Source organism: Synechococcus sp. 1G10 (assembly GCF_002252625.1).
In the GTDB taxonomy this organism is placed as follows: domain Bacteria; phylum Cyanobacteriota; class Cyanobacteriia; order PCC-6307; family Cyanobiaceae; genus Regnicoccus_A.
This window is the reverse complement of the sequence record NZ_NQKW01000004.1, coordinates 107,292-201,389: the sequence shown is the minus strand read 5'-3', so window position 1 is coordinate 201,389 and position 94,098 is coordinate 107,292. Positions and strand designations below refer to the sequence as shown.

Genomic DNA, 94,098 nt, shown 5'->3' with positions numbered 1-94,098 from the left:
TTGGCGTGAGCACGATGGCCTTCAACCTGAACGGTTTCAACTTCAACCAGTCGATCCTCGATGGCCAAGGCCGCGTGATCAACACCTGGGCTGATGTGCTGAACCGCGCTGGTCTGGGTATGGAAGTGATGCACGAGCGCAATGCTCACAACTTCCCGCTTGACCTGGCATCTGCAGAAGCCACCCCTGTGGCACTGACCGCCCCTGCAATCGGCTGATGCAAGCGGTGGGTCATTCGTGGCCCACCACCTGCTTCAATGCATCGATAGCAAATGAAGCCTCCGCCTTGGCGGGGGCTTTTTTTTGGCTACCGCAAGCGAGGAGGGCAATACGTTGGACCATTAACACTGAGTGCTCTCCATGCTCTTGTACAGGGAATGAGCAAACCATGATCCAACGCCGGCCGCTGGCTTGGCCAGAATTCAGTGAGGAGTCATTCTTCCCCCAGTCTTCGCCGACTATTGTTCCGGCAACCTGAAAGCCGTAGTCGCATCAATCAGTGGAGCCTGACTTCGGTTTGATTCTCCGCCGGTTCAGGTTAGAAATCCCCTTCACTGCTGACGGTTGATCCGGAGCTTGGTCCTGAAGTGATCAACAGGGTGCATCACTTGTCAGGTTGGCAAAGACCCCACGTTATTCAACATCCACTCAGGGCTCGGACGAAAGATCCATCCAGAGCGCGAAGAAAGCCGGTGATCGGACTTGAACCGACGACCTACTGATTACGAATCAGTTGCTCTACCACTGAGCTACACCGGCAGCTTGATTAAATTAGCATTGAGAGGTTCCGCGGGTTTCCGGACCATGCCCACAACACGGCCCAAACCCACGTCTCTGGATCCAGAGTTGCGAGAACGGCTGCTGGCGGAAGCCAAGGCACCTTGGAAAGGGCTGCGACGTGCCCTGTGGTTTGCTCTCACCGCCTCTGGAGCGATCGGCCTGGCTGTTATGGCGATGCGCTTATCCGCCGGCTCAGAGGTGGCTTCAGGTGACCTGCTCATCCAGCTCGGTGCCTTCTTCGGCTTCGGGCTGCTGCTTTGGCGCGACCGCTGAGACGCTGGGGTATTGCGCCTGGGGTTGGCTGCTCTGTAGCGGGCTGAGCGGATCGGGGAGCAGCAGGGGCAACCCAAGGCTCAACCTCTCCCGCCCCAGTAGTTCAGGAGTCATGGCAGGGGTACCTGCTACCTGCTCAGGGCTGCGAGTAAGCAGCCAGACGGCCTGGATCAGCTGCTGCCCCTGCCAGACCAAAATGGCCAGAAGTGGCACGGTCAGCAGGATCGTGATCAGCCGGGAAGCTTCTGGCAGCGGAGCGATGGCCGCCATTTGGGCGGAGAGCAGATCAAGTCGCCAGATTGCCGGCAGCAACAGCACTGACCAGGCCGTCGCCAGCAGGCGAACGGGCAGCGGCGATTGAAGGGCACTCAGCCGCCTCTGGCTCTCGCGGCGGCCGCGTGCCGGAGTCTGAAGCAACAGTATCGACCAGCAATCCGCCGGCCGCTGCCAGAGCAGCACGGTCGGCAGCAAGGCTCCAAGAGCCCAGAGCAACAGCCGCTCGATCGCTGGAACCGGACCGGGATCGGCGCCCGAGAGGAGCAACGCCACGGCAAGCAGCTCAGCTGGGATGGCTGCCAATCCGAGGAGTTGCAGCCAGAGCAGGGGTTCGCTGCGCGGGTTCACATCAGGTGCTGAGGCTGCGGCGTTGGGTGACCAGCTTGTAAGCAATCACACGATCACCGTCCTGCCAGTTGGCGAAGCGATCGCAACCGATGCCGCACTCGAAGCCCGTGGCCACCTCCTTGACGTCGTCCTTGTTGCGACGCAGAGAATCGAGATCGCCTTCGAACACCACCTGCTTATTGCGCTGGATTCGAACCTTGCAGTTGCGCTGCAACTTGCCGCTGGTGACGTAGCAACCCGCCACGGCGCTCTTGCCGATGGTGAACACCGCGCGCACCTCCGCTTCGCCGAGGGGCTCTTCCACCATCTCCGGCTCCAGCAGGCCCTCCATGGCCAGCTGGATGTCCTCCAGAAGCTTGTAGATCACGTCGTAGTCGCGAACGTCGACGCCATTGGCATCAGCGGCCCGCTTGGCACCCGAGGCCATCGAGGTGTTGAAGCCGACGATCACGGCACCCGAGGCGGCCGCCAGATCAACGTCGGTTTCGGTTATCTCTCCAGGGGCGGAGAGCAGCACGCGCACCTGCACCTCGCCCTGGGGAAGCTGTTCGAGCGAGCCGAGAATCGCCTCGACGCTGCCCTGAACATCGGCCTTGAGGATGAGGTTGAGCTCCTTGAGCTCCCCTTCGCTGGCCTGTCCTGACATCGATGCCAAGGAGACTCGCCGGGAGGCCATCTGCTGGGCCAGGCGAGTGGCACGGGCTTCGTTGGCCCGATCCCCCACCACCGAGCGTGCGGTCTTCTCGTCGGTGTAGACCTCGAATTCATCCCCGGCGGTGGGCACCTCGCTGAAGCCGAGGGCTTCGACAGCCGAGGAAGGACCAGCGGTCTTGACCCGCTTGCCGGAGTCGTCGACCATGGCGCGCACCTTGCCGAGCACAGGCCCTGCTGCCAGCACATCGCCGGCCTTGAGGGTTCCGTTCTGGATCAGCAGGGTGGCCACGGGACCCTTGGCCTTGTCGAGGTGAGCCTCGATCACGGTGCCCTTCGCCATCCGGTCCGGGTTGGCCTGGAGGTCTTCGACCTCAGTCACCAGCAGGATCATCTCCAGCAATTTGTCGATGTTCTCTCCTTTGGTGGCACTCACCGGCACCATCACGGTGTTGCCACCCCAGTCTTCGGAGACGAGATCCAGAGCTGAAAGCTCCTGCTTGACCCGCTCGGGCTGGGCGCCATCTTTGTCGATCTTGTTGATCGCCACGATGATTGGCACTTCTGCCGCCCTGGCGTGGCTGATGGCCTCCAGGGTCTGGGGCCTGACGCCGTCATCGGCGGCCACCACAAGCACGGCCACGTCTGTGACCTTGGTGCCCCTGGCGCGCATGGCGGTGAAGGCTTCGTGGCCCGGGGTGTCGAGGAAGGTGATGCGACGGCTTTCACCGGAGTGGGAAATGTTGACCTGATAGGCGCCGATGTGCTGGGTGATGCCGCCGGCTTCCCCTGCCGCCACCCGCGTCTTGCGAATGGCATCGAGCAGGCTGGTCTTGCCGTGGTCGACGTGGCCCATCACCGTGACCACCGGTGGACGCCGGATCAGGTGAGCGAGATCGCTGTCTTCGATCATCTCCACCGTCTTCTTGGCGGCCTCCTCCACGTCGTCCTGGAGGACGGGTACGCCGAATTCGTCGGAGACCGTTTCGATGGTTGAGAGATCGAGGGTCTGGGTGACCGTGGCGATGATCCCCTTGAAGAAGAGGGATTTGATGATCTCGGAGCTCTCCACGCCCAGGCGGTCGGCCAACTCCTGAACCGTGAGGTTTCCCTCGGGCACGATCAGCATCTCGGGCCGGGTGGCCTTCGCTTCACGGGCGGCGCGCAGTTCCATGGCGCGGCGCCTCTGCCGCTGGCGGGTGGTTTCCTTCTTGCGCTTGCGCATCGCCACCACGGGCTTGGCGCCCGGTGTGGCGGGACGGGTGCGCGGCTTGGCCGGCCGGGCCAGGCTGGCCTGGAGCACCATCGCCTCGTGTTCGCCGGCGAAGCCGCCGGTTTCAGCGGTGAGTGCATCATCGTTCTCGCCGATGATGTGAACCTTCTGGCGCTGCTTCTGCGGCGACTTGCTGCGCAGGGCCTCCAGCTTGGCGCTGTCGTCCCATTCGGGCCGTCGTGCTCTGCCAGGCCCTGCGGCCTGGGGTGTACGGAAGGCCGGTTTACGAGGGGCTGACGGCGGAGTGGCGGTGGGACGCGCGGCTTCAGGGCTGGTTTCGCTGCGCTCCGGCCGCCTGGGGGGTGCTGCGACCGGGCGGCTGCCGGGTTTCTGGAGCTGCATCAGCTCGCCGGGGGCCACCGGCTTCCGCATGCCCTGAGGCATGCCAGGTCGCACAGGAGCTCCTGGGCGGCTGGTGCCTCCTGGGCCGGCTGCGTCACGGCGGATCGGTTTGCCCACCAGTTCCAGTGGGCTGCGGGCCTGGGTGGGTCGTCCCACCTGCGGAGTTGGTCGCTGAGGGGCACCAGCCGGCCGTTGACTCAGGGCTGGGCGGCCCGAAGGAGGTGCTGGACGGTTACTCGTGACGGGCTGGCCTGGCTGGGGTCGACCCACCAGTTGCGGACGGCCGACACCGGAGGCGCTGGTCGAGCGCACCGGAGCCGGGGCTCCGGGCCTTTGGGGAGACGCCGCCGGCCGGGAAGGGGCAGGCGCACTGCCCCTGGGTACGGGGCGGGGGCTGGTGGCGGGACGGGGACTGGTCGCTGCGGCCGCATCGGGCTTGCGCACCTGGGGCGGCTCGGGCTTGCTTACCGGAGGGGCAGGCGGGCGGCTCGGGGCACTCGCCGGCTTGGCTGGACCAGCAGCGATCGGCGTGGGCTTCGGCGGAGAACTCGGCCGGGCTGGTGCGGCCGCGGTGGGGGCTTGATTGGCCTGGGGCACCACTTTCCTGACTACAGGCAGCTGGGTGGCCGGTGGGGTGGGAGCCGCCGGTTTCGGTGCGGCTGTGGCAGGGGCCTGGGCCACGATCTCCGGCCTGGGGGCCGGCTTGACGATGGTGGGCCTGGCGGCCTGGGCAGGCGCAGGGGCAGAAGGCTTCTGGGGGCTACTCGCCGGTCTGACGGCCGGCTTCGGCTTGGCGGCACCTGCAGGACTGGCTGGGGCGGCCACCGCCGCCGGGGCGGCCTTTTTGAGGGAAAGGATGGCCTTGGCCGGTTCGCTGGCTGGTGGCGTTGGCCGGACGGGCTGGCTCGCTGGGGCCCCGCCGCCGTTGGCGGGGGCGCTGATCAGGCTGCGGATGCGCTCGGCCTCCCCATCGCTGATGGAGCTGCTGTGGCTCTTGACCGCAATGGACAGCTTCTCGGCGGCATCGAGCACGTCCTTGTTCTCCAGGCCCAAGTCCCGGGACAGCTCATAAATTCTGACTTTGCCGCTGCTGGTCATTCAGGTCTCCGATCGGTCGGGGCACCGTGTGCCGCCGAGCCCCACGCGCGGTGCGGCCACTGTTCATCTTGCCTCAGAGGCTGCATGGAGTGGCTCTCTCAGCCGTTCCTCCAGCGCCGTGTAGATGGAATCCGACACTTGACAGCGCAAGGAGCGCTGCAGGCGTTTGCGGCGCCTGGCGTCCTCGATGCAGGTGGTCGTGGGACAGACATAGGCCGAACGGCCCATGGCCCTTGTCTTGGGCCCCTCGAGCACGACCCCATCGCCGTACTGGCGGATGATCCGCCAGAGCAGGCTGCGATCGCGCCGTTCCCGGCAGGACACGCAGCGCCGCAGGACGACCTCCCCGCTCACCGCAGTTCAACAGCGGCTTCTTCATCCGGCTCTGCTGCGGCTGGATCGGTTGTCTCAGCCGGCAGGGCCTCGCTCTGCGCTGCGGGTTCGGCCTCGTAGTCATATTCGGCCTCCTCAAGTGCGGCATCGCCGTCGTAGCCCTCCTCGTCTTCGGGCAGTGGGTAGAGCTCACGCAGGCGAGCATCCTCCTCGGCTCGTGCGGTCTGCTCCACAGCCAGTCGGGCTTCGGCCTCGGCCTGCTGCCGCTCGTCCTCCTCGCGCAGGGCGATCAGCTCTGCAGCCCGCGCGTCCTCACTGGCCTGGTCGTAGTCGGCGGCATTCTTGATGTCGATCTTCCAGCCGGTGAGACGTGCCGCCAGGCGCACGTTCTGGCCCTCGCGGCCGATCGCCAGGCTGAGCTGGTCGGGTGGTACGAGCACGTGGGCGTGCTGCCCTACAGGGTCAACCAGTCGAACCATCTCGACACGGGCGGGACTGAGCGAATTGGCCAGGTACTGACCTGGATCGGGCGACCAGCGAATCACGTCGATCTTCTCGCCGCGCAGCTCGTTGACCACCTGCTGGATGCGGGAGCCACGGGCGCCGATGCAGGCACCAACTGGGTCAACTTCACGCTCGACGCTGTCGACAGCAACCTTGGTGCGCGGGCCTACTGCCCGCGAGGGAGGATTGGCTTCACGTGCGACAGCCACGATCCGCACCGAACCTTCCTGAATCTCCGGCACTTCGTTCTCGAACAGATACACCACCAGACCGGCATTCGCCCGGGAAACGAACAGCTGCGGCCCGCGGCGGGCCACCTCACTCACTTCCTTGAGAAAGACCTTAAAGGTGGCGTTTGCCCGATAGTTGTCGTTGGGTAGCTGATCCCGCCGCGGCAGTTCCGCTTCCACCTCAGGCCGTCCCAAGCCTGAACTCACGCCCATGATCACCGACTGGCGCTCGAAGCGGATCACCCGGGCGGTGAGCACGGGGTCTTCGAGATCGGCGAACTCCTCCTGGATCATCCGGCGCTGCTGGTCACGCAGCTTCTGGGCCAGCACCTGCTTGGTGGTCGAGGCGGCCATGCGGCCGAAGTCGTCCTTCTCGGGAGTGACATCCAGCACCACGGTGTCTCCGATCTGGGCGTCCTCGGCCACCTGTTGCACCTCGGCGAGGGCGATCTGGTGGTCCTCGCTCTCCACCTCTTCCACGATGATCTTGCTGGCCAGCACCCGGTAGCCCTCCTCGTCGAGGTCGAGGGCCACATCGAAGTTGCTGAAATAGTCCTCCTCGAAGGGGTCTTCACTGATGCCCAGGTAAAGAGTGCGTCGATAGCGCTCGTAGCCTTTGAGCAGGGCCTCGCGCAAGGCCGCCTCCACCACCTGCGTGGGAAGCTTCTTCTCCTCACTGATGTCCTCGATCAGGTTCTGCAGACCGGGGAGGAGAACGAGTGCCATCGGATCAAAAGGGGGGTTGAGGGGTGTAGGGAGCAGAAGCTGGTCAATCTGTGGCTGGGGTGACCAGGCGAACGGAGATCACATCAAGGCGGGGGATCCGACTGATGCGGCCGCGCACATTGAGCTGGAGGTTCTCCTCATCCCTCTCCAGCAGCAGGCCATCGCGAGTGGTCTCCAGGCCCTGGCCATCTCGGAAACGCACCGATACGGGGAAGCCGCGAAAACTGCGGAAATCGCGGTCCTCGGAGAGCTCCTCGCCGATCCCAGGGCTGCTGACCTCCAGAACATAGGCCTGGGGCATCAGCTCACTGGCTTCAACAGCCTCGCCGAGCACACCGCTGAAGGCAGCGCAGTCGTCGAGGTTGACGTCCCGTCCGTCGGCGTGACGGATCTGGATCACCAGAGTGAGCGGCAGCCGGTGGGCCTGAATCTCCACACCGTTCACTGCCAGCCCCGAAGCCTCGGCGAGAGGGGTGACCAGAAGCTCCAGATCGGGGATGAGTGGATGGGACACCGGCGGGGCTGGAGAGCGGGTCGGACGCCCGACCGGCCACTGCAGAGAACTGCTCCTGGCTTCGAGGTAGGCCTGAGGCCAGCACTCCAAAGATCAGGGTGATGCCCGCCGGGCATGAAATCGAGCTTACAAGCCGGCACGTCAGACCCTGGAACCAACCGGCTCAGGCCTGAGGGGTGGCCCCGCCCGGGGCGTCAAACAGACCCAAGCTGGGGGCCTCCCCGTAGAAGTCGTCGGCGCCGACCTCACCACGGAGCGCCTGGTCCTGGTTGAGACAGCGTTGGGGTTCTCTGACGTACTGGCAGACCCTGGCCCAGAGCTTGGCGCGGGTTCCAGGGGCCCCTTGGCTGAAGATCACCTGGTCCTGGCCGCCCACCATGCCTTGGATCTCCACTTGGCAGAGGGCACATCGCACACGGGTGCCTGGGGGGATCGAGGCCATGGGCTGGCAGCGCTGTTGCGGCAACTTAGGCTGAAGTCCCCGATCCGTGGCTCCTTCTGTTGCGACCCCTTCAAGAGCGGGGCCACACCAGCCAGCCGGATTCGGAGGCCTCGGCCTCAGGCACCGATCCGCTCAGGGTGCTGCAGCTCAGTGATCCCCATCTGCTGCGCCAGGGACATGGTCGCTACAGGGGCCGCACCCCCCTCGCTCAGTTGCGCCATGGCCTGGAGCAGGCCCTCGCAGCCCTGGACGTTTCTCCGGATCTGCTGCTGATCAGCGGTGATCTCTGCCAGGACGAGAGCTGGGGGGGCTATGTCCAGCTCCGGAACCTGCTCACCGAATCGGGCCTGCCCCTGGCCCTGCTGCCGGGAAACCACGATCATCCAATGCTGTTGCAGGCGGTCATGGGGCGTCATGCCGTGCTGGCGCCAGCGGAGCTGCGACTGGGCCCCTGGCGATTGCTGCTGCTCTCGAGCCACCGCAGTGGTGACTGCGGTGGCTGGCTGGGCACCGGCCAACTGGCCTGGCTGCGGCAGCGCCTGCTGCAGGAGAGTTCCCTAACACTGATAGCTGTCCATCATCCGCCTCTGCGGATCGGTGACCCCGGCTTTGATGCCATCAGCCTGCGTGATGGGGCCGAGCTGGCCAGGATCCTCACCGAGGCTTGCTCACCTGCCCTCCTGCTCTGCGGCCATGTCCACCAGCACTGGCAGGGCTGGCTTGGCGCAGAGCCGGGTATTCCCGTGATGGCCTGTCCCTCGACGCTCTGTGCCTTTGGGGCGGTGCAACCCTGCCCGCTGGGGCGCTGTGATGATCCCGGCGGCCGGCTGCTGGAGCTGTATCACGACGGCAGCTGGAGCCAGCGGCTGCTGCGCTGGTCGCCCTGGCCTGAGACAGCGGCAGCCGATCCAGCGACCTAGCCTCAGCTCCATGCGCAGACCCGCTTACTCCCTTTTCCTCGGTACAGCTCAGGCCCCGCGCAGATGCTGGAACAGCTGTGGCCGCTTGCTGGCGCTGCTGCTGGTGATCTGCCTGACCCTGGGGCTGCCCGCCCGCACCACGGCGCTCACCCCTGAGCTGCCCCAAGCTGCAGATCCGGCCAGTGTTTCGCCGCCAGCGTCCGCGCCGGCCCACAGTTTCGTCGCCGAGGCGGCCCGGCGGGCAAGTCCGTCCGTGGTGCGCATCGACACCGAGCGGGAGGTGCCCCGCCAGGCCTTCGATCCGGCCATGCTTGACCCGCTGCTGCGTGATCTCTTCGGTGATCCGGCCGGCAGCAGCCGTGAGCGAGGTCAGGGCTCCGGTGTGGTGATCGACGCCGATGGGCTGGTGCTCACCAATGCCCACGTGGTTGATCGGGTCGATCAGGTGGACGTCACCCTCGCCGATGGCCGCCAGCTCGACGGCACTGTGGTGGGGGCCGACCCTGTGACCGATCTGGCGGTGGTGCGCATCGATGCCCCGCGTGGCATGCAGGCCGCACCCCTGGGAAACTCCGAAGCCCTCGAGGTGGGCGACTGGGCCATTGCCCTGGGCAGCCCCTATGGCCTGGAGCGCACTGTCACGCTTGGCATCGTCAGCAGCTTGCACCGCAATATCAACAGTCTTGGTTTCGCCGACAAGCGGCTCGACCTGATTCAGACCGATGCCGCCATCAACCCGGGCAATTCCGGTGGGCCGCTGATCAATGCGGCCGGTGAAGTGATCGGCATCAACACCCTGGTGCGTTCCGGCCCCGGTGCCGGCCTCGGCTTTGCGATTCCGATCAACCTGGCCCGGGGTGTGGCTGATCAGCTGCGCACCGGCGCTGATGTAATCCACCCGTATCTGGGCCTGCAGCTGGTGCCGCTCACGGCCCGCCGCGCCCGCGAGAACAACCGAGACCCGGAAGCGGTGCTGCAGCTACCTGAGCGCGACGGTGCCCTTGTGCAGCGGGTGCTCCAGGGCAGTCCGGCTGAATCCGCCGGTCTCCGGCGTGGTGATCTGGTGGTGGCGGCCGCCGATCAGCCTGTGGCCGATCCTGCGGCCCTTCTGCAGCGAGTCGAGGCCTCCAGGGTCGGCGAAGCCCTGCCCCTCAAGGTGGTGCGGGGCAACCGGGAACTTCAGCTCTCGATCAAGCCCGCTGCGCTGCCAAGAGCGTCCTGACCTGCCAAGCGCCACCTGGGTTCTGCAGGAGCTCAGTCTTCAGCTTGCTACGGTCGCTCACCCTCTTTTCCACCCCCCATGGCCGAGCTGCAGGATCGGATGAAGCTGGCCGTGGCGACAGCTGCTGTTGATCAGGTCCGCGATGGCATGGTGCTCGGTCTTGGCTCCGGCTCCACCGCCGCCCTGATGATCAAGGAACTCGGCGCCCGCCTGCAACGGGGTGAACTCTCGGGCATCACTGGTGTGACCACCTCATTTCAGGGCGAGGTGCTCGCCGCTGAGCTGGGCATTCCCCTGCAGAGCCTCAATGCCGTTTCCCGCATCGACCTGGCGATCGACGGCGCCGATGAGGTCGACCCCTCCTTTCAGTTGATCAAGGGTGGTGGGGCCTGCCATGTGCAGGAGAAGTTGGTGGCCCGCCGGGCCGACCGCTTCGTGGTGGTGGTGGATTCCAGCAAGTTGGTGAAGCGTCTCAATCTGGAGTTCCTTCTGCCGGTGGAGGTGCTTCCCGGCGCCTGGCGCCAGGTGAAGGCGGAACTGGAGGAGATGGGCGGCAAGGGTGAGCTGCGGATGGCTGTGCGCAAGGCAGGCCCGGTGGTCACCGATCAGGGAAATCTGGTGCTTGATCTCAAGTGGGCCGGCGGCATCGCCGATCCAGCGGGCCTGGAGCAGGCGATCAACAACCTGCCGGGGGTGCTTGAGAACGGGCTGTTCGTTGGCCTCACCGACCAGGTGCTTGTAGGCGAGATTGTCGACGGGGAGCCCCGGGTGCGGGATCTGGAGCGGGCCTGACAAACAGGCTGAGTCGCTCAGTAGCTCAGTCGAGCCGGCGGCGTACCGAATCGGCGTGGCTGTGCAGGCCCTCGCTGTTGGCCAGGGTGATCACTGCGGGTCCTGTTGCTTCGAGGGCCTGGCGGTTGAAGGCGATCAGGCTGGTGTGACGCATGAACGTTTCCACACTCAGGGCGCCGGAAAAACGGGCAGTGCCTGAGGTGGGCAGGGTGTGGTTGGGACCCGCCAGGTAGTCGCCCACTGCCTCGGGGCTCCAAGCGCCGATGAAGATGGCACCGGCGTTCTCGATCCGCCCGGCCAGGGGCTCGGGCCGCTCCACCAGCAGCTCGAGATGCTCGGGCGCGAAGTGGTCACTCAGCCGAGCGGCGTCCTCAAGAGAAGGACAGAGCACGATCAGACCCCAGTCTTCCAGGGCGGCACGGCAGAGATCCGCCCGGGGGTGGTGGCGCAGCTGCTGCTCCAGAGCCCTGGGCACAGCCGCTGCCAGGGCAGCGCTGGTGGTGAGCAGGACCGCCGCCGCCAATGGGTCGTGCTCGGCCTGGGCCAGGAGATCGGCGGCCACATGATCAGGATTGGCGCTGTGGTCTGCAATCACGAGCACCTCGCTGGGGCCAGCCAGGGAGTCGATGGCCACCTGGCCGTACACGGCCTTTTTGGCCAGGGTCACGTAGAGGTTGCCCGGTCCGCTGATTACATCCACCCGCGGGATCGATTCGGTGCCGTAGGCCAGGGCTGCAATGGCCTGGGCCCCGCCGACCCGATAGACCTCCTCAACCCCGGCAAGGTGGGCTGCAGCGAGCACTGTGGGGTCGGGTTGCCCCTGGGGACCCGGGGGAGTCACCATCACCACCCGCTTGACCCCGGCCACCCGGGCGGGAACGGCGTTCATCAGGACGGTGCTGGGGTAAGAGGCCCGTCCTCCTGGCACGTACAGCCCCGCTCTGGCCACCGGACGCCAGCGCCGCCCAAGGCGTTCGCCATGCACGCCCGTCACCTCCAGATCACTGGGCTTCTGACGCTGATGGAAGTCGAGGATGCGCCTGTGGGCCAGCTCCAGGGCGCTGCGCAGGTCAGAGGAGCAGGCCTTCCAGGCCCGGGCCAGATCTTCCCGCGGCAGGCGCAGGGGATCGGGGCGGATGCCGTCGAACTGTTCGCTCAGCTCGAGAAGGGCGTGGTCGCCCTGTTGCTTCACCTGCTCGATGATGGCCTCCACCCTGGCGGCGGCCTCCTGGCTGGCGCTGCCGCTGGTGCGGCCGGCGATGCGCCCGAGCCTGGCCTCGGCCGCATCGAGATCCTCCAGGAAGTCGATGGCAAGGGCTGGTGCGGTGTCGCTCAGGGTGTTCGGCACGGGGAAAGGCGGTGGCGGAAGACGGCGCCGGGTTGTCAGTTTCCCAGGCTAGGGCTGGTCGCCAGGGTGGCGAGCTTGTGAGGGTAAGATCGACAACTGCTGAATCAGCGCTGAACCCGCCTGTGGCCAATAACAAGTCTTCGAAGAAACGCATCCTGACTGCCGAGCGCAACTGGTTGCAGAACCGCACCTACAAGTCGGCGGTGCGCACCTTGATGAAGCGTTGCTTCACGGCCGTGACCGCCTACAGCCAGGAGCCCGGCGAGGACAACAAGACTGCTGTCCAGAACAGCCTCAATGCTGCCTTCAGCAAGATCGACAAGGCCGTCAAGCGCGGCGTGATTCACCAAAACACAGGGGCCAACCAGAAGTCGCGGCTCAGCACCGCCGTCAAGCAGGCCATCGAGCCCGTTGCCGGTAACGCCTGAGCGGCTCGCCGCCCCCATGACCGTCAACACCACCTCCGCCGTGGCCACTGCGCTTCCGGCGCTGGTTGATTCCCACTGTCACGTGGTGTTCAGCGCCTTTGAGCCCGACCTGGACGCGGTAGCGCAGCGCTGGCGTGACGCCGGGGTGGTGTCCCTATTGCATGCCTGTGTGGAGCCTTCTCAGATTGCTCCGATCCGGGCCCTGGCAGATCGCTTCCCTGAGCTGCGCTATTCGGTGGGAGTTCATCCTCTCGATAGCCAGAGCTGGGACGCCGGCACTCAATCTGTATTGCGCCAGGCCGCTCTCGACGACGAGCGGGTGGTTGCCATCGGTGAGCTGGGCCTGGATCTCTTTCGCGACTCCAATCTCCAGAGCCAGTTGTTGGTCCTGGGCCCCCAGCTCGATCTGGCGGTGGAGCTGGATCTGCCGGTGATCATCCATTGCCGCGATGCCGCTGCGCCGATGCTGCAGGAGTTACGCCAGCGTCAGGCCAAGGGTCGTTGCCCACGGGGCGTGATGCACTGCTGGGGCGGCACCCCCCAGGAGATGGAGGCGTTTCTGGAGCTGGGGCTGTACATCAGCTTCAGTGGAACGGTCACCTTTGCCAAGGCATTCGACACCCATCTCTGTGCCCAACAGGTTCCGGCCGATCGTTACCTGGTGGAAACCGACTGCCCCTTCCTGGCACCGGTTCCTCGCCGCGGTAAACGCAACGAGCCCGCCTTTGTGGCCTCTGTAGCCAACCGGGTGGCGGAGCTCAGGGGCGAAACATTGGAGCAGGTGGCAGCCGACTCAACTGCAAATGCGGTACGCCTGTTCGGGCTTCCCGGACCATCCGCACTCAATAGTGTATGATGTTTTATTGGACCGGTAGCGCGAGCGCACCTTTGTCGAGTTCGGCAATTCTGATTCGAGATTCATCGGCGTGAACATGGCAGGGTTTCTCCCTTCCCCCGGGGATTCCTTGCCGTGCCTTTGGCTGTCCACAAGGCAGCCCGCAGTGTCAGGCGTGTTCCAGCCTGCTCAGCATATCCACTTTTTCACCAGTTCCTGCAGGTCCCCGCATGAGCAGCGCGATTCAGGTTGCCAAGACCGTCACTTACCTGCCCGATCTGGTCGAGGTGCAGCGGGCGAGTTTCAAGTGGTTCCTGGAGAAGGGCCTGATCGAGGAGCTCGATAGCTTCTCCCCGATCACCGACTACACCGGCAAGCTGGAGCTCCATTTCGTCGGAACGGAGTACCGCCTCAAGCGTCCTCGTCACGATGTGGAAGAAGCGAAGCGGCGCGATGCCACCTTCGCTTCACAGATGTATGTCACCTGCCGGTTGGTCAACAAGGAGACCGGTGAGATCAAAGAGCAGGAAGTCTTCATCGGCGAATTGCCGCTGATGACTGAGCGCGGCACTTTCATCATCAATGGTGCCGAGCGGGTGATCGTCAATCAGATCGTGCGCAGTCCAGGGGTCTATTTCAAAGATGAACAGGATAAGAACGGCCGCAAAACCTTCAATGCCAGCCTTATCCCCAACAGGGGCGCCTGGCTGAAGTTCGAAACCGATAAAAACGATCTGCTGCACGTTCGCGTCGACAAGACTCGCAAGATCAATGCCCATGTGTTGATGAGGGCCATCGGGCTTTCAGACAACGATGTGCTCGACAAGTTGCGGCACCCGGAGTACTACCGCAAGTCTATTGAAGCGGCTAACGACGAAGGCATCTCTTCGGAAGATCAGGCACTGCTGGAGCTTTACAAGAAGCTGCGTCCAGGTGAGCCGCCTTCGGTGAGCGGTGGTCAGCAGCTGCTGCACAGCCGATTTTTCGATCCCAAGCGCTACGACCTGGGTCGCGTGGGTCGCTACAAGATCAACAAGAAACTTCGGCTCACCATCCCCGATGCCGTTCGCACCCTCACGGCTGAGGATGTGCTTTCCACGATCGATTACTTGATCAATCTCGAGCTCGATGTGGGCGGGGCCTCCCTCGACGATATCGATCACCTCGGCAATCGCCGTGTGCGCTCCGTCGGAGAATTGCTGCAGAACCAGGTGCGGGTCGGCCTCAACCGGCTGGAGCGGATCATCAAGGAGCGCATGACGGTCGGTGAAACCGAGTCGCTCACTCCCGCACAGCTGGTCAACCCCAAGCCATTGGTGGCGGCGATCAAGGAGTTTTTCGGCTCCAGCCAACTCAGCCAGTTCATGGATCAGACCAACCCCCTGGCGGAACTGACCCACAAGCGGCGGATCAGTGCCCTCGGTCCAGGCGGTCTCACCCGAGAGCGGGCCGGCTTTGCTGTGCGCGACATCCATCCTTCCCACTACGGCCGCATCTGCCCGATCGAGACTCCTGAAGGGCCTAATGCAGGTCTGATCGGCTCGCTGGCCACCCACGCCCGCGTCAACGAATACGGCTTTATCGAAACTCCTTTCTGGAAGGTGGAGAACGGTTTCGTCCACAAGCAGGGCAATCCGATCTATCTCTCTGCCGACCTCGAAGACGAATGCCGCGTCGCCCCAGGTGATGTGGCGACCAATGCTGACGGCCGGATCCTTGCTGAATTGATCCCCGTCCGTTACCGGCAGGACTTCGAGAAAGTGCCGCCCGAGCAGGTGGATTATGTGCAGCTGTCACCGGTTCAGGTGATCTCGGTGGCCACGTCGCTGATTCCCTTTCTCGAGCACGACGACGCCAACCGGGCTCTGATGGGCTCGAACATGCAGCGTCAGGCCGTTCCCCTGCTGCGGCCCGAGCGGCCCTTGGTGGGCACTGGTCTGGAAACCCAGGTCGCCCGCGACTCGGGCATGGTGCCGATCACCCGGGTCAATGGGACCGTCACCTTCGTGGATGCCACGGCAATTGTCATCCGTGATGATCAAGGCACTGATCACATCCACCATCTGCAGAAGTACCAACGTTCCAATCAGGACACTTGCCTGAACCAGCGGCCGATCGTCAGCCAGGGCGACTCTGTCATCGCGGGTCAGGTGCTGGCCAATGGTTCCGCCTGCGAGGGCGGCGAGATCGCTCTCGGTCAGAACGTGCTGATCGCCTATATGCCCTGGGAGGGTTACAACTACGAGGACGCGATCCTCGTGAGTGAGCGGCTCGTTCAGGACGACCTCTATACCTCGGTGCACATCGAGAAGTATGAGATCGAGGCCCGCCAGACCAAGCTTGGTCCGGAGGAGATCACCCGAGAGATCCCCAACGTGGCTGAGGAGAGCCTGGGCAACCTCGATGAGATGGGCATCATCAGGATCGGCGCCTACGTTGAATCCGGTGACATCCTGGTCGGTAAGGTCACTCCAAAGGGTGAATCGGATCAACCACCGGAAGAGAAGCTGTTGCGGGCGATCTTCGGTGAGAAGGCCCGTGATGTGCGCGACAACTCCCTGAGGGTTCCAAGCACCGAGCGCGGCCGGGTTGTGGACGTGCGCATCTACACCCGTGAGCAGGGTGATGAGCTTCCGCCGGGGGCCAACATGGTGGTGCGGGTCTACGTGGCCCAGAGGCGCAAGATCCAGGTGGGTGACAAGATGGCCGGCCGCCACGGCAACAAGGGCATCATCAGCCGCATCCTCCCCCGTGAGGACATGCCCTACCTGCCGGATGGCTCCCCGATCGACATCGTGCTCAATCCCCTGGGGGTTCCCTCCAGGATGAATGTGGGCCAGGTGTTCGAGTGCCTGATGGGCTGGGCCGCATCTCACCTGGGCTGCCGCGTCAAGGTGGTGCCGTTCGATGAGATGCACGGCAACGAAACCTCCAAGAACACCGTGCAGAAGTACTTGGAGGAGGCTGCCAGCGAGCCAGGTAAGGAATGGGTCTATGACCCTGAGAATCCCGGCAAGATTCAGCTGATCGACGGCCGCACCGGCGAACCCTTCGATCAGCCGGTCACCGTGGGATACGCCCACATTCTCAAGCTCGTTCACCTTGTCGACGACAAGATCCACGCCCGCTCCACCGGTCCCTATTCCCTGGTCACCCAGCAGCCGCTGGGCGGTAAGGCGCAACAGGGCGGCCAGCGGCTCGGGGAAATGGAGGTCTGGGCTCTGGAGGCCTACGGGGCCGCCTACACACTGCAGGAGCTGCTCACCGTCAAGTCCGACGACATGCAGGGCCGCAACGAGGCTCTCAACGCCATCGTCAAGGGCAAGCCGATTCCCCGCCCCGGCACACCGGAGTCCTTCAAGGTGCTGATGCGCGAATTGCAGTCGCTCGGTCTGGATATCGCTGTCTACACCGATGAAGGCATCGAGGTTGATCTGATGCAGGACGTCAATCCCCGTCGGAGCACTCCCAACCGGCCCACCTATGAATCCCTCGGCGTCGCGGATTACGACGACGATTGAATCCACGCTCTGAGCCTCACCGTTTCATTCGACGTCCGCGTGCCCTTCGGCCATGACCAACAGCAACTCCCGCACCGAGAACCACTTCGACTACGTCAAGATCACTCTGGCTTCGCCCGAGCGGATCATGCAGTGGGGGCAGCGCACCCTGCCCAATGGTCAGGTGGTCGGTGAGGTCACCAAGCCCGAAACGATCAACTACCGCACCCTCAAGCCCGAGATGGACGGGCTCTTCTGCGAGAAGATCTTCGGCCCTTCCAAGGACTGGGAATGCCACTGCGGCAAGTACAAACGGGTGCGTCACCGCGGCATCGTCTGTGAGCGCTGCGGCGTTGAGGTCACCGAAAGCCGGGTCCGTCGTCACCGCATGGGCTTCATCAAGCTGGCGGCTCCCGTTTCCCACGTCTGGTACCTGAAGGGAATCCCCAGCTATGTGGCGATCCTGCTTGACATGCCCCTTAGGGATGTTGAGCAGATTGTTTACTTCAACTGCTATGTGGTGCTCGAGCCGGGCGATCACAAGGATCTCACCTACAAGCAACTTCTCACTGAAGACGAGTGGCTGGAGATTGAAGATCAGATCTACGCCGAAGATTCAGAGATTGAGAATGAGCCTGAGGTCGGCATCGGTGCAGAGGCTCTCAAGCGTCTGCTCGAGGATCTCAACCTCACCGAGATTGCTGAACAGCTGCGCGAGGACATTGCCGGCAGTAAAGGGCAGAAGCGGGCGAAGCTGATCAAGCGCCTGCGCGTGATCGATAACTTCATCGCCACCGATGCCCGCCCGGATTGGATGGTGCTCGATGCCATCCCGGTCATCCCTCCCGATCTGCGCCCGATGGTGCAGCTTGATGGCGGCCGCTTCGCCACCAGTGATCTCAACGATCTCTACCGTCGCGTGATCAACCGCAACAACCGCCTGGCGCGGTTGCAGGAGATTCTTGCTCCGGAGATCATTGTCCGCAACGAGAAGCGGATGCTGCAGGAGGCAGTTGATGCACTGATCGACAACGGCCGCCGCGGCCGCACCGTGGTGGGTGCGAACAATCGTCCGCTCAAGTCACTCAGCGACATCATCGAAGGAAAGCAGGGCCGCTTCCGCCAGAACCTGCTTGGCAAGCGGGTCGACTACTCCGGTCGATCAGTGATCGTGGTGGGTCCCAAGCTCAAGATGCACCAGTGCGGTCTGCCCAAGGAAATGGCGATCGAGCTGTTCCAGCCGTTTGTGATTCACCGCCTGATCCGCCAGAACATTGTCAACAACATCAAGGCCGCCAAGAAGCTGATTCAGCGTGCCGACGATGAGGTGATGCAGGTCCTGCAGGAAGTGATCGAAGGACATCCGATCATGCTCAACCGAGCGCCAACCCTGCACCGGCTCGGTATCCAGGCTTTTGAGCCGAAGCTGGTGGACGGCCGCGCCATTCAGCTCCACCCACTGGTCTGTCCGGCCTTCAACGCCGACTTTGACGGCGACCAGATGGCTGTGCACGTGCCCCTTGCCATTGAGGCCCAGACCGAGGCACGCATGTTGATGCTCGCGAGCAACAACATCCTCTCGCCTGCCACTGGCGAGCCGATCATCACCCCGTCCCAGGACATGGTGCTGGGGATCTACTACCTCACAGCGGTGGATCGCAACGAGAACAAGCCCAGCTTCGGCGACCGCAGTCGTACCTTCGCTGGCCTCAACGACGTGATCAACGCCTTTGAGGAAAGGCACCTTGAACTGCATCAGTGGGTCTGGGTTCGTTTCAGTGGCGAGGTTGATGATGATGATGAGGGTGAGGCTCCCGTGCACGAGGAGACCCTCAGCGATGGCACTCGTATTGAGCAGTGGAAGTACCGCCGCGATCGATTCGATGAGGACGGTGCCCTGATCACCCGTTATCTGCTCACCACTGTGGGTCGGGTTGTGATGAATCGAACGATCATTGACGCGGTGGCTGCCACCTGAACTGACCTGCTTCAGCACTTCGTCGACATCACCTGGTGAACCAGGTCTTTTCTCCGGTCTTTCTTGCTCGCTTCCATGACCATCACTCCTTCCAAGCCCAATTCCCAGGATCGCCGCGCTCCCCTGAGCAAGGAACCGCCACGCTTCCGAAATCGGGAAATCGACAAGAAGGCCCTGCGCAACCTCGTGGCCTGGGCTTACAAGCACCACGGCACGGCTGCGACGGCCTCGATGGCCGACGATCTCAAGGACCTGGGCTTCCACTACGCCACCCAGGCAGCGGTCTCCATCTCTGTTGAAGACCTTCGCATTCCCTTTGAGAAGGCCCGCCTGCTGGAGGAAGCGGAGCAGCAGATCACCGATACCGAGGAGCGCTACCGACTGGGGGAAATCACCGAGGTTGAGCGGCACACCAAGGTGATCGACACCTGGACCGAAACCAATGAGCGGTTGGTTGAGGAAGTCAAGAAGAACTTCAACGAGAACGATCCTCTCAACTCGGTCTGGATGATGGCCAACTCAGGCGCCAGGGGCAATATGTCCCAGGTGCGTCAGTTGGTTGGCATGCGCGGTCTGATGGCCAACCCTCAGGGGGAGATCATCGACTTGCCGATCCGCACCAATTTCCGTGAGGGACTCACGGTCACGGAATACGTGATCTCCTCTTATGGCGCCCGTAAGGGTCTGGTGGATACGGCCCTGCGTACCGCCGACTCGGGCTATCTCACCCGCCGCCTGGTGGATGTGGCCCAGGATGTGATCGTGCGGGAGGACGACTGCGGCACGACCCGCGGAATTCCCATTCATGCCGATGAGAAGGGTCGATTTTTTGCCAAGCTCGTGGGCCGGCTGGCGGGTGAGCCCGTCCTCGGCTCAGATGGCTCCGTGCTGGTGGATCGCGACGGCCAGATCGACCATGAGCTCTCCCGGTTGATCGAAGCCGCTGGCGTCAAGACCGTTGTCGTGCGCTCGCCCCTCACCTGCGAGGCCGCTCGATCGGTCTGCCGTAAGTGCTACGGCTGGGCACTGGCCCACAACGAGCTGGTGGATCTGGGCGAAGCGGTGGGCATCATCGCCGCCCAGTCGATCGGAGAGCCCGGCACCCAGCTGACGATGCGCACCTTCCACACCGGTGGTGTGTCCACGGCCGAAACCGGCGTGGTGCGCTCCTTGGTGGCAGGAACAGTCGAATTCGGTTCCAAGGCCCGGGTGCGTGACCACCGCACCTCCCACGGGGTTGAAGCCCATCTCTCCGAAACCGATTTCACCCTTTCGGTGAAACCGAGCGGCAAGGGCAGGATCCAGCGTCTTGACGTCACAGCCGGTTCAGTGCTGTTCGTCGCCGATGGTGATGAGGTGCCCTCCGACATGGTGCTGGCCCAGATCTCGGCTGGCGTCGCGGTGCACAAGAGCGTCGAAAAGGCCACCAAAGATGTGATCTGCGATCTGGCGGGTCAGGTGCGCTACGAAGACGTGATTCAGCCCCGCGAGTCGACCGACCGCCAGGGCAACATCACCCTCAAGGCCCAGCGCCTCGGACGGCTCTGGGTGCTGGCGGGTGACGTCTATAACCTTCCCCCCAATGCCCAGCCCGTGGTCAAGGGCAACACTGCCGTCACCACTGGTGAGGTGCTGGCGGAAAGCCGCCTGGTGAGTGAGCACGGAGGTTCGGTGCGCCTGCGCGATTCCACCGGCGATTCCCGCGAAGTTCAGATCGTCACCGCCAGCCTCACCCTCAAGGACTGCAAGCTGGTGGGTGAATCCACCCATTCTGGTGAGATCTGGCACCTGGAGGGCAAGGACAACATCCGTTACCTGCTCAAGACCCAACCGGGCAGCAAGATCGGCAGTGGTGAGGTGATCGCCGAGCTGGCCGATGACCGCTTCCGCACTCAGACCGGCGGCCTGATCAAGTACGCCCCCGGCCTCTCGATCAAAAAAGCCCGCTCTGCCAAGAATGGTTATGAGGTGTCCAAGGGTGGCACGGTTCTCTGGATTCCCCAGGAAACCCACGAGATCAACAAGGACATCTCCTTGCTGATGATTGAAGACGGCCAGTGGATCGAGGCTGGCACCGAAGTGGTCAAGGACATCTTCAGCCAGACGGCCGGGATCGTTACCGTGACCCAGAAGAACGACATCCTGCGCGAAATCATCGTGCGATCGGGAACGCTGCATCTGGTCAGCGATGCCAAGATCCATGCCCGCTACAGCGACGAGGGTCGTCTGCACAATCCCGGCGAAGAGATTGCCCCCGGCCTCGTTCCTGAGTCGATGGTCTTCGTCGAGTCCGTCGACACTCCCGAGGGTGGTGCGCTTCTGTTGCGGCCGGTTGAGGAATACCCCATTCCCGATCATGCTCACCTGCCTGAGCTGGGCAGCGTCAAGCAGAACGGCGGGCCCTCCCTGGGGCTCAAGGCCACCCAGCGCCTCACCTTCAAGGACGGCGAACTGATCAAGTCGGTGGACGGAGTCGAGCTGCTGCGCACCCAGCTGATCCTCGACACCTTCGATACCACTCCCCAGATGACGGTGGATGTGGAGGCTGTTCCCGACAAGCGGGCCAAGACGATCGAGCGACTGCAATTGGTGATTCTCGAAACCCTGCTGGTCCGCCGCGACACCCTCTCCGATGCCAGCCATGGCTCCACCCACACCGAGCTGCAGGTGGAGGACGGCAGCAGCGTCAAGAGCGGCGATGTGGTCGCCACCACCCAGATCCTCTGCAAGGAAGACGGTGTGGTGCAACTGCCTGATCCGGTGGAAGGGGAGCCGGTACGCCGTCTGATCGTCGAGCGTGAGGGCGACACCCGCGACCTCGATATCGGCAGCGCTGAATTGTCCGTGATTGTGGGCCAGCGTCTGGTGGATGGCGAGTTACTTGCCAGCGGCATTGAGGCTCCCTGCTGCGGTCAGGTGGAGGCCATCGCCGGGAGCCTGATCACCATCCGTCTGGGCCGTCCTTACATGGTCTCGCCTGACTCGGTGCTGCACGTCCGCGACGGTGAGCTTGTTCAGCGGGGGGATGCCCTGGCGCTGCTGGTCTTCGAGCGCCAGAAGACCGGAGACATCGTCCAGGGTCTGCCCAGGATCGAAGAGCTGCTGGAAGCACGGCGACCGCGGGAATCCGCGGTGCTGTGCCGCAAACCCGGCACCGTCACCATCAAGCAGGGCGAAGACGACGACTCGATCACTGTCTCTGTGATCGAGCACGACGATGTCAGCACCGACTATCCGATCCTGCTCGGGCGCAATGTGATGGTGAACGACGGCCAGCAGGTGACGGCCGGTGAAATGCTCACCGATGGTCCGATCAATCCCCACGAGCTGCTGGAGTGCTATTTCGAGGACCTCAGAAGCCGCAAGCCCTCGATGGAGGCAGCCCAGGAGGCGATCTCCAAGCTGCAGTTCCGCATGGTGCAGGAAGTGCAGAACGTCTACAAATCCCAGGGGGTCACCATCGATGACAAGCACATCGAGGTGATCGTGCGGCAGATGACCAGCAAGGTACGCATCGAGGATGCCGGTGACACCACCCTGCTCCCCGGTGAGCTGATCGAGCTGCGTCAGGTGGAGCAGGTGAACCAGGCGATGGCCATCACCGGTGGCGCCCCCGCCGAGTTCACACCGGTTCTGTTGGGTATCACCAAGGCCTCGCTCAACACCGACAGCTTCATCTCCGCCGCCAGCTTCCAGGAGACCACCCGGGTGCTCACGGAAGCGGCGATCGAAGGCAAGAGCGACTGGTTGCGCGGTCTCAAGGAGAACGTGATCATCGGCCGCCTCATCCCTGCCGGCACCGGATTCGGTGGCTTCGAGGAGGAACTGCGCGCTGAAGCCGGTCCCCACCCCGACATCCTCGACGAGGAGGCCGGCAGTTACCGCCGTGTCGCCAACCTCCGTCCGGACTACACCGTGGAGATGCCTGCTGCGGCACCTGTCACCAAGGCGGTGCTGGAGGACCCTTCAGAGGACGAGCTCGACGCGGTCCGCAGCAAGCGGGGCATCGAAGCCGCTGCCAGCTCTTTTGCGGCCTTTGCCCGGCCGGCTCAGGAGGAAGGTTTGGAGGAAGAGCTCATCCCTGATCCCGCGGCCCTTGAGGGTCTGCAGGAAGAGGGTCTACTCACGGAGGATTGAACCTCTTGCTGAAACCCACGCTTGTTCCGAAGCGGCGACTGCCCCGCTTCGGCTTCCACACCCACACCGAACGGCTCAATGGCCGTCTGGCCATGCTCGGATTCATCGCCCTGGTGGCGGTGGAGCGCTGGCTTGGCCATGGCCTGCTGATCTGGTCGTGATCGCCTGGGCCCCCTCGTCCCAGCCCGTGCCCCTGCTGGGAATGGGCCTGGGCGAACTGGAGGCCTGGGCCATCAGTCAGGGGCAGCCCGCGTTTCGTGGACGCCAGCTACATGACTGGATCTACGCCAAGGGTGCCCGGAGCCTGTCCGAGATCAGTGCGCTGCCCAAGGCCTGGCGCGAGACTCTGGCGGCTGGGGCCGACCCTGCTGGCGCCGATCTGCTCGGCCGCTCCAGAGAACTCCAGCGCCGTACGGCCCAGGACGGCACCACCAAGCTGCTGCTGGGGACTGCCGATGGTCTCAGCCTGGAAACGGTGGGCATTCCCTCCCGCGATCGCCTCACGGTCTGTGTCTCGAGTCAGGTGGGCTGTCCGATGGCCTGTCGCTTCTGTGCCACCGGCAAGGGCGGACTGCAGCGCTCCCTGGCGGTGCACGAGATCGTCGATCAGGTGTTGTGTGTGCGCGAGGTGATGGAGCGCCGCCCCAGCCACGTGGTGTTCATGGGCATGGGCGAACCTCTGCTCACGATTGATTCGGTGTTGGGGGCCATTCACTGCCTCTGCACCGACCTTGGTATGGCTCAGCGCCAGATCACGGTGAGCACGGTGGGGGTGCCCAGCACGTTGCCAACCCTGGCCGAGCTTGCCCTGGAGCGGCTTGGCCGGGCCCAGTTCACCTTGGCGGTGAGTCTGCATGCCCCGGATCAGGACCTACGGGAGCAGCTGATTCCCACAGCTCATGCTTACCCCCTGGAGGATCTGCTCGACGACTGCCGCCGCTACGTGGAGATCACGGGCCGGCGAGTGAGCTTCGAGTACATCCTGCTGGGGGGGCTCAACGACCATCCCCGCCAGGCGGCGGCCCTGGCGTCGCTGTTGCGTGGGTTCCAGAGCCACGTGAACCTGATCGCCTACAACCCGATCGAGGAGGAAGACTTTCAGCGTCCCAGCCCCGAGCGGGTGGAGGCCTTCCGGCGGGCGCTGCTGGAGCGGCATGTGGCCGTGAGCGTGCGAGCCAGCCGCGGCCTGGATGAGGATGCCGCCTGCGGGCAACTGCGCCGCCGAGCCGTGGCCGCGGCCTGATCGGTGGGGAGCTTGCTCATGTCGGATCCCGCTGCGGGTCGAAGGCGCCTTTGGCGCCGCTGCCGTTCCAGGGCGTGAGCCGCGTCATCAACAGAAAGGCCGGCAGGGAAGCGGCGGCGGTGAACAGGAAGAAGCTCGGCCAGCCCACCCGCTCCGCCGCCAACCCGGCGGGCGCCGCCAGCACCGAGCGGCTCATCGCATAGACGCCTGAGAGCAGGGCGTATTGAGTGGCGGAGAAGCGGGGATTGCAGAGGCTCATCAGCAGAGCTACGAACACCGCGCCCACCATGCCGCCGGAGAGGTTCTCGAGGCTCACGGCCGTGATCAGACCTGCCAGACCGCTGCCGAAGCTGGCCAGAGCCCAGTAGCTGAGGTTGCCGATTGCTCCCGCGGCGGCGAACAGCCAGAGCGAGCGGTTCATCCCCAGGCGACTGAACAGCCATCCGCCCAGCACCGTGCCGGCGATGGTGGCGCCGATCGCCCAGCCACCCTGCACCAGGCCGATGTCGGCCGCGCTGAACCCCTTGGCGGTGAGGAAGGGGATGGCCATGGCACTGAGCAGTCCGTCGGGCCAGCGGTAGAGCAGCACCAGCAGCAGCAGCTGCCAGGCCCGGTTCGGGCCGCTGCGGCGCAGAAATTCCCGTGCTGGGCCCAACACCGCCTGCCGCAGGCTGGTGACCGGGTGCTGGATCGGGGGCAGCCTTGGCGCCGCGAGCGTGAACGGCACCACCGCCGCCATCAGCGCTGCCGCGCCGAGAAAGGCCACCGGCCAGCCGAACCGCCCCGCCAGGAGGAAGCCGCCGGCTCCGATCGCCAGCATGGCGCTGCGGTAGCCGAGCGAGGCCGCCGCAGCCCCCGGACCGCGCTCCAGCTCGGGCAGGAGGTCGGTGCGGTAAGCGTCCACGGCGATGTCCTGGGTGGCGCTGCAGATCGCCAGCACCAGGGCCATCAGCCCGATCGCGGCAAGACTGGCCGGATCAAGGCTTGGGCGCAGCAGGGCCATGCTGCCGATCACGACCACCAGGATGAGCTGCAGCAGCAGCAGCCAGCCGCGGCGGCGATCCGGCCAGGGGATCGGCCAGCGGTCGAGCAGCGGCGCCCAGAACAGTTTCAAGGTGTAGGGCAGCTCCGCCAGCGGGATCAGCCCGATCAGAGCCAGCGGTACCTGGCTGGCGCTCAGCCAGCCCTGAAGCAGCCGGCTGCCAACCATGTAAGGGGTGCCGCTGGCCACCCCCTGGGCGGCGACGGCCATCAGCCGCTGCCAGGTGGGACCTGCGGCCGGTGAGGTGGATCCAGGACTGGAATCAGACGGCACGGCGGCGGCACGGTTGGCCGAACCCTACGGAGCTGCCCACCGGGGTCAAGCCGGCAGGCTGCGTCCTGCCATCAGAATGACCCGGAAATGTGGTTCCGCTGTGTCGTTCTTCCGCTCCGTCCTGCTGCCGTTGGTGATCGTGGCCCTGTTTGCCCTGGCGCTGTTCGCGGTGAGTGCCAGGATCTGGTTGCCGGGTGACATGGCCGCCCCCGCTCCGATCGGCTGAGGGCCATGACCGACCAAGCCAATCCTGATCCCGGCGTTTCCCCGCCCCCCTACTCCTACGGCCCAGCTGAACTGGCCTTCGACCCGGAAATGCTGGCAGGCGAACTGGCCCAGGAGCTGCTGGGTGACCCGCTCGAAGACCTTGATGCGCTCGAGCCCGCCGAGTCGGATATTGCCGCGGAGTGCGACCAGGGGCTGGAGTGGCTCAACGGCGGCCATGACCAGCGCATGCAGGGGCTGCGCATCTTCTGTGAACACCGCGATCCCCGGGCGATTCCGCTGTTGCTCCCCCTGCTGGAGGCCACCTGTCCAATCCTGCGCATGAGCGCGGTCTATGCCCTGGGCCGCAATCCCGATCCCCGTGCCGTGGCGCCGCTGCTGGCCTTGCTGCAGGACGACAGCAATGGCTATGTGCGCAAGGCGGTGGCCTGGAGCCTGGGCAACTACCCCGAGTCGCCCGTGCTCAACCCCCTGATCCGCTCCCTCCAGACCGACATCGCCGCGGTGAGACTGTGGGCGGCGGGGTCGCTGGCGGATGTAGGAGGCACAGGGGCGGCCAAGGCCGATCAGGCCGCCGCCCAGTTGCTGGTGAGCCTGCGCATCGATTCCGAGCCCGTGGTGCGCAGCAACAGCGCCTGGTCGCTCGGACGTCTCTTCGATCATCTGGTGGATCCACGCCAGGCGGAACTGGTGGAAACGCTGGTGGCGGTGATGCTTCAGGACGGTGATTCCACGGTGCGGGATGAGGCCCGGGTCGCGTTGGAGCAGTTGGAGCGTCCGGCGGTGCTGGAGCGGCTGCAGACCCTCGTGGAGGACGGCTTGATCAACTGATTCGGCCCCCGTCAGCAGCAGAGGAACCTGGTTAAAGTTTTGCCACTTGAGTGAGCCTGGATGGCCCAGACCACCATTCGCTTCCGTATTCGCCCCGACGGGCGAGTCGAAGAGCTTGTGGAAGGTATCCAGGGTGCAGCCTGCCAACAGCTCACCGAGCGGATCGAGCATCAACTCGGTTCGTTGCAGCAGCGCCGCTCCACCTCCGAGGCCTATCAGGCCGCACCTGAGGCCGTGACCACCTCCTTGAACGTGCACCAGCGCTCCACCTGAGTTTCACCCGTTTCTTTGGTCGCTCCGATGTCCCACTTCAGCATCGTCAAAACAGAACTTCGCGATCGTGCGGCCCTGCTCGAGGCTCTGCGTGATCTCGGACATGAACCCGAGCTGGGGGAACGTCCAGTGCGCGGATACCGCGGCCAGACCGTGCTCGCCGATCTTGCGCTCACCCGTGACGATGGCTGCGATATCGGCTTCCGCTGGAATGCCGAATCCGGCAGCTATGAGCTCGTCACCGATCTGGAGATCTGGAAGCAGCCGATCCCGGTGGAGCGGTTCCTCTCCCAGATCACCCAGCGCTATGCCCTGCACAAGGTGCTGGCGGCCTCGGCTCAGGAGGGCTTCCAGGTGAGCGAGCAGACCTCCAGCCTCGACGGTTCGATCGAACTGGTGGTGACCCGCTGGGATGGCTGAGGCCAGCTGCCCTGCCATGTCCGCCCACTCTCAGATCCAGCGCGAGGTGGATCCATCTCTGGCTTTTGCGGCACCAGCCCGCTCCCGGGAGCAACCCAGTGGCCATGAGCCACTGCTAGGTGGGAGTCTGCGACAGCAGGCTGTCTGGGTTGATGAGGCCGTCTGCATCGGCTGTCGTTACTGCGCCCACGTGGCCGGCAACACTTTTCTGGTGGAGCCGTTGTGGGGGCGCTCCCGGGCGATCCGTCAGGACGGAGACAGCACCGAAACCATTCAGGAGGCGATCGACACCTGTCCTGTTGATTGCATCCACTGGGTGTCCTACGAAGATGTACCCCAGTTGGAAGAACGGTTGCGCTCGCAGGAGCTGCTGCCGATGGGCTACCCCAGCCAATCCCGTGTCCAGCGCACCTTGCCGCGCCCATGACGGAGGCGGTGCCGACCCGTCGTTTCGGGCGGACGGAACTGTCCATGCCTGTGCTGTCTCTGGGGGGGATGCGCTATCAGCAGAGCTGGAGCGACCTTCCGGCCGGTGAGATCACTGCCGAGAGCCAGGCCAACCTGCGGGCCACTCTCGAGAAGGCCGTGGCAGCAGGGTTTCACCACATCGAAACCGCCCGCCATTACGGAACTTCTGAGCGGCAACTGGGTGATCTGCTGCGGGAAGTGCCCGATCCCCAGCGCATCCTGCAGACCAAGGTGCCGCCCCACGAGGACCCCGCCCAGTTCGAAGCTGAGCTGGAGCTGAGCTTTGAGCGGCTACGCATCGAGCGCCTTGATCTGCTCGGCATCCATGGCCTCAACCTGCCCGAGCATCTGGAGCAGACCCTGAGACCGGGCGGCTGCCTGGACGTGGTGCGGCGTTGGCAGGAGCAGGGCCGTATCGGCCATGTGGGCTTCTCCACCCACGCTCCTCTGCCGCTGATCCTGGAAGCGATCGCCAGCGATGCTTTCGATTACATCAATCTGCACTGGTACTACATCCGCCAGGACAACCGCCCGGCCCTTGAGGCTGCCCGCCACCACGACATGGGTGTCTTCGTGATCAGCCCCACCGACAAGGGTGGCCATCTGCACAGCCCCTCCGAGCGGATCCGCGAGCTGTGCGCACCACTTCACCCGATCGAATTCAACGACCTGTTCTGCCTGCGGGAGGAGGCGATCCATACGATCAGCGTTGGTGCCACCGGACCGGCTGATCTCGACCTGCACCTGCAGGCAGCGGCGCGGTTGCCAGAGGCCGAGCGCTGGTTGGCCCCGGTGCAGGAGCGGCTGGAGCGCGCCCGGCAGGAGGCCCTCGGCGCCCAATGGCTCGAGAGCTGGAACGACGGCCTGCCCACCTGGGAGGCCACCCCCGGAGGTCTCAATCTGCCCGTACTGCTCTGGCTGCACAACCTGCTGGCGGCCTGGGAGCTGGAGGGATTTGCCCGTGCCCGCTACGGCCTGCTGGGCCAGGGGGGGCACTGGTTTCCCGGCGCCAATGCCGATGCCCTTGACCAGGAGGTGAGCGAAGCTGACCTCCTGGCGGTGCTGGGTGCAAGCCCCTGGGCCCAGCGGATTCCGGCGCTGCTGCGCGGGTTGCGCGAGCGCCTGGGTGGTGCGAGCGTCCGCCGGCTGATGGCCGACGACTGATCAGCTGATCCTGCTCAGGCCAGGGGTTGCTTCGCCGGCAGACCCACGGCCCTGGGGTAGCTGACGGGGCAGGGGGCAATTGGTTTCAGCACAACCGCATGGCGTACCCCCCGCCCGCCTGGCAGGTCGATCCGCTCCACCCTCTCCACTTCGGCGCGCAGGCTGGAGGCGGCCCGCTCCAGGCTGGCCAGATCCTCTGGGCTCCACTGGCCGCGGTAGAGCAGGGCCCTGCCGCTGGCATTCAGCAAGGGGACCAGATACTCCGCCACCACTGGAGCGGAGGCCACGGCCCGCGCCATGGCCCAGTCCTGGCGGCCACGGCAGGCTCGGGCGTGGCCGGTGGTCTCCGCCCGCTCCCAGCGCACCTCCACCCGATCGCCCATGCCCAGGCTGGCGGCCATGGCCTTCACCGCTTCAGCCTTGCGCCCGACGGAATCCACCAGGGTGAGGCGGGCTGCCGGGAGAGCGATCGCCAAGGCCAGGCCGGGGAAGCCGCCACCGGTGCCCACATCGATGCAGCGCAGGGGCTGCGATGGGGTTCGGAGCTGATCGCGCCAGGGCCAGAGGCTGTCGTACACCTGGGCGACCCAGTAGTCGTCGCCATCGACCAGTCGGGTGAGGTTGAGGCGAGTGTTCCAGTCGCGCAGGTGCTGCTGCAACGCCATCAACAGCTGCAGCTGCTCTGGGGTCGGCTCCCAGCCCAGGCTGTCCCAGAGGCCAGCTGGAACCGGATCGGCAGAAGCCGTCATCACTGCAGCAGAGATGGAGAAGCTCTCTAGGATCTCGCAACCATGGCGCGCGGTTGGTGGCAGGCGGCGAGCACCCGGTCACGGGCCCATCCCTTTACGCCCTGCTTGGTCTGCCGAGCACGGCCACTCCCCAGGACCTGAGGCAGGCTTTTCGCTCACTGAGCAAGCTCTACCACCCCGACACCACCACCCTGCCGCTGGCAGAGGCCCGGGACCAGTTCCGCCGGCTGCAGGAGGCCTACCTGGTGCTGGGGGACCCTCAGCGTCGATCCGCCTATGACAGCCAGCTGCGTCTGGCCCTGCTCCAGCGCGTTGAGGCTCTCAGCCCACCGACCGCCATTCCTGCAAAGGGGCCGGGGCCGATGCTGACAGGACCGGTCTCGCCGCGCCGCCCCCTCTCGGTACGGCGGGCCTTCTCGGGGGGTGAATGGTTCGCCCTTTTGCTGCTGGCCCTGGCCCTGCTTTTCAGTCTGGTGCTCGGTCTGGGCCTGGCCTGGTGGCGCGGGGTGGAACTGGTCACCCAGCCCCCGGGCAGCGCCCCGGCCGTTGATCCGATTGAGCGGCAGACTGAAGGCTCGATTGCACGCTTGCCTGGGGATGATCTCCTTACCCCCCCTGCAGACTCCGCTGTACAACCACCCGCTGCCGGCTCTTGAGCAGTGGTTGACTGATCTGGGCGCCTACCGGGACCAGGCAGAGCCCTGTCTCTGGGATCTGAGACAGCCGCTGTGGAGTGCCCGCATCGAGCTGGACGTCGAGGAGCTCAAAGTGAGCTGGGAGCACGGGGGCAACGTCACGGTGCGCCTGTTCCCCTATGGCCTCAGCCGCGCTGACGTGGAATCTGCGATCCTGGCCGGCCCCTGAGGCCTCAGTTCAGCTGGTCGAGGCCTGAGCGGATCACGCTGTAGCAGTCCTGCAGCTGCTGGTCGCTGAGGCAAAGCGGCGGCAGCAGGTAAACCACATGGCCAAGGGGCCGCAGAAACACCCCGGCCTCGAGGGCATGGCGCTGGAGCTGGCGGCCGGCGGGGTGGAGATAACCAGGCCGCTCAACCGCCAGATCGAAGGCGGCGATGGTGCCGCACAGCCGTGGCCGCTGCACCAGGGGATGGACAGCCAGGGCCTCGAGATGGGGCCTGTGCCGGGCCTCGAAGCCTTCGTGGAGCGCAGGCCGCTCAAGCAGCAGATCCAGGCTGGCGTTGGCGGCGGCGCAGCCGAGCGGATTGGCTGTGAAGCTGTGGCCGTGGTACAGGGTGTGGCTTGGGTCGTCGCTGATGAAGCCCCGGTAAATCCGCTCGCTAGCCAGGGTGACGCCCATCGGCAGGAAGCCGCCGGTGAGGCCCTTGGAGAGGGACACCAGATCGGGACGGATCCCCGCCCGATCGCAGGCGAAGAGGGCACCGGTGCGTCCGAACCCGGTCATCACCTCATCGGCGATCAGCAGGGCGCCGGCCTGACGCACCCGTTGCTCCAGCTTCCGCAGGAAGCTCTCCCGCACCATCGCCATGCCGCTGGCGCCCTGCACCAGCGGCTCGAGGATCACCGCGGCGGTGGGCACCTCCAGCAATCGCTCCAGCGTCGCCAGGGCCTCAGCTTCCTTGCCCTCCACGTCCTGATCGTCCCACCAGGTGGCGGGCCAGGGGGCCCGGGCCACCGGGGAGAGCAGGGGCTCGAACGGAGCAGAGAACAGGGAGCGCTCCCCCAGGGCCATGGCCCCGAAGGTGTCGCCGTGATATGCCCCCTCGAAGGCAATCAGCTGACGCCGCTCGGAGCCCTGGTTGCGCCACCACTGCCAGGCCATCTTCAGGGCCACCTCCACCGCGGTGGATCCATCGTCGGAGAAGAACAGCCGCTCCAGACCGGTGGCGGCGCTGAGCCGCTCGGCTAAGCGCTCAGCGGGGGGATGGCGGAAGTTGGCGAAGATCACCTGCTCCAGCCGCAGGGCCTGCTCCGCCACCGCCGCGGCGATGCTGGGTTCGCCATGGCCGTGCAGGGTCACCCACCAGCTGCTGATGGCGTCGATCAGCTCACGGCCGTCGTCGAGTTCGAGCATGGCGCCGCGGCCTGCCACTGCCCGGAGGGGGGGATCGGCCCGGGCCACCTGGGTGGTGGGGTGCCAGAGATGGGGATGCCAGCTCAAAGGTTGGGCTGCAGCGGCTTCAGCGGCACCGCTTCTCCATGCGGGCTGATTCAGAGGACCAGGGTCCGCAGTTGAACCAACGCACCATCCCGACTTCCACATCGGTGAACAGCACCAGGATGCCTGCGCAGAGCAGGGCTACTGACGCGCTGACCAGCAGATTGCCTCGTGTCATCGGGCCAGGCTACGGGCCAGACCACTGGCCTGCCATTGCTCGGCCAGGGCTTTGCGATCAAGCCGGGGCAGGGGGGGTAGACAGGCCAGTACCGGCGCCCCGCTCAGTGCCTCCAGGGTGCTGGGGTTATTGGGGTGGGGTGGGCCGTTGAGCACCAGGCCCAGCAGGGGAATCGCTCTGTTGCGCAGGGCTTCCACCGAGAGCAGGGTGTGGTTGAGGGTGCCCAGGCCGCTGCGGGCAACCAGCAGCACCGGCAGGCCCCAGCGCTGGATCTGATCGATCTGGAGGCTGTCGATGCGCAGGGGCACCAGCAGGCCGCCGGCGGTCTCCACCACCAGAGAACCCTTCACAGGGGGCAGGGCCAGCCGCTCCAGCTCGATCGGCCGCTGCTCCAGCTCCCCGGCCCAGTGGGGTGAAACCGGATGGTCGTAGCGGTAGGCCTCAGGGATGAGACGTTGGGCGGCTTCGCTGGGAGTGAGGCCGAGCATGGCCGCGACCCTGGCTGTGTCGCCCCCCTCCTCGAGGCCGCATTGCACCGGCTTCCAGTAGCGGGCTCCGAGTCCCTCCACCAGCAGGGCACTCACCACGGTCTTGCCCACATCGGTGTCGGTGCCGCAGACCACCAGGCTCGTCATCGCTTCTGCTCCTTCATGGGTTGGCGGCCGATCAACAGCAGCACCTCCCAGCTCAGGTGCTTTTGGCCGAGATGGTCCTGAGGCCAGTGGGCCTCCAGCTTCCGCCACTCCCCGACCCCCAGAGGTGCTGCATCGGTGGTGCCGGCCCCCACCGCCCCCATGGGCCGCAGCAGGGCCCGGCCGCTGGGGCCGCTCCGGCTGTAGCGCAGGGGCGCGCACAGGCGCAGTTCCAGGCGCGGGGCGGCCACAGCCAGCAAACGGGGCAGCTCCGGCAGGGCCAGAGCGGTGCAGGGCACGCCGGCTGCGGCCGCCGCCTGGCGCCATTGGGGGAAGCTGCCGGCGGTGGGGACGGCCAGCCCCAGCCAGCCGCCAGGCGCAAGGGCATCGCACCACTGGCCCAGGCTGGCGGCGGGATCATCCAGCCAATGCAGCGCGAAGCTCGAAACCAGCAGCGCTGCCCCGCCCAGACCCTCGGGCAAGCCGTCGTCGAGGTCCCAGAGACGCTGGGGCGCTGAAGCCAGCGGCACGGCAACCCCGGCGAGCTCTTGGCGGGCTCCCTGCTTCAGCAGGGCCTCGCAGGCATCGAGCCGCAGCATGGTGCAGCCGGGACGCTGTTGCTCCAGTGCCTTGCTGAGCAGCCCGGTGCCGGCCCCCAGATCCGCCCTCGGCCCGGGCGGGAGAGCCAGGTCGCGGCAGTGACGGGCCAGCCGCCAGGCCACGGCCCGTTGCAGGCTGGCGGCTGCGTCGTAGTGGCGGGCACGGCGAGTGAAGGCCAGCCGCATTCGCTGGGCCATCGAGGGGGCTGACTGGATCAGGACCATCAGAGGCAGGCCTCCAGCCAGTTCAGGACGGGATCCACCAGATCGCTGCCCAGCAGGCTGTGGCCAACGCCGGCCAGGGACCAGCGCTCTGCTGCCGGCAGGGCCAGGGCCAGGGCTGCGCGGCTCTCGGGGGCCACGATGCGATCGGCACCGGCCTCGACGATCAGGCTGCGGGCGCCGGCGGGGAAAGCGGGGGGCACGGCGGTGCACTGCTCCAGCAGGAGCAGATCCTGACGCAGCCGCTCCACTCCCTCGGGCGGGATGGCCTCTGAGGAGGGCCCTGCCGGCAGCAGCTCCACAGGCGCGGGAGCGGCGGCTTCGCGCAGGAAGTCGTTGAGCATCGCGGCGCTGTTGCCGGCCTCCAGGCTCTGGCCCATGCCGCGAAGGGCCTGCCGCCAGCGCCGGCCATTGGGCCCGGCGGGCACGAAACTGCCGAAGCTGGCCAGCAGCACCACCACCTCTGCTGCCGCCAGCACCGCCGCCGGCAGCAGATGCAGCCCAAGGGAATGCACGATCACGGCCCTGCGGCCGCTCTGCTCCGGCCATTGGGGGGTGCTGGGGGCCAGCTGGCCGTAGCCGCGCTCACCGCTCTGCCAGCTCCAGCCCCGGCTGGCCGCGGCCTCCTGCCAAGGACTCCAGGCACGGCTGTCGCCGGCCCAGCCGTGCATGGCGATCAACGCCAGGGGAGGGTGGCTCATCGGGAAGGGGCGTGGGGCCAGGTGGCCAGGGCGTGGAGCAGGCGATCAAGACTCCCGTGGGGCAGGTCGCGGCGCAGCACCAGCCGCAGGCGAGCCGTTCCAGCCGGCACCGTGGGCGGGCGGATCGCCACCGCCAGCAGCCCGGCCTGCTCCAGGTGGCGCTGGAGGTCGAGGGCGAGGGCGTCATCGCCCACGTGCAGCGGCAGGACCGGACCCTTGCCGGGGGGGCGCCGCCAGTGGGCGGCTTCGAGGCCATCACGCCAACGCTGCGCTCGCCGCAGCAGGGCGATGCCCTGGTCAGCATCGGACTGGAGCTGCTCCAGGGCCGCCAGGGCCGCGGCCGCCAGTGGCGGAGCCAGGGCGGTGGTGTAGCGGAAAGCGCCGGAGCCCTGCAGCAGCCATTGGCCCACGACTCCATCGGCCGCGAGGAAGGCACCGCCAGCGCCGAAGGCTTTGCCGAAGGTGCCGCTCACCAGGCTCACTCCCGCCAGGCCCCAGGCCAACCCGCGGCCGCCGGGGCCAAGCACTCCCAGGGCATGGGCTTCGTCCACCAGCAACAGGGCGCCGAACTCCTGGCAGGCCGCGGCGATGCCGGCCAGATCGGGGGAGGTTCCTTCCATGCTGAACAGGCTTTCGCTCACCACCAGTCGGCGCCGGCCCGGCTCGTTCTGGGCCCCGCGCTCCAGCAGGCGGCGCAGGTCGCTCAGATCGTTGTGGCGAAAGCGCCGCAGCCGGGCACCGCTGGCCTGGATCCCCACCAGCAGGGAGTGGTGGATCAGGCGGTCGGCGATCACCTCGCTGTGGCGGTCGGCCAGGGCCAGCACCGCGGCCAAGTTGGCCTGAAAGCCGCTGGGGAAGAGCAGCACCCGCTCGCGCCCAAGCCACTGGGCCAGGGCCGCCTCGAGCTTGTTATGGCATGGTCGCGTGCCGCTCACCAGTCGAGATCCGCCGCAGCCCACCCCGTCGCTCTGGATCGCGGCCATGGCCGCCGCCTTCAGGCTGGGGTGGGCGCTGAGTCCGAGATAGTCGTTGCTGGCCAGATCGAGCAGGCCCCCAATGGCCGGGCCGGCTTCGTCCGGCAGGAGGGTGGCGTCTGGGCCTGGGCGGAATGTGCGCAACCGTCGCTGCCGCTCCTTGGGAACCCGGCTGAGGGCCTGCTGGATGGAATCGAGCGGATCAGGAGCCACGCGGAAGTCAACGCCAGGGCAGTTGCACTCACCCCACTCTGCTTGCTGGGCAGCCCATAAGATTGTGTGATGCAGACCGCCGGTTCCGACGCTCCAGCTGATCCGGCGGCGGACCCAGAACGTTCAGCCGATCCAGCCGGGATTCCGCCCCTCGATCAGCTCTTTCCCTTCGCCCTCGATCCCTTCCAGCTGGAGGCGATCGACGCTCTCAACCAGGGACATTCGGTCGTGGTGAGTGCACCCACCGGCTCCGGCAAGACGCTGGTGGGGGAATACGCCATCCACCGTGCCCTTGCCCATGGGCAAAAGGTTTTTTACACCACTCCCCTCAAGGCCCTCTCGAACCAGAAGCTGCGCGATTTCAGGGAGCAGTTCGGGGCGGATCGGGTGGGCCTGATGACCGGCGATCTGAGCGTGAACCGCGAGGCGCCGATCGTGGTGATGACCACCGAGATCTTCCGCAACATGCTCTACGCGGAGGTGGACCGGGGTGACGATCCCCTCGCCGATGTGGAGGCGGTGGTGCTCGATGAGTGCCACTACATGAACGACTCCCAGCGCGGCACCGTTTGGGAGGAATCGATCATTCATTGCCCGCCGCCGGTGCAACTGGTGGCTCTCTCGGCCACGGTGGCCAATGCCGGGCAGCTCACCGACTGGATTGAGCGGGTGCATGGCCCCACCACCCTGGTGATGAGCGACCACCGGCCGGTGCCGCTGGCCTTCAGTTTCTGCAGCGCCAAGGGACTGCATCCCCTGCTCAACGAACAGGGCACGGGACTGCACCCCAACTGCAAGGTGTGGCGGGCCCCCAAGGGGGATCGGCGCAAAGGAAAGAGCCCGAAGCCGCCCCAGCCGGAGGCTGCGCCGCTGCCCTTCGTGGTGGCCCAGATGGCCGAGCGCGACATGCTCCCGGCCATTTATTTCATCTTCAGCCGCCGCGCCTGCGACAAAGCGGTGCGTGACCTGGGCCGTGTCTGTCTGGTGAGCGAGCCGGAGCAGGCCCGGATCGTGGCCCGGCTCGACGCTTTCGTGGCCGCCACACCTGAAGCGGTGCGGGATGGGGGCCACGCCGAAGCTCTCATCCGCGGCATCGCCGCCCACCATGCCGGCGTGTTGCCGGCATGGAAGGAACTGATCGAGGAGCTGTTCCAGCAGGGCCTGATCAAGGTGGTTTTCGCCACCGAGACCCTGGCGGCAGGCATCAACATGCCGGCGCGTACCACGGTGATCTCGGCCCTCTCCAAACGCACCGAGCGGGGCCACCGCCCGCTGATGGGCAGCGAGTTCCTGCAGATGGCGGGCCGGGCCGGACGGCGCGGGCTGGACGTGCAGGGCTATGTGGTCACGGTGCAGAGCCGCTTCGAGGGGGTGCGCGAGGCAGGGCAACTGGCCACCAGTCCCGCCGATCCGCTGGTGAGCCAGTTCACCCCCAGCTACGGCATGGTGCTGAATCTGCTGCAGCGCTACGACCTGGCCAAGGCCCAGCAGCTGGTGGAGCGCAGTTTCGGGCGGTACCTGGCTACTCTCGATCTGGCGGAGGATGAATCCAGGATCGCCTCCCTGCGCGCCCAGCTGGTCCAGCTGGCGGGGCCCACCGCCGACATCCCCTGGGAGGAATTCGAGGCCTACGAGAAGGAGCGGGAACGGCTGCGGGAGGAGCGGCGTATCCAGCGCATCCTGCAGCAGCAGGCGGAAGAAACCCTGGCTCACGAGCTCACCCTGGCGCTTCAGTTCGCCAGTGAAGGCACCCTGGTGAGCCTGAAAGCGCCCCAGCTGCGGGCTCGGGTGACCCCCGCAGTGATCGTGGCCAAGCAGCAGGGCTCCGGCCAGTTCCCGCTGCTTCTCTGCCTCACCGATGAGAATGTCTGGATCCTGGTTCCATGCCATGGGGTGGTGAGCCTCCATGCCGAGCTGAGTTGCCTCCAGGTTGATTCGATCCCGGCACCTCGCCTCGACCATGCCGGCGAGCTGCGCCACGGCGATAACGTCAGTGGTGGACTGGCTTTGGCGGTTGCCTCGATGGCCCGCCGCCACGACATGCAAACCCCCCAGTACGACCTGGCGGGAGAGGTGCGCAGCCAGGCGCAGCTGGTGCAGCAGCTTGAGCAGGAGCTGGAGCAGCATCCCGCCCACCACTGGGGCGACCGCCGCCAGCTCAAGAAGCAGCGGCGCCGGATGGAGGAACTGGGTGAGGAGATTGAGGAGCGCCAGAGGCTGCTTCACCACCGCGCCAACCGTCACTGGGACACGTTCCTGGCCCTGATTGAGATACTGCGTGCCTTCGGGGCGCTGGCCGGGGCCGAGGGTCTGGAGCCCACCGAGGTGGGCCGCACCGTGGCGGTCCTGCGCGGCGACAACGAGCTGTGGCTGGGCCTGGCCCTGATGAGCGGCCACCTCGACGAGCTCAACCCTGCGGAGCTGGCCGCCGTCCTCGAGGCGATCAGCACTGAGGTGAACCGTCCGGATCTCTGGAGCGGCTTTCCGCCGCCGCCGCGCTCAGAGGAGGCCCTCCACGATCTCAGCGGGCTGCGCCGCGAACTGCTTCGTCACCAGGAGCGGGCCCAGGTGGTGGTGCCGGCCTGGTGGGAACCTGAGCTGATGGGGTTGGTGCATGCCTGGGCCCGTGGCACCAGCTGGAACGACGTGATCGCCAACACCTCCCTCGATGAAGGCGACATCGTGCGCATCCTGCGCCGCACCGTCGATCTGCTGGCCCAGGTCCCCTACGCCGAAGCGATCAGCGAGCAGCTGCGCACCACCTCCCGCAAAGCGCTCCAGGCGATCAACCGTTTTCCGGTGTGTGAATTCATCGACCTGGGTAACCAGGTCGTACCTGTCCCCTCCCTTGTTCCGGCAACCCCTGCCACAGAACGCCCAGCCCCTCAAACGGCCTGATCGCAGAACCCTCAGCAGAACGGGGGGAGTGCCAACCCAGCAGGCTCAGATTCCCAGCCGCTCCCAGATCACATCCAGCTGGGCCCGGTGTAGCTCGGTGGAGAAACAGGCGTCGAGCTGAGCGGCGTTGAGCCGTGCGTTCACCTCGGGGTCAGCAGACAGATTGGCGCGGAAGTCGCCGCCTTCGCGGTTCCATGCTTCGTGGGCATGGCGCTGCACGATCCGGTAGGCATCCTCCCGGCTGAGACCGCACTCCACCAGGGCCAGCAGCACCCGCTGGCTGAACACCACCCCGCCATACACATTGAGGTTGCGGCTCATGTTCTCGGGGTAGACCCCGAGTCCCTTCACCACATCCGTCATCTCCCGCAGCATGAAGTGCAGCGTGCAGGAGCAATCAGGCAGCATCATCCGCTCTACCGAGCTATGGCTGATGTCGCGCTCGTGCCAGAGGGCCACGTTTTCCAGGGCCGCGATCGTGTAGCTGCGCAGCACTCGTGCCAGACCGCTGATTCGCTCGCTGCGGATCGGATTGCGCTTGTGGGGCATGGCCGAGCTGCCTTTCTGTCCCTTGGCGAAGTTCTCCTCCACCTCCAGAACATCCGTGCGTTGCAGGTTGCGGATCTCGGTGGAGAACCGTTCCAGGGAGGTGCCCACCAGTGCCAGGGTCTGCACGTATTCCGCATGGCGGTCGCGGCCGATCACCTGGGTGCTGGCGGTGTCGGGCTCCAGGCCGAGGCTGGCGCAGGTGAGGGCCTCCACCTGGGGGTCGGTGTTGGCGTAGGTGCCCATGGCCCCGCTCACCTGACCCACCGCCACCACCTGGGCCAGTCGTTCCAGTCGCTCCCGGTTCCGCTCCGTCTCCGCTAGCCAGCCAGCCACCTTGAAGCCGAAGGTGATCGGCTCGCCATGGATCGCATGGGAGCGGCCGATCATCACCGTGGCCTTATGCGCCTCCGCCAGAGTCCGCAGTGCGGCGGCCAGCTGATCGAGCTCTTCGCGCAACAACGCCACCGACGCCTTCAGCTGCAGGGCCAGGCCCGTGTCGAGCACATCGGAGCTGGTCATACCCACGTGGATGTAGCGGCCCGCATCGCCCACGTGCTCATTGACATTGGTCAGGAAAGCGATCACGTCGTGGCGCACCTCCGCCTCGATCTCCAGAATGCGGGGCACCTCGAAGCGGGCCCGCTCGCGGATCGCGGCCATGGCCTCCTTTGGCACCCGGCCCAGCTGGCAGTTTGCGTCGGTGGCGGCGATCTCCACATCCAGCCAGCTCTGGAATTTGGCCTCTTCACTCCAGAGGTTGCCCATCTCGGGCAGGGTGTATCGCTCGATCAAGGCCAGCGCGTGGCAACGTCCTGGTCAATCTATGGGTCGACCCCAACGGGATCCCGATGGCAGGCAAGCAGCGACTCGATCAGCACCTGGTGGCGCTTGGGCTGGCAGCGAGCCGCCAGCAGGCGCAGCAGTTGATCCGTGCCGGGCGGGTGCGCAGTGGTGATCGGGTGCTCGACAAGCCAGGACAGGAGGTGCCGGCTGAGCTGAGACCCGAGGTGAGCCACCCACCCCGCTTTGTCTCCCGTGGCGGTGAGAAGCTGGTGGCGGCCCTGGAGGCCTTTCCCCTGCAGCTGCCGGGCCGCATCTGCCTCGATGGTGGCATCTCTACCGGCGGCTTCAGCGACTGCCTGCTTCAGCATGGGGCCGCGCGGGTGTACGGCATTGATGTGGGCTACGGCCAGACCGCCTGGAGCCTGCGCACCGACCCCAGGTTGGTGCTGCGCGAGCGCACCAACCTGCGCCGCCTCACACCCGAGGAGCTCTATGGCCCCGATGACCCCTGGCCCGACCTGGCCGTGGCCGACGTGTCCTTCATCTCCCTGGCCGTGGTGCTTCCGGCCCTGCGGGCTCTGCTCAAGTCAGCCGCCGCCGAGGCCGTGCTGCTGGTGAAACCCCAGTTCGAGGTGGGTCGCGAGCGGGTGGGCAAAGGCGGTGTGGTACGTGAGCCTGGCGCCCATGCCGATGCCATCACGGCCGTGATCCGAGCGGCTGCAACGCATGGCTTGTGGCCCTGGGGCCTGATCGCCTCACCGCTCACCGGCCCCGCCGGCAACCACGAATACCTGCTCTGGCTGCGGTCCAAGCAGGAGCCCGCAGGCGAGCCGGTGACGCCCGACTCGATCCGCGCCCTGGTGAACCGCACTCTCTCCGCTGGCTGACCACAAAAAAACCGGAGATCTGATCGATCCCCGGTTGAAGCTGCTGAGCCTGTCCCTTAGCGCTGGCGTCAGATCGCTGTGCTGTCGCGGTCGCCGGTGCGGATGCGGATGACAGTCCCTATGGAGCTGATGAAGATCTTGCCGTCGCCGATCTCGCCAGTGCGGGCTGCGTCCTGGATGGCGGTGACCACCGTGTCCACCCGGTCGTCGTCGACCACTACTTCCAGCTTGAGTTTCTGCAGGAATTCCACAGTGAATTCAGAACCCCGGTAGCGCTCCACCTGGCCCTTCTGCCTGCCGAAGCCGCGCACTTCACTCACCGTCATGCCAACGATGCCGGCGTTCACCAGGGCCACCTTGACATCTTCCAGCTTGAAAGGGCGAATGATGGCCTCAACTTTTTTCATGGAGTCTCCAATGATTCGGATTAAGTGTCTCAGGAGGGATCGCTGAGAGGAAGGGAAAGGTTGGGGATGCGGTTGACTCGGAGCCCTGCGGACAGGGCATCCTGACAAAGCCGGTCGGCGGAGCTTGGACTGACCTGAACCCTGCCGGTGGCCAGGTGGGACCACACGGCATCGTCGAAATGGGTCTGAAGCCAGACCATCCCCAGGGCCGACTGGGGCTTGAGGCGAAAGCCGCCGTGACTGCTGGCGAGGAGGAGGTCCATAAGGAAGACCCTGCGCACTGGGGCCATTAGGCCTGAGTGCGCAGGGCTTCGGCGTAGCTGTTGCTACGCGGTCTCGGGCTGACGCGACTCAGCTGTGAGGCTTACGGAACTCAGCCCGCCTCAAGGTGGAGTTGGGTCTGCTGCTGGCGGTGGTGATAGATGTGCCCGCGGTAGTGAAGCTCAAGGCTTTCATCCACCAGCCGTGGCTCATGCTTCAGCGGCATGCGGTAGTGAATGCCTCTGTACACATGCTCCACTGGTTCGAGGCCTGGGAGGGGATGGTGATGGTGGGTGCTGTACGGCACACCCCGGTAGACGAGTTGGCCTGCGGACATGACTGGAGCCTCGAAGGGATTGAGATCACTGACCTTTTGGGGCCTGTGCCGCTTCGTGGGAAGGAGCGTTGCTTCGCCTCGCGGGGGGCTACTTCCGACAGGAGGGCTCAGAGGCTCTCCGTACGTCCAACGTTTTGTCCTTAAGATCATTTCTAGCGACAACGGCTGTTCAGAGCGAACAAAGGTTGAGGCTGCTTCAGTAATCTTCACTTTTTAGCCGTTCCTACGATCGGCAGAACGTCTTTTTCTCCGCCTGCGACCGCTGATGCCGTCCCCATCCACCACCTCCACTCCAGCTGTCACCACAGCAGCCACTCCAGCCGCCGCCACCGAGGAACTCCGGCAGGCCACCGTCAGCCCGCACTACGGCGAGCGGCAGATCAGCGAGGAGGCGCCGCTGATCTGCTTCGACAACCCCCGCCGTGGCCGCGCCTACGAGGTGTCGATTGAGCTGCCGGAGTTCACCTGCAAGTGCCCCTTCTCCGGCTATCCCGACTTCGCCGTGCTGCGCCTGATCTATCAACCCGGCCCCAGCGTGCTTGAACTCAAGGCTCTCAAGCTCTACGTGAATGGCTGGCGCGATCGCAGCATTTCGCACGAGGAGGTGGCGAACCGCATCCTCGATGATCTGGTGGCCGCTGCGGAGCCTGTCTGGATGCAGCTGGAAGCCGATTTCAATCCCCGCGGCAATGTGCACACGGTGATCCGTGTCAGCCACGGCCAGCGACAGGACTGCTGAGCTCGGATGTCGCTCTCAGTTGCTCCAGCAGCAGCGGCAATTCGTTGGCCAGGGCCGTGAGGTTGCGGTTGCAGAGCCCGCCGACGTGCAACTGGCCCTGATCGTCATCGGCGATGGCCCAGAGCTGGCGCGTAGCGATCAGGCTCAGGCCACCGCCCAGCAGGGCGATGGCGAAACCGCCGTACACCAGTGGGACCCCGGGATCACGCTTCAGCAGCAGCCCGCTGGCGGGCATCACCTCCACCACCTTCAGGGGCAGGCCACCGATCTCCAAGGCCTCTCCACCAGGGGTGATCTGGCCGATCAGCTGGGCCTGGGCCGAGTACACATCGATGGGTCCCATCTCGCTGCTGAGCGCCAGCAGCACCGGTTCCGATCCGTCCGGTCGTGTGGGCAGTGCCAGGCCCCACACCTGCTCTCCCAGTTCCGGGAGGCTGCGCAGAGGCAGCTGCAGCAGAGGGCTGCGCCCCAGTTGCACAGTGATCGCTGCCAGCGACCAGTCGGCCTGATAGACGGTCATCCCCCGGAAGCGCAGGGGATGGTTGACGCTGATCTGGCTGCGCTGAAGCGGCTTCCCTTCGGCATCGAGCAGGCGCAGCTCGGAGCGGAACTGCTCGGGCCGTCCGGCTGGATCCCGCTCGATCCGGAACGAGTCGACCGCCAGGGTCATCTGGTTCACACCGCGCTGATTCAGCAGTTGCAGGTCATGGCCCGGGGCCAGGAAGCGTTCGAGCCGCTGACCCGCCAGGGCCCCCCACGAGGCCCCCACCATCAGCACCACCAGGCCGGCATGAACCAGCAGGGGCCCCACCCGACCGAGAATTCCGCGCCGGGCCGCCAGCCGATCACCCTGGGTCTTCAGCTGCCAGCGCTGGTTCTGCAACAGCTGGGCAAGAGTGTCGAGGTCGGCCCTGGGCTGGGCCGTGGGCAGGGATTCGGCCAGGCTCAATTTGCTGAGCTGGCGGGGGGAGCGGTAGTCGATCCAACGCAGGGCAGCCTGCAGAGCGGGCCACTGGCGGCGCCAGCTGCAGAGCACAAGCGCGAGCCCCAGCCAGGCCAGCAGTGCCAGGAACCAGTTGCTTGCGTAGACGTGGTCGAGTTCGAGCCTCAGGATCCAGTCGCCATCAAGTAGCCCCAGCCAGGGCTTGGCGTCGTAGGCCTGGTGGTAGGCATCCGCCGTCTCCTGCTGGGGAATGACTGTGCCCAGACCGCTGGCCAGGGCGATCACAAAGAGCAGACCAATGGCGAGTCGCAGATCCGAGATCCAGGCAGCGAGGCGGCTGAGAGCCCTCATGGCAGCTGAGCCAGCAGGGTGAGGCCGCCGCTGGCGAGGAGCACCACGCCACTGATCGGCGGGATCCATCGGCTGCGTTCGCGCAGGGCCAGAAGCCTGGGCATCGCCGCGGCCGCCGTGCCCGCCAACATCAGGGGAATCACCTGGCCGGCTCCGAAGCAGGTGAGCAGCAGCATGCCCACCACAGGGTGTCCCTGCTGGGCGATCCATCCCAGTAAAACCGCCAATACCGGCGTGGTGCAGGGACTGGCCGCAAGACCGAAGGCGGCGCCGGCCGCCAGGGGGGCCAGGGGGGCGGGCACCCGCTGGCGCCACAGCTCGGGATCGGGACCGGCCGGCAGTGGCAAACGGACCAGCCCCAGCAGGTTGAGGCCCATCACCACCGCCAGCAGAGCCACCACGGTGGGAACGACCCCGGGCACCTGGCCGTAGAGCTTCCCGAGCAGGGAGGTGGTGCCCCCCAGCAGCACCAGGGCTGCCACGATTCCCGCCGCAAAACTGAGGCTGCGCTGCCAGGGCCGCCCAGGCGCTTCCGGCCTGGAGAACCCAGCCATGTAGGCCACGGTGATCGGCAGTAGCGAGAGTGAGCAGGGGCCCAGGCTGGTGACCAGGCCGGCGCTGAACACCACCGTGAAGGTGAGCGGCCCTGGCGTGGAGAGCGAGCGCTGAAGCAGCTGCTCACTCCAGAGGGCGAGATCCGAGAGGGGCAGGCCGAAGCCGTTCATCCGTGTCCTGGTCATCCGGGACGGCGGCAGGCCTGTCAATCCGGAGGTGAGTTCAGCCTATCGGGGCGGGGTTGGGGCTGGCCCCACCGCCGCGGTCACGGGTTCCGCGAAGCGGGCGCCTCTCCAAGCCGCGGGATTCCAGGGAACAGCGGATCAGCAGGCCCGCGGTGAGCAGGCTGGCCAGCAGGGAGTTGCCTCCATAGCTGATCATCGGCAGCGGCAGGCCCGTGGTGGGCATCGAGCCACTGGCCACGGCGATGTTCAGGATGGATTGGCCCACCAGCAGGGTGGTGGCACCGATGGCCACCAGTCGCTGCTGATTGCTGCGGCAGCCCAGTGCCACCCGCAGTCCGACGAAACCGAACAGCACCAGGAACAGCAGCAGCACCAGTGAACCCACATAGCCGAATTCTTCGGCGAAGACCGCGAAGATGAAATCGGTCGATTGGATCGGCAGGTATTGCAGTTTCTGGGTCGAGAGGCCGAATCCCTCACCTAGCACCCCACCCGAACCGATCGCCAGCAGGCTCTGCACCAGTTGGTAGCCGTCGCCCTGGGCGTCGCGCCAGGGGTTGAGGAAGGAGATCACCCTGAGGCGCTGGTACTCGTTCACCATGATGCTGGCAGCGCCCAGGGCCCCTCCGGCTGCGGCAGTACCGAGCAGCGAAAGCAACGGCAAGCCCGCTGCCAGGGCCATGAACCAGAGCAGCAGGCCCGTCAGGGCGGCGGTACTGAGGTTGGGCTGCTTGAGGATCAGCAGCAGCAGGGCCGCGAAAGTGCCCAGCCAGAGCATTTTCTGATCCAGGCCGATGCGTTTCCAGTGGGCGAAAAGGGAGGCCCCCTGAAGCACCACGAAGGGTTTCACCAGCTCCGAAGGTTGGAGCTGAATCGGTCCGAGCACCAGCCAGCGGCTGGCGCCATTGACCGTGCTGCCCGCCACCAGGGTGGCAGCAATCAGCACGCCACCGATCAGCACGGCCGGGCCGGCCATCCGCAGCCAACGCCGCAGGGAGGTGCGCATTCCCAGCCAGAGCAATCCCCAGCTGACGATCAGCCAGATCGACTGGCGCTTGAGGTAGAAGGCGGGATCCCCGTTCTCCCGTGCCGCCACCCACCAGCTTGCAGAGCCCAGGATCAGCAGTCCGGCCAGGCACCAGATTCCGACCATCACCAGCAGCAGTCTGGCTTCTGCGGGCCAATCGGCCCAGGCCAGAGGCGGCGGAGCTGGACTTGCCTCCGCCACGGTCAACTGATCTTTTGATCTTGAGTTGGCTGAGCTCCTGGGGCGTCGAGTCATGGTGGCCGGCAAGGACTGGCGCAAGGAGTGCGGTTCCCCATTCAGCCGTGGCCGAAGCTTCGGGTAAAGGGGGTTGGGACAAAAAAAAGCCCGGTCAGTACCGGGCTTTGCAGATTTGATCAGTCGGGAGCCAGAGCTCAGAACAGCTGTCAGTTGCCGACGTTGACCTGACGGCGACCCGTGACGAGCTCAACCTTGAGAATCTTGCCTCCCTGCTTCATGATCCGCTGCTGTTCAGCGAACCAGCTCTCGTAGGGCACCCACTTGGTGAAGAAGGTGTTCTGCAGTTCCCGCTGGCTCCTGACTTTTTCAGGGCAGGGAATACAGGCCGTGATCTTGAACAGGCGCATGTGGTGATCCTCGCGGGTTGGGCGTTGGGTCGGGATCAGTTGCCCAGGCCGGAGCTGATGTAATCGAGGTAGGTGCCGAGTTCACGGCCAGCCTCGGGGCCCACCAGCGAAGCGGCCGCTTGCTTCATTGCCTGGATTGACTGGACGGTGGCGCCGATGGGCACGCCCAGGGAGTTGTAGGTCTCCTTAAGCCCGTTCAGGACACGCTCGTCGAGAATTGAGGTGTCACCCGCCAGCATGGCGTAAGTGGCGTAGCGCAGGTAGTAGTCCAGGTCGCGGATGCAGGCCGCATAGCGACGGGTGGTGTACATGTTGCCGCCCGGACGGGTGATGTCCGAATACAGCAAAGTCTGGGCGACAGCTTCCTTGATGATCGATGCCGAGTTGGCACCGACGGTGGCCGCTGCGCGTACACGGAGCTCGCCGCTGGAGAAATACTGCTCCAGCCGTCCGATCGAGGAGTCGTCCAGGTAGAGACCCTGAACGTCGGACTGGTTGATGACGTTGGTGATCGCGTCTTGCATGTGTCCTGGGAAGAGGCGGTGGGCAAGGAGAGGCGAAGCCTCAGGAGAGGGCGCCGATGACGTAGTCGAAGTAGAAGCCTGCCTCTTCGGCGTCGGCTCCCGTGAGCAGCCCCATGGAGGCGTTCTTGAGCTCACGGACGACCTCGGCCATGGCCTCCAGAGGAGTGCCGAGCGCGCGATACATCTCGCGAGCGCCGATGATGCCGATTTCTTCGATCGGGGTGACGTCACCCGCTACAACGCCGTAGGTCACCAGGCGCAGGTAGTAGTCGACGTCACGCAGACAGGTGGCCGTCATTTCCTCGCCGTAGGCATTGCCGCCGGGTGAGATCAGGTCGGGCCGCCTCTGAAAGAGGGCGCCGCCGGCCTGCTTCACAATCCGCTCGCGGCTCTCGCCCAGGACCTGAGCCACCCGCAGACGGCGTTGACCGCCGGCGACGAAGGACTTGATCTGGTCGAGTTCGCCAGGGCTGAGGTAGCGGGCTTCGGCGTCCGCGTTGATGATCGAGTTGGAGACGATGCTCATGCAGTTCTGCCTCGAAACAAGCGGTCGCCGTAATGGAGACCGATATCCGGTGGGTAAGGGATGCCCCTCGCTCCTTCGCTTCGTTGACGTGAACGCCAACGGTTTGGTTGGGAGAGTGAGCTGTCGATCAGGTTTGCTGACCGCGGAGTCATTCTGCGGCAGAGGTGGCCACCCCTCCCAGCGCCGGTAACAGTTCTTCACGGCAGTGCGATTAGGTCAAACCCCTTGCCTGGCAGCGGCTCTGCCCTTTTCTGCGCCTAAGGGAAGACCTCTTATTTTGTTAACACTTTGAAGGTCTTCTGGCGCTTCCCAAAATAATTTCACATCAATGACGATCGAGATCACATCATTTTTCCATGAAGAAATCCCCCGAACTTCCGTCCGGGGGGCTCATGGGGAGGCATAGGTATTGATCCCTGGCTGAGCTCTCAGCAGGAGCTCAAATCGCCCCGCGAGGTGGAGGAGTCAGTCCGGCATTCCCGGAGTAGAGCAGAGCCGTTCGGTTCACCGTGGCCAGGGGGATCCCATCGGCGGTGGCCATGCCCTTGATGTAGGGAACGGTATCGCGGCCGAAGCTGTTGGCGTACTCCTTGCCGGAGAGCATGTCGTCCAGGGCGGCCACCTGACCCTTCTTGCCTCGAGTGGCCAGGTACTGGCTCACCTCTCGGGGCTGGGCAGCTCTGCCCAGCAGGGCGAGGTAAGCGGCCGAGGCAGCCCGCAGGGGTGCCATGCGGTTCAGCCGTTGCTGGAACAGATCAGAGCCGGCGATCACCGCCACGAATTCCGAGACTGACAGCCGCTTGTCACGCAGTTGCGATTCGGCATCGCCCAGGCGCTCAGCTGCCAGCGGGACCCGGTTCAGCAGTTGCCGGTAGGTGGCTTCGATCACCTGCTGGAGCATGGCCTCATCCGCCTCGGGCAGCAGCATCACCGGCTGGGAGAGGCTGCGGCGGCGGCTGAATCCCTGGGGGCGAGCTCCGTTGAGGGCGTTAGCCATGGCTGCTCCAGGCTGGGGAGCCACCGCTGCACGGAAGCCATTGGAGGCGACCTGCGCGCTCCAGCCTCCTGGGACCTGGCTGCGGTCCACAGGTTTGGCCACCCGCGCCGAGCTGCCGGCTTTGGCGCTCCAGCCACTGGGCGCAGCGCCGGGCCGGGTCGGGGCCTGGCTCCAGCGACGGCTGGGCTCGGGTGGCTGACGCAGGCTCTGGGGAGAGCTGCTTGCAGGCCTGGAGGGAGTCTCTTCGCCTTCGGCGAAACGAGCGCTCCAGCCTCCCACCACCTGGTTAAGGCGGCGGTCGGGCAGGTTGCGGGGCGTGATGTCGCCAGTGCTGCGGAAGGTGCTGACCGGGGCCACCTGTGGCCGGCTCACCGGGGTGAGGTCGGGGATGGTCGAGGGATCGATGACGCGGCGCAGGGCGGGAATCCTGCGGGCATTGAGGTCGGATGGGGTGATGAAGCGTTCGTAGGGGACCGTGTCCTCGCCGAAGGCTTCCAGATATTCAGGGCTGTTCAGCATGGCGTCGACGACGCCGTAGAAGCCATGGCGTGCCGCCGTGTCGAAGTAGCTGTTGATCTCACGCCTCCCGAAGGTGGGGCGCCCGATCAGACGACGGTGCATCACCTCGATGGCCTTGGTGATGTAGAGGTTGGCCCAGTAACGGCGACGGAAGGCGGTTGAGCGGGCCACCTGGCGAATGAACTCGCGCAGGCTGATGTCACCGTTCTCAAGCTTTATCTCCTCCACCTTCAGCGGCTCGCCGTCGTAGCCGGTGGTGCCGAGCACCTGCACGTAAACGGCCCTGATAACTGCCTGAGTGCTGGATTCTGTGCCGCGGATGCTGGGCTGGCCGCCGCGCCGAGGTACTGAAGCCCCACCGGTGGCGATTTGCTGCAACCTCACCACCTTCGGACCGACGCGCCGGGGGTTGGAGGCCCGGAACTGGGGGCTGCCCATCTGGCCGGGCTGGGCCATGCCGTTGCCCACCAGGATGCGCCGGGTGTCGTCGTTGAAAGGGGCGGACCGGGTGGCCACTGAAGCCGTTCCCGAAGGGAAGATCGCCCCGTAGTTCAGACCCAGGGGATCGTTGCCACCGCCGTAGGGGTGCTGATCGGGCAGAGGTTGGCGGTATGACGCGTAGAGCGTGATGTACTGCGGCGCCCCTTCAAAGGGCGCACTGAAGCGGAACAACTTGCTGTTTGATCCCCAGCCGGCGCTTTCCTGGGCCTCTTCACCCAGACCGCGCAGGTAAGGGACGGTTTCCTCACCGAAGGTCTGGGCGTACTCCTGCGTGTTGATCAGGGAATCCACCAGGCCGGGCAGTCCCTGCTGGCTGACGATGGCGAAGTAGCGACGGAATTCCTCGATCGTGCTGACGCCACGGCCGAGGAAATGACGGAACGCAAGTTCCACGACCCGGCTGTTGGAGAAGCGGCCATAGAACTGACGCCTGTATTCCTTGCTGCGCCCGAGAGCTCGAATGAACTCCCGCATCGAGAGTTGACCCTGCGCCACCTGGGTGGCTTCCACAGGAGCTACCACCTGGGAGTAGCCCTTGACGATGTCTCGCTGGAACACCTGCCGGTAAGCGGCGCGGATCACCTCAGCCTTTTCGCGGCCTGAGAGGCCTTTCTTCATGACGAAGCGCTGGCGTGATTCGGCGGCCAGGGCGTAGATGGCCGGAAGCTGCAGGCCCTGGTTTTCGGGGCTGCCCAGGCGTTGGCGAGCGGAAGGGGTGGGAACTTCCAGCTCCTTGAGCAGCACGTTGAAGCAATCGATCACCAGTCGCCTTGACTCCGAGTCCTTGCGGAAGAGATTGGCGGCGGCTGCGCGCATCTCCTGGAGGGCCACGTTGGTGGCGGTCAGGGAGCAGGCCCTCTCGAGCACATCGCGCAGGCCGCGTGTGTTCACGGCCAGGATGCTGGGATCACCGGCCACCAGGGCGTATCCCACGTAGCGGAGGAACCAGCCCATGTCGCGCAGCGACTTGCGCATGCGCTCGGTGCCGTAGCGCGCCACGCTGATCGGGCTGAAGCCGGGGGGAAGCACCACCCGCACGTCGGCATCGGCCTGGACCCCTTCGAGAATCCGGCCGAGAAGGCCGGTGCCACCGCTGCCCTGGGCGAACGTACGCACGGAGATAGCGGCTGCCAGCTGGTCGCTTGCCAGTGTCTCGCTCTCGAGAGAACCCACGTTGAAGGGGGTCAGTGGCGCGTCGAGATAGGACAGCGGGGTGCCGCCGGCGAAGATCCGGTTGGCGGCCTTGGCGACGATGGCGTCGGCATTGGCGGAGATGAGTCGAGCCGCCTCAACTCGGGCCGAACCGCTTCGGTAGAAGTTGAGAAGAGTTTCGAGCTCAACCTTCTCGGGGAAGCGATCCTGTTGCTCCGCCTGACGGACGCTGGAGAGCGGCAGTGTGTCGTAGAGCTGAGGGCTGACCCTGGTGCTGCCGCTGCTGGCGGTCACGGTCATGAACGGGCGTGTACCGGGCAAAGCCACGTTACGGCTGGGGTCCTGCCCTCCCGGCCGGCATGAACAAATGTTTGCAGCGGACCTTCAGTGGCGCCCATCGTCCAGCCGCGTCCATCGCTGGGCCCAGCCCATGAAAAGCTCCCCATGGATTCCATCCCATCGACGATGAACCCTGGCTCCGCCGATGCCGCCACACCGGTGGTGAGCGCCTTCTACGACCGCTTCCCCTACCCGGGGGATCCACTCCAGGATGGACCCCCACCCGGCTACAACTGGCGCTGGAGCTATCCCTGCGTCAGCAGTGCCTGCACGGGCCGCCTGCCGGAGGCGGGCCCGCCTCTCCGATTGCTGGATGCTGGCTGCGGCACTGGCGTCAGTACCGATTACCTGGCTCACCTCAACCCTGGAGCGGAGATCCTGGCGGTCGACATCAGCTCGGGCGCCCTGGAGGTGGCCCGCGAGCGGCTGCGGCGCTCGGGCGGCGCCCGGCACTGCTCTTCCCTGCGCATCGAGCAGCGCAGCTTGCTGGACCTCAAAGGGGAAGGCCCGTTCGAGCTGATCAATTCGGTCGGGGTGCTTCACCACCTGCGTGAGCCCGAAGCGGGATTGCAGGCCCTGGCTGAACTTCTAAGCCCCGGCGGCCTGCTGCACCTTTTTCTTTATGCCAATGGCGGCCGCTGGGAGATCCACCGGGTGCAGCGGGCGCTCACAGCTCTGGAGGTGATCGGCGATGGCGATGGCCTGCGCCTGGGCCGTGCTCTCTTCGAGCAGTTGCCGGGAACGAACCGCCTGCGCCGCCACCACGAGCAGCGCTGGGCTCTCGACACCGGGGCGGACGCCAATTTCGCCGACATGTACCTCCATCCTCAGGAAACCAGCTACGACCTGGAAGGCCTGTTTCGCTTCGTGGCCAGCGCAGGGCTTGAGTTTGCCGGCTTCTCCAACCCCGAGGTCTGGGATCCGGCCCGCCTGTTGGAGGGAGAGCTGTTGGAGCGTGCCCGGGCCCTGCCCGATCACCAGCGCTGGGCGCTGGTGGAAAGCCTCGACCCCGACATCAGCCACTTCGAGTTCTTTCTCAGCCGAGGCCCCCTGCGCATCAGCTCCTGGGACAACGATGAGGAGTTGCTGGCGGCCAGCGGCCGCCGCAACCCCTGCCTGTGGGGCTGGCCGGGAACCACGCTGCTCGATCCTGACCTCAGGCCGATCGATCTCGATGATCAGGAACTGGCCCTGCTGATGGCCCTTGAGGCGGCGCCGGAGTCGACTCCGATCGGCCGGTTGTCCCTGGGCTGGTCGCCCGAGCTGCAGGCTGCGGTGGCGCGCACTCTCTGGCTCCGCCGCCTGCTGCTGCTGGCTCCTGCCGGCAAGGGCTCCACAACTGGGTTGTAACAGCTTCGTGATAGATTCCGCGCGCCTTTTCCGATTTGCTGACGCGCTTGCAGGCCACCCCCGCATCCGGTACAACAACCGGCCCTGATTCCCCTGAGGTCTTCCTCCCTCAGGAGGCTTCTGATCTGCGGGCGTCCTTGCTGCGTGGTCTGGCCGGGAGAGAACTGGCGGTTCCCACTCTTGTTCCGCCTGCTCCATCCCCCGAGTCCACTCCAGAGGTGGACATTCCAGATAACGGCATGGACGAGTACGTGCGTCTGCAAAGGCGTCTGTTGTTGTCCACTCTGCTGGTTTCAGCTCTGGCTGTCCCTGCGGCAGCCTTCCTGTTCGATTGGACCACTGCCCTGAGCCTCTCGCTTGGAGCGGTCTCCGGCATGCTCTACCTTCGGCTTCTTGCACGCAGCGTGGGTCGTATCGGTCCCGAGTCCAAGGGGGTTGGAAAGGGTCAGTTGCTGGTTCCGGTGGTGCTCGTTTTGGGTTGCTCACGGATTCCGCAGCTGGAAATCCTTCCGGCCCTGATCGGGTTCCTGCTCTACAAGCCGGCCCTTCTCCTTCAGGCCTTCGTCCGTCCCTGATCAGCGATACCTCGATTTCCTGATCACCCAATCCGTCGCTTCAGCGGCACCTCTGTACCCCTCGATGGTTCCGTTGTCTCTTTCCCTTCCATTCGCCGAGCTGGAGGTGGGTCAGCACCTCTACTGGAAGATCGGTGGTTTTCAAATTCATGGCCAGGTATTCCTGAGCTCCTGGCTCGTCATCGGCGCGCTGCTGGCTCTGGTTGTAGCTGGTACCAGAAACCTTGAGCGCGATCCCCGTGGTGTCCAGAACCTGCTGGAATTCATCTGGGGTTATCTGCGTGATCTGGCCCGTGATCAGATCGGCGAAAAGGCTTACCGAGACTGGCTTCCTTTCATCGGCACCCTTTTCCTCTTCATTTTCGTGAGCAACTGGGGCGGAGCCCTGGTTCCCTGGAAACTGATTCATCTGCCCAGTGGTGAGCTCGGGGCACCTACTGCTGATATCAACACCACCATCGCCCTGGCTTTGCTGGTATCTCTGGCCTACTTCTATGCAGGTCTTAGCCGCAAGGGCTTTCGGTACTTCGAGTATTACGTGGAGCCCACGCCGATCATGCTTCCATTCAAGATCGTCGAGGATTTCACCAAGCCACTGTCGCTCTCCTTCCGTCTGTTCGGCAACATTCTTGCCGACGAGCTGGTGGTGGCGGTGCTGGCGTTCCTGGTACCCCTGGTTGTTCCACTCCCTGCCATGTTCCTGGGTCTCTTCACCAGCGCCATCCAGGCCCTGATTTTTGCAACCCTCGCCGCTTATTACATCGGTGAAGCGGTGCACGAAGAGCATCACTGATTCTTCAAGGCTGATCAGCCTCCACAGGTCCGGTCGGTCGTTCTGCTAAATCTTCTGCGCGTAGGTCCGGTCTGAACCGGGCCCGTCTCCCTCAGCGGAGATGTCCCAGGCGCCAGGTTCATCCCGCGCTCTTCCGGCGCCCCCACATCCCCAACGTTCCACCATGGATTCCATCACTTCTGCAGCGTCTGTTGTGGCTGCCGGTCTCGCCATCGGCCTAGGCGCCATCGGCCCCGGCATCGGTCAGGGCACCGCTGCAGCCGGAGCTGTCGAGGGCATCGCCCGCCAGCCCGAAGCCGAAGGCAAGATCCGAGGCACCCTGCTGCTCTCCCTGGCGTTCATGGAAGCACTCACCATTTACGGCCTGGTTATTGCCCTTGTGCTGCTGTTCGCGAATCCCTTCGCAGGCTGATCGCTCCCGCCAGGAACGGGGGACTGGGGCTGAGGCCTCGGTCCCCGTTCTGTGGTCCCAAAGCTTCTATCCGTCCCCTCCGCCTCCAAGTCGGGGCGGCCCACCCGATCCCTCCAGCGTCCCCGCCCCATGACCAGCTGGCTACTGCTTGCCGCAGCAGGTGCTCCCGAGGGAGGTCTGTTCGACCTCGATGCCACCCTGCCGCTGATGGCGGTTCAGGTCGTCCTCCTCACCTTCATTCTCAACGCTCTGTTTTTCCGCCCTGTCGGCAAGACCGTCGAGGAGCGTGAGAGCTACATCTCCACCAGTCGCGCCGAGGCCAAGCAGCAGCTGGCCCAGACTGAGCGGCTGGAGGCGGATCTGCGCCAGCAGCTGCGCGAAGCCCGCCAGCAGGCTCAGGCCCTGATCGTGGAGGCCGAGCAGGAAATGGATCGTCTTTACCGAAGTGCACTCGCCGCGGCCCAGGCGGAAGCCAATGGCAGCCGTGAGGCGGCCCGTCGGGAAATCGACAGCCAGAGGAAGCAGGCTGAAGACACCCTCAATGGTGAAGCCGACCGGCTCGGCGATCTGATCGTCACCCGTTTGCTGGCAGCCCAATGATCATCCTCACTTCAGTCCCGATCCTTCTTGCCAGTGAGGGAGGGTTCGGCCTCAACCTGGATCTTTTCGAAACCAACATCATCAACCTGGCAATCGTTATTGCCGCGTTGGTCTGGTTCTTGCCCAAGGTGCTCGGAGGGATTCTTGCCACCAGGCGAGCAGCCATCCTCGCCGATCTGGAGGATGCCGAGAAGCGACTCCTGGAGACCACCACGGCCCTGGCGGCAGCCAAGCAGGACCTGGCCGATGCTCAGATGAAGGCCGAAAAGATCCGTAGTGATGCCAGGGCCCGTGCTGACGCCCTACGCCTTGATAGTGAGCGCCGTACCGTCGATGAGATGGCCCGCCTCAAGCAGGGTGCAGTGGCAGACCTCCAGTCGGAAGCCTCCAGAGTCAGCGAACAGCTCCGCCGCGAGGCAGCCCGCCGTGCTGTCGAGAGGGCTCTTGCGTCCTTGCCCGGCAAGCTCGACGCCGAGACTCAAGCCCGTTTCATCGACCAATCCATCAACAGCCTTGGGCAAGCCTGATGCCTCTTCTCAATTCCATCTCCACCCCTTACGCAGAAGCCCTGCTTCAGGTGGTCGATCAGCGTCAGGAAACAGAACTTGTGGCGGAGCAGGCCAAGGAGCTTCTTGAGCTCTGGCATGCATCACCCGAGTTGCGGGCCGCTTTCGCCTCGCCGGTGATCGAGCCCGACGCCAAGAAGAAGGCCCTGATCACGCTGTTCGAGAAGGACATCACCCCAACGTTCCTGACACTCCTCAAGGTGCTCGCGGATCGCCAACGCATCTCCATGCTGGATGCAGTTCTGGATCGCTTTCTGGTGCTCTACCGCGAGCAACGGGGCATCGCCCTGGCGCGGGTCACCTCCGCGTCACCTCTGAGCGAGCAGCAGCAGCAGGCCCTGCATACCAAGGTTCAGGCCGTTGCCGGCACCGACAAGGTCGAATTCGACCTTCACATCGACCCCGCCCTCATCGGTGGCTTTGTCGTCAGCGTCGGATCCCAGGTGATCGACGCGAGCCTCGCTGGCCAGGTGCGCCGTCTCGGCCTGGCTCTGGCCAAGGCTGGCTAGACCTCTCCAACCGCCTTCAACTCCCTTCCATCGTCTCCCCGCCCGGGGATCTCCATCCATGGTTTCCATCCGCCCCGACGAGATCAGCGCCATTCTCAAGCAGCAGATCGAGGAATATGACAAGTCCGTTTCGGTCAGCAACGTCGGAACCGTGCTTTCGGTGGGTGATGGCATCGCCCGGATCTACGGCCTTCAGCAGGTCATGTCCGGCGAGCTGGTCCAGTTCGACGATGGCAGCGAGGGCATCGCTCTGAACCTCGAAGACGACAACGTCGGTGCGGTGCTTCTGGCGGAGGGTGTGGGCATCCAGGAAGGCAGCACCGTCAAGGCCACCGGCCGTATCGCCGAGGTGCCTGTGGGTGAGGCGATGCTCGGCCGGGTGATCAACCCCCTTGGTGTGCCGATCGACGGCAAGGGTGAGATCGCCACCACCTCGACCCGTCTGATCGAGTCGATGGCTCCTGGCATCATCCAGCGCAAGTCGGTGCATGAGCCGATGCAGACCGGCATCACGGCCATCGACGCCATGATCCCCATTGGTCGCGGCCAGCGTGAGCTGATCATCGGCGACCGGCAGACTGGCAAGACCGCCATCGCTATCGACACCATCCTCAACCAGAAGGGTGAGGGCGTTGTCTGCGTCTATGTGGCCATTGGCCAGAAGTCGGCTTCAGTGGCCAACGTGGTGGATGTGCTGCGCGAGCGCGGCGCCCTCGATTACACCGTGATCGTTGCCGCCAGTGCCTCTGAGCCTGCGGCTCTTCAGTACCTCGCTCCCTACACGGGTGCTGCCATCGCCGAGTCCTTCATGTATGAAGGCAAGGCCACCCTGGTGGTGTACGACGACCTGACCAAACAGGCTCAGGCCTACCGCCAGATGTCCCTGCTGTTGCGCCGTCCGCCCGGCCGTGAGGCCTACCCCGGCGACGTCTTTTACTGCCACAGCCGTCTGCTCGAGCGTGCAGCCAAGCTCTCTGATGCCATGGGCAAGGGCAGCATGACTGCCTTGCCGATCATCGAAACCCAGGCTGGAGATGTGTCGGCCTACATCCCCACCAACGTGATCTCGATCACTGATGGGCAGGTGTTCCTCAGTTCCGATCTGTTCAACTCCGGTTTGCGGCCCGCCATCAACGTGGGGATCTCCGTGAGCCGGGTGGGTGGCGCCGCCCAGACCAAAGCGATCAAGAAGATCGCCGGCACCCTCAAATTGGAATTGGCCCAGTTTGATGAACTGGCCGCCTTCTCACAGTTCGCCTCCGACCTTGATGCCGCCACCCAGGCTCAACTTGGCCGGGGCAAGCGCCTGCGTGAGCTGCTCAAGCAGCCCCAGTACAGCCCGCTGATCCTGGCTGAGCAGGTTGCCGTGGTCTACGCCGGCGTCAAGGGCCTGATTGACGAAGTGCCCGTTGATCAGGTTGTGCAGTTCTGCCGCGAGCTGCGCGATTACCTCAAGACCAACAAGCCTGAGTTCATCGCCAAGGTTCAGAGCGAGAAGCAGCTGGGAGACGAAGCTGAAGCGATGCTCAAGGATGCCATCAACGACGTCAAGTCCACCCTTCTGGCTTCCGCCTGAGGTCCCCCCACCATGGCCAACCTCAAGGAAATCCGAGATCGGATCAGTTCGGTAAAGAACACCCGCAAGATCACCGAGGCGATGCGCCTCGTGGCGGCTGCAAAAGTGCGCCGCGCCCAGGAACAGGTTCTGCGTGCCAGGCCCTTCGCAGACCGACTGGCGAGGGTGCTCGAGAACCTGCAATCACGCCTTCGCTTTGAAGACGTTGTCAACACGCCCCTCCTAGAGCAGGAGCGCCCCCTTCGCCACATCACCCTGTTGGCGGTCAGCGCCGATCGGGGCCTTTGTGGTGGCTACAACGCCAACATCATCAAGCGCACGGAACAGCGTTTCGCTGAGTTGAAAGGACAGGGCTATGAGATTACGCTGGTCCTGATCGGCCGTAAGGCCACCACCTACTTCCAGAATCGCTCGTATCCGATCACGGCCACGTTCACTGGGCTCGACCAGGTGCCGAATGCCGATGAGGCCCGCGGTATCGCTGATCAGGTGCTGGCCGAGTTCCTCTCCGGCTCAACGGACCGTGTCGAGATGGTGTACACCAAGTTCATCAACCTGGTCAGCAGTGCTCCTGTTTCCCAGACCCTGTTGCCCCTCGATCCCCAGGGCATCGCCAGCCCGGATGACGAGATTTTCCGCCTGACCACCCGCGAGGGTCGTCTGGCGGTGGAGCGCGGTACAGCACCCAACCAGGAGCCGGCCCTGGAATCTGACTTTGTTTTTGAGCAGAGTCCTGATCAGTTGCTCAACGCCCTGCTGCCCCTCTATCTGGAGAACCAACTGCTGCGTTCCCTGCAGGAGTCTTCTGCCAGTGAGCTGGCCAGCCGAATGACGGCCATGAACAACGCCAGCGACAACGCCAAAGCTCTAGCCAAGAGCCTCACGCTCGACTACAACAAGGCCCGCCAGGCGGCCATCACCCAGGAGATCCTGGAAGTGGTGGGTGGTGCAACAGCCATGGCCTGAACCGGATCGAGCGATCCTCAGCCTGTTCCCCCTGGCGATCAGCCGGGTTCAACTGCAGCCGGATCCGCTCGATTCGGCCCTGATGCTTCAACAGGTGCTTGCCCTGCGCGGCGAGCAGGATGCCAACCCCGATCCAGGTTGCGCCTGGACCGGGGACTTTCATGGCGTCTGGCAGCTGCATCAGCGTCCGGAGTTCGCCTGGCTTTTGGAGCAGGTGTGCCGAGAAGCCCAGCACTACCTGCGGGTCCTTGGCTTCGATCTTGCGCGCATCAGGCTGCATCTGCAGCGCTGTTGGCCTGTGGTTGCGGAGCCTGGCCAGGTGGTGGGTCGGCACCACCATCCAAATGCCCATCTCAGCGCTGTGTATTACATCAATGGCGATGGCAGCGGCCGCAGCGGTTGCCTGCGCCTGTTCGATGGACGCCGCAGCAATGAAATGGTGCCCGGCCTGGCTGTCGGCCACGACGGCCCGATCGCTTTGGGCCATCCCCTCAATGCCGGCTGGCACGATCTCGCCCCGCAGGCGGGTCTGCTGGTTCTCTTTCCGTCCAGCACCGACCACGCCGTGTTGCCAAGCGAGGAAGAGGAGGACCTGCGTCTCTCGATCAGTTTTGACCTCTGCCTGACAGCTCCAGCCTGCAGCCCCGGCGAGCCCCAGCCGCCGGAATATCTGGCGCCCCATCCAGGCCAGTGGCTGGAGCTGCCACTCGATGGGGCCACGCCGTCCTGGAAGATGGAGGGGTGATCCGCTTGATCGGCGGTCGCCTCCTGAACCCGACTATGCGCCGCGACAGGCCCCTGCCGCGTTTCCACCACGCCATGAGTGACAGCTTCACCGTGATCGCCGAGCTCAACGGCGTCACTCACACTTTTTCCTGCCGGGCCGATCAGACCGTTCTCGCGGCGGCGGAGGCAGCCGGCGTTCCCTTGCCCAGCTCTTGCTGCTCCGGGGTCTGCACCACCTGTGCGGCTCGCTTACGCCAAGGGGAGGTGCACCAGCCCGATGCAATGGGTGTCAAGGCCGATTTGCAGGCCGAGGGCTTTGCCCTGCTCTGTGTGTCTTACCCCCGCAGTGACCTGAACCTCGTGGCGGGCCAGGAGGATGCGCTCTACGAGGTCCAGTTCGGCCAGTACCAGCGCTGACTCCCCTTCCAGTGCCCCGGCTCGAGACAGTGGACTTCTGGTTGGATGCGGCCCCAGGTCCGCTGCTTCCCCAGGTGCGGGATGCCCTGGCTGAGCGAGGAGAGCCCTTGCGCTGGGCCATCACCGCTGTCCTGCCGGCTGCGGAAGGCTCCAGGCCGCAGCGGCGGTTGCGGATCGAAGCGGTCCTGCTTCTGATCCCTTGAGCCGGCCTCTGCCCACCTTGCTGGTGATCCCTACCGGCATCGGCTGTGCCATCGGTGGCTACGCCGGAGATGGCCTGCCCGCAGCCCGGCTGTTGGCGGCCGCTTCTGGCTGCCTGATCACCCATCCCAATGCCCTCAATGCGGCGGCTCTCTACTGGAGCGACCCGCGCATTCACTACGTGGAGGGCTGGGCGCTGAACCGCTTTGCGGCCGGTGATCTGGCCCTGGCGCCGGTGGCGTCCCAGCGGGTTGGGCTGCTGCTTGATGCCGGCATCGAGGAGGAGCTGCGCCTGCGTCACCTGCAGGTGGCCGAGGCCTGCCGCGCCAGCCTGGGTCTCTCGATCGGCCCTGTGCTCAGCACCGACGCTCCCCTGGAGGTGAGCCTCTCGCTTGGCCCCAGCGGGGCGAGCAGCGGGCTGATCGGCCGGCCGGATGCTCTGATCCGGGCGGGGGAACGCCTGCTCCAGGCCGGTGCCACCGCCATCGCCGTGGTGGCCCGCTTTCCCGATGAACCCAGCAGTGAGGCACTGGCCTCCTACCGGCAGGGCAGCGGCGTGGATGCCCTCGCTGGCGCTGAAGCCGTGATCAGCCATCTGCTCAGCCGCCAGCTGGGCATTCCCTGCGCCCATGCCCCGGCCCTGGCCCCCCTGTCCCTGGATCCGCGCCTGGATCCACTGGCCGCTGCTGAAGAGCTGGGTCACACCTTTCTGCCCTGTGTGCTGGTGGGCCTGAGCCGGGCCCCCAACCTGATCCCCCTGCGGCCCGCGCCATCACCTGGGCTTGAGTTCTTTGGCGGAGACCTGATTCATCCCAGCAGGATCGGCGCTGTGGTGGCCCCCGCCGGTGCCCTGGGCGGTGAGGCTGTCCTGGCTTGCGCGGAGCGGGGCATCCCCCTGATCGCCGTCGAGGGCAACCCTTCACTTCTAAACGTGAGCGCCGAGCACCTTGGTCTGCGGACGATCGCCGCAGCCAGCTACGCGGAGGCCGCCGGGCTGGTGCTGGCCCTGCGGGAGGGCCTGCAGCCAGAGGCGCTGCGGCGTCCCCTGCCGCCTCTCGATCTGCTCAGCGCAGACAGGCCATCGGATGGCGGGTCGGCATTCCCAGGGCCTTGGCCACTCCGGGATGGCAGACCGCCCCATCCACCGTGTTGAGGCCTGAGAGCAACTCGGGCCGCTCGGTGACCGCTTCCACCAGTCCCCTCCCCGCGATGCCCATGATGTAGGGAAGGGTGACACTGACCAGGGCTTCCGTGGAAGTGAAGGGCACAGCGCCGGGCATGTTGCCCACGGCGTAGTGCTGCACGCCGTGGATGGTCACCACGGGATCGGTATGGGTCGTCTCGCGGCTGGTGGCGATGCAGCCCCCCTGATCGATCGCCACATCGACGATCACCGAGCCGGGCTTCATCCGCTTCACCACCCCCTCATCCACCAGGGTGGGGGCCCGGCTGCCGGGGGTGAGCACTGCGCCCACCACCAGATCGGCACTGGGCACCAGCCGCTCGATCAGGCTGTTGCTGCTCACCAGGCTCACCATCCGCCCGATCCGCTGGGGTTCCAGCATGCGCAGGCGCTGGGGAGTGTGATCCAGCAGGAACACCTCCGCATCCATGGCCGCGGCGACCCGAGCGGCATGCCAGCCGACGGTGCCGGCCCCGAGCACGATCACCCTCGCTGGCCGCACCCCAGCGCAGCCGCCCATCAGCACACCTCTGCCGCCGTGGGGTTTCTCGAGCAGATGGGCCCCCACCTGGGCGGCCAGCCGTCCGGCGATTTCGCTCATCGGCGCCAGCAGCGGCAGGTTGCCGTTGTCGAGCTGGACGGTTTCGTAGGCCACGCCTGTGGTGCCTGCTTCCAGCAGGGCTCGTCCCACCTCGGGATAGGCCGCCAGGTGTAGGTAGGTGAACAGCACCTGATCACCTCGCAGGAAGGGGAATTCCTCCGGCTGGGGTTCCTTCACCTTCACCACCAGATGGGCGCCCCAGGCCTCCTCGCGGTCCACCAGGCGCGCTCCAGCTTCTGCGTAGCTGGCGTCCTCCATGCCGGCCCCCTGGCCTGCTCCGGCCTCGACGCGCACCTCAAGACCCTGAGAGACCAGTTCCCTCACCCCGTCGGGGCTGAGGGCCACCCGCTGTTCATCCCGTTTGATCTCCCGGGGAACACCGATGCTCGCGATCGGTGCCGCTGGGCCCATGCTGGCCATGCCACTGAGAAGCTCCTACCAGGTTGGCGGGCTGGCAGCCCGATCGCCAGCTTTCGCCATGGATTGGGCACGGACCGCTTCGATGAGCGTCCCTCAGGTGAGCGGTCCGGCGGCGATGGGCATGCGCCAGCCCCCGCCGAAGGCCCGGCCACTTACCTTCAGCAGAGGAGCCGCTTGGCGGCGTTTGAATTCGGCCGTGCGCAGCAACCGGTACACCCGACGTGCCAGCTCCCCATCGACGTGCCCTTCGCCGATCAGCTCCTCCGGTGAGCGCAGCTCCTCGATGTAGGCCCTGAGCAGGGGATCGAGCTGGTCGTAGTCGGGCAGGGAATCGGTGTCGAGCTGGTCGGGCCTCAGCTCCGCGCTGGGGGGCTTGGTGCGAATGGCGGCCCCGATCAGTTCGCCGCTGCCGGGGAGGCCAAGGGCCTGTCGGCAATCGGCGGCGGCCTCGCTGTCGAGCCAGTGGCAGAGCCGGAACACGGTGGTCTTGTAGAGATCGCCGATCACTGAGAGCCCGCCGTTCATGTCCCCGTACAGGGTGCAGTAGCCCACCGCCAGCTCCGACTTGTTGCCGGTGGAGAGCAGCAAGCGGCCCTGTTGGTTGGCCACTGCCATCAGCAGCGTGCCGCGGATGCGTGACTGCAGGTTCTCGGCGGTCAGCCCCTGGGGAGCACTGCCCAGCACGGACTCCAGGCTGTGGTCGAAGGCCCCCATCAAGGCCTCGATCGCCACGGTCTGATGGGGTAGTCCCAGCCGGTCGGCGAGCGCGATCGCATCGAGGCGCGACCCAGCCGAGCTGTACGGGGAGGGCATCAGCAGGGCCAGCACCTGCCCGGGCCCGAGAGCCGCCGCGGCGATCACGGCCACGAGGGCGGAGTCGATGCCGCCGCTCAACCCCAGCACCACCTGCTGGAAGCCGCATTTGCGGGCATAGTCGTGCACCCCCAGCACAAGCACCCGGAACAGCTGCTCCATGGGCGCCGGCAGTGGCTGAGGCGGCGGAGCGGTGAAGGCTGGGGGCGCTGGGGCTGTTTCCCGGGGTGCGGGCTCCCAGAGGTCGAGGGCCACCTGGGCGCAGGGCAGCTGGCGCAGCACCCGGGCCTGGGGATCGATCACGAAGCTGCCTCCGTCGAAGACCAGTTCGTCGTTGCCCCCCACCTGGTTCACGTACACCACCGGACAGCCCAGCCGGGCTGCTGCCGCTGCCGCCAGCTTCAGACGCAGTTCAGGTTTGCCCTGGGCGAAGGGGGAGGCGGAGAGGTTCAGCAGCAGATCGGGACGCTGGGACGCCAGCTCCGCGATCGGGTCGGCGCCTGCCAGCCGGTGGCCCTGCACCCGCTCCTCCACCCAGAGGTCTTCGCAGATGGTGAGCCCCAGGCGCCAGACCCGCCCTGCCCCAGGCCACTCCAGCAGGCAGGCCTGATCACCGGGCTGGAAGTAGCGCCTTTCATCGAAGACGTCGTAGCTGGGCAGCAGCCGCTTGCGCGCCACCATCCGCCAGCTGCCCCGTTGCACCAGCGCAACGGAGTTGTACAACCCCGGCAGCTCGCGACCGGCAATCGGATCCACCAGCCCCAGCAGCAGGCCGAGCTCCGGCGGTAGCTCGGCAGCGAGGGTCTCGAGCACCCGCCCTTGCTCCTGCAGCAGGGAGGGGCGCAAAAGCAGGTCTCGCGGGGGGTAACCCCAGAGCGAGAGCTCGGGGGTGATAACGAGATCGGCGCCCGCAGCCGCGGCTCGCTGGCTGTGTTTCAGCAGCTGGGCGGAATTGCCGCGCAGATCCCCCACGAGGGGATTGATCTGAGCCAGGGCAAGACGCATCAGCGCAGGGGAGGACGGCTGGCCTGGCAGGTGCGCAGACCATAGAGATTCTGCTCCAGCAACACCGGCCAGAGTTCTGGCGGCACCAGTTGCGGGTCGGGGTGGCGACGGATCGCGGAGCTGGCTGTGGCCGGAATCTCCAGGGGCAGCACTTCCACCCGTCCACCCCGGTGGTTCAGCTGCTCGATCTGCAGGGAGTCGAGCGGCCAGCCCAGCCTCGGCACCACCGCCAGACGACAGCGGCGCAGGATCTCATCCGCCCCGTACCAGCGCTGGATCTGGGGAAGCAGGTCGCTGCCCACCACGAACACCAGCTCCGCATCAGGCCACTGTTGCGCCGCCCGCTTCAGGGTGTCCAGGGCCCTGGGGCTGCTCAGGCTCTGGTCGAGCTGCAGCCTGGGACTCTCCAGGCTCTCCACCACCGCCTCCAGCAGGGCCGCTCGCACGGCCAGGGGTGCCCCATGGGTCTTGAAGGGGTTGTCGCTGGCCCAGGTCCTCACCAGGGGGTAGTGCCGGATGAGCCCCGCCAGCAGCGTGCGGTGTCCGAGAGTCGGTGGATCGGCGCTGGTTCCGAACAGGGCCACCAAGGCCGGCTGGCCGGCTGATTCACTCACGGCAGCAGGCTGGCATTCACGGCCTCTCGGCCCTCCAGCTGCCACTGCTGCAGCCATAGACGCGCCTGGGGGTCATGGCGTCCCAGGCGGCGCAGCAGCGCCCCGGGGCGGGCCCGACCGCGCTGGGCCCCTTTCAGCAGGGCTGCGGCAGCCAGCTTCCCCGTCTGGCGTGTGGTCTGGATCGCCAGGGCCGCCTGGGCCAGGGCCACCGGTGCCGCCGGAGCCAGGGACAGCCCGGCGGTGGCCGGTGCTGCCAGCAGCAGCAGTTGGCGCACGGCTCCAAGCAGCAGTTGCAGGGCCAGCTGGGCGCCCCCCAGCAAGGCGCTGTGGCTGGAGAGACGGCCCAGGAGTGCCCTGGCCTGGGGACCACTCAGCGGCAGCCCGTAGAGCTCGCAGAGCTGCAGCACCAAGGCCGTGTCCAGGGCAAGCCCACCGGCCAGATCCAGAAGAATCAGCGGGTTGGCGGCCACACCCGTGGCCTTGAGGGCTGCGAAACGTCCGATCAACGTCTGGGCCTGGCGGCGGTGCTGCTGCAGTCGCCAGTGCGAGAGACGCTGGTTGAAGCGATCTCCGGCCGCCAGGGCATTGAGTGCCAGCAGCAGCTCCCCATGGGCCTTGAGCAGCCCTGTGAGCCTCATGCGCAGGGGCTCCACCTGCGGCGGCAGCTGCTCGCTGCGCACCCGGCCATCGGGGAGCAGCACACCGCCCCGGGGCGCCGCGGCAACGGTGACCAGCTCCAGCTCACGGGCGGCAGCGGGAAGCCGGCTGCGGATGCTGGCCAGCAGGGCTTTTCGCTCCCCCTCGGGCCAGCCGTCGATGCGGTTCACCACCAGCAGCAGGGGTTTGCCTGAGCTCAGCAGCAGCTGCACCGCGTCGGCTTCCACCCGGCTGAGGTCGCCGTCGAGCACCACCAGCACCAGATCAGCCCCCAGGGCCACCCGGGCGGCCAGGCGGTGCCGGGCTGCGGCGGCCACCTCATCGATGCCGGGCGTATCGACCAGCTGCACCTGCAGCGGCCCGTCCATGGCCCCGGACCAGAGTTGCCGCTGCTGCGCTCTCGTGGAGCCATGGGCCAGGTCGGTGGCGAAGCGGGGCTCCCCCAGCAGGGCATTGAGCAGGCTCGATTTGCCCACTCCCACCCGGCCGAGAACGGCCACATGCGCCTCCCGGCGCCGTAGCCGCTCCAGCTGGCGATCAAGGGCGGCCAGTTCCGGCCCGAGGCTGGTGCGCTCCCGGGCGCTCAGAGATAGTTGGCCGCGCCAGCGCAGCAGCAGCTGCTCACAGCGCTCGAGGATCGGCGGCGGAGCCATGGCCGTTGCGGTCATCCCTGAGCCTCCCCGACGGGTTGGGGACGCCGCCACCAGCCCGCCAGCACCGCCAGCACGGCGTCGGCACCGATCACGCCGACGAACCCCCCGAATTCATCCACCACCACCCGCACCGAATGGCTGCTGCGGCGGAAGGCTGTCAGCAGCCGATCGGCGCGGATCATTTCGGGGACGAACTCCACCGGTTCGGTGAGGCTGAGGGCGCTGTCTAGGCCGCGGCCCTCCACCAGGGCCACCAGCAGGCTCTCGCGGCTGGCCACCCCCAGCACCTCATCCACCTCCTCACCGAGCACCACCCACCAGCCAGCGCTGTTGGTGAGCAGCAGATCGCGCACGCTCTCCAGGGGGGCATGGCCCGACACCGTCGGTGCAGCCACCCGCGGCACCATCAGATCCCTGGCGGTGAGGTCATTGAGCTGAAACACCTTGGCGATCATCGCCGCCTCGTCGGCCTCGATCTGGCCCTTCTGTGACCCGAGGCGGGCGAGCAGCCGGATCTCCTCTTCGTCGGTGGTGAGTTCGCTCTCGGCGGTGATCGCCGGCATGATCCTCTCCAGCAGGATCACCAGCGGCAACATCAGCCGCAGCAGCAGGGTCACCGCCGCGGCGCTGGCCAGGGACACCGGCAGCGCCAGGCGGCTGCCCACGGCCTTGGGAAGGATCTCCCCGAGCATGATCACCAGCACCGTCAGCCCCACCGAGAAGAGGGGTAGGGCCACCCGGTCGACGCCGAGCTTGGAGAACACCCAGCCGGCGTAGCTGCCCAGCATGAGGCTGCCGAAGATGTTGAAGCCGTTGTTGAGGATCACCAGCACGGCAAGTGCGCGACCCATGCGGTTCTTCAGGGCCAGCAGTGCCCTGGCCCCCCTCACTCGCCTTGGCCGACTGGCCAGTTCGTGCACGCGCAGGGGGTTGACCGTGAGCAGGGCCGCCTCCACTCCGGAGCAGAGGGCCGAGCCGATCAGGATGACCACCACCAAGGCCGCCAGACCCAGGAGCTCATTCATCGGGGTGTCGTCGCGGCCGATCGCGGCATGGGAGCACGTTCATTCAATGGGGTATGCCATCTTCTCGCTAGAGGCATTGTCCCCATGGTGATCCCCCAGACCGAGTTCCACCAGCGTCGTGTGCGTTTCCTGGAGGCTCTAGGGGGTGCGGCGGCCGTGATTCCGGCGGCAGCGCTGGTGCGTCACCACGCTGATGTGGAGTACCCATTCCGCCAGCAGAGCGACTTCTGGTACCTCACCGGCTTCGATGAGCCGGGGGCCGTCGCCCTCTTCCTGCCCCACCAGAGCGACAACCCCTTCGTGCTGTTCGTAGAGCCCAGGGATCCCTCCGCCGAAGTGTGGAATGGCTTCCGCTGGGGCTGCGAGGGGGCGGTGGAGCACTTCGGTGCCGATCTGGCCCACCCCCGCGCCGAGCTGGCTTCCCGCCTCTCCGACTACCTCCAGGGCGCCGAAGGGATCGCCTTCCGCGTGGGCCGCGACGCAACCGTGGAGCACCTGGTGCTCCAGGCCTGGGGCCAGCAACTCGATCGTGCGCCGCGCACGGGACGGGCGGCCCTGGGACTGGTGGCCCCTTGCCCGATCCTGCAGGACATGCGCCTGCGCAAGAGCCCGGCCGAACTCGATCGGCTGCGGGAGGCCGCGCGGATCTCCGCCGAAGCCCATGAACGCGCCCGGGAGGTGGCCCGTCCGGGGCTGAGCGAGCGCCAGATCCAGGCGGTGATCGAGCAGCATTTCCTCGAGCAGGGCGCTCGCGGTCCAGCCTATGGCTCGATCGTGGCTGGCGGCGATAACGCCTGCGTGCTGCACTACACCCGCAACGATGCCCTGCTGCGGGATGGGGACCTGCTGCTGATCGACGCCGGTTGCAGCGTGTCGGACTACTACAACGGCGACATCACCCGCACCTTCCCGGTAAGTGGCCGCTTCAGTGGCGAACAGCGTGCCCTTTACGAGCTGGTGCTTGAGGCCCAGCTGGCGGCGATCGCCACCGTGGCTCCAGGCGCCGACGCCGAGCAGGTCCACGGAGCGGCCCTGCGGGTGCTGGTGGAGGGCTTACGGGAGCTCGGGCTGCTCAGCGGGTCGATCGACGAACTGATTGAGCAGGGCTCTTACCGTCATCTGTACATGCACCGGACCGGCCACTGGCTGGGCCTCGATGTCCACGACGTCGGCGCCTATCGCCTCGGTGAACATCCCCAGCCGCTCGAGCCGGGCATGGTCCTCACGGTGGAGCCCGGCCTGTACGTGAGCGACCGCCTGGCAGTGCCGGAGGGTCAGCCTCAGATCGAAGAGCGCTGGAAGGGGATCGGCATCCGCATCGAAGACGATGTGGCCGTGACCGAGGTGGGCCATGAGGTGCTCACCGCTGCCGCCCTCAAGGCGCCGGCGGCGATGGAGCGTTGAGGGGCCTGGCCCCCAGCCAACCCAGGAGCTGGTCTGGCTCCAGGCTGGCGGTGCTGGGAATGAGTCGATCGGCCCCAGCGCAGAGCAGCCCCTGCTCGTAGTCATGTCGGGCAGTGGCCAGCTCCGGTGTCTGTAAATGTGGCGGGGCCACCGCCAGGCTCAGCAGGGTCAGGTCCGGTCGCTGGCGCCGGGCGGCCATCACCGTGCGAACGTCCGCCACGGTGTCGCCCAGGTAGGCCACCGGCAGTGAGTGCCCTGAGGCGGTGGTGCCGAGCTTCAGGGCCAGGTGCAGAAAGCCGGTGGGATCGGGCTTCTCGGGTGCCTCGCCCATGGCGATCAGGGGCGGATTCACCAGGCCGAGGCGCTGTTGAAGCACATAGCGGCAGGAGGGCGGCTCGGCGCCACTGACGAAGCCCCAGGAGATGCCGGCCTGCTCCAGCACCCGGAAAAAGTCACGCTCCACCAGAAGCGGTTCGCTTTTGATGAAGCCCCTCCAGCCGGCTGGATCACCATCAGGATCGCCACCGAAATAAAGTCGGCTGAACACCTCCACCACTGCGTCGAGGGTTGGCAGGGGCTGGAGCCCCCGGCGTCTCAGCAACTCCAGCGAGGCCTGCCAGTCGTTGTTCCAGTGGCCTTCGGCCTTGAGGGCGTCGATCTGGCCCGGTTCAGGCCGCCAGCCGTTGTAGTGATGCACGGTTTCGGCGATGGCCCGCCGGTAACTGCCACTGACATCTCGGATCACCCCGTCGATGTCGAAAAGAAGAACGGCGCGGGGCTGCAGAGAGGCTGGTTCAGGGACTGGTACGTTAGTTGTTTGCCTTTTTGCCTTGAGCGCCGAAACCATGACGGCCACCGAGAGCGATGCCACCGCAGGAATCCCCGCCGAGGCGGCCGTGGCGGTGAGCTCCGCTGAAATGGCTCCCACCCAGGGGCGCCCTCCCCTGCGCGGAGCCAGCGCCGCCCTGGCAACGGCCACGGTCGATGAGGATGGAGTTCCTTCCGGTCGCACCCCCAAGGCCGATGAGGGCCGCTTCCTGCTCAAGATCCTCTGGTTGCCCGACAACGTCGCGCTGGCCGTTGATCAGATTGTGGGAGGCGGACCCAGCCCTCTGACGGCCTACTTCTTCTGGCCGCGGGAAGATGCCTGGGAAACGCTCAAGGGCGAGCTCGAAGCCAAGTCGTGGATCACCGACAACGAGCGGGTTGAGATCCTCAACAAGGCCACCGAGGTGATCAATTACTGGCAGGAAGAGGGCAAGGGCAAAGCCCTCGAGGAAGCAAAGGTCAAGTTTCCCGATGTCACCTTCTGCGGCACCGCCTGATCGGTGTCATCGATGGGCTGAGTGTTCCAACAGCAGGGCGCCCCGCATGGGGCGTTTTTTTGTGCCTGACGTCCCAGCTGCCGGCATCGACAATCTGCTCTGGAACCACAACTAGCGGGGCTTGACCACTCCCCCGAAGTCGCTGGCGGTGATCAGGGCGGGAGTGGTGGCGGTGTCGACGCTGAAACGGCGGCTCTCTGTCTGGACGCTGCCATCGGGGTAGACGAAAGTCACCAGTCCCCGGAGGGTAACGGTTGAGCCGTCCTGGCTGGTTTCTTGCAGATCGGACACGCTCACCTGCTTGAACTGGTCGAAGAAGGCGGGATCGAACTGATCGGCCGCAGCTCCCCCGAAGAAGCGGCGGGCCTGGTCGTAGGTCTTGCTGCTGAGAGCGGCATAGAGGCCCTGAACGCTGGCGATCGCCTGGTCGGTGTCGGCCGGCGGCGGCTGTGGCGCTGTGATTGGCTCCGGCTCAGGCAGGCTCGGTTCCTGGGGTGGTATGGCTGGTTTCTCAGCGGTCGCTGGTGATTCCGATCTGGGCCTGGGGGTGGAGGGGCTTTCCACGGTGCTGGGCGGGGACTTCTGTAGCAGCACCACGGCGCCCACAAGGGCTACCGCCAGGCCGCCGGTGAGGAAGGCGAGAAGACCGAGCAGGGCGTTGCTGCCCCCGCCTCGCCTGGCCGGAGCCTGCAGGGGTGGAGTGGCAGGAGGCTGGAGGGGAGTCATAGGAGCTGGCACTGCAGATCTGCGCGCTGCCTTGATCCGTGCAGCCGCGTTGGGCATGGCTGCCGCTGCAGCTAGGGCTGAGCTAGGGGCTGAGATTGAGGTTGACGTTGACGATGAGCTTGAAACGTCCTTGGGCGGCTGGCCGAGCAGTCCACCCACCACCCGCTCCATGCGCTGGCAGATGGCGGGGTTGAACACCTCCTCCAGTTCCTGCATCAGCCTGGGCAGCAGCCGCGTATCGGAGAGGGGCGGGCTCTGGCTGGCCGCACTGGCGAAGGCAGCTGAGAGCATCAGATGGCGCAGGGCCGGCAGCAGCTTGATCTGCTCCTCGCCGCAGAGGTCACCGGCCAGAGCCTGTAAACGACGGCCCTCTGCGCCGCGGCCGCGCTGGAGGTCGCTGAGCACCTGCTGCCTGAGGGCGGCTCCGAGCTGGTGGTCGTTCATCGTTCGGGGAGATCAGGGATGGTCGGGGGTTGCCATTGACGCTGCAGGGCAGCATCCAGGAGTGGGCAGAGACCGAGGGCCGTGAGGGCCTCCCCCTGCACCATCCCACCTGAGGCGGGATCGAAGCTGCTGGCGATCAGGGCCCCGAGAGGATCCAGATCGGCTGCGTCCTGCAAGGGCGGGGCTGTGAGGCGCCCTTGGCGCAGATCCGTGAACTGGCTGCGCCGGTTGCTGAGGGTGCCGGCGATGGCGTTGGCGGGGCCATGGCAGAGCTGGTTGATCTGGCGCCGAACGGCTCCTGGGGGGCCAGGGGCCATGCCCGATTGCTGCAGCCAGTACCAGCCTGCCCCGAGGCCGGCGGTGGCCACCAGCAAAGCCCCGAGCAGCAAGGGTTTCTGGGCGCGAATGGTCCTGGCCTGAATGGGCCGCTCGCCAGGCGGGGTCTCCTCGCTGATGCTCACCTGGCTGGGCCTGAAGAGGCTGGGGGTGAAGAGGCTGCCGTGCTGGGCCATCGCGACTGACACGTCGTCGCCGCTGCCTTCGCTGGTGATCTGATCCAGGTTCGCGGCCAGCACCTCGCTGGCTCCGGCGGCAGGGGTGGCGATCAGGTGAGCGGCGAGCAACAGGAAATCTGCATCGGTGGCGCACGATTTGCGGATGCCATCGGTGCTCAGCAGCAGACCGAAGGTGGCTTCTGGGTGCTCGATCGGCTCCAGTCCGCTGCGGAACAGCCCCGCGGCCTGCTCCAGGCAGAGGCTGCCCGTGGCCTCGCCGCCGCCATCCCCCGCCAATTCCTCGCTGAGCAGTGCGGCCTGCCCATCGGCGCCCACCTGCACCAGGTCCCAGTCGCCCACACCGGTGTAACCCCACCAACGCGGGGCCATCACCACCAGCCCCAGGGTGGTGCCGTAGAGCCGTGGCACCTCGGCCTCGGGCGTGGTGGCTTCAGAACAGGGAGCCTGATCCGGCGCTGAAGAAAGGGCCGTGTGCTGCTGCCAGTGCTCCCGCACCAGAGCCAGCCAGCGGCTGTGGATCCGTTGGGGCAGCTCGGACGCCAGCCAGTGGACCCACGTGTCGAGCTCCGGCGCCTGTGCGCCCTGAAGGTCCCAGAGGCCCAGGTGCTCCCTCACCACCTGCAGCGCCAGCTCACAGGCCAGGGCACTGCCGACGTCGCTGAGGAGGTAGTGCTCACCGCCGTGGCCATCGGCCACCGCCATCACCTGCACGGGCTGGCCATCCCGGCTGCGGTATCGGGAGACGGCCACCGCGTCCTGGCAGGGGCGGCCCTTGCGCTGGTGGGCCGCGCCGATGCGCCTGGCCTGGAGCGCTGGCCTCCAGCCGCTCACCACACCAGGGGACCGACGTCGTCGGTGGGATCCATCAGGGTGGGGGGCAGATCCGGCAGAGGGATGTTGGCCTGGGGCCCAGGGCCAGCCATGCGGCTGGCGGGCATCGAGGCGGCGCCCACCACGGCGGTGGAAGCCCACTGGATGTACTGGGCCAGGGAGGTGGCGCTGCTGGCCTGCAGGGGCCGGCGGGGCGAGCGGCCCGAGCGGTGCAGGGGCGTGTGCCCGCTGGCGCCAGGGATTTCACCAGCGGGCAAGCCACCGCTGGGATCGCTGCCGATGAACTGCTGCAACACCTCCGTGTCGGCGTCATGGCCCATGGCGATCGCCAGGCGCACCGCCTTCTGGGCCCAGGGCTCACGCATCAGCCTGGCGAGGCCGGCGTCGAAGTCGTCGGTGGGCTGGCCATCGGAGATCAGCACGAGCACCGGCGGCAGGGCCCTCTCCTCCATCGGCGGCGACTGAAGCACTGCTGCCACCAGCTCCAGCGCTTCGCCCATGGCCGTGATGCCTCCGGCCTGCAGATCCAGCCACTGCAGCTGCTGGACCTCCGTGGGCTGCTCCAGGTGCCAGACGGCCCGGTCGGCAAAGCTCACGGCCCGTACCAGCACCCGCGCCTCCGGGTTCTGGCGAGCCACCTCGGCCATTCCCGGCAACGACTGACGAATCGCCTGATTGAGGGCCTGGATCTTGCCCTGGGCCGCCATTGAGCCGGAGCAGTCGCAGATGTAGATGAAATGCAGCGGCCGGTTGGCGAGCCTGACGTTGGGAAAGGGCATCGGATCTGGGCTCGAAAGTTGGCTCAGGAGGGCAGCTCGACCGCCCCGGCCGGTGTGGTGATCCGCACCAGTGGCGCGAGATTACAGGCTTGTCCCGGCTCCACCACCACCCGGTTGCCGGTCCTGAGCTCGGCCTGCCAGCTCTGGCCGCTGAGGTTGCGCAGCCCCAGCAGGTCGCCATCGCTGGGATGGGCTTCCACCCGCGCCAGGGGCTGATTCAACCGCAGTGGTAGCAGGCGGTCGAAGTGGTGGGTATGCAGCTCGTTACCGGGCGCCGCCGTCACCTGGCCATGGGGCAGCCGCAGCCGGGCAGGGGGTGGCATGGGGCAGCCGCAGCTCCAGCACAAGGGGGCCGTATCGCTCGGGGCGGGGAATGTTTCCTGGCCGCAGTGGGTGCAGAGCTGACGCTGGTCGAGGGCCGCGGCCAGGGCCGCCATCCACTGGCCGGTCAGAGCCCGGCGCTTCGGGTCCAGCAGACCGGTGCAGAAGGTCTGCTCAAACAGCTGCTTGATCGGCTCGGGGTAAATCGGCCAGGTGATCAGAGCTGCGACATGCTCGATCGGATCGGGTCGGTTGCTCGGATCAGCCGGATCGAAGATGAACAGCGGGTCTTCGCCGTAGAGCCGGCGCCGGGCGGGCTCATCCAGGCAGCGGATCGCCAGTTCGCGGCGACCCCGCAGGGGGTCGTGGCGGGTGAGCAGGCGGAAGATCAGCACCGCCAGGGAGAAGAGATCGCTGTTGGCCCCTGGCCTGGCCCGGCCCATCAGGATCTCCGGGGCCATGAACCCGGGGGTGCCGAGCACGCTGCCCAGATCCCGCCCATCCACATCCACGTTGTCGTTGTCGCAGATCAGGATCCGGCCGCTGGAGGGCTCCAGGAACAGGTTGCCCAGAGAGATGTCCTTGTAACAGAGGCCCTTGAGGTGGAGGGCATGGAAGGCCTCAGCCAGGAAAAAACTGGCCCGCAGCACCTGGAGCAGGCCGATGGCCAGGTGGCCGCCCACGTGTTCATGGGCCCCCAAAAACCCCGTGGGCCGGAGCTCCATCAGGTAGCCGAAGCCCGTTTCGCCGCGGCGCAGCAACGGCACCGCGCCCTTGCAGGGTTTCACCAGCGCCAGGGGCCAGAGGAAGGCGTCGCTGGGGGCCGTGGCGCGGATGCTCTCGCCCAGACGCCGCTCCAGGTGGGGATCGCGGGCAATGCACGCCGGCAGGTACCACTTCAGGGCCAGCCGTTCACCGGCCACCTCCACCTCGAACACCTGGCCCTGGGTGCCGCCTCCGAGTCCGCGCAGCACCCGCAGGGGGCTGGAGATCCCCTCCAGATCAAGGCTGGCGCCTTCCGGCAGGATCCAGTTCACGGAGGGCTGGCTTGGGGTCTCAGGCCTCCAGACTCTGGCCGATGGCCTTGCGGATCCCATTGCGGTGGGAGAGAGCCGTGAGCCGGTTGGCGAAGCTGCGACGCTGGGCGCGGCCATCACGCAGCACCACCGTGAGGGTGTGCTCCTTGCGGGAGCCCAGCAGGATCCAGCCGGCCAGGGCCGCAACCTCCAGAGGCCAGAACAGGAACGGGAACGGCAGCAGCAGCAGGCCCCCCAGGCACACCAGCAACCACCAGCTGAAGATGTGGGGATGGCGTGGCAGGCTCTGCACCGTGGCCGATCGGATCTGATCCAGGTCGATCTGCTGGCCACCGATGTCGAGGCTGCTCACGGCAGGCGCCACTTGCGGCACCAAGGGCTGCAACGCACCACCAGCGACCAGCTCGAAGATCAGCACCGGACCGCAGCGTCCCAGCCTGATCTCATCGCCATCGGCCAGGGGGCGGCACTGCTGAAGGCGTTCCCCCTGGAGAAAGGTGCCATCGGCGCTTTGCCAGTCGCACACCACCCAGCGCTGATGGCTGCTGGAGTGGCGAACCACGGCGTGGTGGGGCGAGAGTCCGTCCTGCTCTGGCATGCAGAGGCGATTGTTGCGCTCACGCCCGATCGTCAGGGGCCTGGCTGGATCGAGCCGGGCCACCTTGCCCGGCTGATCCCGCAACCGCAGCTGGGCTGGAGGCTGGGTCATGGGCTTCCGCGGCGGCGGCGCCACCACAGGCGCCTGTCGTCCTGGAGGTCGCTCCACCAGCCCCCATCGCCGGCGCGGTACGCAGTGACACGGCCGGGAAAGAGCAGGGCCTTGCTGGCCAGCAACAGGGCCACCAGCACCAGGACCAGCAGCACCCAGCCCGGTATGGCCCCCACCCAGGTGGCGGCGAAGCTGGCCCGGATCGCATAGAGCCCGATCGTGATGGCCAGCCAGAGCCTGAAGGGCTCCCAGGGATCGCGCTGGCGCAGCACGGGGCGAGGAGATCGCTGCGCGTAGCGTATCTCTGGGCACGCCAGTTCATTCCCCGCATGGTCGAGCCGTCCCCTCCTGAGGGTGTCCGCGAGCAGGCCTCGGGCCCCGCCACCACCACCGATCAGGACTCTGGCTCCAGCGCCGGGCAGCTGCTGGCCGGTGCTCGTTGCAGGGCCTGGCGGCATTTTCTGGCCGCCTGGAGCCGCGGAGGGCCTCACGGGCGTCCTGCCGCCATCCGCTCGGCCTGGAGCCAGCTGCTCGAGCGCCAGGCTGTGGCGGAGCTGTGGCTGGGGGAGCGGCGGGTCAGCCGCACCGTGCTGGGAGAGGGCCGCTATCGCATCGGCCGCGATCCAGCCTGTGAGCTGCCGATCGAGGCGGAGAGCCTCAGCCGCGTGCACGCCATCCTTGAGAAGCCGCGCCCCGGGGATCGCGATTTCGCCCTCGAAGACTTCAATTCCGCCAACGGCCTGTTCCACCGCGATCGCCGCATTCGCTCCATCCGTCTGCGCCACGGTGATCAGGTGCAGCTGGGATCACCGCTCAAGGGCTCGGCTCCGCGCCTGCGTTACCTGCACCCCCGCAGTCCGCTGGAGCAGGCGGTGCACCTGCTGGGCCTGGGCAGCCTGCTGGGGTCTGGTCTACTGGTGGGGGGGCTGCTGCTGGTCTCCTCCATCGGTGGGGGCTCGCGCATTCGCCTGATCTCCGGCCCCGTCAAGATCGTCTCGGCCTCGGGTCAGCAGATCGACGCCATGGAGGGCTCCGCCACCGCTCTGCCCTCGCTCCAGTCCTATCCCCTGCATCTGCGCCAGGCGCTGATGGCTTCGGAAGAGGCGCGCTTCGGCTGGAACAGCGGTGTCGATCTGTTCGGTACCCTGCGCTCGGTTCTGCTGGGCAGCGGCGGCGGCAGCGGCCTCACCCAGCAGGTGGCCCGCATCTATTACCCCGAGGTGGGTACCGACTACAGCCTCAGCCGCAAGTTGCGGGAACTGTGGGTGGCCCTGCAACTGGAGGTGGGCTACAGCAAGAACCAGATCCTCAAGATGTACCTCGACCGGGCCCATCTTGGTCTCGGTACCGATGGCTTCGAGCAGGCGTCCAGGCTCTACTTCCGCAAGTCGGCCAGTGAACTGGACGTGGGCCAGGCGGCCTTCCTGGTGGGCCTGCTGCCTAGCCCCAATGGTTACAGCCCCTGCAATGCCAAGGATCCCACTGCCGGCCGCGAGCGCCGCGACCTGGTGCTCAAGCTGATGCATGAGCAGGGCTATCTGCGTGATCAGCAGCTGATCGATGCCCAGCGGCGGCCCCTGAACATCGATCCCTCGGCCTGCCGCGAATCCAGCTTCTCCAGCTATCCCTTCTTCAGCGATTACGTACTCGGTGAACTGGAAGGAACCCGCTTCGGCCTCAACCTTTCTCAGAAAGCTTCAGGCGGCAACTACTACGTGGTGAGCACGATCGATCCGAAGTTGCAGCAGCTCGCCCAGCAGCAGCTGCAGCGCTTTCTTGAGGGGCCGGCCGCTCGGGTGGGGCTCACCCAGGGGGCGCTGATCTCTCTCGATTACCGCAGCGGCAAGATCCTTGCCTACGTGGGTGGCGGCGATTACTCCCATTCCAGCTTCGACCGGGTGCAGGCCATGCGCCAGCCGGGCTCCACCTTCAAGCTTTTCCCCTACCTGGCGGCGCTTGAGGCCGGCACCAGCCCCGAGCAGCCCATCTCCTGTGCTCCGCTGGCCTACGTGGGGGGCTGCCGCTTCGGGGCCGCCGGCGGCAGCGTCAGCGTGGCCAGGGGCTTTGCCAATTCCGAGAACGTGGTGGCACTGCGTCTGGCGGAGACAGCCGGCCTGAAGCAGGTGCTGCGCAAGGCCCGCCAGCTGGGCATCAGCACCCCCCTCGACGCCGATTTCAACACCATGCTCGGCGGCCGTGAAACCCTCCTCTACGAGATGGCCCGGGCCTATGCCGTGGTGGCCAACGGGGGGCGCAGTGTGCCGATGCACGGCGTCAGCCAGATCTACGACCTGGGCATCTGCCGTTCGATCTACAGCCTTGCCACCTGCCCGGAGCGGGGGGTGACCACCCCCATCGGTGAGCAGCCGCGCCAGTTGCTGCGCAAGGAAGACGCCGCGGTGATGGACGATCTGCTGGCGGGAGTGGTGCGCAGCGGCACGGGGCGGGCCGCTGCGGTGGTGGCCGATGGCCGCGGCAAGACCGGCACCACCGACAACGGCGTGGATGTGCTCTTCATCGGCTACTCCCCGGCGCTGCAGATCCTCACCGCGATCTGGATGGGCAACGACGACAACCGGCCGGCGCAGGCGGCCAGTGGTGCCCTGGTGGCCGAGCTCTGGGGGCGGTACATGGCCGCAATTGGCGCGGGGCGCCAGACCTGAGACCAGCCCCTGAGGCCGTTCCTCAACAGCCCGCTCAGCCGCCGACCCCCCTCGACTTCATAGCCAGCTGCACCAGTGTGTCCAACCGGTTGACCACTGCCCAGGCCACCCCCAGCACCAGTCCCCACCACCACTGGCTGCTGAGCAAGCGATCGAGGGGACGGCTGTCGTCGTCCTCGCTCTGGCGGGGCAGCTGCCAGCCCAGCTGCAGGGCGCCATACACCAGCAACAGCACCCAGGTTGGAATGTCGATCGGGCCCAGGCTGAAGGTCAGAGCACGCCAGTTCAGCAGGCTGGAGGCGGCAGCCAGGCCGATCAGGGCGCTCACCGCCCCGGCGGCTCCATCCCAGCGGCGCTCACTGGTGCGCCTCTGCGCGACCAGCAGCGCCACGGTCGTTGTCGCCAGGCTGGTGAGCACGTAGCGCAGCACCACATCGGGCAGAGGTAGCGGTGATGGAGTCCGCAGGATCAGCAGCAGCAGGGCCACATTCACAACCGCTTCGGGATGGCTGTGATGGATCCAGGGGGCGGTCATCCAGCGCCAGGCCTGGCGGGGCTCGGTGGCATCTGCCTGCTCCAGGGGCCACTCTCGCCGCGCCCGCCTCAGGGGGCCAAGGCTGAGGATCTGCAGCAGCGCCAGGGTGAGCGCCAGCACCAGCCAGCCCTGCCAGTTCCAGGACTTGAAAAGCCAGCGGTCGAGCTCGCCGCTGAACCAGCGCAGCACCAGGGCAGCACCAGCCGCCAGGGCCAGGCCCGGGCCCATGGCCTGCAGCGAGTGTCCAAGCCACCGCTTTTGCCCTGGAGAGCGCTTGAGCGCGGGGGTGTCTGCTGTTGCCGGTGGGATGGCCTCAGGGTCTTGGGGCCGGGAGAGAGCCACCCCCGTGGCTGCCTCCAGCAGATCAAGCAATTCCTCCAGCACTGCCGGGGCATAGGTGGTGCTCAACTGCTGGGCAAGGAGCTGCACGGAGGTGCTGCGGCCTGCCCCGCTTTCCTGGAGCGCCCTCAGCAGCAAGGGTTGGTCCGCCAGGTCGCGCACTGGGCCCTTGAGGCGCTCCTCGGCCCCGAGCAGATCCACCAGCCTGTTGGCGATGGCCCTGCCGTTGCTCAGCCCTGGGCTGCGGGCCTCGTGCCAGGCCCGCAGCTGCAGGCCGAGTTCCCGTCCCTTGCCCCTCACCGCTCCACCAGGGTGGCGTCATCCTCAAATCGCGCTGCGGCTGCTTCGGTGGCCTCGCAGCTGAACAGGGCCGCCGCCAGCTTCGGGGAGAGGGTGAAGGTGGTCATCCCGGCCGCCGCCAGGCGGCTGAGGTCGCTGGTGGTTCGCAGACTGGCCACCAGCAGACGCAAGCTTGAGCCACTGCGATCAACGCACTGCTGCATCGTGATCAGTTCCTGGTGGCTGTCTCGACCCAGATCCTGGATGCGGCCCAGATAGGGGGCGATGTAGCGGGCGCCCAGAGCTGCGGCCACCAGCACTTGGTGCGCCTCGTAGCAGGCGGTGAAGGTGAGCGGAATCCCCTGGGCGATCAGCTTCACTGCCGCCTCTGTGCCGGCCCTGGTGAGCGGAACCTTGATGGTGATCCGCCCTGGGGCCAGCTCAGCCAGGGCCAGGGCACAATCCAGCAGAGCCTGAGGCTCACGTCCCCAGGCCTGCAGATGCAGCTCCAGGCAGCCGAGCTCGAGTGCACGCAGGCTGAGAGCGCGCAACGCATCGACTCGGCAGATCTGGCCGGCCTGCCGCAGAAGCGTGGGATTGGTTGTGATGCCGTGAAACAAACCGCAAGGCATCCACTCCTCCCAGGCGAGAGGATCAGCCGAGTCGAGAAAGAAACGCAGGCTCATGGTGAGCCCCGAGTCCTCAGTTGGCGCGGGTTGCTTGGAGTCTTGCCCTGGAGCGCGCCAGCTTCTGCTGGGCCTTCACCTTTTCGGTGCTGGGAGGCTGACCTTCAAAGCCAGCTGCCAGCTGCTCGGCAATTTCCAGCTCTTGCTCAGCCTTGCTGGCATCGATCCGCGAGCCGAGTTCGGCACCGTTGACGAGCACGGTGACCTCATTGGCCTCCACTTCAGCAAAGCCACCCATCAGGGCAATGCTGGTCCAGTCCTTGCCGGTTCGCAGGCGCATCACGCCCACATCAAGGGCCGTGAGCATGGAGACGTGGCCGGTGAGGATGCCCACCTGTCCAGAGATGCTGGGCAGGATCACCTCATCGGCAATGCCGTCGAAGACACTTTGGTCGGGAGCCAGAACACGCAGGGTGAGAGTCATGGAGGTGAGTGCTCAGGAAGCGGATGGGATGGTGAAACTCAGCCCTTTTTGGCTTCTGAAGCAATCTTCTGAGCTTTGGCCTTGACCTGATCAATTGTGCCGACCAGGTAGAACGCCTGCTCGGGAAGATCATCGAGTTCGCCAGCGAGAATCATGTTGAAACCTTTGATGGTTTCTTCAAGTTTCACGTATTCGCCAGATTGGCCAGTGAAGATCTCAGCCACGAAGAACGGCTGAGAGAGGAACTTCTCGATCTTGCGGGCCCGGTCCACCGTGCGGCGGTCATCTTCGGAGAGTTCATCAAGACCAAGAATGGCGATGATGTCCTGCAGCTCCTTGTAGCGCTGCAGGGTGCTCTGCACGGTGCGGGCGGTGCGGTAGTGCTCATCACCCACAACGGCGGGCTGGAGCATGGTGCTGGTGGAATCGAGCGGATCCACAGCGGGATAGATCCCCTTGGAGGCCAGACCGCGGCTGAGCACTGTGGTGGCATCGAGGTGGGCGAAGGTGGTGGCTGGAGCCGGGTCGGTGAGGTCGTCGGCGGGAACGTAAACCGCCTGGATCGAGGTGATCGAGCCCTCGAGGGTGGAGGTGATGCGCTCTTGCAGCTCACCCACGTCGGTGCCGAGGGTGGGTTGGTAGCCCACAGCGGACGGCATGCGGCCAAGCAGTGCACTCACTTCGGAGCCGGCCTGCACAAAACGGAAGATATTGTCGATGAACAGCAGCACGTCCTGCTTGTTCACGTCGCGGAAATGCTCAGCCATGGTGAGGGCTGAGAGGCCAACCCGCATGCGGGCGCCAGGGGGCTCATTCATCTGCCCGTAGCAGAGCGCAACTTTCGACTTGCTCAGGTCCTCGGAGTTGATCACTCCGGACTCCTTGAACTCTTCGTAGAGGTCATTGCCTTCGCGGGTGCGCTCGCCCACCCCACCGAAGACCGACACACCGCCGTGCTCCTTGGCGATGTTGTTGATGAGTTCCTGGATCAGCACGGTTTTGCCGACGCCGGCTCCACCGAACAGACCCACCTTGCCGCCCTGGCGGTAGGGGGCCAGCAGGTCAATCACCTTGATGCCGGTTTCGAACACCTTTGGCTTGGTTTCCAGCTCGGTGAGCTTGGGAGCCTCGCGGTGGATTGGTGAAGTGAGAGTGGTGGAGACAGGACCACGCTCGTCGACAGGTTCACCCAGCACGTTGAAGATGCGACCCAGGGTGGCTTCACCCACGGGCACGGAGATGGGTGCGCCGGTGTCCAGAGCTTCCATGCCGCGCACCAGGCCGTCGGTGGTGCTCATCGCGACGGCACGGACCCGGTGATCACCCAGAAGTTGCTGCACCTCAGCGGTCAGGGCCACGTCCTGTCCGGCTGAGTTCCTGCCTTCGATGCGCAGGGCATTGAAGATCCTGGGAAGCTTGCCTGCAGGAAATTCAACGTCCAGCACCGGACCGATCACCTGGCGGACAATGCCCTTGATGCCGGTGGAAGCGCCGGAGGTTGCGGATGCAGCAGCCATAAGTAGAGGAGGGATTTGCGTAGCGGGATCATCCCGCCCTAAGCGAAGAGAGCTTACCACTGCAGCCAACCGCTTCTGCCATCGGCCATTGCAGCTTCGGGTTCTGCGGCAACGCAACCGGCGGCGGCGGTTCGGTGACCCGCACAGGGATCGGATTGCCGCGCTGCAACGGGTCCACCTAAGTTGGCAGTCAACGGGCTCGAGTGCCAACTCCCCGTTTTGGTGGCGCCCCAGGCGTCACTCTGTCGCAATTGCATGGATTCATGGCTGCTGTTTCTCTGAGCGTTTCCACGGTTAAACCCCTTGGAGACCGCGTGTTCATCAAGGTGTCCGATTCGGACCAGACAACCGCTGGTGGCATCCTCCTGCCCGATACCGCCCAGGAAAAGCCCCAGGTAGGTGAGGTGGTGCAGGTCGGTCCCGGCAAGCGCAGTGACGACGGATCCCGCCAGGCTCCGGAAGTGAGCGTGGGCGACAAGGTCCTTTACAGCAAGTACGCCGGCACTGATATCAAACTCGGCGGCAATGAGTTCGTTCTCCTCTCGGAGAAGGACATTCTCGCCATTGTCAACTAGTCATCGTTGTTGACTGGGGAAGTCAGGCGCTCGTTATTGCGCGAGCCCTCCCCGTTGCTCCATTCCCTACCCCTTTGAAAAGAGACTAATTCTCCATGGCCAAACGCATTATTTACAACGAGAACGCCCGCAGGGCCCTCGAAAAAGGCATCGACATCCTGGCGGAAGCCGTGGCTGTCACTCTCGGACCCAAGGGTCGCAACGTGGTGCTTGAGAAGAAATTCGGTGCCCCTCAGATCATCAATGACGGGGTCACGATCGCCAAAGAGATCGAGCTGGAAGATCACATCGAGAACACCGGTGTGGCCCTGATCCGTCAGGCCGCCTCCAAGACCAACGACGCCGCTGGTGACGGCACCACCACCGCCACCGTCCTGGCCCACGCCATGGTCAAGGCCGGTCTGCGCAACGTGGCTGCCGGCGCCAATGCCATCACCCTCAAGAAGGGCATCGACAAAGCTTCTGACTTCCTCGTCAAGAAGATCGAGGAGCACGCCAAGCCGATCTCCGACTCCAACGCCATCGCACAGGTTGGCACCATCTCCGCCGGTAACGACGAAGAGGTGGGCCGCATGATCGCCGACGCGATGGACAAGGTCGGCAAGGAAGGTGTGATCTCCCTGGAAGAAGGGAAATCGATGACCACCGAGCTGGAGGTCACCGAAGGCATGCGCTTCGACAAGGGCTACATCTCGCCCTACTTCGCCACCGACACCGAGCGGATGGAAGCGGTGCTCGAAGAGCCCTACATCCTCCTCACCGATAAGAAGATCGGCCTGGTCCAGGACCTGGTGCCCGTGCTCGAGCAGATCGCCCGCACCGGCAAGCCCCTGCTGATCATTGCCGAAGACATCGAGAAAGAAGCCCTCGCCACCCTGGTGGTGAACCGTCTGCGCGGTGTGCTCAATGTGGCTGCCGTCAAGGCTCCTGGCTTCGGTGATCGCCGCAAGGCCATGCTCGAAGACATCGCCGTTCTCACCAACGGTCAGCTGATCACCGAGGACGCTGGCCTCAAGCTGGAGAACACCAAACTGGAGATGCTCGGCACCGCCCGCCGCATCACCATTAACAAGGACACCACCACGATCGTTGCCGAAGGCAACGAGGCGGCGGTGAAGGCCCGCTGCGAGCAGATCCGCAAGCAGATGGACGAAACCGACTCCTCCTACGACAAGGAGAAGCTGCAGGAGCGTCTGGCCAAGCTGAGCGGCGGTGTGGCCGTGGTCAAGGTGGGCGCTGCCACCGAGACCGAGATGAAGGACAAGAAGCTGCGCCTGGAAGACGCCATCAACGCTACCAAGGCGGCTGTTGAGGAAGGCATCGTTCCTGGCGGTGGCACCACCCTGGCCCACCTGGCTCCGGCCCTCGAGGAGTGGGCGGCTGCCAACCTCACCGGTGAGGAACTGATCGGCGCCACCATCGTGGCCTCCGCCCTCACCGCTCCGCTCATGCGGATCGCCCAGAACGCTGGCGTCAACGGCGCTGTTGTTGCTGAGCACGTCAAGGGCATGCCCTTCAACGAGGGCTACAACGCCGCCACCGGCGAATACGTCGACATGCTGGCCGCCGGCATCGTGGACCCCGCCAAGGTGACCCGCTCCGGTCTGCAGAATGCCGCCTCGATCGCCGGCATGGTGCTCACCACTGAGTGCATCGTGGCCGATCTGCCCGAGAAGAAGGAAGCAGCACCCGCCGGCGGCGGCGGCATGGGCGGCGACTTCGACTACTGATCTTTTGCGGCGGAGCGTTCACACGCTCCGCCAACGGGATCGATTCTGCAGGAGGGTGGCCAGACCACCCTCCTTTTTTGTTGTGATCATCCGCCCTGTGCGGGCGGGCAGGCTTCAGCCGACCTTGAACTCCAGGGCCACGCCGTTGTTGCAGTAGCGCTTACCAGTGGGCCGCGGACCGTCATTGAAGACGTGGCCCTGGTGGCCGCCGCAGCGGCTGCAGTGGTACTCGGTACGGGGTATCAGCAGTTTGAAGTCGGTCTTGGTGGCGATGGCCGCGGGCAATGGCTGCCAGAAACTTGGCCAGCCGGTGCCGCTCTCGAATTTCGCCGAGGAGCTGAACAGGGGCAGGCGGCAGCCGGCGCAGAGAAACGTTCCCTTTCGCTTCTCATTGTTGAGGGAGCTGCTGAAGGGGCGTTCAGTCCCTTCGCGCCGCAGCACGTTGTAGGCAGCAGGGCTCAGGCGCTTGCGCCATTCACTGTCGCTGAACTGCCACCTGGGGTCGGCGGCCCTCGATGCCGCATCGGCTTTGTCACCCCCCCATAGCGTGCTGAACAGGACAGCAAAAGAGGCGAGCAGTCCTCGGCGTTTGATCGGATCCACAGCAGGACATTGAGGCGGAGGGAACGGGAGCTGGAAGCCTGGTCTGAAGCGACAAGCTCAGCGCAACCAGCCGGCACTGAGCACGATCGCCAAGCCGAGGAATAAGCCCAGCAGTGTCCAGCTGATCCGGTTGAGGGTATTTTCGGCGCTGCGGGCACTGCTGAACATCGAACCGCCGCTGCTGGCCAGGCCACCCATTCCATCCCCCTTGGGACTGTGGAGCAGCACACTGACAATCAGCAGGACGCCGACAGCAGACCAGACCCAGGAGAGAACGGTTGTGATCATTCTGCCAACCTAACGAACCGCTCCGCTCAGACCTGGAGGGCTTCGGCGAAGGAGGCTTTGGGGCTGGTCAGTTCCAGTGGTTCCACCAGGGAACTGCCCGTCATGCTCTCCGGCTGGGGCAGTCCCAGGATCTGCAGCAGGGTGGGAGCGATGTCGGCCAGACCACCCCCCTGACGCAGCTGGGGCGCGGCCCCATGTCCTCCAATCCTGCGCTTTTCGCCCTCCACCAGGATCACCGGCACCGGGTTGGTGGTGTGGGCCGTCCAGGGGCGGCCGTCCTCCCCTTCCATCAGCTCGGCATTGCCGTGGTCGGCGGTGATCAGCATGGTGCCGCCAAGACGGTTGGTGGCCTCAACCAGGCGGCCGATGCAGTGGTCAACGGTGGTGATGGCCTCCTCGGTGGCGTCCATGCGGCCGGTGTGCCCCACCATGTCGGGGTTGGCATAGTTGATCACGACCAGGGAATACACCCTCTTGTTGAGGGCGGCGATGCAGTTGTCGGTGAGTTGGTCGGCTGACATGGCCGGCGCCTGGTCATAGGTGGCCACGCGTGGGGATGGCACGAGCTGGCGATCTTCGCCGGGAAAGGGTTGCTCTATACCGCCGTTGAGAAAGTACGTGACGTGGGGATATTTCTCGGTTTCGGCAGTGCGCAGCTGACGCAGTCCGTGGGCTGAGACCACCTGGCCAAGGAGGCCGTCGAGGGATTCGGGTGGGAACGCCACCGCCACCGGCAGGCCCAGTTCGTACTGGGTGAAGGTGACCACATGCAGGGGACTGATGCGCTTGCGCTCGAATTCATCGAAGTCGTCGAGCACCAGGGAACGGATCAGCTGGCGCACCCGATCGGGCCTGAAGTTGAAACAGATCAGCCCATCGCCGGGCTTCAGGTGGCCAGGGGCGAGGCGCAGCGGTTCGAGGAATTCATCGTTGATCCCTTCGCTGTAGGCCGCCTGAATGGCCTCATGGAAGGAGAGGGGGCTGATCTTACCGGCATCGCTCAGAAGGTTGTAAGCCTTCTCGGTGCGATCCCAGCGGTTGTCCCGATCCATGGCCCAGTACCGGCCGCAGATGGTGCTGATCCGCCCGACCCCGGCTGCCTCCACCTGGGCTTGGATGCATTCCAGGTAGGAAATGGCGTTCTGGGGGGGCGTGTCGCGGCCGTCGGTGATCACATGGATGCAGACGTCGCTGAGACCCCGCGAGGCGGCCCACTGCAGTAGGCCGCCGAGGTGGCCGATGTGGCTGTGCACGCCGCCATCGGAGCCGAGCCCAAGCAGATGGAGGGTGCCGCCCTCACGCAGCAGCTGATCAGCAAGCTCGTTCAGGGAAGGGTTGGCGGCCAGGCTGCCATCGCGTACTGCCTTGCCGATCCGCACCAGCTCCTGACGGATGATCCGGCCGGAGCCAATCGTTAGGTGGCCCACTTCAGAGTTGCCCATCTGGCCGTCAGGCAGACCCACCTCTCCGCCGCTGGCCTGGATCAGGGTGTGGGGATAGGCCTCCCAGAGGGCATCCATCACCGGTGTGCTGGCCGACTGAATCGCGTTGTGACGTGAGTCTTCTCGAAAGCCCCAGCCATCGAGGATGGCCAGCACCACGGGGGGGATTTCGCCATCGCGATCAGGCCCCGAAGCTGACTCCCGGCCGGATGAAAGGGTTGGAGGTCTGAAGCTGGGAATTGCGCTCACCCTGACTTCCCGAATGGTTATTCAAGCGTCTTCCAGGGTCAAGTTACTCCCGCAGGTCGTTGAGCCAGACGCCAGTCTGGGGGCGTCAGCTTTTGGGAACATTCCCGCCTCCATACGATGGAATGACCAATTTCGGTTCCTCGTGAACACTCCCTTGGTGCCGTCATCCGATCAGCGGCGGGTGGAGATCCTCTCCGCCGACGACCTTGCCCGCACGGTGCGCCGCCTTGCTTCCCAGGTGCTCGAAGGAGTCGTGGACAGCCGCCAGTTGCTGCTGCTGGGCATCCCGACCCGTGGGGTGGCCCTGGCCCGGGTGCTGGCCCAGCAACTTCAGGAGCTCTGCGGTCACCCCATCCAGCAGGGCAGCCTCGATCCCACCTTCCACCGCGATGACCTGGAGCGGGTCGGCACCCGTCTGGTGGAAGCCACCCACCTGCCCTCCGATATCGAAGGTCGCCAGCTCGTGCTGGTGGATGACGTGATCTTCACCGGGCGCACGGTGCGTGCGGCCCTGGAGGCCCTGCATACCTGGGGACGTCCTGATCTGGTGCGGCTGCTGGTGATGGTCGACCGTGGCCACAGGGAACTGCCGATTCAGCCCGATTTCTGTGGACGCCTGGTTCCAACCAGCAGGCAGGAGTCGATCCAGCTCTGTCTGCGCCAGACCGACGGAGAAGACGGAGTGTTTTTGATTCGCGCCGGTTGAGCTGGTTTCTCCAGCGCCGATGGTCTGGGCCTGGCCGTTCAGCCCGCCGTTTCAAGTTCGTCGGGGCGGAAGTGTGCCCGGAACCGTCCGAACGCCACGATCACCGGCAGGGTGGGACTGATCGGTTTGCCTTTCCAGTCGTCGAGCACCTGTTGCACTTCACCTTGCTGTCCCAGCAGATCGAAGGCCTTGCCGCGATGTTCAGGGTGGGTGTAGACGACCACGCTCTGGCAGACCTTGACCTGTTCTCCAGGCTTCATGCGCAGGGGACACTGAGGGAGAACCAATCCTGTCATGGCCCCAGGGATGGGGATGGCCCTGCGGTCTTCAGCGGCGACAGGTGGTCTCCGGTCCCGACTCCACCACCCGTCCGCCCATCTCGGCGCAGGCCTTGGTGAAGGCGGTCCACTCGTCGACGCCTGTGGCCAGCTGGCGCTGGACGGCGGCATCGAGGCTGGCGATGGGCACGCTGTCGAGCGGCTGATCACCGTGGCTGTGGTGCTCCTGTTCCTTGCTCCTGAGCCCGACGATCGCTTGATCCACCTGCTGCCGCAGCGGCGCCGTCGCGGTTGTCCACCAGGGGTGATCGATCCGATTGAGGGCGTCGAGAGCTTCCCACCAGCGTTTCTCACCTGCCAGTTTCACGGCCCTCTGCTGCTGCAGTTGGTTCCGCGCCCAGAACTCGCGCAGGTTGTCGCCGAGAGCGGAGCCGTCGGGCCGGTGATGCTCTCCCATCGGCTTGAGCAGGGCGAGAGCCCCCTCCAGGTCCCCCTGCTGGAAGCGGGAGAGGGCACGGTCCTTGAGATCCTGCTGCCAGGCCAGCAACTGCTGCCGGTCGGCCTCGGTGCCCGCTGCTGAATTGGCCAGCAACAGTTGCAGTTTGAGGGCCTCTTCTGGTTTCTGCTGCCGCCAGAGCTGTTCAGCTTTGGCCCGGCGGCAGCGACCCTGCTCCGCCGGTGCGCGTCCGCTCAACCAGCGCAGGGAAGCCAGCTGATCGCTGTAGCGGATGCAGTCGTCGAATCGCCCCTCGTTCGCGGCCCGCCCCAGCCGGCGCGGCAACTGGGATTCCCACCACCAGGCTCCACCGACACCAGCTGCCACGAGGCCAAGGGTGAGAGCCAGCCAGAAGCGCGGAAGCCTGTGGCGGCGAATGGCCAAGAGGGGAAATCAGATTTATATCCCTGTTCTATGGACAGCGAGGCCCGGTATACAAGGTCAGGGGGCAGCCGCCGTGTCGTCCACTGCCGCGGACCGGTGGCATCGGCAACACTTTTCAGCGCACCGGGCCGAGCACCCTGGCGGCAGTGATGGTGCCACCGAGCAGATCTTCGCTTTCAAGCAGTAACTGCCCCTCGGCGTCGATGCTGAAACGGAGCCGCAGCCGGTCGATGCCGCAGCTCCCGGGCGGTTCGAGGGGCACAGGGGGCGGCTGTCGGCTCCAGGGCTCAGTCCTGGCTTCGCCGGCAGGGCGCCGCCGCACATGGGGAAGCCCGTCGATGAAGACCACCTCGCTGCGTTCCTCCTCAATCGGCTCACCGAGCACCAGCTCCAGGCTCCTCTGCTCATCGCGGCTGCAGCTGAGCACCAGTTCCAGGGGCTGGTCGGTGGGCCAGCTCTGACCAGCGAGGAACAGGGGGTGCCAGCGATGTTCCCCGCTGCGCTGATCCCAGCAGCGCAGCGACACTCCCCGGGCCAAAACGTCTTTGAGCCGCACCCCCGGCGTGAGGGCGAGGGCCCCGAGGGCCACCGCCTCCACAGGCCGCTGGTTGCGCAGGGGGATGGAGCCACAGCGGTCCGCCAGCCAGTGGCGAATGCTTGGCAGGCGGCTGGTACCCCCCACCGGAAGCACCGCATCGATCTGCTCTCGGTCAAGTCCTTTGGCCCGCGCCGCTGCCAGCACCCGCTCCAGCAGGTCGTCGAGCAACTCCAGCAGCCCCCGCTCGCGCAGCAGCCGATCAAGCTGGATCCGATCGAGGCGCAGGACGCGGCTGTCGGCTCCCGCTGAGCTCCAGATGCCTGTCACCTCCTCAGCCTCGCTCAGGCCGCACTTGAGCCGCTCGCTGACCTCCAGCAGGCTGGGGTCCTCTCCCAGGTCCGGGGCGAGGCTCATGGCGATCCAGCGGTCGATGTCGCGGCCACCGAGGGCGCAGCCGGCCTTGCCGATCACTTCCGCGCAGCGCAGGGCCTGGCGACCCCCATCGAGATCGCGGCCGCCGAAGCGCAGCAACTGGGCGATCGGTGCCGCCCGTCCTTCACCGCCCTGGAGGGCCACGAGCGAGAGATCGATCGTGCCGCCGCCCAGATCCACCACCAGCACCCGGCTGCCTGCCGGCAGGCCTGCCCCGATGGCGGCCGCGGTGGGTTCATCCACCAGGGCCACCTCTTCCACGGGAATCTGGCTGCTCAGCTGCTGCAGCCACTGGCGGTAGCCCCGGTACCCCTCGATCGGGGCGGTCAGCACCAGCCGGGTGGGCAGCACCGACGCAGGCAGGGCTTGCCACAGTCGGGTGATCAGCAGGCTGCCGGCCTGCTCCGGCGTGAGCGGTTCGCCGCCGGCTCCTGCCGCCGCCGGGCCGGACTCGCCTGCAAGGGCACCGATCCTGCGTTTGAAGTCGCGGCAGAGACCTTCGCCGCCATTGAAAGCGAGGCCAGCATCGAGCACCTGACGGCCGATCAGGGGCTGATCGCTCTGGGGGTTCTCAAGCCAGATCAGGCTGGGGACCACGCATGGATCGCTGCTGCTGAAGGGTGGAATGGCGAGCAGCTCCGGTGCTCCGCCCGAGCTGGGTTGAAAAGCCAGCACCGTGGTGCTGCTCCCCAGGTCGATCGCCAGGGTGCCTGTCACGGCCATGGATGGGGCCCAGGCAGCAGCTGAACTAGAGTGATGGAAATGGGTTTGATTCGATGTTTACCGGTCCGACGGTTCATCCCAAGGAATTGGCCCAGCGGGCTGAAAGTCTGATCGGTCAATCGAGCAACCGTTACCTGACCACCGTTCGAATCGCTTTCCGCGCCAAGCAACGCCGCTTCGACGATTTCGATGGCTTGCTCGAAGATCAAATGGTGAAGCCCGTGCAGCGGGCGATCGTTGAGCTCAGCGACGAGCAGGACCAGCCTGACCTGCTGCCCGGCTGAATCCTTGACTCCCAGCGGGTACAGCGCCGAAGCGGAGGGTTGGAGGCTGGTCTGGGATCCGTCCAAGGACCCGTTCCCTTTGCTCATCGGCGGTGCCGACTGGGCTGTTGAGCTCACCGCTGTAGAGGCTTGCAGCCTGCGCGCCGGCCTCCTCAGCCTGCTGGATCAACTCGGCGCCATCGCCGATCAGCTGATGGAAGAGGAATTGATCAGCCTTGAGCTTGAGCGTGACGGCTGGTGGCTGGGTCTTGATGGCAACCCCGGCCGCTGGCAGCTGCGCTGCATCCTCATCCCTTCTCCAGGGCTGAGGGGGTGGGAGGGCGCCTGGGCGCCAGGTGCGGGCCTTGAGCTGGCGCGGGCGCTGGAGCCCTTGCCCCTATGAGACAGAGCACGGGATTGGGGGGCGATCAGCACTGCTGATTGCCGGGCTCCTCCCCAGGCACGGTTGCGTCGGACCAGCCTTTTGCACAGGTTTTCCACAGGTTCAGGTTCTTCGCTCTTTGCGCTGGCTCAGGTCTGGGGAGAACTCGGCTTTGGCGGCCTCTCCCCTTGACAGGCTTCCAGTTCAGCTTCAAGCCCATACTTGCCGAGGTCGCGGGCGTGCCTTGCCCCTGCGCGGCAGCCAGTCTCAGGGTTGGAAGGAGCTGCCGCCCCGCTGGGTCCCCGATTTGACGCGGCCCCGGCGCTGTGGAGAAGTGGATGACATCACCAGCTCAACCCGCCCATGGACATTGCTCCGGTCATGACCGCTTCCGTCACTGCGTCCGCTCCGGTCGCCAAGGCCGAGTCGGACACCGGTGTGGTGAGTTTTCGGGCTGAGGTCCCCGAGGCATTGCTCACTTCCATGGCTCAGTTCATTGACGCCCACCCCAATTGGGACCAGTACCGCCTGATTCAGGCGGCGCTGGCCGGCTTTCTTGTCCAGAACGGGGTCCAGAGCCGGGCCGTCACCCGCTGCTATGTGGCCAACATGTTCCAGCGGGCGGCAGAGGGGAGGCCCGATCAGGCGCCGCCGTCAAGGACCCCCCGGTCTTCGGCGCCAACGATCTCCTGGTAACTGGCGGTCAGGCTGCAGATGGCCAGGGGCCAGGCCACCAGCAACCCTGCGGCCAGGGGCCAGGCGATCAGCAGGGCAAGTCCCAGGGGCAGCAGCACGATCAGGATCAGGCTGATGCTCAGGGCCAGCAGATGCAAGCCATGGGCTGGCACCAGGGTACGCCCGGAGCGGAAGGTGGCCACAGGAGAGAGGCCACCGGCCACGGCCAGCGGCAAGTGGAAGATCTGCGTCACGAACAGGGCCAGCATCAGCGTGGCGCCGATCAGCAGTGGCACCAGAGCCAGCAGCGGGTGGATCAGGCTCACCAGCCCCGCAGCCAGCCCGGCTGTGGCCATGATCAGCAGGTTCAGCACCAGCAGCAGCAGCTCCACCCCCAAAAGACGGCCCATGGCTGCGGTCCGCCAGCGGGTCAATTCGGCCAGCCGCGGCGTCCTTCCTCCCAGGGCAATCGAGGCACCCCCCAGCAGCCCGACATTCAGCCAGAGAAGGCTGCCCACGCTGAGCGATAACCCCGCCAGTACCAGACCCATCGAGACCAGCACGGGTTCCTCCGCCACGGCCAGGGCATCACTGGCCCGGTTCTGCACCGTCTGGCCCAGCAGTTGAGCACTGCCGCCCACAAGTGTGAAACCGCTGAACAGCAAGGGTGCCCGCCGGTAAGCCCTGCGTCCCTGCCTCAGCCAGCCCCGCACCGCCTGAATCGCGGCCAGGCCCTGTGCGGCTCCATCCGCCAGCCAGGCCCCGCATCCTCGGGGCTCCGTTTTCATCGGCCGGGATCCAGCAGTTCAAGCAGCCGCAGGGCCGTGGCAGCCGGGACCGGCAGGATCGAGAGGCGATTGCCCCGGCGCACCACAGGCAGCTCCTGCTCATCGAAGCTGCTGCGCAGTTCGTCCAGGCTGAGCAGCTGGGGATAGGTGCGCCGGTAGGCCAGGCGGACACAATCCCAGCGAGGGGCTTCCGGTTTCGAGGCCGGATCGAAGTACTTGGAGGTCGGATCGAACTGGCTGGGGTCGGTCAGTCCCGTTTCGATCACCTCCATCAGGCCAATGATGCCTGGTGGCTTGGTGTTGGAGTGGTAGAAAAAAGCCTGATCACCGAGTGCCATGCTGCGCATGAAATTACGCGCCTGGTAATTGCGGATGCCGTCCCAGAGTGTGGTGCCTTCGCTCTCAAGATGGCTGATGCCAAACACATCAGGCTCACTTTTCATCAACCAGTAAGCCATCTCGCCGTCTTCAGCCCTGCTGGGCCGTTGGTCTTGGAAGCTTGATCCTATCGAGCGGGTTTGTTTCGGTTGGGTTGGCCGGAGCGCATCCCCTGGCCTAGACAACATCCGGATCAACCAGTCGAGAGGATTGTGATGGGCCAGTCACCTGCACCGAAGCCCACCCTTCAGTCGGTATGGAACCTCTTTGTGGCCCACTGGCGCATCTACCTGGCACTCCAGCTCACGGTGCTGGCCCTGGCGTTGGTCTCGGTGGCGATCAGCCTGCTGATCACCGTGATCGCGATGGCGGTGACCGCCGGGGTCTCGGCCGATCTGCGCGAAAGCGTGACCCAGCTGGTGTCGTCGGTGCTGAACCTGCCCTTTTCGATCCTTTATCAGGTGGTGGCGGGATTGATCGGGGTGCTGCTTTCCGCCCTGCCGGCCCTCTGGTTTGCCACGGGTCATCATCCGAGTTACTGGGAAGGGCTGGCCCTGCTTCGCTCCAATCCCCGCCGCTACGTGCTCGCAGGGCTGCTGGTCTCAGTTGCCGCCGGGCTCGGCATCCTGCTCTGCCTGATTCCAGGCCTGATCGTGATGGCGCTCACCCCCATCTACGTGCGGCGGGTGTTCACCAGCGAGGAGCCGCTCTGGCCTGCCTTCCGGACCTGCTTCAACGATCTTTTCTCCAGTCCCCACAGCTGGGGCCTGGTGGGCTATGAGCTGCTTTCGGCACTGCTGATCGCCATTTCCGCCCTGTTCTGCCTGCTGCCGATGCTGGTGACCGTGCCCTTGGCAGCGATCTTCATCCAGCAGTATCTGGCGGCCTGGGAGATCGGAGCGCCACCGCCGGCGGACGAGGCCGCCGCTGCGCTCTTCTGAAGGATGGGGGGATCGGCAAGACCGCTCAGAGGGCGGCCACCAGCGAGCGGAAATGCTCCCCGCGGGCCTCGAAATCCGTGTACTGATCAAAGCTGGCGCAGGCCGGTGAAAGCAGAACCGTGGGGCAGCCGAGGCGGCGGGCCAGTTCCCGGGCCAGGGGCACCGCCTCGGTCTGGTCCTCCACCAGCTGCACCGAGCCCGGATAGCCACTGCCGCTGAGCAGGGCGGCGAAGGCGTCCCTGGCCGCTCCGAACAGGACCACGGCGGCCGCCCGCTGCCCAAGGGCCTCGAGCCAGGCCCGGGGGTCGCCCTGTTTGATCTCACCCCCCGCCAGGACCACCATGGGCCCCTCCACGGCCGTGATTCCAACCTCGGCGGCGTCGTAGTTGGTGGCCTTGCTGTCGTTGAACCAGCGCACACCATCCAGCAGGCGGATCTGCTCGAGGCGATGGGGAACCCCGGGAAAGCTGCGCAGGGCGGCCTCGATCACGGCGGGCTCAAGCCCTAGCTTGAGGGCGGCGGCCACGACCAGCACCATGTTCTGACGGTTGTGGGCCCCGGGCAGGGCCAGGGCGGTTGCGGGGAACAGGGCCCCGGAGGCTGCCATCACCATCCCGCCATCGATCCAGAGGCAGGGCTGCAGGCCGGCACCCAGCTGCTCCCGAGGACCAGCTGTGACCCAGTCGGCCCGGACCCAGCTGCCGGCATGGGCGCGCAGATCGGCATCATCGGCGTTGAGCAGTTGCTCCCCGGAGTTATCCAGCAGGCTGCGCTTTATCGCCCGGTACGCCTCCAGCGTTCCATGCCGCTCGAGATGGTCGGGGGTGAGCGTGGTCCAGAGGCCCAGGCGTGGCGCCAGCTCCGCTGATGACTCGATCTGATAGCTGCTCAGCTCCACCACCAGCCAGTCGGGTGGGCTGGTTCCGGCCTCGCGGCGCTCAAGCAGCAACTCGGCCGCCGAAATCCCGACGTTGCCCACCATCGGCGCATCCAGTCCGGCGTGGCTCAGCACGTGACTTAGCAGATGGGTGACGGTGGTCTTGCCATTGGTGCCGGTGATGCCGATCCAGGGAATGCTGCCGCTGGCCTCCCAGGCGACCAACATCTCGCCACAGACCCGGACGCCCCGCTCTCTCAGGGCCTCCAGCACCGGATGATCCCAGCGGATGCCGGGGCTCACCACCACCCGGTCGCGTCCTGGCTGGAGCTGGACGAAACGTTCGGCCGCCAGGGGTTGCCCCAGCTCCACCTCCACCCCACCGGACCGCAGAGCCTCGGCCTGCTGCTCAAGCTCGGGGCTGCGGCGACTCTCCAGAACCAGCACCCGCCGGCCGTTCGCCTTCAGTAAACGGGCGGCACCGCTGCCGGAGCGTCCCAGACCGATCACCACCTCCAGGGGGTGTGACGTACTGGGCATCCTGAACTCCTTGTGCAGAGGATTCAGTGGGCGATACTGGAATCGAACCAGTGACTCCTACCGTGTCAAGGTAGTGCTCTACCTCTGAGCTAATCGCCCGGGTTCGGGAACAGGAATCCCCGTCGGTGTGACCCTGGAGTAACTGCCCTTCAGCGGCTTCACCAGAATCGAAGCAGGCAATTTAGCAGTCGGCCCGCCACCAATCAGTGGCGTTCAAGTTCCAGGCGCCAGCGCTGAC

The 94,098-nt window shown here is 65.8% G+C and carries 97 protein-coding genes, 2 tRNA genes and 1 pseudogene (1 of these 100 cut by a window edge); 46 read left to right on the top strand and 54 right to left on the bottom strand.

The features are described from left to right. Positions 1–218 (top strand): annotated as a pseudogene (locus CJZ82_RS05630) (photosystem II q(b) protein); the annotation flags it as partial. A 469-nt stretch (positions 219–687) separates the two neighbouring features. Here CJZ82_RS05630 and CJZ82_RS05625 read toward each other — a convergent pair. Then, positions 688–759 (bottom strand) — tRNA-Thr (locus tag CJZ82_RS05625). Between the two features lie 45 nt (positions 760–804). Here CJZ82_RS05625 and CJZ82_RS19530 point away from each other — a divergent pair. Next, positions 805–1,053 (top strand): DUF3493 domain-containing protein, encoded by a 249-nt coding sequence (locus CJZ82_RS19530; protein WP_094554804.1) that lies wholly within the window; start codon positions 805–807, stop codon positions 1,051–1,053. On the opposite strand, the gene CJZ82_RS05615 is transcribed toward CJZ82_RS19530, so the two are convergent. The 6 genes from CJZ82_RS05615 to CJZ82_RS05590 all read right to left on the bottom strand — a co-directional run bounded on the left by CJZ82_RS05615 (position 985) and on the right by CJZ82_RS05590 (position 7,790). Then, the gene (locus CJZ82_RS05615) at positions 985–1,677 is read right to left on the bottom strand and encodes a low-complexity tail membrane protein (protein WP_094554803.1); all 693 of its coding nucleotides are present in this window, start codon (positions 1,675–1,677) and stop codon (positions 985–987) included. The genes CJZ82_RS19530 and CJZ82_RS05615 overlap by 69 nt on opposite strands. A gap of 1 nt (position 1,678) precedes the next feature. Further along, a complete protein-coding gene (infB, locus tag CJZ82_RS05610; RefSeq protein ID WP_094554802.1) occupies positions 1,679–5,041 on the bottom strand; it encodes a translation initiation factor IF-2 in 3,363 nt (1,120 codons plus the stop codon). 63 nt (positions 5,042–5,104) lie between these two features. Further along, the gene (locus CJZ82_RS05605; RefSeq protein WP_198949670.1) at positions 5,105–5,395 is read right to left on the bottom strand and encodes a YlxR family protein; all 291 of its coding nucleotides are present in this window, start codon (positions 5,393–5,395) and stop codon (positions 5,105–5,107) included. Further along, positions 5,392–6,834: a transcription termination factor NusA gene (gene nusA, locus CJZ82_RS05600; RefSeq protein ID WP_094554801.1), complete on the bottom strand. Its 1,443-nt coding sequence runs from the start codon at positions 6,832–6,834 to the stop codon at positions 5,392–5,394. Before nusA ends, CJZ82_RS05605 begins: the two co-directional genes overlap by 4 nt. A 43-nt stretch (positions 6,835–6,877) precedes the next feature. Continuing rightward, positions 6,878–7,348: a ribosome maturation factor RimP gene (gene rimP, locus CJZ82_RS05595; RefSeq protein ID WP_094554836.1), complete on the bottom strand. Its 471-nt coding sequence runs from the start codon at positions 7,346–7,348 to the stop codon at positions 6,878–6,880. A 163-nt stretch (positions 7,349–7,511) separates the two neighbouring features. After that, entirely contained in the window at positions 7,512–7,790 is a 279-nt protein-coding gene (locus CJZ82_RS05590; RefSeq protein ID WP_094554800.1) for a hypothetical protein, read from the bottom strand. Positions 7,791–7,927: 137 nt separating this feature from the next. Here CJZ82_RS05590 and CJZ82_RS05585 point away from each other — a divergent pair, with 137 nt between their 5' ends. From CJZ82_RS05585 to rpiA, 3 genes are all read left to right on the top strand, one after another. Then, positions 7,928–8,710 (top strand): metallophosphoesterase, encoded by a 783-nt coding sequence (locus tag CJZ82_RS05585; RefSeq protein WP_094554835.1) that lies wholly within the window; start codon positions 7,928–7,930, stop codon positions 8,708–8,710. 10 nt (positions 8,711–8,720) lie between these two features. Further along, the gene (locus tag CJZ82_RS05580; RefSeq protein ID WP_233130066.1) at positions 8,721–9,932 is read left to right on the top strand and encodes a trypsin-like peptidase domain-containing protein; all 1,212 of its coding nucleotides are present in this window, start codon (positions 8,721–8,723) and stop codon (positions 9,930–9,932) included. A 78-nt stretch (positions 9,933–10,010) separates the two neighbouring features. Then, the gene (gene rpiA / locus CJZ82_RS05575) at positions 10,011–10,724 is read left to right on the top strand and encodes a ribose-5-phosphate isomerase RpiA (RefSeq protein ID WP_094554799.1); all 714 of its coding nucleotides are present in this window, start codon (positions 10,011–10,013) and stop codon (positions 10,722–10,724) included. Between the two features lie 25 nt (positions 10,725–10,749). Here rpiA and hisD read toward each other — a convergent pair whose 3' ends face one another. Then, complete coding sequence (gene hisD, locus CJZ82_RS05570) at positions 10,750–12,072, bottom strand: histidinol dehydrogenase (protein ID WP_094554798.1); 1,323 nt, start codon at positions 12,070–12,072, stop codon at positions 10,750–10,752. Positions 12,073–12,194: 122 nt separating this feature from the next. Here hisD and rpsT point away from each other — a divergent pair, with 122 nt between their 5' ends. From rpsT to rlmN, 7 genes are all read left to right on the top strand, one after another. Further along, complete coding sequence (gene rpsT / locus CJZ82_RS05565; RefSeq protein ID WP_094554797.1) at positions 12,195–12,500, top strand: 30S ribosomal protein S20; 306 nt, start codon at positions 12,195–12,197, stop codon at positions 12,498–12,500. Positions 12,501–12,516: 16 nt separating this feature from the next. Then, a complete protein-coding gene (locus CJZ82_RS05560) occupies positions 12,517–13,356 on the top strand; it encodes a TatD family hydrolase (RefSeq protein WP_094554796.1) in 840 nt (279 codons plus the stop codon). A gap of 209 nt (positions 13,357–13,565) precedes the next feature. Beyond that, on the top strand, positions 13,566–16,856 hold the full coding sequence (gene rpoB, locus CJZ82_RS05555) for a DNA-directed RNA polymerase subunit beta (protein ID WP_094554795.1): 3,291 nt from the start codon (positions 13,566–13,568) through the stop codon (positions 16,854–16,856). Positions 16,857–16,908: 52 nt separating this feature from the next. Further along, entirely contained in the window at positions 16,909–18,813 is a 1,905-nt protein-coding gene (locus CJZ82_RS05550) for a DNA-directed RNA polymerase subunit gamma (RefSeq protein WP_094554794.1), read from the top strand. Positions 18,814–18,888: 75 nt separating this feature from the next. Then, positions 18,889–22,950: a DNA-directed RNA polymerase subunit beta' gene (locus CJZ82_RS05545; RefSeq protein ID WP_094554793.1), complete on the top strand. Its 4,062-nt coding sequence runs from the start codon at positions 18,889–18,891 to the stop codon at positions 22,948–22,950. A 5-nt stretch (positions 22,951–22,955) separates the two neighbouring features. Further along, entirely contained in the window at positions 22,956–23,111 is a 156-nt protein-coding gene (locus CJZ82_RS05540) for a high light inducible protein (RefSeq protein ID WP_094554792.1), read from the top strand. 41 nt (positions 23,112–23,152) lie between these two features. Further along, complete coding sequence (gene rlmN / locus CJZ82_RS05535) at positions 23,153–24,193, top strand: 23S rRNA (adenine(2503)-C(2))-methyltransferase RlmN (RefSeq protein WP_233130070.1); 1,041 nt, start codon at positions 23,153–23,155, stop codon at positions 24,191–24,193. A gap of 16 nt (positions 24,194–24,209) precedes the next feature. Here the strand turns inward: rlmN and CJZ82_RS05530 are convergent, their stop codons facing one another. Continuing rightward, positions 24,210–25,508 carry an MFS transporter gene (locus CJZ82_RS05530; RefSeq protein ID WP_233130065.1) on the bottom strand — a complete coding sequence of 433 codons (1,299 nt, stop codon included), beginning with the start codon at positions 25,506–25,508 and terminating at the stop codon, positions 24,210–24,212. A gap of 76 nt (positions 25,509–25,584) precedes the next feature. On the opposite strand from CJZ82_RS05530, the gene CJZ82_RS18250 reads away from it, so the two are divergent. From CJZ82_RS18250 to CJZ82_RS05500, 6 genes are read left to right on the top strand one after another with little or no spacing between them, the layout of a single operon-like run. After that, entirely contained in the window at positions 25,585–25,734 is a 150-nt protein-coding gene (locus CJZ82_RS18250) for a hypothetical protein (RefSeq protein ID WP_158218490.1), read from the top strand. Between the two features lie 5 nt (positions 25,735–25,739). After that, entirely contained in the window at positions 25,740–26,564 is an 825-nt protein-coding gene (locus CJZ82_RS05520; RefSeq protein WP_094554788.1) for a HEAT repeat domain-containing protein, read from the top strand. 60 nt (positions 26,565–26,624) lie between these two features. Beyond that, complete coding sequence (locus tag CJZ82_RS05515) at positions 26,625–26,837, top strand: DUF2997 domain-containing protein (RefSeq protein WP_094554787.1); 213 nt, start codon at positions 26,625–26,627, stop codon at positions 26,835–26,837. A gap of 27 nt (positions 26,838–26,864) precedes the next feature. Then, entirely contained in the window at positions 26,865–27,257 is a 393-nt protein-coding gene (locus CJZ82_RS05510; RefSeq protein WP_094554786.1) for a DUF1257 domain-containing protein, read from the top strand. Positions 27,258–27,273: 16 nt separating this feature from the next. Beyond that, on the top strand, positions 27,274–27,684 hold the full coding sequence (locus CJZ82_RS05505) for a ferredoxin (RefSeq protein ID WP_094554833.1): 411 nt from the start codon (positions 27,274–27,276) through the stop codon (positions 27,682–27,684). After that, positions 27,681–28,889: an aldo/keto reductase gene (locus CJZ82_RS05500; RefSeq protein WP_094554785.1), complete on the top strand. Its 1,209-nt coding sequence runs from the start codon at positions 27,681–27,683 to the stop codon at positions 28,887–28,889. The genes CJZ82_RS05505 and CJZ82_RS05500 overlap by 4 nt, the downstream gene beginning before the upstream one ends. Before the next feature lie 14 nt (positions 28,890–28,903). Here CJZ82_RS05500 and rsmG read toward each other — a convergent pair whose 3' ends face one another. Further along, positions 28,904–29,638 carry a 16S rRNA (guanine(527)-N(7))-methyltransferase RsmG gene (gene rsmG / locus CJZ82_RS05495; RefSeq protein ID WP_094554784.1) on the bottom strand — a complete coding sequence of 245 codons (735 nt, stop codon included), beginning with the start codon at positions 29,636–29,638 and terminating at the stop codon, positions 28,904–28,906. Positions 29,639–29,694: 56 nt separating this feature from the next. On the opposite strand from rsmG, the gene CJZ82_RS05490 reads away from it, so the two are divergent. Continuing rightward, positions 29,695–30,294: a J domain-containing protein gene (locus tag CJZ82_RS05490; RefSeq protein WP_094554832.1), complete on the top strand. Its 600-nt coding sequence runs from the start codon at positions 29,695–29,697 to the stop codon at positions 30,292–30,294. A 7-nt stretch (positions 30,295–30,301) separates the two neighbouring features. After that, positions 30,302–30,502: a DUF3143 domain-containing protein gene (locus CJZ82_RS05485; RefSeq protein ID WP_369820022.1), complete on the top strand. Its 201-nt coding sequence runs from the start codon at positions 30,302–30,304 to the stop codon at positions 30,500–30,502. 4 nt (positions 30,503–30,506) lie between these two features. Here CJZ82_RS05485 and bioA read toward each other — a convergent pair whose 3' ends face one another. From bioA to CJZ82_RS05460, 6 genes are read right to left on the bottom strand one after another with little or no spacing between them, the layout of a single operon-like run. Continuing rightward, complete coding sequence (bioA, locus tag CJZ82_RS05480; protein WP_094554782.1) at positions 30,507–31,775, bottom strand: adenosylmethionine--8-amino-7-oxononanoate transaminase; 1,269 nt, start codon at positions 31,773–31,775, stop codon at positions 30,507–30,509. 19 nt (positions 31,776–31,794) lie between these two features. Then, positions 31,795–31,950 carry a hypothetical protein gene (locus CJZ82_RS18605; protein ID WP_198949669.1) on the bottom strand — a complete coding sequence of 52 codons (156 nt, stop codon included), beginning with the start codon at positions 31,948–31,950 and terminating at the stop codon, positions 31,795–31,797. Continuing rightward, positions 31,947–32,585 (bottom strand): dethiobiotin synthase, encoded by a 639-nt coding sequence (gene bioD, locus CJZ82_RS05475; RefSeq protein ID WP_094554781.1) that lies wholly within the window; start codon positions 32,583–32,585, stop codon positions 31,947–31,949. The genes CJZ82_RS18605 and bioD overlap by 4 nt, the downstream gene beginning before the upstream one ends. Continuing rightward, positions 32,582–33,406 (bottom strand): methyltransferase, encoded by an 825-nt coding sequence (locus CJZ82_RS05470; protein ID WP_233130064.1) that lies wholly within the window; start codon positions 33,404–33,406, stop codon positions 32,582–32,584. The genes bioD and CJZ82_RS05470 overlap by 4 nt, the downstream gene beginning before the upstream one ends. Continuing rightward, positions 33,406–34,104: an alpha/beta hydrolase gene (locus tag CJZ82_RS05465; protein WP_094554780.1), complete on the bottom strand. Its 699-nt coding sequence runs from the start codon at positions 34,102–34,104 to the stop codon at positions 33,406–33,408. Before CJZ82_RS05465 ends, CJZ82_RS05470 begins: the two co-directional genes overlap by 1 nt. Next, positions 34,101–35,291 (bottom strand): aminotransferase class I/II-fold pyridoxal phosphate-dependent enzyme, encoded by a 1,191-nt coding sequence (locus CJZ82_RS05460; RefSeq protein WP_094554779.1) that lies wholly within the window; start codon positions 35,289–35,291, stop codon positions 34,101–34,103. The genes CJZ82_RS05465 and CJZ82_RS05460 overlap by 4 nt, the downstream gene beginning before the upstream one ends. Before the next feature lie 69 nt (positions 35,292–35,360). Between CJZ82_RS05460 and CJZ82_RS05455 the strand changes: the two genes are divergently transcribed. Then, positions 35,361–38,189, top strand: a complete 2,829-nt coding sequence (locus tag CJZ82_RS05455) for an RNA helicase (RefSeq protein ID WP_094554778.1) — start codon at positions 35,361–35,363, stop codon at positions 38,187–38,189. Positions 38,190–38,234: 45 nt separating this feature from the next. Here CJZ82_RS05455 and purB read toward each other — a convergent pair whose 3' ends face one another. Beyond that, entirely contained in the window at positions 38,235–39,530 is a 1,296-nt protein-coding gene (gene purB / locus CJZ82_RS05450; RefSeq protein ID WP_094554777.1) for an adenylosuccinate lyase, read from the bottom strand. Positions 39,531–39,586: 56 nt separating this feature from the next. Here purB and CJZ82_RS05445 point away from each other — a divergent pair, with 56 nt between their 5' ends. Next, positions 39,587–40,408: a TlyA family RNA methyltransferase gene (locus CJZ82_RS05445; protein ID WP_094554776.1), complete on the top strand. Its 822-nt coding sequence runs from the start codon at positions 39,587–39,589 to the stop codon at positions 40,406–40,408. Positions 40,409–40,476: 68 nt separating this feature from the next. Here the strand turns inward: CJZ82_RS05445 and CJZ82_RS05440 are convergent, their stop codons facing one another. The 3 genes from CJZ82_RS05440 to CJZ82_RS05430 all read right to left on the bottom strand — a co-directional run bounded on the left by CJZ82_RS05440 (position 40,477) and on the right by CJZ82_RS05430 (position 41,413). After that, a complete protein-coding gene (locus CJZ82_RS05440; RefSeq protein ID WP_094554775.1) occupies positions 40,477–40,815 on the bottom strand; it encodes a P-II family nitrogen regulator in 339 nt (112 codons plus the stop codon). A gap of 29 nt (positions 40,816–40,844) precedes the next feature. Next, a complete protein-coding gene (locus CJZ82_RS05435) occupies positions 40,845–41,078 on the bottom strand; it encodes a hypothetical protein (RefSeq protein ID WP_094554774.1) in 234 nt (77 codons plus the stop codon). Positions 41,079–41,188: 110 nt separating this feature from the next. After that, positions 41,189–41,413, bottom strand: a complete 225-nt coding sequence (locus CJZ82_RS05430) for a DUF4278 domain-containing protein (RefSeq protein ID WP_094554773.1) — start codon at positions 41,411–41,413, stop codon at positions 41,189–41,191. A 265-nt stretch (positions 41,414–41,678) separates the two neighbouring features. On the opposite strand from CJZ82_RS05430, the gene queF reads away from it, so the two are divergent. Beyond that, complete coding sequence (gene queF / locus CJZ82_RS05425; RefSeq protein WP_094554772.1) at positions 41,679–42,152, top strand: preQ(1) synthase; 474 nt, start codon at positions 41,679–41,681, stop codon at positions 42,150–42,152. On the opposite strand, the gene CJZ82_RS05420 is transcribed toward queF, so the two are convergent. The 7 genes from CJZ82_RS05420 to CJZ82_RS05390 all read right to left on the bottom strand — a co-directional run bounded on the left by CJZ82_RS05420 (position 42,124) and on the right by CJZ82_RS05390 (position 50,337). After that, a complete protein-coding gene (locus CJZ82_RS05420) occupies positions 42,124–43,446 on the bottom strand; it encodes a cytochrome c biogenesis protein ResB (protein ID WP_094554771.1) in 1,323 nt (440 codons plus the stop codon). The genes queF and CJZ82_RS05420 overlap by 29 nt on opposite strands. After that, the gene (locus tag CJZ82_RS05415; RefSeq protein ID WP_369820021.1) at positions 43,443–44,186 is read right to left on the bottom strand and encodes a cytochrome c biogenesis CcdA family protein; all 744 of its coding nucleotides are present in this window, start codon (positions 44,184–44,186) and stop codon (positions 43,443–43,445) included. Before CJZ82_RS05415 ends, CJZ82_RS05420 begins: the two co-directional genes overlap by 4 nt. A gap of 37 nt (positions 44,187–44,223) precedes the next feature. Beyond that, positions 44,224–45,468: an FtsW/RodA/SpoVE family cell cycle protein gene (locus tag CJZ82_RS05410; RefSeq protein WP_369820020.1), complete on the bottom strand. Its 1,245-nt coding sequence runs from the start codon at positions 45,466–45,468 to the stop codon at positions 44,224–44,226. 149 nt (positions 45,469–45,617) lie between these two features. Next, on the bottom strand, positions 45,618–45,818 hold the full coding sequence (locus CJZ82_RS05405) for a phycobilisome linker polypeptide (protein WP_006171988.1): 201 nt from the start codon (positions 45,816–45,818) through the stop codon (positions 45,618–45,620). A gap of 35 nt (positions 45,819–45,853) precedes the next feature. Next, complete coding sequence (gene apcB / locus CJZ82_RS05400) at positions 45,854–46,342, bottom strand: allophycocyanin subunit beta (protein ID WP_094554768.1); 489 nt, start codon at positions 46,340–46,342, stop codon at positions 45,854–45,856. A 40-nt stretch (positions 46,343–46,382) separates the two neighbouring features. After that, the gene (locus tag CJZ82_RS05395; RefSeq protein ID WP_094554767.1) at positions 46,383–46,868 is read right to left on the bottom strand and encodes an allophycocyanin; all 486 of its coding nucleotides are present in this window, start codon (positions 46,866–46,868) and stop codon (positions 46,383–46,385) included. A gap of 439 nt (positions 46,869–47,307) precedes the next feature. Then, a complete protein-coding gene (locus CJZ82_RS05390) occupies positions 47,308–50,337 on the bottom strand; it encodes a phycobilisome rod-core linker polypeptide (RefSeq protein WP_094554766.1) in 3,030 nt (1,009 codons plus the stop codon). Positions 50,338–50,502: 165 nt separating this feature from the next. Between CJZ82_RS05390 and CJZ82_RS05385 the strand changes: the two genes are divergently transcribed. The 13 genes from CJZ82_RS05385 to CJZ82_RS05325 all read left to right on the top strand — a co-directional run bounded on the left by CJZ82_RS05385 (position 50,503) and on the right by CJZ82_RS05325 (position 60,220). Continuing rightward, entirely contained in the window at positions 50,503–51,726 is a 1,224-nt protein-coding gene (locus CJZ82_RS05385; protein ID WP_094554765.1) for a bifunctional 2-polyprenyl-6-hydroxyphenol methylase/3-demethylubiquinol 3-O-methyltransferase UbiG, read from the top strand. A gap of 47 nt (positions 51,727–51,773) precedes the next feature. Beyond that, positions 51,774–52,301: an ATP synthase subunit I gene (locus CJZ82_RS05380; protein WP_094554764.1), complete on the top strand. Its 528-nt coding sequence runs from the start codon at positions 51,774–51,776 to the stop codon at positions 52,299–52,301. 64 nt (positions 52,302–52,365) lie between these two features. Beyond that, the gene (gene atpB / locus CJZ82_RS05375; RefSeq protein WP_094554763.1) at positions 52,366–53,094 is read left to right on the top strand and encodes a F0F1 ATP synthase subunit A; all 729 of its coding nucleotides are present in this window, start codon (positions 52,366–52,368) and stop codon (positions 53,092–53,094) included. Between the two features lie 163 nt (positions 53,095–53,257). Then, positions 53,258–53,506, top strand: a complete 249-nt coding sequence (gene atpE, locus CJZ82_RS05370; RefSeq protein ID WP_094554762.1) for an ATP synthase F0 subunit C — start codon at positions 53,258–53,260, stop codon at positions 53,504–53,506. A gap of 129 nt (positions 53,507–53,635) precedes the next feature. Continuing rightward, entirely contained in the window at positions 53,636–54,106 is a 471-nt protein-coding gene (locus tag CJZ82_RS05365; protein ID WP_094554761.1) for a F0F1 ATP synthase subunit B', read from the top strand. After that, positions 54,103–54,633, top strand: a complete 531-nt coding sequence (locus CJZ82_RS05360) for a F0F1 ATP synthase subunit B (protein ID WP_094554760.1) — start codon at positions 54,103–54,105, stop codon at positions 54,631–54,633. Before CJZ82_RS05365 ends, CJZ82_RS05360 begins: the two co-directional genes overlap by 4 nt. Then, the gene (gene atpH / locus CJZ82_RS05355) at positions 54,633–55,181 is read left to right on the top strand and encodes an ATP synthase F1 subunit delta (protein WP_094554759.1); all 549 of its coding nucleotides are present in this window, start codon (positions 54,633–54,635) and stop codon (positions 55,179–55,181) included. Before CJZ82_RS05360 ends, atpH begins: the two co-directional genes overlap by 1 nt. A 58-nt stretch (positions 55,182–55,239) precedes the next feature. Further along, positions 55,240–56,757, top strand: coding sequence for a F0F1 ATP synthase subunit alpha (gene atpA, locus CJZ82_RS05350; protein ID WP_094554758.1), 1,518 nt, complete (start codon positions 55,240–55,242; stop codon positions 56,755–56,757). Between the two features lie 12 nt (positions 56,758–56,769). Continuing rightward, the gene (locus CJZ82_RS05345; RefSeq protein WP_094554757.1) at positions 56,770–57,723 is read left to right on the top strand and encodes a F0F1 ATP synthase subunit gamma; all 954 of its coding nucleotides are present in this window, start codon (positions 56,770–56,772) and stop codon (positions 57,721–57,723) included. Beyond that, a complete protein-coding gene (locus tag CJZ82_RS05340; protein ID WP_094554756.1) occupies positions 57,701–58,468 on the top strand; it encodes a TIGR02466 family protein in 768 nt (255 codons plus the stop codon). The genes CJZ82_RS05345 and CJZ82_RS05340 overlap by 23 nt, the downstream gene beginning before the upstream one ends. A gap of 74 nt (positions 58,469–58,542) precedes the next feature. Further along, positions 58,543–58,866, top strand: coding sequence for a 2Fe-2S iron-sulfur cluster-binding protein (locus CJZ82_RS05335; protein WP_094554830.1), 324 nt, complete (start codon positions 58,543–58,545; stop codon positions 58,864–58,866). An 11-nt stretch (positions 58,867–58,877) separates the two neighbouring features. Continuing rightward, entirely contained in the window at positions 58,878–59,069 is a 192-nt protein-coding gene (locus CJZ82_RS05330; RefSeq protein WP_094554755.1) for a hypothetical protein, read from the top strand. Continuing rightward, complete coding sequence (locus CJZ82_RS05325; RefSeq protein WP_094554754.1) at positions 59,066–60,220, top strand: DUF3326 domain-containing protein; 1,155 nt, start codon at positions 59,066–59,068, stop codon at positions 60,218–60,220. The genes CJZ82_RS05330 and CJZ82_RS05325 overlap by 4 nt, the downstream gene beginning before the upstream one ends. Here the strand turns inward: CJZ82_RS05325 and ald are convergent. The 5 genes from ald to CJZ82_RS05300 all read right to left on the bottom strand — a co-directional run bounded on the left by ald (position 60,132) and on the right by CJZ82_RS05300 (position 66,038). Further along, positions 60,132–61,271 carry an alanine dehydrogenase gene (gene ald, locus CJZ82_RS05320; protein WP_094554753.1) on the bottom strand — a complete coding sequence of 380 codons (1,140 nt, stop codon included), beginning with the start codon at positions 61,269–61,271 and terminating at the stop codon, positions 60,132–60,134. The two genes, CJZ82_RS05325 and ald, sit on opposite strands and share 89 nt — an antisense overlap. Positions 61,272–61,364: 93 nt before the next feature. Further along, positions 61,365–63,089: an NAD+ synthase gene (locus tag CJZ82_RS05315; RefSeq protein ID WP_094554752.1), complete on the bottom strand. Its 1,725-nt coding sequence runs from the start codon at positions 63,087–63,089 to the stop codon at positions 61,365–61,367. Next, positions 63,089–63,703: a nicotinate-nucleotide adenylyltransferase gene (locus tag CJZ82_RS05310; RefSeq protein WP_094554751.1), complete on the bottom strand. Its 615-nt coding sequence runs from the start codon at positions 63,701–63,703 to the stop codon at positions 63,089–63,091. The genes CJZ82_RS05315 and CJZ82_RS05310 overlap by 1 nt, the downstream gene beginning before the upstream one ends. Further along, entirely contained in the window at positions 63,700–65,028 is a 1,329-nt protein-coding gene (locus tag CJZ82_RS05305) for a DUF697 domain-containing protein (RefSeq protein WP_233130063.1), read from the bottom strand. Before CJZ82_RS05305 ends, CJZ82_RS05310 begins: the two co-directional genes overlap by 4 nt. Continuing rightward, on the bottom strand, positions 65,025–66,038 hold the full coding sequence (locus CJZ82_RS05300) for a CNNM domain-containing protein (protein ID WP_094554749.1): 1,014 nt from the start codon (positions 66,036–66,038) through the stop codon (positions 65,025–65,027). The genes CJZ82_RS05305 and CJZ82_RS05300 overlap by 4 nt, the downstream gene beginning before the upstream one ends. A gap of 84 nt (positions 66,039–66,122) precedes the next feature. On the opposite strand from CJZ82_RS05300, the gene CJZ82_RS05295 reads away from it, so the two are divergent. After that, on the top strand, positions 66,123–67,442 hold the full coding sequence (locus CJZ82_RS05295) for an aminopeptidase P N-terminal domain-containing protein (protein WP_094554748.1): 1,320 nt from the start codon (positions 66,123–66,125) through the stop codon (positions 67,440–67,442). On the opposite strand, the gene CJZ82_RS05290 is transcribed toward CJZ82_RS05295, so the two are convergent. After that, positions 67,414–68,289: a TIGR01548 family HAD-type hydrolase gene (locus CJZ82_RS05290; protein ID WP_094554747.1), complete on the bottom strand. Its 876-nt coding sequence runs from the start codon at positions 68,287–68,289 to the stop codon at positions 67,414–67,416. The two genes, CJZ82_RS05295 and CJZ82_RS05290, sit on opposite strands and share 29 nt — an antisense overlap. On the opposite strand from CJZ82_RS05290, the gene CJZ82_RS05285 reads away from it, so the two are divergent. Further along, entirely contained in the window at positions 68,273–68,767 is a 495-nt protein-coding gene (locus tag CJZ82_RS05285; RefSeq protein WP_198949668.1) for a 30S ribosomal protein PSRP-3, read from the top strand. The genes CJZ82_RS05290 and CJZ82_RS05285 overlap by 17 nt on opposite strands. A 111-nt stretch (positions 68,768–68,878) precedes the next feature. On the opposite strand, the gene CJZ82_RS05280 is transcribed toward CJZ82_RS05285, so the two are convergent. Genes CJZ82_RS05280 through CJZ82_RS05255 form a run of 6 tightly spaced genes read right to left on the bottom strand, consistent with a single transcriptional unit; the run spans position 68,879 to position 74,401 of the window. Next, the gene (locus CJZ82_RS05280) at positions 68,879–69,937 is read right to left on the bottom strand and encodes a hypothetical protein (protein WP_094554745.1); all 1,059 of its coding nucleotides are present in this window, start codon (positions 69,935–69,937) and stop codon (positions 68,879–68,881) included. After that, the gene (locus tag CJZ82_RS05275) at positions 69,934–71,283 is read right to left on the bottom strand and encodes a protein phosphatase 2C domain-containing protein (protein WP_158218489.1); all 1,350 of its coding nucleotides are present in this window, start codon (positions 71,281–71,283) and stop codon (positions 69,934–69,936) included. Before CJZ82_RS05275 ends, CJZ82_RS05280 begins: the two co-directional genes overlap by 4 nt. Beyond that, positions 71,280–72,062, bottom strand: a complete 783-nt coding sequence (locus CJZ82_RS05270) for a VWA domain-containing protein (RefSeq protein ID WP_094554743.1) — start codon at positions 72,060–72,062, stop codon at positions 71,280–71,282. Before CJZ82_RS05270 ends, CJZ82_RS05275 begins: the two co-directional genes overlap by 4 nt. Positions 72,063–72,085: 23 nt before the next feature. Further along, entirely contained in the window at positions 72,086–73,420 is a 1,335-nt protein-coding gene (locus CJZ82_RS05265; RefSeq protein WP_094554742.1) for a protein kinase, read from the bottom strand. Between the two features lie 19 nt (positions 73,421–73,439). Continuing rightward, on the bottom strand, positions 73,440–74,129 hold the full coding sequence (locus tag CJZ82_RS05260; RefSeq protein ID WP_094554741.1) for an FHA domain-containing protein: 690 nt from the start codon (positions 74,127–74,129) through the stop codon (positions 73,440–73,442). Then, positions 74,126–74,401: a hypothetical protein gene (locus CJZ82_RS05255; protein ID WP_094554740.1), complete on the bottom strand. Its 276-nt coding sequence runs from the start codon at positions 74,399–74,401 to the stop codon at positions 74,126–74,128. Before CJZ82_RS05255 ends, CJZ82_RS05260 begins: the two co-directional genes overlap by 4 nt. A 57-nt stretch (positions 74,402–74,458) precedes the next feature. Here CJZ82_RS05255 and CJZ82_RS05250 point away from each other — a divergent pair, with 57 nt between their 5' ends. Continuing rightward, a complete protein-coding gene (locus tag CJZ82_RS05250; RefSeq protein ID WP_094554739.1) occupies positions 74,459–76,792 on the top strand; it encodes a transglycosylase domain-containing protein in 2,334 nt (777 codons plus the stop codon). Between the two features lie 34 nt (positions 76,793–76,826). Here the strand turns inward: CJZ82_RS05250 and CJZ82_RS05245 are convergent, their stop codons facing one another. From CJZ82_RS05245 to atpD, 4 genes are read right to left on the bottom strand one after another with little or no spacing between them, the layout of a single operon-like run. Beyond that, positions 76,827–77,966: a rhomboid family intramembrane serine protease gene (locus CJZ82_RS05245; protein WP_094554738.1), complete on the bottom strand. Its 1,140-nt coding sequence runs from the start codon at positions 77,964–77,966 to the stop codon at positions 76,827–76,829. Then, positions 77,963–78,631, bottom strand: coding sequence for a transaldolase family protein (locus CJZ82_RS05240; protein WP_094554737.1), 669 nt, complete (start codon positions 78,629–78,631; stop codon positions 77,963–77,965). Before CJZ82_RS05240 ends, CJZ82_RS05245 begins: the two co-directional genes overlap by 4 nt. A gap of 16 nt (positions 78,632–78,647) precedes the next feature. Beyond that, a complete protein-coding gene (gene atpC, locus CJZ82_RS05235; protein ID WP_094554736.1) occupies positions 78,648–79,055 on the bottom strand; it encodes an ATP synthase F1 subunit epsilon in 408 nt (135 codons plus the stop codon). A gap of 38 nt (positions 79,056–79,093) precedes the next feature. Next, positions 79,094–80,572, bottom strand: coding sequence for a F0F1 ATP synthase subunit beta (gene atpD, locus CJZ82_RS05230; RefSeq protein WP_094554735.1), 1,479 nt, complete (start codon positions 80,570–80,572; stop codon positions 79,094–79,096). 263 nt (positions 80,573–80,835) lie between these two features. Between atpD and groES the strand changes: the two genes are divergently transcribed. Together groES and groL are read left to right on the top strand one after the other, a co-directional pair. Next, entirely contained in the window at positions 80,836–81,147 is a 312-nt protein-coding gene (gene groES / locus CJZ82_RS05225; protein ID WP_094554734.1) for a co-chaperone GroES, read from the top strand. Between the two features lie 95 nt (positions 81,148–81,242). Further along, entirely contained in the window at positions 81,243–82,877 is a 1,635-nt protein-coding gene (groL, locus tag CJZ82_RS05220) for a chaperonin GroEL (RefSeq protein WP_094554733.1), read from the top strand. Positions 82,878–82,991: 114 nt separating this feature from the next. Here groL and msrB read toward each other — a convergent pair whose 3' ends face one another. The 3 genes from msrB to gpmI all read right to left on the bottom strand — a co-directional run bounded on the left by msrB (position 82,992) and on the right by gpmI (position 85,369). Then, positions 82,992–83,471 (bottom strand): peptide-methionine (R)-S-oxide reductase MsrB, encoded by a 480-nt coding sequence (gene msrB / locus CJZ82_RS05215; protein WP_198949675.1) that lies wholly within the window; start codon positions 83,469–83,471, stop codon positions 82,992–82,994. Between the two features lie 66 nt (positions 83,472–83,537). Next, a complete protein-coding gene (secG, locus tag CJZ82_RS05210) occupies positions 83,538–83,768 on the bottom strand; it encodes a preprotein translocase subunit SecG (protein ID WP_094554731.1) in 231 nt (76 codons plus the stop codon). A 26-nt stretch (positions 83,769–83,794) separates the two neighbouring features. After that, entirely contained in the window at positions 83,795–85,369 is a 1,575-nt protein-coding gene (gene gpmI, locus CJZ82_RS05205; protein WP_094554730.1) for a 2,3-bisphosphoglycerate-independent phosphoglycerate mutase, read from the bottom strand. A gap of 244 nt (positions 85,370–85,613) precedes the next feature. Between gpmI and pyrR the strand changes: the two genes are divergently transcribed. Next, entirely contained in the window at positions 85,614–86,165 is a 552-nt protein-coding gene (pyrR, locus tag CJZ82_RS05200; protein ID WP_094554729.1) for a bifunctional pyr operon transcriptional regulator/uracil phosphoribosyltransferase PyrR, read from the top strand. Positions 86,166–86,203: 38 nt separating this feature from the next. On the opposite strand, the gene CJZ82_RS05195 is transcribed toward pyrR, so the two are convergent. From CJZ82_RS05195 to CJZ82_RS05185, 3 genes are all read right to left on the bottom strand, one after another. Continuing rightward, the gene (locus CJZ82_RS05195) at positions 86,204–86,425 is read right to left on the bottom strand and encodes a ferredoxin-thioredoxin reductase variable chain (protein ID WP_094554728.1); all 222 of its coding nucleotides are present in this window, start codon (positions 86,423–86,425) and stop codon (positions 86,204–86,206) included. Positions 86,426–86,492: 67 nt separating this feature from the next. Beyond that, on the bottom strand, positions 86,493–87,323 hold the full coding sequence (locus CJZ82_RS05190) for a hypothetical protein (RefSeq protein ID WP_094554727.1): 831 nt from the start codon (positions 87,321–87,323) through the stop codon (positions 86,493–86,495). 115 nt (positions 87,324–87,438) lie between these two features. Next, a complete protein-coding gene (locus tag CJZ82_RS05185) occupies positions 87,439–89,016 on the bottom strand; it encodes an Hsp70 family protein (RefSeq protein ID WP_094554726.1) in 1,578 nt (525 codons plus the stop codon). A 53-nt stretch (positions 89,017–89,069) separates the two neighbouring features. On the opposite strand from CJZ82_RS05185, the gene CJZ82_RS05180 reads away from it, so the two are divergent. From CJZ82_RS05180 to CJZ82_RS05170, 3 genes are all read left to right on the top strand, one after another. Beyond that, positions 89,070–89,300: a DNA-directed RNA polymerase subunit omega gene (locus CJZ82_RS05180; protein WP_094554725.1), complete on the top strand. Its 231-nt coding sequence runs from the start codon at positions 89,070–89,072 to the stop codon at positions 89,298–89,300. A gap of 4 nt (positions 89,301–89,304) precedes the next feature. After that, entirely contained in the window at positions 89,305–89,682 is a 378-nt protein-coding gene (locus CJZ82_RS05175; protein WP_094554724.1) for a DUF1818 family protein, read from the top strand. A 360-nt stretch (positions 89,683–90,042) separates the two neighbouring features. Beyond that, positions 90,043–90,357 carry a DUF2811 domain-containing protein gene (locus tag CJZ82_RS05170; RefSeq protein WP_094554829.1) on the top strand — a complete coding sequence of 105 codons (315 nt, stop codon included), beginning with the start codon at positions 90,043–90,045 and terminating at the stop codon, positions 90,355–90,357. On the opposite strand, the gene CJZ82_RS05165 is transcribed toward CJZ82_RS05170, so the two are convergent. Together CJZ82_RS05165 and CJZ82_RS05160 are read right to left on the bottom strand one after the other, a co-directional pair. Next, complete coding sequence (locus tag CJZ82_RS05165; protein ID WP_094554723.1) at positions 90,303–91,124, bottom strand: hypothetical protein; 822 nt, start codon at positions 91,122–91,124, stop codon at positions 90,303–90,305. The two genes, CJZ82_RS05170 and CJZ82_RS05165, sit on opposite strands and share 55 nt — an antisense overlap. Then, positions 91,121–91,582 carry an EVE domain-containing protein gene (locus CJZ82_RS05160; RefSeq protein ID WP_094554722.1) on the bottom strand — a complete coding sequence of 154 codons (462 nt, stop codon included), beginning with the start codon at positions 91,580–91,582 and terminating at the stop codon, positions 91,121–91,123. The genes CJZ82_RS05165 and CJZ82_RS05160 overlap by 4 nt, the downstream gene beginning before the upstream one ends. Positions 91,583–91,717: 135 nt before the next feature. Here CJZ82_RS05160 and CJZ82_RS05155 point away from each other — a divergent pair, with 135 nt between their 5' ends. Next, positions 91,718–92,443: a hypothetical protein gene (locus CJZ82_RS05155; RefSeq protein WP_094554721.1), complete on the top strand. Its 726-nt coding sequence runs from the start codon at positions 91,718–91,720 to the stop codon at positions 92,441–92,443. Between the two features lie 25 nt (positions 92,444–92,468). Here the strand turns inward: CJZ82_RS05155 and murD are convergent, their stop codons facing one another. The 3 genes from murD to CJZ82_RS05140 all read right to left on the bottom strand — a co-directional run. Then, positions 92,469–93,860 carry a UDP-N-acetylmuramoyl-L-alanine--D-glutamate ligase gene (murD, locus tag CJZ82_RS05150; RefSeq protein ID WP_094554720.1) on the bottom strand — a complete coding sequence of 464 codons (1,392 nt, stop codon included), beginning with the start codon at positions 93,858–93,860 and terminating at the stop codon, positions 92,469–92,471. 27 nt (positions 93,861–93,887) lie between these two features. Then, a tRNA-Val gene (locus CJZ82_RS05145) sits at positions 93,888–93,959 on the bottom strand. A 104-nt stretch (positions 93,960–94,063) separates the two neighbouring features. Beyond that, positions 94,064–94,098, bottom strand: the end of a protein-coding gene (locus CJZ82_RS05140; protein ID WP_094554719.1) for a photosystem II S4 domain protein. It continues 760 nt past the right edge of the window; the window shows 35 of its 795 coding nt (coding positions 761–795); its start codon lies off the right edge, out of view; its stop codon occupies positions 94,064–94,066.

Coding starts and splice junctions, on each gene's coding strand:
- CJZ82_RS19530 (WP_094554804.1), top strand. CDS start 805: ATGCCCACAACACGGCCCAAACCCACGTCTCTGGATCCAGAGTTGCGA.
- infB (WP_094554802.1), bottom strand. CDS start 5,041: ATGACCAGCAGCGGCAAAGTCAGAATTTATGAGCTGTCCCGGGACTTG.
- nusA (WP_094554801.1), bottom strand. CDS start 6,834: ATGGCACTCGTTCTCCTCCCCGGTCTGCAGAACCTGATCGAGGACATC.
- CJZ82_RS05590 (WP_094554800.1), bottom strand. CDS start 7,790: ATGGCCTCGATCCCCCCAGGCACCCGTGTGCGATGTGCCCTCTGCCAA.
- CJZ82_RS05580 (WP_233130066.1), top strand. CDS start 8,721: ATGCGCAGACCCGCTTACTCCCTTTTCCTCGGTACAGCTCAGGCCCCG.
- rpiA (WP_094554799.1), top strand. CDS start 10,011: ATGGCCGAGCTGCAGGATCGGATGAAGCTGGCCGTGGCGACAGCTGCT.
- CJZ82_RS05560 (WP_094554796.1), top strand. CDS start 12,517: ATGACCGTCAACACCACCTCCGCCGTGGCCACTGCGCTTCCGGCGCTG.
- rpoB (WP_094554795.1), top strand. CDS start 13,566: ATGAGCAGCGCGATTCAGGTTGCCAAGACCGTCACTTACCTGCCCGAT.
- CJZ82_RS05550 (WP_094554794.1), top strand. CDS start 16,909: ATGACCAACAGCAACTCCCGCACCGAGAACCACTTCGACTACGTCAAG.
- CJZ82_RS05545 (WP_094554793.1), top strand. CDS start 18,889: ATGACCATCACTCCTTCCAAGCCCAATTCCCAGGATCGCCGCGCTCCC.
- rlmN (WP_233130070.1), top strand. CDS start 23,153: ATGGGCCTGGGCGAACTGGAGGCCTGGGCCATCAGTCAGGGGCAGCCC.
- CJZ82_RS18250 (WP_158218490.1), top strand. CDS start 25,585: ATGACCCGGAAATGTGGTTCCGCTGTGTCGTTCTTCCGCTCCGTCCTG.
- CJZ82_RS05520 (WP_094554788.1), top strand. CDS start 25,740: ATGACCGACCAAGCCAATCCTGATCCCGGCGTTTCCCCGCCCCCCTAC.
- CJZ82_RS05515 (WP_094554787.1), top strand. CDS start 26,625: ATGGCCCAGACCACCATTCGCTTCCGTATTCGCCCCGACGGGCGAGTC.
- CJZ82_RS05510 (WP_094554786.1), top strand. CDS start 26,865: ATGTCCCACTTCAGCATCGTCAAAACAGAACTTCGCGATCGTGCGGCC.
- CJZ82_RS05505 (WP_094554833.1), top strand. CDS start 27,274: ATGTCCGCCCACTCTCAGATCCAGCGCGAGGTGGATCCATCTCTGGCT.
- CJZ82_RS05500 (WP_094554785.1), top strand. CDS start 27,681: ATGACGGAGGCGGTGCCGACCCGTCGTTTCGGGCGGACGGAACTGTCC.
- rsmG (WP_094554784.1), bottom strand. CDS start 29,638: ATGACGGCTTCTGCCGATCCGGTTCCAGCTGGCCTCTGGGACAGCCTG.
- CJZ82_RS18605 (WP_198949669.1), bottom strand. CDS start 31,950: ATGACACGAGGCAATCTGCTGGTCAGCGCGTCAGTAGCCCTGCTCTGC.
- bioD (WP_094554781.1), bottom strand. CDS start 32,585: ATGACGAGCCTGGTGGTCTGCGGCACCGACACCGATGTGGGCAAGACC.
- CJZ82_RS05470 (WP_233130064.1), bottom strand. CDS start 33,406: ATGGTCCTGATCCAGTCAGCCCCCTCGATGGCCCAGCGAATGCGGCTG.
- CJZ82_RS05465 (WP_094554780.1), bottom strand. CDS start 34,104: ATGAGCCACCCTCCCCTGGCGTTGATCGCCATGCACGGCTGGGCCGGC.
- CJZ82_RS05455 (WP_094554778.1), top strand. CDS start 35,361: ATGCAGACCGCCGGTTCCGACGCTCCAGCTGATCCGGCGGCGGACCCA.
- CJZ82_RS05445 (WP_094554776.1), top strand. CDS start 39,587: ATGGCAGGCAAGCAGCGACTCGATCAGCACCTGGTGGCGCTTGGGCTG.
- CJZ82_RS05440 (WP_094554775.1), bottom strand. CDS start 40,815: ATGAAAAAAGTTGAGGCCATCATTCGCCCTTTCAAGCTGGAAGATGTC.
- CJZ82_RS05435 (WP_094554774.1), bottom strand. CDS start 41,078: ATGGACCTCCTCCTCGCCAGCAGTCACGGCGGCTTTCGCCTCAAGCCC.
- CJZ82_RS05430 (WP_094554773.1), bottom strand. CDS start 41,413: ATGTCCGCAGGCCAACTCGTCTACCGGGGTGTGCCGTACAGCACCCAC.
- queF (WP_094554772.1), top strand. CDS start 41,679: ATGCCGTCCCCATCCACCACCTCCACTCCAGCTGTCACCACAGCAGCC.
- CJZ82_RS05420 (WP_094554771.1), bottom strand. CDS start 43,446: ATGAGGGCTCTCAGCCGCCTCGCTGCCTGGATCTCGGATCTGCGACTC.
- CJZ82_RS05415 (WP_369820021.1), bottom strand. CDS start 44,186: ATGACCAGGACACGGATGAACGGCTTCGGCCTGCCCCTCTCGGATCTC.
- CJZ82_RS05410 (WP_369820020.1), bottom strand. CDS start 45,468: ATGACTCGACGCCCCAGGAGCTCAGCCAACTCAAGATCAAAAGATCAG.
- CJZ82_RS05405 (WP_006171988.1), bottom strand. CDS start 45,818: ATGCGCCTGTTCAAGATCACGGCCTGTATTCCCTGCCCTGAAAAAGTC.
- apcB (WP_094554768.1), bottom strand. CDS start 46,342: ATGCAAGACGCGATCACCAACGTCATCAACCAGTCCGACGTTCAGGGT.
- CJZ82_RS05395 (WP_094554767.1), bottom strand. CDS start 46,868: ATGAGCATCGTCTCCAACTCGATCATCAACGCGGACGCCGAAGCCCGC.
- CJZ82_RS05390 (WP_094554766.1), bottom strand. CDS start 50,337: ATGACCGTGACCGCCAGCAGCGGCAGCACCAGGGTCAGCCCTCAGCTC.
- CJZ82_RS05385 (WP_094554765.1), top strand. CDS start 50,503: ATGAACCCTGGCTCCGCCGATGCCGCCACACCGGTGGTGAGCGCCTTC.
- atpB (WP_094554763.1), top strand. CDS start 52,366: ATGGTTCCGTTGTCTCTTTCCCTTCCATTCGCCGAGCTGGAGGTGGGT.
- atpE (WP_094554762.1), top strand. CDS start 53,258: ATGGATTCCATCACTTCTGCAGCGTCTGTTGTGGCTGCCGGTCTCGCC.
- CJZ82_RS05365 (WP_094554761.1), top strand. CDS start 53,636: ATGACCAGCTGGCTACTGCTTGCCGCAGCAGGTGCTCCCGAGGGAGGT.
- CJZ82_RS05360 (WP_094554760.1), top strand. CDS start 54,103: ATGATCATCCTCACTTCAGTCCCGATCCTTCTTGCCAGTGAGGGAGGG.
- atpH (WP_094554759.1), top strand. CDS start 54,633: ATGCCTCTTCTCAATTCCATCTCCACCCCTTACGCAGAAGCCCTGCTT.
- atpA (WP_094554758.1), top strand. CDS start 55,240: ATGGTTTCCATCCGCCCCGACGAGATCAGCGCCATTCTCAAGCAGCAG.
- CJZ82_RS05345 (WP_094554757.1), top strand. CDS start 56,770: ATGGCCAACCTCAAGGAAATCCGAGATCGGATCAGTTCGGTAAAGAAC.
- CJZ82_RS05335 (WP_094554830.1), top strand. CDS start 58,543: ATGAGTGACAGCTTCACCGTGATCGCCGAGCTCAACGGCGTCACTCAC.
- ald (WP_094554753.1), bottom strand. CDS start 61,271: ATGGCCAGCATGGGCCCAGCGGCACCGATCGCGAGCATCGGTGTTCCC.
- CJZ82_RS05315 (WP_094554752.1), bottom strand. CDS start 63,089: ATGCGTCTTGCCCTGGCTCAGATCAATCCCCTCGTGGGGGATCTGCGC.
- CJZ82_RS05305 (WP_233130063.1), bottom strand. CDS start 65,028: ATGACCGCAACGGCCATGGCTCCGCCGCCGATCCTCGAGCGCTGTGAG.
- CJZ82_RS05300 (WP_094554749.1), bottom strand. CDS start 66,038: ATGAATGAGCTCCTGGGTCTGGCGGCCTTGGTGGTGGTCATCCTGATC.
- CJZ82_RS05295 (WP_094554748.1), top strand. CDS start 66,123: ATGGTGATCCCCCAGACCGAGTTCCACCAGCGTCGTGTGCGTTTCCTG.
- CJZ82_RS05290 (WP_094554747.1), bottom strand. CDS start 68,289: ATGGTTTCGGCGCTCAAGGCAAAAAGGCAAACAACTAACGTACCAGTC.
- CJZ82_RS05280 (WP_094554745.1), bottom strand. CDS start 69,937: ATGAACGACCACCAGCTCGGAGCCGCCCTCAGGCAGCAGGTGCTCAGC.
- CJZ82_RS05270 (WP_094554743.1), bottom strand. CDS start 72,062: ATGCCCTTTCCCAACGTCAGGCTCGCCAACCGGCCGCTGCATTTCATC.
- CJZ82_RS05260 (WP_094554741.1), bottom strand. CDS start 74,129: ATGACCCAGCCTCCAGCCCAGCTGCGGTTGCGGGATCAGCCGGGCAAG.
- CJZ82_RS05250 (WP_094554739.1), top strand. CDS start 74,459: ATGGTCGAGCCGTCCCCTCCTGAGGGTGTCCGCGAGCAGGCCTCGGGC.
- CJZ82_RS05240 (WP_094554737.1), bottom strand. CDS start 78,631: ATGAGCCTGCGTTTCTTTCTCGACTCGGCTGATCCTCTCGCCTGGGAG.
- atpC (WP_094554736.1), bottom strand. CDS start 79,055: ATGACTCTCACCCTGCGTGTTCTGGCTCCCGACCAAAGTGTCTTCGAC.
- atpD (WP_094554735.1), bottom strand. CDS start 80,572: ATGGCTGCTGCATCCGCAACCTCCGGCGCTTCCACCGGCATCAAGGGC.
- groES (WP_094554734.1), top strand. CDS start 80,836: ATGGCTGCTGTTTCTCTGAGCGTTTCCACGGTTAAACCCCTTGGAGAC.
- groL (WP_094554733.1), top strand. CDS start 81,243: ATGGCCAAACGCATTATTTACAACGAGAACGCCCGCAGGGCCCTCGAA.
- secG (WP_094554731.1), bottom strand. CDS start 83,768: ATGATCACAACCGTTCTCTCCTGGGTCTGGTCTGCTGTCGGCGTCCTG.
- CJZ82_RS05195 (WP_094554728.1), bottom strand. CDS start 86,425: ATGAAGCCTGGAGAACAGGTCAAGGTCTGCCAGAGCGTGGTCGTCTAC.
- CJZ82_RS05185 (WP_094554726.1), bottom strand. CDS start 89,016: ATGGCCGTGACAGGCACCCTGGCGATCGACCTGGGGAGCAGCACCACG.
- CJZ82_RS05180 (WP_094554725.1), top strand. CDS start 89,070: ATGTTTACCGGTCCGACGGTTCATCCCAAGGAATTGGCCCAGCGGGCT.
- CJZ82_RS05170 (WP_094554829.1), top strand. CDS start 90,043: ATGACCGCTTCCGTCACTGCGTCCGCTCCGGTCGCCAAGGCCGAGTCG.
- CJZ82_RS05165 (WP_094554723.1), bottom strand. CDS start 91,124: ATGAAAACGGAGCCCCGAGGATGCGGGGCCTGGCTGGCGGATGGAGCC.
- CJZ82_RS05160 (WP_094554722.1), bottom strand. CDS start 91,582: ATGGCTTACTGGTTGATGAAAAGTGAGCCTGATGTGTTTGGCATCAGC.
- CJZ82_RS05155 (WP_094554721.1), top strand. CDS start 91,718: ATGGGCCAGTCACCTGCACCGAAGCCCACCCTTCAGTCGGTATGGAAC.
- murD (WP_094554720.1), bottom strand. CDS start 93,860: ATGCCCAGTACGTCACACCCCCTGGAGGTGGTGATCGGTCTGGGACGC.